This is a genomic window from Tumidithrix helvetica PCC 7403 (assembly GCF_965232925.1).
In the GTDB taxonomy this organism is placed as follows: Bacteria; Cyanobacteriota; Cyanobacteriia; order Pseudanabaenales; family Pseudanabaenaceae; genus Tumidithrix; species Tumidithrix helvetica.
In genome coordinates this window covers 1-115343 of sequence record NZ_CBDDRA010000012.1, presented here as the reverse complement: position 1 = coordinate 115343, position 115343 = coordinate 1, and the positions used below count along the sequence as shown (strand labels likewise).

General features: G+C 44.9%; 105 protein-coding genes, 4 tRNA genes and 1 pseudogene (1 of these 110 running past the window's edge). 48 read left to right on the top strand and 62 right to left on the bottom strand.

Features of this window, described 5'->3' with window-relative positions:
* From ACP2WE_RS12905 to ACP2WE_RS12855, 11 genes are all read left to right on the top strand, one after another.
* Positions 1 to 484 carry the 3' portion of a DUF6920 family protein gene (locus ACP2WE_RS12905; RefSeq protein ID WP_425215963.1) on the top strand. 368 nt of this gene lie to the left of the window's left edge, so only the last 484 of its 852 coding nucleotides appear in the window; its start codon lies off the left edge, out of view; it ends in the stop codon at positions 482 to 484.
* A gap of 143 nt (positions 485 to 627) precedes the next feature.
* Positions 628 to 2595: an ATP-binding cassette domain-containing protein gene (locus ACP2WE_RS12900; RefSeq protein WP_425215962.1), complete on the top strand. Its 1968-nt coding sequence runs from the start codon at positions 628 to 630 to the stop codon at positions 2593 to 2595.
* Positions 2592 to 3704, top strand: a complete 1113-nt coding sequence (locus tag ACP2WE_RS12895) for an ABC transporter permease (protein ID WP_425215961.1) — start codon at positions 2592 to 2594, stop codon at positions 3702 to 3704. Before ACP2WE_RS12900 ends, ACP2WE_RS12895 begins: the two co-directional genes overlap by 4 nt.
* Entirely contained in the window at positions 3602 to 4906 is a 1305-nt protein-coding gene (locus tag ACP2WE_RS12890) for an ABC transporter permease (protein ID WP_425215960.1), read from the top strand. Before ACP2WE_RS12895 ends, ACP2WE_RS12890 begins: the two co-directional genes overlap by 103 nt.
* 27 nt (positions 4907 to 4933) lie before the next feature.
* Entirely contained in the window at positions 4934 to 6211 is a 1278-nt protein-coding gene (locus ACP2WE_RS12885) for an HlyD family secretion protein (protein ID WP_425215959.1), read from the top strand.
* 291 nt (positions 6212 to 6502) lie between these two features.
* Positions 6503 to 7525: an NADPH-dependent curcumin/dihydrocurcumin reductase gene (gene curA / locus ACP2WE_RS12880; protein WP_425215958.1), complete on the top strand. Its 1023-nt coding sequence runs from the start codon at positions 6503 to 6505 to the stop codon at positions 7523 to 7525.
* A 33-nt stretch (positions 7526 to 7558) separates the two neighbouring features.
* Positions 7559 to 7873 carry a hypothetical protein gene (locus tag ACP2WE_RS12875; protein WP_425215957.1) on the top strand — a complete coding sequence of 105 codons (315 nt, stop codon included), beginning with the start codon at positions 7559 to 7561 and terminating at the stop codon, positions 7871 to 7873.
* A 20-nt stretch (positions 7874 to 7893) separates the two neighbouring features.
* Positions 7894 to 8859, top strand: a complete 966-nt coding sequence (locus ACP2WE_RS12870) for a DnaJ C-terminal domain-containing protein (protein ID WP_425215956.1) — start codon at positions 7894 to 7896, stop codon at positions 8857 to 8859.
* Positions 8856 to 9152 (top strand): chaperone modulator CbpM, encoded by a 297-nt coding sequence (locus ACP2WE_RS12865; protein WP_425215955.1) that lies wholly within the window; start codon positions 8856 to 8858, stop codon positions 9150 to 9152. The genes ACP2WE_RS12870 and ACP2WE_RS12865 overlap by 4 nt, the downstream gene beginning before the upstream one ends.
* Before the next feature lie 290 nt (positions 9153 to 9442).
* A complete protein-coding gene (locus ACP2WE_RS12860; protein ID WP_425215954.1) occupies positions 9443 to 9592 on the top strand; it encodes a hypothetical protein in 150 nt (49 codons plus the stop codon).
* 99 nt (positions 9593 to 9691) lie between these two features.
* Positions 9692 to 10066: a hypothetical protein gene (locus tag ACP2WE_RS12855; RefSeq protein ID WP_425215953.1), complete on the top strand. Its 375-nt coding sequence runs from the start codon at positions 9692 to 9694 to the stop codon at positions 10064 to 10066.
* On the opposite strand, the gene ACP2WE_RS12850 is transcribed toward ACP2WE_RS12855, so the two are convergent.
* Together ACP2WE_RS12850 and ACP2WE_RS12845 are read right to left on the bottom strand one after the other, a co-directional pair.
* Positions 10053 to 10454: a transposase gene (locus tag ACP2WE_RS12850; protein WP_425215952.1), complete on the bottom strand. Its 402-nt coding sequence runs from the start codon at positions 10452 to 10454 to the stop codon at positions 10053 to 10055. The genes ACP2WE_RS12855 and ACP2WE_RS12850 overlap by 14 nt on opposite strands.
* Before the next feature lie 38 nt (positions 10455 to 10492).
* Positions 10493 to 10636 carry a hypothetical protein gene (locus tag ACP2WE_RS12845; RefSeq protein ID WP_425215951.1) on the bottom strand — a complete coding sequence of 48 codons (144 nt, stop codon included), beginning with the start codon at positions 10634 to 10636 and terminating at the stop codon, positions 10493 to 10495.
* A gap of 207 nt (positions 10637 to 10843) precedes the next feature.
* Between ACP2WE_RS12845 and ACP2WE_RS12840 the strand changes: the two genes are divergently transcribed.
* The 8 genes from ACP2WE_RS12840 to ACP2WE_RS12805 all read left to right on the top strand — a co-directional run bounded on the left by ACP2WE_RS12840 (position 10844) and on the right by ACP2WE_RS12805 (position 18958).
* Positions 10844 to 11605 (top strand): Uma2 family endonuclease, encoded by a 762-nt coding sequence (locus ACP2WE_RS12840; RefSeq protein WP_425215950.1) that lies wholly within the window; start codon positions 10844 to 10846, stop codon positions 11603 to 11605.
* Between the two features lie 72 nt (positions 11606 to 11677).
* Positions 11678 to 11932: a hypothetical protein gene (locus tag ACP2WE_RS12835; protein WP_425215949.1), complete on the top strand. Its 255-nt coding sequence runs from the start codon at positions 11678 to 11680 to the stop codon at positions 11930 to 11932.
* A gap of 58 nt (positions 11933 to 11990) precedes the next feature.
* Positions 11991 to 14447, top strand: a complete 2457-nt coding sequence (locus ACP2WE_RS12830; RefSeq protein ID WP_425215948.1) for a 3'-5' exonuclease — start codon at positions 11991 to 11993, stop codon at positions 14445 to 14447.
* Positions 14440 to 17514, top strand: a complete 3075-nt coding sequence (locus ACP2WE_RS12825; protein WP_425215947.1) for an RNA-directed DNA polymerase — start codon at positions 14440 to 14442, stop codon at positions 17512 to 17514. The genes ACP2WE_RS12830 and ACP2WE_RS12825 overlap by 8 nt, the downstream gene beginning before the upstream one ends.
* A 57-nt stretch (positions 17515 to 17571) precedes the next feature.
* A complete protein-coding gene (locus tag ACP2WE_RS12820; protein WP_425215946.1) occupies positions 17572 to 17949 on the top strand; it encodes a DUF433 domain-containing protein in 378 nt (125 codons plus the stop codon).
* 47 nt (positions 17950 to 17996) lie between these two features.
* On the top strand, positions 17997 to 18272 hold the full coding sequence (gene vapB, locus ACP2WE_RS12815; RefSeq protein ID WP_425215945.1) for a type II toxin-antitoxin system VapB family antitoxin: 276 nt from the start codon (positions 17997 to 17999) through the stop codon (positions 18270 to 18272).
* Positions 18273 to 18671 (top strand): type II toxin-antitoxin system VapC family toxin, encoded by a 399-nt coding sequence (locus ACP2WE_RS12810; RefSeq protein WP_425215944.1) that lies wholly within the window; start codon positions 18273 to 18275, stop codon positions 18669 to 18671.
* Positions 18668 to 18958 (top strand): DUF433 domain-containing protein, encoded by a 291-nt coding sequence (locus ACP2WE_RS12805; protein WP_425215943.1) that lies wholly within the window; start codon positions 18668 to 18670, stop codon positions 18956 to 18958. The genes ACP2WE_RS12810 and ACP2WE_RS12805 overlap by 4 nt, the downstream gene beginning before the upstream one ends.
* Here the strand turns inward: ACP2WE_RS12805 and ACP2WE_RS12800 are convergent.
* The 3 genes from ACP2WE_RS12800 to ACP2WE_RS12790 all read right to left on the bottom strand — a co-directional run bounded on the left by ACP2WE_RS12800 (position 18936) and on the right by ACP2WE_RS12790 (position 20389).
* Positions 18936 to 19274: a DUF5615 family PIN-like protein gene (locus ACP2WE_RS12800; protein ID WP_425215942.1), complete on the bottom strand. Its 339-nt coding sequence runs from the start codon at positions 19272 to 19274 to the stop codon at positions 18936 to 18938. The genes ACP2WE_RS12805 and ACP2WE_RS12800 overlap by 23 nt on opposite strands.
* The gene (locus ACP2WE_RS12795; RefSeq protein ID WP_425215941.1) at positions 19271 to 19504 is read right to left on the bottom strand and encodes a DUF433 domain-containing protein; all 234 of its coding nucleotides are present in this window, start codon (positions 19502 to 19504) and stop codon (positions 19271 to 19273) included. The genes ACP2WE_RS12800 and ACP2WE_RS12795 overlap by 4 nt, the downstream gene beginning before the upstream one ends.
* A gap of 126 nt (positions 19505 to 19630) precedes the next feature.
* Positions 19631 to 20389, bottom strand: a complete 759-nt coding sequence (locus tag ACP2WE_RS12790; RefSeq protein ID WP_425215940.1) for a DUF561 domain-containing protein — start codon at positions 20387 to 20389, stop codon at positions 19631 to 19633.
* Positions 20390 to 20480: 91 nt separating this feature from the next.
* Between ACP2WE_RS12790 and ACP2WE_RS12785 the strand changes: the two genes are divergently transcribed.
* Positions 20481 to 22643: a PspC-like choline-binding domain-containing protein gene (locus ACP2WE_RS12785; protein WP_425215939.1), complete on the top strand. Its 2163-nt coding sequence runs from the start codon at positions 20481 to 20483 to the stop codon at positions 22641 to 22643.
* A 141-nt stretch (positions 22644 to 22784) separates the two neighbouring features.
* The gene (locus ACP2WE_RS12780; RefSeq protein WP_425215938.1) at positions 22785 to 23804 is read left to right on the top strand and encodes a bifunctional heptose 7-phosphate kinase/heptose 1-phosphate adenyltransferase; all 1020 of its coding nucleotides are present in this window, start codon (positions 22785 to 22787) and stop codon (positions 23802 to 23804) included.
* 112 nt (positions 23805 to 23916) lie between these two features.
* On the opposite strand, the gene ACP2WE_RS12775 is transcribed toward ACP2WE_RS12780, so the two are convergent.
* Both ACP2WE_RS12775 and ACP2WE_RS12770 read right to left on the bottom strand, forming a co-directional pair.
* Positions 23917 to 25959 (bottom strand): S9 family peptidase, encoded by a 2043-nt coding sequence (locus ACP2WE_RS12775; protein ID WP_425215937.1) that lies wholly within the window; start codon positions 25957 to 25959, stop codon positions 23917 to 23919.
* Between the two features lie 126 nt (positions 25960 to 26085).
* Complete coding sequence (locus ACP2WE_RS12770) at positions 26086 to 27177, bottom strand: pentapeptide repeat-containing protein (RefSeq protein WP_425215936.1); 1092 nt, start codon at positions 27175 to 27177, stop codon at positions 26086 to 26088.
* 200 nt (positions 27178 to 27377) lie between these two features.
* On the opposite strand from ACP2WE_RS12770, the gene ACP2WE_RS12765 reads away from it, so the two are divergent.
* The 4 genes from ACP2WE_RS12765 (at position 27378) to ACP2WE_RS12750 (ending at position 30207) form a co-directional block, all read left to right on the top strand.
* Positions 27378 to 28421 (top strand): bifunctional riboflavin kinase/FAD synthetase, encoded by a 1044-nt coding sequence (locus ACP2WE_RS12765; RefSeq protein ID WP_425215935.1) that lies wholly within the window; start codon positions 27378 to 27380, stop codon positions 28419 to 28421.
* Positions 28422 to 28485: 64 nt separating this feature from the next.
* Positions 28486 to 28719, top strand: a complete 234-nt coding sequence (locus tag ACP2WE_RS12760) for a helix-turn-helix domain-containing protein (protein ID WP_425215934.1) — start codon at positions 28486 to 28488, stop codon at positions 28717 to 28719.
* A gap of 6 nt (positions 28720 to 28725) precedes the next feature.
* The gene (locus ACP2WE_RS12755; RefSeq protein WP_425215933.1) at positions 28726 to 29625 is read left to right on the top strand and encodes an alpha/beta fold hydrolase; all 900 of its coding nucleotides are present in this window, start codon (positions 28726 to 28728) and stop codon (positions 29623 to 29625) included.
* A gap of 108 nt (positions 29626 to 29733) precedes the next feature.
* Positions 29734 to 30207 carry a MarR family winged helix-turn-helix transcriptional regulator gene (locus tag ACP2WE_RS12750; protein WP_425215932.1) on the top strand — a complete coding sequence of 158 codons (474 nt, stop codon included), beginning with the start codon at positions 29734 to 29736 and terminating at the stop codon, positions 30205 to 30207.
* 28 nt (positions 30208 to 30235) lie between these two features.
* Here the strand turns inward: ACP2WE_RS12750 and ACP2WE_RS12745 are convergent, their stop codons facing one another.
* The 6 genes from ACP2WE_RS12745 to ACP2WE_RS12720 all read right to left on the bottom strand — a co-directional run bounded on the left by ACP2WE_RS12745 (position 30236) and on the right by ACP2WE_RS12720 (position 35575).
* A complete protein-coding gene (locus ACP2WE_RS12745) occupies positions 30236 to 31249 on the bottom strand; it encodes an adenylate/guanylate cyclase domain-containing protein (protein WP_425215931.1) in 1014 nt (337 codons plus the stop codon).
* 111 nt (positions 31250 to 31360) lie between these two features.
* Positions 31361 to 31442, bottom strand: a tRNA-Tyr gene (locus tag ACP2WE_RS12740).
* Positions 31443 to 31533: 91 nt separating this feature from the next.
* Positions 31534 to 32256, bottom strand: a complete 723-nt coding sequence (locus ACP2WE_RS12735) for a slr1353 family protein (RefSeq protein ID WP_425215930.1) — start codon at positions 32254 to 32256, stop codon at positions 31534 to 31536.
* Positions 32257 to 32335: 79 nt separating this feature from the next.
* Entirely contained in the window at positions 32336 to 33973 is a 1638-nt protein-coding gene (locus ACP2WE_RS12730) for an HD domain-containing phosphohydrolase (RefSeq protein ID WP_425215929.1), read from the bottom strand.
* A 255-nt stretch (positions 33974 to 34228) separates the two neighbouring features.
* Positions 34229 to 34843: a hypothetical protein gene (locus ACP2WE_RS12725; protein ID WP_425215928.1), complete on the bottom strand. Its 615-nt coding sequence runs from the start codon at positions 34841 to 34843 to the stop codon at positions 34229 to 34231.
* A gap of 435 nt (positions 34844 to 35278) precedes the next feature.
* Positions 35279 to 35575, bottom strand: coding sequence for a DUF5340 family protein (locus tag ACP2WE_RS12720; protein WP_425215927.1), 297 nt, complete (start codon positions 35573 to 35575; stop codon positions 35279 to 35281).
* A 705-nt stretch (positions 35576 to 36280) separates the two neighbouring features.
* Here ACP2WE_RS12720 and ntcA point away from each other — a divergent pair.
* Entirely contained in the window at positions 36281 to 36952 is a 672-nt protein-coding gene (gene ntcA / locus ACP2WE_RS12715) for a global nitrogen regulator NtcA (RefSeq protein WP_425215926.1), read from the top strand.
* Between the two features lie 31 nt (positions 36953 to 36983).
* Here ntcA and ACP2WE_RS12710 read toward each other — a convergent pair whose 3' ends face one another.
* The 11 genes from ACP2WE_RS12710 to arsS all read right to left on the bottom strand — a co-directional run bounded on the left by ACP2WE_RS12710 (position 36984) and on the right by arsS (position 51466).
* Positions 36984 to 37493, bottom strand: coding sequence for a chemotaxis protein CheW (locus ACP2WE_RS12710; RefSeq protein WP_425215925.1), 510 nt, complete (start codon positions 37491 to 37493; stop codon positions 36984 to 36986).
* Positions 37494 to 37498: 5 nt separating this feature from the next.
* Positions 37499 to 40384 (bottom strand): hybrid sensor histidine kinase/response regulator, encoded by a 2886-nt coding sequence (locus ACP2WE_RS12705; protein ID WP_425215924.1) that lies wholly within the window; start codon positions 40382 to 40384, stop codon positions 37499 to 37501.
* A 265-nt stretch (positions 40385 to 40649) separates the two neighbouring features.
* Positions 40650 to 43466 carry a methyl-accepting chemotaxis protein gene (locus ACP2WE_RS12700; RefSeq protein WP_425215923.1) on the bottom strand — a complete coding sequence of 939 codons (2817 nt, stop codon included), beginning with the start codon at positions 43464 to 43466 and terminating at the stop codon, positions 40650 to 40652.
* Between the two features lie 72 nt (positions 43467 to 43538).
* Positions 43539 to 44033, bottom strand: coding sequence for a chemotaxis protein CheW (locus ACP2WE_RS12695; RefSeq protein ID WP_425215922.1), 495 nt, complete (start codon positions 44031 to 44033; stop codon positions 43539 to 43541).
* Positions 44034 to 44396: a response regulator transcription factor gene (locus tag ACP2WE_RS12690; protein WP_425215921.1), complete on the bottom strand. Its 363-nt coding sequence runs from the start codon at positions 44394 to 44396 to the stop codon at positions 44034 to 44036.
* A gap of 50 nt (positions 44397 to 44446) precedes the next feature.
* Positions 44447 to 44806, bottom strand: a complete 360-nt coding sequence (locus ACP2WE_RS12685; protein ID WP_425215920.1) for a response regulator — start codon at positions 44804 to 44806, stop codon at positions 44447 to 44449.
* 60 nt (positions 44807 to 44866) lie between these two features.
* Complete coding sequence (locus ACP2WE_RS12680; protein ID WP_425215919.1) at positions 44867 to 46117, bottom strand: response regulator; 1251 nt, start codon at positions 46115 to 46117, stop codon at positions 44867 to 44869.
* A 507-nt stretch (positions 46118 to 46624) separates the two neighbouring features.
* A complete protein-coding gene (locus tag ACP2WE_RS12675; RefSeq protein WP_425215918.1) occupies positions 46625 to 47962 on the bottom strand; it encodes a D-alanyl-D-alanine carboxypeptidase in 1338 nt (445 codons plus the stop codon).
* 59 nt (positions 47963 to 48021) lie between these two features.
* Positions 48022 to 49866, bottom strand: coding sequence for a C39 family peptidase (locus tag ACP2WE_RS12670; RefSeq protein WP_425215917.1), 1845 nt, complete (start codon positions 49864 to 49866; stop codon positions 48022 to 48024).
* 67 nt (positions 49867 to 49933) lie between these two features.
* On the bottom strand, positions 49934 to 50197 hold the full coding sequence (locus ACP2WE_RS12665; protein ID WP_425215916.1) for a hypothetical protein: 264 nt from the start codon (positions 50195 to 50197) through the stop codon (positions 49934 to 49936).
* A gap of 192 nt (positions 50198 to 50389) precedes the next feature.
* Entirely contained in the window at positions 50390 to 51466 is a 1077-nt protein-coding gene (arsS, locus tag ACP2WE_RS12660) for an arsenosugar biosynthesis radical SAM (seleno)protein ArsS (protein ID WP_425215915.1), read from the bottom strand.
* A gap of 111 nt (positions 51467 to 51577) precedes the next feature.
* On the opposite strand from arsS, the gene ACP2WE_RS12655 reads away from it, so the two are divergent.
* Positions 51578 to 52420: a phytanoyl-CoA dioxygenase family protein gene (locus tag ACP2WE_RS12655; protein WP_425215914.1), complete on the top strand. Its 843-nt coding sequence runs from the start codon at positions 51578 to 51580 to the stop codon at positions 52418 to 52420.
* Positions 52421 to 52451: 31 nt separating this feature from the next.
* Here the strand turns inward: ACP2WE_RS12655 and ACP2WE_RS12650 are convergent, their stop codons facing one another.
* Complete coding sequence (locus tag ACP2WE_RS12650) at positions 52452 to 53711, bottom strand: chromate transporter (RefSeq protein WP_425215913.1); 1260 nt, start codon at positions 53709 to 53711, stop codon at positions 52452 to 52454.
* Positions 53712 to 53759: 48 nt separating this feature from the next.
* On the opposite strand from ACP2WE_RS12650, the gene patD reads away from it, so the two are divergent.
* On the top strand, positions 53760 to 54158 hold the full coding sequence (patD, locus tag ACP2WE_RS12645; protein ID WP_425215912.1) for a heterocyst frequency control protein PatD: 399 nt from the start codon (positions 53760 to 53762) through the stop codon (positions 54156 to 54158).
* A gap of 62 nt (positions 54159 to 54220) precedes the next feature.
* Here patD and ACP2WE_RS12640 read toward each other — a convergent pair whose 3' ends face one another.
* From ACP2WE_RS12640 to grpE, 8 genes are all read right to left on the bottom strand, one after another.
* Positions 54221 to 55432 (bottom strand): GNAT family N-acetyltransferase, encoded by a 1212-nt coding sequence (locus tag ACP2WE_RS12640; RefSeq protein WP_425215911.1) that lies wholly within the window; start codon positions 55430 to 55432, stop codon positions 54221 to 54223.
* Positions 55433 to 55607: 175 nt separating this feature from the next.
* Complete coding sequence (locus ACP2WE_RS12635) at positions 55608 to 56135, bottom strand: hypothetical protein (RefSeq protein WP_425215910.1); 528 nt, start codon at positions 56133 to 56135, stop codon at positions 55608 to 55610.
* Between the two features lie 24 nt (positions 56136 to 56159).
* The gene (locus ACP2WE_RS12630; protein ID WP_425215909.1) at positions 56160 to 56606 is read right to left on the bottom strand and encodes a Tse2 family ADP-ribosyltransferase toxin; all 447 of its coding nucleotides are present in this window, start codon (positions 56604 to 56606) and stop codon (positions 56160 to 56162) included.
* 134 nt (positions 56607 to 56740) lie between these two features.
* Entirely contained in the window at positions 56741 to 57283 is a 543-nt protein-coding gene (locus ACP2WE_RS12625) for a hypothetical protein (protein WP_425215908.1), read from the bottom strand.
* Positions 57271 to 58188, bottom strand: a complete 918-nt coding sequence (locus tag ACP2WE_RS12620) for a hypothetical protein (protein WP_425215907.1) — start codon at positions 58186 to 58188, stop codon at positions 57271 to 57273. Before ACP2WE_RS12620 ends, ACP2WE_RS12625 begins: the two co-directional genes overlap by 13 nt.
* On the bottom strand, positions 58185 to 59480 hold the full coding sequence (locus ACP2WE_RS12615) for a TRAFAC clade GTPase domain-containing protein (RefSeq protein ID WP_425215906.1): 1296 nt from the start codon (positions 59478 to 59480) through the stop codon (positions 58185 to 58187). Before ACP2WE_RS12615 ends, ACP2WE_RS12620 begins: the two co-directional genes overlap by 4 nt.
* 23 nt (positions 59481 to 59503) lie before the next feature.
* On the bottom strand, positions 59504 to 61810 hold the full coding sequence (locus ACP2WE_RS12610) for a GTPase family protein (RefSeq protein ID WP_425215905.1): 2307 nt from the start codon (positions 61808 to 61810) through the stop codon (positions 59504 to 59506).
* 316 nt (positions 61811 to 62126) lie between these two features.
* Positions 62127 to 63698, bottom strand: coding sequence for a nucleotide exchange factor GrpE (gene grpE, locus ACP2WE_RS12605; protein WP_425215904.1), 1572 nt, complete (start codon positions 63696 to 63698; stop codon positions 62127 to 62129).
* Positions 63699 to 63795: 97 nt separating this feature from the next.
* On the opposite strand from grpE, the gene ACP2WE_RS12600 reads away from it, so the two are divergent.
* The gene (locus ACP2WE_RS12600; RefSeq protein WP_425215903.1) at positions 63796 to 64497 is read left to right on the top strand and encodes an ABC transporter ATP-binding protein; all 702 of its coding nucleotides are present in this window, start codon (positions 63796 to 63798) and stop codon (positions 64495 to 64497) included.
* Between the two features lie 24 nt (positions 64498 to 64521).
* Here ACP2WE_RS12600 and ACP2WE_RS12595 read toward each other — a convergent pair whose 3' ends face one another.
* On the bottom strand, positions 64522 to 65601 hold the full coding sequence (locus tag ACP2WE_RS12595; RefSeq protein WP_425215902.1) for a DUF1517 domain-containing protein: 1080 nt from the start codon (positions 65599 to 65601) through the stop codon (positions 64522 to 64524).
* A 56-nt stretch (positions 65602 to 65657) separates the two neighbouring features.
* Between ACP2WE_RS12595 and petG the strand changes: the two genes are divergently transcribed.
* Both petG and ACP2WE_RS12585 read left to right on the top strand, forming a co-directional pair.
* On the top strand, positions 65658 to 65762 hold the full coding sequence (gene petG, locus ACP2WE_RS12590) for a cytochrome b6-f complex subunit V (RefSeq protein WP_425215901.1): 105 nt from the start codon (positions 65658 to 65660) through the stop codon (positions 65760 to 65762).
* A gap of 183 nt (positions 65763 to 65945) precedes the next feature.
* On the top strand, positions 65946 to 66440 hold the full coding sequence (locus ACP2WE_RS12585; RefSeq protein WP_425215900.1) for a 2TM domain-containing protein: 495 nt from the start codon (positions 65946 to 65948) through the stop codon (positions 66438 to 66440).
* A gap of 79 nt (positions 66441 to 66519) precedes the next feature.
* Here the strand turns inward: ACP2WE_RS12585 and ACP2WE_RS12580 are convergent, their stop codons facing one another.
* The 3 genes from ACP2WE_RS12580 to ACP2WE_RS12570 all read right to left on the bottom strand — a co-directional run bounded on the left by ACP2WE_RS12580 (position 66520) and on the right by ACP2WE_RS12570 (position 70524).
* Positions 66520 to 66807: a hypothetical protein gene (locus ACP2WE_RS12580; protein WP_425215899.1), complete on the bottom strand. Its 288-nt coding sequence runs from the start codon at positions 66805 to 66807 to the stop codon at positions 66520 to 66522.
* Between the two features lie 113 nt (positions 66808 to 66920).
* Complete coding sequence (locus ACP2WE_RS12575; protein WP_425215898.1) at positions 66921 to 68387, bottom strand: mechanosensitive ion channel domain-containing protein; 1467 nt, start codon at positions 68385 to 68387, stop codon at positions 66921 to 66923.
* On the bottom strand, positions 68374 to 70524 hold the full coding sequence (locus ACP2WE_RS12570; protein WP_425215897.1) for an adenylate/guanylate cyclase domain-containing protein: 2151 nt from the start codon (positions 70522 to 70524) through the stop codon (positions 68374 to 68376). The genes ACP2WE_RS12575 and ACP2WE_RS12570 overlap by 14 nt, the downstream gene beginning before the upstream one ends.
* 297 nt (positions 70525 to 70821) lie before the next feature.
* On the opposite strand from ACP2WE_RS12570, the gene pdxH reads away from it, so the two are divergent.
* Positions 70822 to 71460: a pyridoxamine 5'-phosphate oxidase gene (gene pdxH / locus ACP2WE_RS12565; RefSeq protein ID WP_425215896.1), complete on the top strand. Its 639-nt coding sequence runs from the start codon at positions 70822 to 70824 to the stop codon at positions 71458 to 71460.
* Between the two features lie 76 nt (positions 71461 to 71536).
* On the opposite strand, the gene ACP2WE_RS12560 is transcribed toward pdxH, so the two are convergent.
* Both ACP2WE_RS12560 and ACP2WE_RS12555 read right to left on the bottom strand, forming a co-directional pair.
* Entirely contained in the window at positions 71537 to 72673 is a 1137-nt protein-coding gene (locus tag ACP2WE_RS12560) for a ligand-gated ion channel (protein WP_425215895.1), read from the bottom strand.
* Positions 72666 to 73814 carry a cache domain-containing protein gene (locus tag ACP2WE_RS12555; RefSeq protein WP_425215894.1) on the bottom strand — a complete coding sequence of 383 codons (1149 nt, stop codon included), beginning with the start codon at positions 73812 to 73814 and terminating at the stop codon, positions 72666 to 72668. The genes ACP2WE_RS12560 and ACP2WE_RS12555 overlap by 8 nt, the downstream gene beginning before the upstream one ends.
* Positions 73815 to 74141: 327 nt before the next feature.
* On the opposite strand from ACP2WE_RS12555, the gene ACP2WE_RS12550 reads away from it, so the two are divergent.
* From ACP2WE_RS12550 to ACP2WE_RS12530, 5 genes and pseudogenes are all read left to right on the top strand, one after another.
* Positions 74142 to 77048, top strand: coding sequence for a tetratricopeptide repeat protein (locus ACP2WE_RS12550; protein ID WP_425215893.1), 2907 nt, complete (start codon positions 74142 to 74144; stop codon positions 77046 to 77048).
* Positions 77049 to 77374: 326 nt separating this feature from the next.
* Positions 77375 to 77596, top strand: coding sequence for a hypothetical protein (locus ACP2WE_RS12545; RefSeq protein WP_425215892.1), 222 nt, complete (start codon positions 77375 to 77377; stop codon positions 77594 to 77596).
* Positions 77593 to 77805, top strand: a pseudogene (locus ACP2WE_RS12540) (PIN domain-containing protein); the annotation flags it as partial. The gene ACP2WE_RS12545 and the pseudogene ACP2WE_RS12540, both read left to right, overlap by 4 nt.
* A gap of 291 nt (positions 77806 to 78096) precedes the next feature.
* Positions 78097 to 78654 carry a sigma-70 family RNA polymerase sigma factor gene (locus ACP2WE_RS12535; RefSeq protein ID WP_425215891.1) on the top strand — a complete coding sequence of 186 codons (558 nt, stop codon included), beginning with the start codon at positions 78097 to 78099 and terminating at the stop codon, positions 78652 to 78654.
* A 2-nt stretch (positions 78655 to 78656) separates the two neighbouring features.
* Positions 78657 to 79496 (top strand): anti-sigma factor, encoded by an 840-nt coding sequence (locus ACP2WE_RS12530; RefSeq protein WP_425215890.1) that lies wholly within the window; start codon positions 78657 to 78659, stop codon positions 79494 to 79496.
* Here ACP2WE_RS12530 and ACP2WE_RS12525 read toward each other — a convergent pair.
* The 3 genes from ACP2WE_RS12525 to ACP2WE_RS12515 form a co-directional block, all read right to left on the bottom strand.
* Positions 79493 to 80218, bottom strand: coding sequence for a Uma2 family endonuclease (locus tag ACP2WE_RS12525; RefSeq protein ID WP_425215889.1), 726 nt, complete (start codon positions 80216 to 80218; stop codon positions 79493 to 79495). The two genes, ACP2WE_RS12530 and ACP2WE_RS12525, sit on opposite strands and share 4 nt — an antisense overlap.
* Before the next feature lie 60 nt (positions 80219 to 80278).
* Positions 80279 to 81643 carry a TldD/PmbA family protein gene (locus ACP2WE_RS12520; protein WP_425215888.1) on the bottom strand — a complete coding sequence of 455 codons (1365 nt, stop codon included), beginning with the start codon at positions 81641 to 81643 and terminating at the stop codon, positions 80279 to 80281.
* A 119-nt stretch (positions 81644 to 81762) separates the two neighbouring features.
* Entirely contained in the window at positions 81763 to 82323 is a 561-nt protein-coding gene (locus tag ACP2WE_RS12515) for a DNA-3-methyladenine glycosylase (RefSeq protein ID WP_425215887.1), read from the bottom strand.
* A gap of 199 nt (positions 82324 to 82522) precedes the next feature.
* Between ACP2WE_RS12515 and ACP2WE_RS12510 the strand changes: the two genes are divergently transcribed.
* Positions 82523 to 83701, top strand: coding sequence for an AlbA family DNA-binding domain-containing protein (locus ACP2WE_RS12510; protein WP_425215886.1), 1179 nt, complete (start codon positions 82523 to 82525; stop codon positions 83699 to 83701).
* Positions 83702 to 83761: 60 nt separating this feature from the next.
* On the opposite strand, the gene ACP2WE_RS12505 is transcribed toward ACP2WE_RS12510, so the two are convergent.
* Both ACP2WE_RS12505 and ACP2WE_RS12500 read right to left on the bottom strand, forming a co-directional pair.
* The gene (locus ACP2WE_RS12505; protein WP_425215885.1) at positions 83762 to 85372 is read right to left on the bottom strand and encodes a TROVE domain-containing protein; all 1611 of its coding nucleotides are present in this window, start codon (positions 85370 to 85372) and stop codon (positions 83762 to 83764) included.
* A 74-nt stretch (positions 85373 to 85446) separates the two neighbouring features.
* Positions 85447 to 85575: transfer RNA gene (locus ACP2WE_RS12500), tRNA-OTHER, on the bottom strand.
* 408 nt (positions 85576 to 85983) lie between these two features.
* On the opposite strand from ACP2WE_RS12500, the gene ACP2WE_RS12495 reads away from it, so the two are divergent.
* The gene (locus ACP2WE_RS12495) at positions 85984 to 87117 is read left to right on the top strand and encodes a WG repeat-containing protein (protein WP_425215884.1); all 1134 of its coding nucleotides are present in this window, start codon (positions 85984 to 85986) and stop codon (positions 87115 to 87117) included.
* 53 nt (positions 87118 to 87170) lie between these two features.
* Here the strand turns inward: ACP2WE_RS12495 and ACP2WE_RS12490 are convergent.
* The 3 genes from ACP2WE_RS12490 to ACP2WE_RS12480 form a co-directional block, all read right to left on the bottom strand.
* Positions 87171 to 87309 (bottom strand) — tRNA-Leu (locus ACP2WE_RS12490).
* 78 nt (positions 87310 to 87387) lie between these two features.
* Positions 87388 to 88758, bottom strand: coding sequence for a hypothetical protein (locus tag ACP2WE_RS12485; RefSeq protein WP_425215883.1), 1371 nt, complete (start codon positions 88756 to 88758; stop codon positions 87388 to 87390).
* A 450-nt stretch (positions 88759 to 89208) separates the two neighbouring features.
* Entirely contained in the window at positions 89209 to 89667 is a 459-nt protein-coding gene (locus tag ACP2WE_RS12480; protein ID WP_425215882.1) for an NUDIX hydrolase, read from the bottom strand.
* Between the two features lie 178 nt (positions 89668 to 89845).
* On the opposite strand from ACP2WE_RS12480, the gene ACP2WE_RS12475 reads away from it, so the two are divergent.
* Positions 89846 to 91198, top strand: a complete 1353-nt coding sequence (locus tag ACP2WE_RS12475; protein ID WP_425215881.1) for a M16 family metallopeptidase — start codon at positions 89846 to 89848, stop codon at positions 91196 to 91198.
* Between the two features lie 71 nt (positions 91199 to 91269).
* Entirely contained in the window at positions 91270 to 92556 is a 1287-nt protein-coding gene (locus ACP2WE_RS12470; RefSeq protein WP_425215880.1) for a M16 family metallopeptidase, read from the top strand.
* A gap of 17 nt (positions 92557 to 92573) precedes the next feature.
* Here ACP2WE_RS12470 and argS read toward each other — a convergent pair whose 3' ends face one another.
* The 3 genes from argS to folP all read right to left on the bottom strand — a co-directional run bounded on the left by argS (position 92574) and on the right by folP (position 96561).
* Complete coding sequence (gene argS / locus ACP2WE_RS12465; protein ID WP_425215879.1) at positions 92574 to 94346, bottom strand: arginine--tRNA ligase; 1773 nt, start codon at positions 94344 to 94346, stop codon at positions 92574 to 92576.
* A 114-nt stretch (positions 94347 to 94460) separates the two neighbouring features.
* On the bottom strand, positions 94461 to 95579 hold the full coding sequence (locus tag ACP2WE_RS12460; RefSeq protein WP_425215878.1) for a phosphotransacetylase family protein: 1119 nt from the start codon (positions 95577 to 95579) through the stop codon (positions 94461 to 94463).
* Positions 95580 to 95709: 130 nt separating this feature from the next.
* Positions 95710 to 96561: a dihydropteroate synthase gene (folP, locus tag ACP2WE_RS12455; RefSeq protein ID WP_425215877.1), complete on the bottom strand. Its 852-nt coding sequence runs from the start codon at positions 96559 to 96561 to the stop codon at positions 95710 to 95712.
* Between the two features lie 154 nt (positions 96562 to 96715).
* Between folP and ACP2WE_RS12450 the strand changes: the two genes are divergently transcribed.
* Together ACP2WE_RS12450 and ACP2WE_RS12445 are read left to right on the top strand one after the other, a co-directional pair.
* Positions 96716 to 96967 (top strand): hypothetical protein, encoded by a 252-nt coding sequence (locus ACP2WE_RS12450; protein ID WP_425215876.1) that lies wholly within the window; start codon positions 96716 to 96718, stop codon positions 96965 to 96967.
* Positions 96968 to 97069: 102 nt separating this feature from the next.
* On the top strand, positions 97070 to 99850 hold the full coding sequence (locus ACP2WE_RS12445) for a bifunctional acetate--CoA ligase family protein/GNAT family N-acetyltransferase (protein WP_425215875.1): 2781 nt from the start codon (positions 97070 to 97072) through the stop codon (positions 99848 to 99850).
* An 86-nt stretch (positions 99851 to 99936) separates the two neighbouring features.
* Here ACP2WE_RS12445 and ACP2WE_RS12440 read toward each other — a convergent pair whose 3' ends face one another.
* A complete protein-coding gene (locus ACP2WE_RS12440) occupies positions 99937 to 100971 on the bottom strand; it encodes a DUF3326 domain-containing protein (protein ID WP_425215874.1) in 1035 nt (344 codons plus the stop codon).
* A 94-nt stretch (positions 100972 to 101065) separates the two neighbouring features.
* Here ACP2WE_RS12440 and ACP2WE_RS12435 point away from each other — a divergent pair, with 94 nt between their 5' ends.
* Complete coding sequence (locus ACP2WE_RS12435) at positions 101066 to 102208, top strand: EF-hand domain-containing protein (protein ID WP_425215873.1); 1143 nt, start codon at positions 101066 to 101068, stop codon at positions 102206 to 102208.
* 49 nt (positions 102209 to 102257) lie between these two features.
* Positions 102258 to 102704: a type II 3-dehydroquinate dehydratase gene (gene aroQ, locus ACP2WE_RS12430; RefSeq protein ID WP_425215872.1), complete on the top strand. Its 447-nt coding sequence runs from the start codon at positions 102258 to 102260 to the stop codon at positions 102702 to 102704.
* A gap of 15 nt (positions 102705 to 102719) precedes the next feature.
* Here aroQ and ACP2WE_RS12425 read toward each other — a convergent pair whose 3' ends face one another.
* The 4 genes from ACP2WE_RS12425 to ACP2WE_RS12410 all read right to left on the bottom strand — a co-directional run bounded on the left by ACP2WE_RS12425 (position 102720) and on the right by ACP2WE_RS12410 (position 106826).
* Positions 102720 to 104177 (bottom strand): protein adenylyltransferase SelO, encoded by a 1458-nt coding sequence (locus ACP2WE_RS12425; protein ID WP_425215871.1) that lies wholly within the window; start codon positions 104175 to 104177, stop codon positions 102720 to 102722.
* A gap of 194 nt (positions 104178 to 104371) precedes the next feature.
* Positions 104372 to 105115 (bottom strand): HEAT repeat domain-containing protein, encoded by a 744-nt coding sequence (locus ACP2WE_RS12420; protein WP_425215870.1) that lies wholly within the window; start codon positions 105113 to 105115, stop codon positions 104372 to 104374.
* 109 nt (positions 105116 to 105224) lie between these two features.
* Entirely contained in the window at positions 105225 to 106310 is a 1086-nt protein-coding gene (locus ACP2WE_RS12415; RefSeq protein WP_425215869.1) for a hypothetical protein, read from the bottom strand.
* A gap of 75 nt (positions 106311 to 106385) precedes the next feature.
* On the bottom strand, positions 106386 to 106826 hold the full coding sequence (locus ACP2WE_RS12410) for a hypothetical protein (protein ID WP_425215868.1): 441 nt from the start codon (positions 106824 to 106826) through the stop codon (positions 106386 to 106388).
* A 313-nt stretch (positions 106827 to 107139) separates the two neighbouring features.
* On the opposite strand from ACP2WE_RS12410, the gene ACP2WE_RS12405 reads away from it, so the two are divergent.
* The gene (locus ACP2WE_RS12405) at positions 107140 to 107619 is read left to right on the top strand and encodes a GNAT family N-acetyltransferase (protein WP_425215867.1); all 480 of its coding nucleotides are present in this window, start codon (positions 107140 to 107142) and stop codon (positions 107617 to 107619) included.
* A 22-nt stretch (positions 107620 to 107641) separates the two neighbouring features.
* On the opposite strand, the gene ACP2WE_RS12400 is transcribed toward ACP2WE_RS12405, so the two are convergent.
* The 5 genes from ACP2WE_RS12400 to ACP2WE_RS12380 all read right to left on the bottom strand — a co-directional run bounded on the left by ACP2WE_RS12400 (position 107642) and on the right by ACP2WE_RS12380 (position 111335).
* Positions 107642 to 107714: transfer RNA gene (locus tag ACP2WE_RS12400), tRNA-Arg, on the bottom strand.
* Positions 107715 to 107738: 24 nt separating this feature from the next.
* Entirely contained in the window at positions 107739 to 108641 is a 903-nt protein-coding gene (locus tag ACP2WE_RS12395; RefSeq protein WP_425215866.1) for a cell division protein FtsX, read from the bottom strand.
* Between the two features lie 41 nt (positions 108642 to 108682).
* Complete coding sequence (gene ftsE / locus ACP2WE_RS12390) at positions 108683 to 109462, bottom strand: cell division ATP-binding protein FtsE (protein ID WP_425215865.1); 780 nt, start codon at positions 109460 to 109462, stop codon at positions 108683 to 108685.
* A 267-nt stretch (positions 109463 to 109729) separates the two neighbouring features.
* Positions 109730 to 110560, bottom strand: coding sequence for a DALR anticodon-binding domain-containing protein (locus tag ACP2WE_RS12385; RefSeq protein ID WP_425215864.1), 831 nt, complete (start codon positions 110558 to 110560; stop codon positions 109730 to 109732).
* Between the two features lie 7 nt (positions 110561 to 110567).
* On the bottom strand, positions 110568 to 111335 hold the full coding sequence (locus ACP2WE_RS12380) for a GUN4 domain-containing protein (protein WP_425215863.1): 768 nt from the start codon (positions 111333 to 111335) through the stop codon (positions 110568 to 110570).
* Between the two features lie 350 nt (positions 111336 to 111685).
* Here ACP2WE_RS12380 and ACP2WE_RS12375 point away from each other — a divergent pair, with 350 nt between their 5' ends.
* Both ACP2WE_RS12375 and ACP2WE_RS12370 read left to right on the top strand, forming a co-directional pair.
* Complete coding sequence (locus tag ACP2WE_RS12375; protein ID WP_425215862.1) at positions 111686 to 112135, top strand: DUF29 domain-containing protein; 450 nt, start codon at positions 111686 to 111688, stop codon at positions 112133 to 112135.
* A 37-nt stretch (positions 112136 to 112172) separates the two neighbouring features.
* Positions 112173 to 112781: a hypothetical protein gene (locus ACP2WE_RS12370; protein ID WP_425215861.1), complete on the top strand. Its 609-nt coding sequence runs from the start codon at positions 112173 to 112175 to the stop codon at positions 112779 to 112781.
* 45 nt (positions 112782 to 112826) lie between these two features.
* Here the strand turns inward: ACP2WE_RS12370 and ACP2WE_RS12365 are convergent, their stop codons facing one another.
* Both ACP2WE_RS12365 and ACP2WE_RS12360 read right to left on the bottom strand, forming a co-directional pair.
* Positions 112827 to 115028: an NACHT domain-containing protein gene (locus tag ACP2WE_RS12365; RefSeq protein WP_425215860.1), complete on the bottom strand. Its 2202-nt coding sequence runs from the start codon at positions 115026 to 115028 to the stop codon at positions 112827 to 112829.
* Positions 115029 to 115079: 51 nt separating this feature from the next.
* Positions 115080 to 115214, bottom strand: coding sequence for a hypothetical protein (locus ACP2WE_RS12360; protein ID WP_425215859.1), 135 nt, complete (start codon positions 115212 to 115214; stop codon positions 115080 to 115082).
* Between the last annotated feature and the right edge of the window lie 129 nt (positions 115215 to 115343).

Below are 115343 nucleotides of genomic sequence, written 5' to 3'. Positions count from 1 at the left end.
TGTGAATGCATTCGTTCACGATACCTATCTACTAGGGAAAGGCAACTTACATGCATCATTACTCGGGTTGTTCGTGCTTGCCCATTTGCACGATACCCCTGAGCTAAACCAAGGCGAATTGCTCCGATTCTTTGCCGAAGCAGCGTGGTATCCCACAGCACTTTTGCCCAGTCAGGGCGTGTGCTGGGAAGCGATCGATGACCTCTCTGCCCGTGGGACTCTGACCGATGGTGCAACCACAGCCTCCCTCGTATTTCGGTTTAATGCTGACGGGGCGATCGATAGCGTTCGTGCAGACGCTCGGTATGGAACCTTTGGTGGCAAGCTGCTAGCGATGCCTTGGAACTGCCGATTTGGTGAATACACAGTACAGCATGGGATGTCTATTCCCTTATATGGCGAAGTGGAATGGGAGCGTCCAGAAGATACCTGGCTGTATTTTAAAGGGCAAATCACAGAAATTGACTACGAGTTTGTGTCATGAGCTCATCTAGCATAATCAGCCATGATTCGTCGCTAGAGGTGAAATTGAACAAATAAAGCGTGAGATTGAATCTGCCTAAGGCAATCTAGCTATGAAGGAGGCATCCATGTTTAAGTCAAAGGCGCGAACGTTCTGGCAAACTTATGACTGTTAGCACTGCACCTATATTATCTCCTACCCTAAAAAATCGGATTACGATTCATGTGCGGAACCTGCATAGACACTATGGCAAAACGATCGCCATTCGAGGCATCGATCTAGATGTACGGCAAGGTGAACTATTTGGGTTGATTGGAGCCGATGGTGCTGGTAAGACTACGACCTTCAACATTCTAGGCGGGGTCATGGAGGCAACGGCAGGTACAGTGCAAATTTTGGGGTTGTCTCCGAGGGAGGCTCGTAACTACTCAGGGTATCTGACCCAGCAATTTTCGCTCTATCCCGATCTGAGCGTTGACGAAAACATTAACTACAGTGCTGGACTCCGATTAGTGCCAGAAAATCAACTGGAAGCGCGACGCAATAAATATCTCACGTTGATGCAGTTGGAGCGGTTTCGCGATCGCTTGGCTGGAAAGCTTTCGGGTGGGATGAAGCAAAAATTAGCCCTTTGTTGTGCTTTGATTGCCGAACCCCAAGTTCTGTTGCTCGACGAGCCTACGACAGGAGTTGATACGGTGGCGCGACGAGAGTTTTGGGATATTCTGGCAGGACTTACTAGGCAGGGGATTACGGTCATTGTTGCTACGCCCGACCTAGACGAAGCGGAACGGTGCGATCGCGTTGCCTTACTCCACAATGGCGAGATTCAACAAATGAATACGCCATCTGCCTTGAAAGCTAAACTAGGGCTGCAACGGCTTGTGATTCGCACACCAGAACTACTTGAAACGGAACAGATGTTAAGACAAGCGATCGATCCGTTGCAGGGACAAATTGCCGATGTGGCAACCTTTGGCGATCGTGTCGAAGTGTTAGTCCGAGATTCCAAGTACGGCGAGATTCAAGTCCGCGACCTGCTCGATCTCCATCAAGTGTCCTACGATCGCATCCAGCCCGAAGAACCGACCTTAGAAAATGTTTTTGTCACGCTTTTACGACGGAAAGGATCTGTGCCACAATCGATCCCTTTTCCCCGACACAATATGTCGGGGGAGCAAGGGCAAGGGAAAGGCGCTAAGATTGCGATCGCTGCCCATAATCTCAATCGTATCTTTGGGAATTTCCATGCGGTGAACGAGCTAAACCTCGATATTCACTACGGCGAAGTGTATGGATTGCTCGGTGCAAATGGTGCTGGAAAAACTACCGCAATTAAAATGCTGTGTGGCCTCTTACCCGTTAGTTCGGGTGAGGTTTCGCTGGCGGGAGAAACGGGCAATCTCCGAAGCCCAGAACTGAGACAGCAGATTGGCTACATGAGTCAGAAATTTACCCTCTATGATGACCTGACCATTCTCGAAAATTTACAGTTTTACAGTGGGGTTTATGGCATTCCTCAGCGACAGCAACATGAAAAAATCAAATGGGTACTCGCAACCTGTGGACTGGAAGGACAAGAACATCTCTTGACGCGACAACTCCCAGGGGGATGGAAACAGCGTGTTTCCTTTGGAGCCTGCGTGATGCACGAACCGAAGATTTTATTTTTAGATGAGCCCACTTCAGGAGCCGATGTGCTGGCAAGGCAACAGTTCTGGCAATTGATTAATGAGTTTGCCCGCAATGGTACAGCGATTCTCGTGACGACACACTACATGAACGAGGCGGAACAGTGCAATCGCCTTTGTTTTATGGTAGCGGGGCGCAAAGTCACCGAGGGATCTGCGAGTGAAATTAAAGCAGCTCAGCCAGGGCAGCTATTTGAACTGCATGTCGAACAATTACAGGAGAGTTACGATCGCTTACGGCAACACTTAGAACCTTGGCGCGTATCCATCTTTGGCGATCGCCTCCATATCGTGCTAGATCGTCCCGATCTGGAACTTCCTCAAGTCAAATCGCTACTGCAAAGTGCCAATTTATCCTTCTCCGATCTGCAATCAATCCCATTCTCTTTAGAAGATGCCTTTATTGGTGAAGTTCAACGGGCAGGAGGAGCGCCGCCATGACGATCCGTCGCATTCGCAATCAGTTCTTTAAGGAATTAGAGCAGTTTCAGCGCGATCACTTGGGGGTTGCGCTGGCATTTATTTTGCCTGTGATTGCCCTTTTAATTATCGGTTTTGCGATTCGGTTAGAAGCCAGAAATATTCCCTTGGTGGTGCGCGATCTAGATCGAACCACGCTCAGTCGCAGCTATATCGAACGGCTCTATGCCACCAATCTATTTGTTCCGACAATTTGGCGGGGCGATCGCTTTCCCGATGCGATCGATCGCGGTAGTGCCCTCGTTCAAATCAATATTCCCGTTGGATTTAGTGCGAATGTAGCAGCAGGTAGAGCCGGGGATTTGCAGGTTGTCATTGATGGTAGCGATGTGATCAATGCTCGCGTGGTTCGATTAGCCATCCAAGGCACAACGCTATCGGTTCTGCAAAATCAGCTTGGCAAACTTGCCGATGAGTTAGGCGTCGTTGCTCAGGTGCGACTCTGGTTCAACCCCGGGCGGCAAGAGTCGTTGTTTATTGTGCCTGGAAGTTATGGTGTGATTTTGGCGATTTTCCCACCCTTGCTGATTGCGATCGCGTTGGTTCGAGAAAAAGAACAAGGCACGATCTTACAACTCTATGCTTCTAGCTTGAGCGCTTTTGAATTACTAATGGGCAAATCGCTGGCATATACTGTTATCGGTCTAGGAGAGGCGGTAATTCTGTTTGTTGTAGGATTTCTATTGTTTGGAGTTCGCACGATCGGCGATCCCACGCCTTTGATAGTTGGCACTGTCATTTTCATGTTGGCAACGGTGCAACTGGGCTTGATTATCGGGATTTTTACCACGACGCAAAGTGCAGCAGTACAGGCGATCGGAACCATTAAGGTCTTGACGGCTTTTCTACTGGCTGGATTTCTTTTTCCCCTCAATAGCGTTCCGTTTCCATTCTCGCTTGTATCTTACTTGGTTCCTGTTCGCTACTACATTGAACTCTGTCGAGACGTATTTATTCGTGGATCGGGATGGCTAGGAACGGGGCATTTAACGATCGCTCTTTTACTCTTGGGCATGGTCGAATTTGCGATCGCTTGGTGGGGAATGCGCCGAATGCAATTGTCTGGTTGAATGTGATTTATGGCTGTGTCTCACCTGAAAGCATCATTGACGAATCGTTAGGAGATAACCATCATGGAAAGGGGAATATGTTAAGCCGCCGTTTGCTTGCACTACTCATTAAGGAATCTACTGAACTGCTGCGAAACCGACAGTTGGTGATTTTCTTGACCCTCGCACCCATTCTCTCGATGGTCATTTTTGGCTATGTTCTAAACTCCAACGTGAATCATTTACGACTAAGCATCTTAGACCAAAATCAAGGGGCAATGAGTCGCGATTTCATCAATGCCTTTACTGAAAACCATATCTTTCTCATCGATCGCTATTCCAACACGCAGCAAGATTTAACGCAACAGGTTGCCCAGGGGAAAGTCGATGCTGGTCTGATGATTCCTCCCACATTCAGCCGAGATCTACTTCAGACAGGCAAAGCCGAAGTCGGATTTGTGATTGACGGGATTAATGCTTATAGTTCGGGCTTGGCAAAGGGCTATGTTGCCCAGATTACAACCCAGTTCAATCTCAGTCTTCTGAAACAATATCAGCCCCTTTCCCTTGATTTCAAGCTTCCGATCCAGCCACAGATTACATTTCGCTATAATCCAGGAACCCTTGATAGCTGGTTCTTTGTCCCGGGAGTGATTGGCGCAATTATGACATTGAGCGCCATCTTAGCCGCCGCAGTAGAAGCCGTGCGGGAAAAAGATCAGGGTACGCTAGAGCAGCTCTTGATGACTCCAGTCGCTTCTACATCGATTCTGATTTCTAAAATCGTACCAATCTCTGGCTTGTTAAGCGTTACCTTACTGATGTGCTTTGCTACGGCGCATTGGATTTTCCAAATCCCATTTCGGGGTAATGTTTTTCTACTGCTAATCTTCTCAATTCTGTTTATTCAAATTGGTGTATCGATTGGACTGGCAATTTCCGCATTTTCAAAAAATAAATTGCAAACGATTCTGATTGGTATCTTCTTAAATATTCCAATCATTTTGCTGGGGGGTGCCGTAACATCCATTAACAGTATGCCTCTTCTATTTCGTTGGATTGCCCAGATGAATCCACTGTACCATTATCTAATTATTCTACGGGGCATTTTGCTTAAGGGCGTTGGTTTAGAGGTTTGGGGGGTAAATGCGATCGCGATGTTTTTATTTGCCGTGACAACGCTTTTCGTGAGTGCAAGACATTATCGAAGTCAACTGAACTAGATTCCATATTCAACTAAAGAGGTAATTATGACAAAAACTGTTGATTCTTCAAAGGTCGTAGTAGAAAATGCGCCGTCCGCATCTCCACAAATACTCAAAAAACCACCTCAACGGCGTTGGTTATGGATTTTAATGGGGACAGCGGCGATCGCAGGCATTGGCATCGGAATTTGGTACGGGTCACGTCCTAAGACCGATCGCTTGATTCAATTGAGCGGACGGATCGAAGGCTATGAAACCGATGTTAGCACCAAGGGCGCTGGGCGCGTCGAAGAAGTGACTGTGCGAGAGGGAACCATGGTTAAAAAAGGACAATTGCTAGTGCGTTTAAGTGACGACGAAGTGCGAGCGGAACTGCAAGCTGCCACTTCACAGGTCGATGCCGCCAAGCAACGAGAAGTCAGCGCGCGTTTACAAATCTCGGCAGCAGAAGCTCAAGTCGAAGATGCTCGACTAAATTTACAGCAATCTGAGGGTGACACTCAAGGAAAAGTCACAGAAGCTGACGGGATCGTCGCAACGGCACAGGCAATTCTCGAACAAGAACAGGCAAGAGTTGGAGAAGCAAGAGCACTGCTCGAGCAGGCAAGAGTCGATCGCGATCGCTATTTCAATCTCGCGTCTCAAGGGGCTGAGACGCGACAGCGCTATGACTTGGCAAAAACGACATTCAACGTTGCCGAGGCAGGGCTTCAAAGTCGCCTAGCCGCAGTGAAAGCCGCCAGTCAAGCCATCCAAATTGCTCGGGGAAAATTGACGCAAGCCCAAACATCAAGCCTCAATCCTAATCGCCAAGAAACGAATGTTAGTCGCTTCCGAACTCAGTTAGCCCAAGCCCAAGCTACGCTTGTTGCTGCCCAAGCCGATGTTCAAACTGCTGAAGCCAATCGCCAACTGATTCAAACCCGTCTGAATAATCTTACGGTCAATAGTCCAATCGATGGGGTTGTGACGATGCGCAGTGTAGAAACAGGCACAGTAGTTTTGCCCAGTCGTCCTCTGCTCCGTATTGTGGATCTAAATCAAGTCTATATGCGCGGCTTTATTCCCGGAGGAGACATCGGTCGAATTTGGGTTGGAGGATCTGCGAGGGTCTATCTGGATAACGATCCAGACCGTCAACATCCCTTAAAAGCAACGATTGTTGCGATCGATGCAAAAGCATCCTTTACACCAGAAAATGTCTACTTTCAGAAAGATCGAGTGGAACAGGTGTTTGGCGTGAAACTGAGTCTAGAGCAACCCAATGGATTTGCTAAACCGGGAATGCCTGCGGATGCAGAGATTATCTTAGATCGAAGATAGTTCTTTGGATGCGATCGCACGATCTATAACAATCCTAAACGAGTTGTAATTAACTTGTAGCGCAGGCATCTTGCCTGTACGTGCTGGAAGTTTTTTAGATGTATTGCGTTTTCAAGCTTTTTATTACGTTTAATTCAATTTATCTCGTAGTCAAGCAATTCACGCAGTAAATCAAACCATCGTCGCATAGAAGTATTACATAGGTTATCTATCAAGACCAAACTTGATGCGGCGATCGCCACATTTCGCTCAGTGTTTTGTCAAGAATTCTCGCAAGTATTCAGGAGTTATATGTCTAGATTGATGAACCAACAAATCCTGCTCAAAAATTATCCGATCGCAGAACCCCAAGAGAGCGATTTTGCTTTGGTCGAAACAGAACTTCCAGAATTGGGAGAATCAGAAATTCTTAACCGCACGATTTACTTGTCCCTTGACCCTTATATGCGAGGACGCATGAGCGATCGCGCCTCCTATGCAACACCAGCGGAGTTAGGCAAGGTCATGGTGGGTAGCACTGTCAGCCAAGTGGTGAAATCAAACCATCCCCAATTTTCAGTGGGAGATTTCGTTGTGGGCTATGACGGTTGGCAATCCTATGGAATTTCAAAAGGCGAAACCTTAAGAAAGCTTGACCCCAATCAAGTACCACTTTCCTATGCCCTAGGCATTACAGGAATGCCTGGAATGACAGCCTATTTTGCCTTGCTAGATATTGGCAAGCCCAAAGCAGGCGAAACAGTTGTGGTTTCTGCGGCCTCTGGGGCAGTGGGTGCGGTTGTGGGGCAAATTGCCAAAATCAAGGGCTGTCGGGCAGTGGGCATTGTTGGGAGTGAAGAGAAATGTAAATATGTCGTAGATGAACTGGGCTTTGATGCCTGCATTAATCGCAAAACTCAAGACCTAGGTGTCGCCTTGAAAGCTGCTTGCCCCAATGGTATTGATGTCTATGTCGATCATACGGCAGGACCAATTTTAGAAGCCGTGTTGCAACAGATCAATCTGGGAGCCAGAATTCCTTTGGTGGGTTTGATCTCTCAGTACAATGCCGAAAAACTACCTCCAGGACCTAACCTGATGCCGCTCTTGGTGAAACGAGCCTTGATTGAGGGGTTTCTCGTGGGCGATTACCAAGAGCGGCACGCTGAGTTTATCAAGGATGTATCCCAGTGGTTACTGGCAGGCAAGCTCAAGTACAAGGAAGATATCGTCAAAGGTCTAGAAGCCGCACCCAATGCGTTTATTGGTTTACTGCAAGGGAAGAACTTTGGCAAGCTCATCGTTCAGGTTAGTGACGATCCAACCAAGAAATGAATTATCCACCATCTAATTTAAGAGGTTTCCATCATGAATGACGAATCAATGGTCGCTCAAGGAACTGTTTCCAATCAAGCCGCCGCTGAAGCGCTACAAACGATCGCAGGGCAAAATCATTACGCAGGAGGTAATGCACTGTTAAGTGCCGAAGCCGAGGCAGGAGCCCAACTTGATAATCCTGCGATCGACCGACTTGTAGAGACAAAAACTGCCAGTAATGAAGCTACAGAAAACTCTACAGAGGCAGAGCAGTTTACCACAACTGGAAACTACCCCATAAACTTTGAGCATCTTAGCGATGCAGGAGACCTATCCCTAACCAATGATGTTCCGAGCGCCGAATAATCGATTCTGAGAATTCCATCATGCCCACTGCAACCGACTTCAAAGACTACTACACCATTCTGGGAGTCAGTAAAACTGCAACTTCTGAGGAAATTAAGCGGGCATATCGCAAACTTGCCCGAAAATACCATCCTGACGTAAATCCCGGCAATCCAGAAGCTGAGGCGAAATTTAAAGACATTAATGAAGCCAACGAAGTTGTCTCAAATCCCGAAACGCGCAAAAAGTATGACCAATTTGGACAGTACTGGAAGCAATCGGCGGAAGGTGTAGCTCCTCCTAGAGGAACGAACGAAAATGCCGCAGGATTTGAGCAGTATAGCGACTTTGATGATTTTATTAACGATTTACTGGGTGGTTTAGGCGGCAGAACCAAAGCAGGACGAACCTATCGCCGCACCTCCGATGGACAACCAGAGGACTTTGCGGGATTTCGCAGTCAAGCCCCAGCCCCTGATACGGAAGCAGCGATCGCACTCTCGTTATCAGAAGCCTTTCATGGCGTGCAAAAACGGTTGCAGTTGGACAATGAAGCCATGAACGTTCGCATTCCCGCAGGCGCTAAGCGGGGCAGTCGAATTCGGATTAAAGGAAAAGGTCGCCCCAGCCCTTTTTCTCAACAGCGAGGTGATTTATATCTCACGATCGAACTGTTTCCCCATCCCTTTTTTCAATTTTCTGGGGATAATCTGACCTGTGAAGTTCCTATTCGTCCCGACGAAGCTGTCTTAGGTACGCAAATTCAAGTACCAACACCAGAAGGTCGCGTGACCATGACCGTTCCTAAAGGGGTGCGCTCTGGGCAATCGCTGCGGCTACGCGGCAAAGGTTGGATATTACCGAAAGGCGATCGCACCGATCTGATTGTGAAGCTTCAGATCGTGTCTCCGCAAGAGTTGAGTGATATCGAGCGCGATTGCTACGAAAAGATTCAGTCCAATAGCAGTTTTAACCCACGTTCTGCCATAGCGGAGGTGACATTATGAGCGAGTTTAGCCTTTCCTGTACAGTTGTCTCCCAAGAAGGCGATCGCCTTTATACTTTTGAATATGCCGCTTTGGTGACGGAAACCTCAACGATGACGATCGAGCAATACGTGCAGGTGGGATTGATCGAACCCATTGGCTCCATGCTGCACTCGCGGGAAATTGCGCGTATCGCTCAAGTCCAACGGTTGCGACGAGATTTAGGACTCAATCTTGTTGGCGCAATCATGGTTCTAGATATGGCTCAGGAAATCGCCCAACTTCGGGCAAGGCTTACCGCCTTACAGTCATGATTTGCCAAATCATGACTGTAAGGCGAATTTTGATGGCGATCTCATTTCAAGAACAATACTTCTCTTCCATTTGCGACCATACCATAGCAACTTGAATGTAAATTAGGAGCACTCAACAAATAGGTAAATGCTTGGGAAATTCCTACCGTAACGTCAAGTCTTGCTGGTTTTGATTCGATTACCAAAATCCAAAAACTATCTTGGATTACTAAAATCAGTAGATCGAAAATATAGAACGCAAATACATCAAAGAAAGGGTAGGCTTAGGCTAGAAGAGTTGAATTAAAGCCATGAGCGCCTACCCATCTTCATTATCCCCTGTTCCAGCTTTAAATGACGAAATGACCCTGCAAGCAGCAGTACAATGCCTAACCCAGAATCTACCCATCGAGATGGAAGGGGGATACAGTCCCCAAGAACTATTTGAAACCCTATTTTGAGCAGCTAGTCGAGGAGATAGCATCGAACACACAGCAAAGTGTTTGGAGGGATTGCCCACAGGTAATGGGATTCGATACCACCTGAATAAACTTGTTGACATGACAACCTTGGAAAAGCAACTAAATCAAGCTTTACAGAGTCAGATACCCCCTAAGGTAAGAAAAGGGACGCATCGCATTGCCATCGACCTAAACTTGCTACCCTACTACGGCAAGGCCAGTGAGGCGGAAGACCCTTATATTTATCGATTTCAAGCCAAATCTGGTACTACCTCTTTCTTTGCCTACGCCACCCTCTATGTGATTAGCCATAATCAACGGGTGACCTTGGGAATTCATGCTGTGTCTCGTCGTGAAACTTTGGTTGCTACAGCCACCTATCTGTGCAAATCGCCCATGATTGGCAAAAAAAGACACACCAATCCTCTGGAAGGGAAAAAACTAATTAAAAAGCTGAAAATTAGGATCGCTTAACCGATGGGAAATCTGACAAATTTCTTGAGCAAAGGGGAAAAAAGCTGAAAGTTGCACTAGTACACGCCTGACAGAAACCTTGACATTTAATAGCTATTTTCAAGATTGGGTCTTGTCTCATGTAATTACTGTCCAACGCATCTTCATACCCATTCGCTAGATGTAAAACTCTTTGTAAAACTAGCTGTTCCATACTGTGCGTGATTTTGTTGGGGTCGCGTTTATCGACTATCCGTTCTGCCATTCCTGCAATTATTTTGACCCTTTCCTCTGCTTGCCTGGTTAGCAGTATCCCTCCATCTGTACTCAGTTGTTGCTCGGAAAACTTTACTTCTAATCGTTTTTCTTGATAAAAATTGAACTCTGGTTCCAAAAAACACGCTGTCATGAGAAAATATTACCATTAATATTCTGGAGAGCCTAATTCTACTCAGTTTTAGGCTCTTTTTTTTCTCCACTTTCTCTTCCTGATAAATTATTCAGGATCACCCAACTGTTAAGGAAATATTCCATGCGATCGACAGAAGTGCTGAGTCCGCTTAAGGCTCCTGTGCTTTTAGCCTCTGACATAGAGGAGGTTGCTAGCATTTTGAAGGATATTCAAGGACGGATTGAAAGAGAAGGGAAACGATTTTCTGGATGATGAGCCAAAAAGTGCTTCTGTCGCCTCTTCCGTAGTACCTTGAAACCGAAATCCCAAAAAAAATGTTTGAAGATGAGAATTGCCTGTTTAACGACGATAATATATACACATAGCCTTTCTTGCTGGTGCTCACTATGGTAAACACCGTTCCCCAACAGATCGCCCCTGATGGCTGGACTCCCCCCATGCCGCCCACAGATTTAATCTTTGATGACGGAGAACCCTTGGAAACCAATCAACATCGCGTGGCGATGAATGTGCTAATTCGCTCTTATCAGCAATATCGTGCCGATCGAAACGACTTTTATGTGGGGGGCAATATGTTCATCTACTACAGCAGCACCCAAGTCAAAAATCGAGATTTTAGAGGGCCAGACTTTTTTGTGGTGTTGGATGTTGATGGGCAGCGCGATCGCCAAGGTTGGGTGGTGTGGGAAGAGGGAGGGCGCTATCCAGATGTGATTGTCGAACTGATGTCTCCTAGTACTGCCAATGTAGATTTGGGGCTAAAAAAGCAGTTATACGATCGCGTCTTTAAGACCCAAGATTACTTTGTCTACAATCCCTTCGATCCTCAATCATTGTTGGGTTGGCATCGCAACAGTCTCTACCGTGAGATTAAACCTGATAGTCGGGGTTGGCTGTGGTGTGAAACCTTGGGCTTATGGTTAGGTACTTGGACAGGGACAATTGACCGAGAAACGGCAAATTGGTTGCGTTTTTACGACTCAACGGGAGCCTTAGTCCTGTTACCAGAAGAAGCAGCGCAGCAACGGGCTGAGGTAGCACAACAACAGGCTGAGGCAGCACGGCAACAAGCTGAGACAGATCGACTGAGGGCAGAACGATTGGCTTCTCGTCTGCGGGAATTGGGTGAAGATCCCGATTTACTGTGAAGGCGCGATCGCGATTCGGTGCAGTTAGGTTCGATAAAATCTAGTCATCTTTTTTACTGCCAAGATTGAGCGATGCAGCAGCAATTGATTAGTAATATTTTCTTGTATGCTCTACCTTCGCTCTATCGGCAAGGACAATTCGATCGCGCTACGCTTTACGAATCAGACATTACTCAACTTTTAAGGAAATATCCCATGCGATCGACAGAAGTGCTGAGTCCGCTTAAGGCTCCTGTGCTTTTAGCCTCTGACATAGAGGAGGTTGCTAGCATTTTGAAGGATATTCAAGGACGGATTGAAAGAGAAGGTAAACGATTTTCTGGATGATGAATGCAAATAATCCTGCTATAAGTAATTAAAGCAAAGCCTTTTACCTTAATCGTGCATGTACAGTAATGAACTAAACCCTGAACAAGGTGCGATCGCTGGTCATACTGAAGGCGCGATTTTAGTATTGGCTCCAGTTGGTACAGGCAAAACTCGTGTTTTAGCAGAGCGGGTTTTACGTGCGATCGATAAAGGCATCTCTCCTCAAAAAATTCTTTGCCTCACATTTACGAATCGTGCTGCTAAGGAAATGAGCGCTCGGCTATCTCAATACTGCCCAGATCAGGTACGCCATTTAACGATTAAGACTTTTCATGGTTTATGTGCTTCGTTACTAAGAGTTGAGGCGCGTCAGTTTGGCTTAGCAACAGATTTCGCTATCTATGACGATGCCGACTGTATTGAATTGGTCAAAGAGGTATTTGACTTAGCGGATGACCGAGAAGCTCAGAAATTATTTACTGAATTGACTAAATGTAAAACTCAGGCTAGCAATCGCCAATTATCCCTAGACTATCCACTAGAAGAGTTATATGCTTTGCTGGGCAAGGATTTAGCTAAATCTGCGGCTCGATATCAAATTATTCTCCAAAAACGTCATGCTTTAGATTTTGCCGATCTAGTGTTTTATGTACGGGCAATGTTAGAGCGCGAACCTGTGATTAGCCAACGTTGGGCAGATCGGTTTGATTTTGTGCAAGTTGACGAGGTTCAAGATACGCATCTTTCTGAATACGGCATTGTTAAACATTTCGCGGCAAAGAGTGGCAACCTTGCCATGATTGGAGATTTAGATCAGACAATCTATGAGTGGCGCGGATCTGAGCCAGAACAGGTAATCGCTCAATTTAAACAGGATTTTAAGCCTACGGAGTATTCGCTAACTTGGAATTATCGGGCAACGCAGACTCTTTTAAATGCTGCTTCTGGATTTGCAGACTCCTTTGAACATCGACAAACAACAATTTCGCCATCACCAAATTGTGAATTAGGTGAGTTGATTGAAGTTCATTTGGCTGAAGATGAACGCGCAGAAGCGGAGTGGATTGGCACGCAAATTCGGAAGTTAGCAGGCGATCGCAAAGATTTTTCTTACAGTCGAGTGGCTGTACTTGCCCGTAATCATAAGCGAACAGAGGTTGTGAGTCAGGCACTACAGCGTATGGAGATTCCTTGCGTCACTGTGGAAAGATTTCAATTTTTTATGAGGCAAGAAGTCAAAGATGCTCTTGCATACTTGCGCCTAGTTTTGAATCCCTTTGATGTTGGTTCGATGCGTCGGATGTTGCTACGTCCAAGTCGTGGGATTGGTGAAGTCACTATTAAAGCTGTGGTTGAATCGGGCAAGGACTGTGGTTTCAGTTTGACAGATATGGCATCGAGCCGAACCTTTATTGATGGCGATCCGTTTAGCGAACTATTGAAAGCCTATTCTGAACATACGATTATTGTTTTTGATGTAGAGACAACAGGGTTCTCAGTCAGTCAAGATGAGGTTGTGGAAATTGCGGCAATTCGTTTGGTTGCAGGGCAAGCACAAGCTGAATTTCATGCTTACATTGCTAATACAGTAAGCGTGGGCGACTCAGAACGGATACATGGACATAGTGATCGCTTTCTCTCCGAACATGGTAGACCCGCTAAAGATGTTTTCCATGAGTTTTTTGCGTTTGTTGGCGATGCCATGCTGGTTGGGCATAACGTCAGTTTTGATATCAAGATGGTGACTGCTCAAGCTCAAAAAGCTGGGATTACTCCGCCAAAACTGAAATGGGAAGACACGCTAGAACTAGCACATCGTTTTATCAAGTCGGAACGCTACAGCCTTGAAGCTTTGTCGGAACAGTTGAAGCTTGTAAACCTTCCAACGCACAAAGCAATGGATGATGTGCGAACCACGATTGAGTTGTTAGCTGTGCTAATACCTCTTGTCAGTCGTAAAGCTGATTATCGTCAGGCTTTGGTATACCGCTATGGTGAGGAGTTTGAAGGACTAGCTAAACAGATGGATGACTGGCGTGATGCAAGCCAAGCGTCGCGTCCTGTTGAACTATTATATAAGTTGATTATGGAATCTGAACTTTATAGTTATTATCAAGGGCAAAAGAACCGCGAGCAAAACCTTGTCGAGCTTGTAAGGTTTTTTAAGAAACACGACGATCTCAATTTGCATCCTGACACGTCTTTACGCAATCTTCTTGAATTTACAGCACTTGCTAAAAATTTAGATCAAGTTGCTCAAGATGACAACCAAGTTCCGATCATTACGGTTCATCAGTCAAAAGGATTGGAGTTTGATAGTGTTTTTATAGCAGGTGCTACTGAGGATGAGTTTCCTACTTATTTTAGTGTGAGAGACAATAAACTAGAGGAAGAAAAGCGACTATTTTATGTTGCAATGACGAGGGCAAAGCAAAGATTGTTTATATCGGCTTCTTCTAAAGGTTTTAGGGGCTACTTGAAATCTCGTAGCGAATTTATCAACGAAATACCTGAGAAATATATCAATGAGTAATCAAACGCCAATATATCGTTGTTTTCATCCTCTTGTTGCAGATGCGTATACTACTGTACATCAATGGATTGAGAGTACTAATAAGGCAAATAGATACAAGAAATTGGATCCTAGGAAAAAATCTGAGTCATGGTCTACCATCTTACGAGGGGAGAGTTTAGATCATGTTGCTTATCAATACTACCGTCTTTTCCCAGCACATTATTTTAAGGCTTCGCATCTTCTCGAAAGTATTATTGGAGAAGATAATTTGATTGGTTGGCTAAAACACAAACAAAGAATCTGTGTTCTGGATATTGGATGTGGCGCTGGAGCGGGAACTGCTGCATTTATAGAAGCGGTTCTTGTTTTAATAGAAACGGGTAAGCTTAACAAGAATATTGATATTTTTACTCTTGGTGTAGATCCAAATAAATTTTCGATTCTCCTTTATAAAAAACTTCTTGAAAAGCTTAAGCTAGAATCTTCTAGCTTAATAAATTTAGACTTTGCATATATAAAAAATGGATTTCCTGAAGCCACTCTTGACATTATTCAACATCTCAAAAAAGAACGTGAGTCTTCTCAAAAACCATGTCTTTCAAATATTCTAGTGATTCAATTAAATGTTATTTCTCCATTAAGTCAGATTTTTAGAACTCAAGAAAATGATTATAATGCTCTACTAGAACTTGATCCCGAGATAGGCACATTTCTCGTTGAAAGCCCTGAAAGATTTGGCACTGCTGAAGCGCAAGCTTACAGACAGATGATTGAAGATGTCCCAGTCGATGCAATGCATATCCTAACTGTTGCTACAACAAATCAGGAAAGTGAGGTGCAAGATGATACTGATAGTCAAATAACTTTAGAGGAGAGAGTTAATGAAATGATGTCTACTCTGTATGAAGTTGTAGGACAACGTCATGTTATCGAGCAGCTTAGTTGTTGTAGACATGAAATTTATTTTGAGAACCCTCAAGGTAGTTATTGGAAAGAAACTAGAAAAATAGACAAAACTGATAACCCCAAAACATTTTATGCTTATTTTCAAAGAATAATTAGTTCTAACCTGCCAGATGATAAAGATTGGAACGATGTTATTAGTTTCGATAATCTTAAGTTGGCTTGGGCAAGAGCAAGAAACAATTTTTTAAGAGAAGCGCTGTGTGATGAAACTGAAATGCGCTTGTTTGAGATGCATCTTGACGTAAGACTGAGTGGATTGCGAGAGCAATTATGTGCTTATGCCAATGATGTTGCTTTGAAAGATGATGCGATCGCTTACAAAGTACCCAAGAATATGACTGTTTCTCGCCCCAAAGGTCTTTCACGGATCGAAGAGGAGATTTTGTCAGTAGCAGTTATTCAAAAATTAGGAGATAAAGCATCTCAATTAAGAGGCAGTAGTTATGCATATAGAATATCTGGAAACCATAAAAGTAGAGAGACAGAATATTTGTATGAATATTGGTTTCAAGCTTACTGTTTCTATATGACAAAAGCGCGAGACAGTGCTAGAAACTATGCTAATGGGGCAATTCTTCGTCTAGATATTGAATCGTTTTACACAAAAATCATCCAGAGTAAAATTTGTGATGAGGTCGCTAGAGAACTATCAGTTAGTCAACGAGTAAGTTGGCTGATTCGATTACTCCTATCTAAAGAAATTGATGGACATGTGTTGGGGCAAGGTATAACACAAGGAAGTATTGGATCAGGCTTTTATGCAAATCTCTATTTGACTGCAATTGATACAAAATTCGGAGTTGGGAATCCATGGGGAGTTGAGTTTCATCGCTATGTAGATGATATGATTCTCGTTATTCCAAATCCAGCAGACATTGATGAGATTGAGAATGTTCTTAAAGAAGAATTGCAAAAAATAGGGCTAAACCTTAATGAGCAGAAAACAGAAAAGATTTATGAAGTATCTTCATTTCTAAAACAGGTTGATGAAGATGAGTGCTTAGAAAAATTAAGTAAGCGTTTTGATAGCATTGTAAGTCCTCTCTGGATATTGGATTCAGAACATCGTGCTGTTTTTGCCAGCTCGTATCATAATGATGAACTTTGGTGGTACAACATTAAATGCTATCAGCAATGTTTAAGAGCAATAAGAATTTATATAGATAAGCCAGAACTCAGCCGCAAGGTATTTAAGTATCTGTTTAACTCAAAAAGCCGAGATAGAGATTTAGCGACACAGAAAGAAGTTTTGGGGCTAGAGGGTGAACTGAAGTCTACGAAACCACCAAACAGTGACTCTTTTGAAGAGTTTATGCAATGGGCAGCTTCCTTTACTAGTTCTAATAATGTTTGGAATGATAATAGAAATGAACTATGTAGAGAGTTAGTTAACCTATTCCAAAATAGTTGGCAAGAACTTCGTAAACCAGATATTGGTTCACCAGAGATTCGCAAGTTTCAACGATATATTCGCTTTGCACTTTTTAGGTTATCTATTTTGGGTCTCAATGATATTATTCCGACTCTTATAGAAATCTTGCGCGAAGCATTTTGGATTATTCGCGATCCTATCAATGTATTGGAAAGTATCGCACGACAAGGATTTCTTGCTGAAATTAGAGGTTTACTTGCGTATTATCAGAACTTTGCCCAACCTGTTGAATATCTTAAAGCAATCACAATAAGGGCAATGCGCTTTTTACCTAATATTGATGCTCAAGAATGGGAGATAATTGTTGAATTTTCCACAATCTCAGATGGTTCAATCAGTATTGCTGAAAGGCTCATGGCAACTGAGACTTGGCTATATTTTGGGCATAAGTATAATGACTTTAAGCAAAGCCGTCATATGGAGTCAGTGAAAAATGCTCTCCGATGGGAGCCATCTCCGCCAAGTAGATTAGAAAAAAACTATCTCCTTATTTTGGGGCAGTTTGAACCTAATGCTGTACAAGAGTTCTCTGTTAACGTAAACGACCCTATGCTAGTAGATGCAAGAGATCTAGCTCTTCAAGGTGACCCCTCTGCCCTATTCGACTTACCAGAACTTAAAATCCTTCGAGAAAATTATTACAGCGGTCAGAGTCCAACAGATACTGGAGGCGATGGATCACCATAACGATGAAATTAAGATTCGGTAGTGCTAGGCAACCTCACTAACAAAGGAGAATGAATCATGCATATTGAAGATTATTTTCTATTTCTATCACCCGAAGACATTCGGTTAAAAGGAACGCGCATCGGCATCGAAACTATCTTGTATGAATATATCTACCGCGCCCGTACAGCCGAGGAGATCGCGGGAATTTATCCTTCCCTGCAACTAGAGCAAGTTTACGCCACGATTTTGTACTATTTGGCAAACAAACAACAGGTAACTGCTTATTTAGAAGATTGGATGGCATGGAGCGAACAGATGTTGGAAGAACAACGCCAAAATCCCGATCCACTCATTCAAAAACTCACCAAACTGAAAGCAGAACGCAAAGCACAAAGAACAGATGAGCTTACAGTCGCTATGCATAGCCATGCGCTAACCTATCGACAAAACTAAGGTTGCTATAATGTTTTTAGTCGAGCATCAATAAAGGAACAAAAGCAATGGTGCAGAGCTTTGACAGCAACTATAAGTCTCAAAACATAGATGCTTTAGATACAGAGCTTTTTCGAGCGATCGCGATCATGCCTAAAGAGATAAAAGTCGCGGTTTTAGATTATGCAGAATATCTCATCAACAAACATACGCAAAGTAATTCCCACGCTATTATTCAGACGCAAACCCCTACCAAAAAACGTCAGGCAGGATTACTAAAAGGTAAAATTTGGATGGCTGATGACTTTGATGCGCCACTAGAAGACATGAAGGACTATATGTAAATGTTGCTAGATACGCATACCTTACTGTGGTTTTTGAATGATGACACCAAGTTAATTCCAAATATCAAGCAGAAAATTGAACAGGCTAGTAATGCCTACGTAAGCATTATTTCCATTTGGGAGATTGCCATTAAAATTGGAATTGGCAAACTTAACGTGGAGTTTGAATTTCAAGATTTACCAGAAATATTATTGCAGCTAGATATTGAAACGTTGCCAATCACTTTTGAGGATACCAAAATTTATTTGGAATTGCCTTTTCATCATCGCGATCCTTTCGATCGAATGTTAATTGCTCAAGCAATACATCGCAATTTCTTGATAGTCAGTTGTGATGAAGTGTTTGACAAATATCTAGTACAAAGAATTTGGGATAGAGAAGGAATAATTCTAGGTTGATTTTCATAAATGAATATATCTATCGCGCCCGCACAGCCGAGGAAATCGCAGGGATTTATCCTTCTTTGCAACTAGAGCAAGTTTACGCCACGATTTTGTATTATCTGGCAAATAAACAACAGGTAACTGCTTATTTAGAAGATTGGATGGCATGGAGCGAACAAACGATAGAAGAACAACGCCAAAATCCCGATCCACTCATTCAAAAACTCACCAAACTGAAAGCAGAACGCAAAGCCCAAAGAACAGATGAGCTTACAGTACTTAATTGCTACCAATTTCTATAATTACTTCTCCTTGTTCCAATTGCTTTAAAGCCTCTAGCAAAGTAGTGCTGAGAAGCTTTCGCAAATTACGATTAGTAACATTGCCGCAAGTTAGCCATAAAATTTTAGGAGGCGCTCCTAGACGGCAAACCAAGTCAATGAAATCACTATCCTTCGTCATAATTATCGCATTTGCTAATTTTGCTGCTTCAAAGATTTCAATATCCTTGGCATCTCGGAGTGATAACTCCTTCAAAGATGTAGCTTCTATGCCAAAACTATTCGTTATCCAATCTGCCAGAGTTGGAGGCAACTGAGCATCAATCCAGATTTTCATGCAGTCAGTCTAGGGAAATCAGTACGTCGTGCTGCAAAAACTAAGCAAGCTTGAATATCTGCAAGTTCCAAATCGGGGAAATCCTCTAGAATCTCAGAAGTACTAACATTTTCAGCTAGCATTTCCAAAATATCCGCCACACGAATTCGCATTCCCCGAATGCAAGGGCGACCGCCACATTGTCCAGCGGTTTGGGTGATACGGTTTAGTAGGCTATTTTTTAAGTTCATAAGATTTTTAATTCAAATAGCACTATCTTTATATCCTTTAACCTTGAGAGTAGGAATAATTCTAGGTTAATCGCCATACATGGAATTAACCTAGAAAATCATTGCCTCAAAAAGTTGCGAAGACGATTAAATTGCCATCGCTGCCAAATTCATTGCTAAGGCTTCGCGCAGACTGCGGACTACCGCAATCATAGAAATTTCATCGGTGAGTTGATTCACGGCTGAGCCAACGCCAACACCTGATGCCCCACTAGCGATCGCCATTGGAGCAGTCACATTCGACAAACCTGATGCACAGAGCACGGGTACAGAAACCGCACGACTGATGGCATAGGCAGCCGCTAAGGTCGGTGTTGCCTTTTCGATGAGTCCTAGTGTGCCGCTATGGGTTGGAGCGCTGCTCGTGCCGCCTTCGGTTTGAATGATGTCAGCGCCACAGGCAACCAACTGTTCGGCAAGGCTAACTTGCTGGTCTAGGGGTAACGTGTGGGGCACGGTTACAGACAGGGCAATATTGGGAAGCAAAGCTCTGGTTTGCTTGGTTAGCTCGATGACTTCATCGGCGGTAAATAAGCGACCCTGTGGGTAAAAACTGTCATAGTTACCTAGCTCGACCAGATCGGCTCCTACGGCAACGGCAGCAGCTAAGGCAGCGGAATCGACCGCAGACACGCATACAGGTAAATCGCCGTAGGTTTTCGCAATATTAACAAGATTGGCATCAGCGGCAATATCGACAAACGTGGCATCCCCATAGGTAGCCGCTTGCGTCACCATCCGCACCGATGTCGGATCGAAATTTTGTAGTCCGCTAATAATTTTTAAGGCACTACGATTCTTAAAAGCATGAGACAGAGCAAGGGGTAAACGGTTCACACTAGTCATAAATTTTGCTGCTCGACTGTTTTCTTTCATTACACTCTCGATATTTTAGTGGGTTTGCAACCGTTTTTCGGTATATTGCGGTATGTAGATTTTGAGATTTAAGGCAGGTTTTATGTGGGCGATCGCAAAGCAAAGACTACAGCAACACCAAAGAACTAATTCTCAACCTCCCTCCAAACCCAGATCGAATTGGCAAAAACTGTTCTCGCTAGCCTTTGCGATCGCGTTGTGTTTCTATTTGACAGCCTGTGGTGGTGACAAACCCAGTAATGTCAAAAAGTCCACAGTGCAGGGCGCAGGGGTGACAGAAGTATCACCGCCGATTGAAATTCAGCGACTCAGCCGATTTTTAGATCGCTATGAGCCACAGGTGGCGATCGTTAGCCCCAAACCCGATACCGTTCTGGACAGCACCACAGTAACGGTTAAGTTTGATGTCAAAGATTTACCCATTTTTAAAAATGCGACGTTTGGCATGGGTCCCCACGTTCATGTCGCGCTTGATGGTCAAGAATACAAAGCCTTGTATGACCTAAACCAAGCAGTTACCTTCGAGAATCTTCTCCCTGGAACCCATACAATTCGTGCCTTTGCCTCGCGCCCATGGCATGAAAGTTTTAAAAATGAGGGAGCCTATACCCAAACCACTTTTCACGTTTTCACCAAGACTGGCGAAAACACACCCAGCCCTCAAGTACCTCTGCTGACCTATAGCCGCCCCGTTGGGACTTACGGTGCAGAGCCAATTATGTTGGACTTTTACTTGAGAAATGCCCCACTGCATTTGGTGGCTCTAGAGGACGACACTGTTTCAGATTGGCAAATTCGTGCCACCCTCAACGGTCAGAGCTTTACCTTTGACCAGTGGCAACCGATTTACCTCAAGGGCTTTAAACCAGGCAAGAACTGGGTAAAGTTAGAACTCTTAGACAGCACGGGTAAACTGATCCCCAATGCGTTTAATAGCTCTGCCCATGCGATCGACTATCAACCCAATGGCTCAGATACTTTAGCCAGATTGATGCGCGGCGAAGCGATCGCCAGTATCGAAAAAATTGTCGATCCAAACTACGTGCCCCCTGCTCCCCCTGTTGAGCCTGCGATCGTACCACCTGTGGTCGTGCCAGTAGTTCCAGCGATCGAGCCCTCCGTTGCGCCAGCACCCGCTAGCACCCCAGAGCCCAAAGCTGAAGTTAAGTCTGAAGCTAAGCCAGAGCCTAAAGCCGAAGTGAAACCAGAGCCTAAAGCCGAAGTGAAACCAGAGCCTAAAGCCGAAGTGAAACCAGAGCCTAAAGCTGAAGTTAAGCCAGAACCCAAGCTAGAACCTAAAGCTGAACCTAAGGCTGAAGTGAAACCAGAACCTGCTCCATCACCAACGAGTGAGCCAGTTGTCGTTCCTCCTGTGGTTGTACCACCCGTGGTAACTCCTGCACCTAGCGACAAGCTAAAGGAACCTGAGGTGAAAAAGCCTGAGGCGAAAAAGCGTAGATTTATTCCTTCTTTCTCTTCGCCTAAACAAGCCCCAACTGCAACAGACTTCAAAAAAGCGATCGAGAGCAAGGAAGTTCCTGTTTCTAAGCCTCAACTACCTATTGTCAAGAAAGAACCGATTGCTAAGCCGCAGCCACCTGTTGTCAAGGATGAGCCCAAAGCGGACTCTAAAGTCGATCTGAAATCTGAGACAAAGGTTGAGCCTAAAGTTGAGCCCAAAAAGGTCGAACCAAAGGTTGAACCCCAAGCCGAGCCAAAAGCTGAGTCTAAGCAGGCTCCAAAGCAAGAAGTTAAGGTAAAGGAAGCTCCCGTCGTCCAACCTTCTCTCACAGCAAGTCCAACCTCAAAGCCCTCGTTCTTTGACAGATTTAGACCCAAAGAAGCTCCTAAAGTAGTGGAACCCAAGAAGCCAGAATCTCCTGTTTCTAAGCCTCAACCATCGGCTGTAAAGGATGAACCCAAGGTTGAACCCACACAGGCTCCTAAAGCAGTTAAGGCAAAGGAGTCACCAGTTGTCCAGCCTTCTCCTTCGGCAAGCCCTTCTCACAAGCAATCCATTTTAGAAAAATATAGTAAAAAGGAGAATACCCAGCCCGTACAACCTAAACCTTACCTAGCTCCACCTCAGCAGGTTCAGCAACCTATCTCTAAATTTGTGCCTTTACAAGAGAAGCTCAAACAACAAAAGGAAGAGGCAGAGAAGCCTTCTGAAGATCTCGCACCCAGCATTTCTGGAACCTCTAAACCAATAAAACTACGCTAGTCGAGCTGAGAGGATACTTAAAAGTCCTCACTATTTTCAAAACTAGTATCTGAATTCCCTAGTCCCCCTTTGATAAGGGGGATTTTTAGGTGAATAAGTAAAAGGTCGATCCCCATTCACGTTAAGTAATTACCTCTTATCATGCTCGATGCTACGTTTCAAACAAGGTTAACCGATTCAGCGCCTGACCTGTTGGGCTTGCTCGATCGCTTCGATCGAGCTCGTATTTTAGTGATCGGCGACCTCACCCTCGATGAATTTCTCACAGGACAAGTGGAGCGGATCTCTCGTGAAGCCCCCGTGCTAATCATTCGTCATGAGGGAACCAAGCAGGTTCCGGGCGGCGGAGCCAATGCCGTGTATAACTTAGCGAAACTCGGCGCAAAAGTGTTCGCTGTGGGTTTGGTGGGTGACGACCTTCAGGGTGTAGCGTTGCGCGGTATTTTTGAGGATGCAGGAATTGATACATCGGGAGTGATTGTCGATCGATCGCGCCCAACGGTTACCAAAACCCGCGTCTCTGGTCATGCCCGCCAGTCTGTCACGCAGCAAATTGTGCGCATCGATCGCAAGTCCGATCTTCCACCCAGTGAGGAAATTCAAGCCCTATTGGTAGAAGCGATCGCTTCTCGCTTACCAGAAGTTGACGCTGTAGTTTGTTCGGATTATGGTGAAGGCGTGATGACAGGCTCAGTAATTGCAGCAGCGTTAAAGCACGCTCTTGTCGTCGTAGATGCGCAAAAAGATCTCGATCGCTATCAAGGTGCAACCATTTTTACCCCAAATCTTCCCGAAGCCGAACTTGCCGTCGGTTATGACATCAAAGAGAATCTATCAACGGCAGCTAGAGATTTGCTGGGGCTCACCCATGCCAAACAGGTTCTAATTACACGCGGCGAAGAGGGCATGAGTCTATTTTGCCAAGAGGGAACGAGAGAAGATGTGCCAGCTTTCAATCGCACGCAGGTGTTTGATGTTACTGGTGCAGGCGATACGGTTGTAGCAGCCTTGACATTGGCTTTGGTCGGTGGTGGCTCGTTTTGGCAAGCTACGGTTTTAGGGAATTTAGCGGCAAGCATTGTGGTGCGACAGTTTGGTACGACCACAACCAATACCCATGAAATGCAAACGGCATTGGAAAATCTGATCTCTGTTCAATAAATCACATGATTTATATTCTGCATAGACAAATCGCTTAAACTTCTCAAATAGACGCTTACTCCCCTTCTCCTGCGAGGAGAAGGGGGTGGGGGAAGAGGTCAAGCGATCGAAACTATGCCAGATTCTCAATTTCTACGGGTTCTATCGCTTCGCTTAAAGCAAAGCCGAATACTTTGGCGTAAAAGTATAGTTCGCCATCGAGGGTGCGCTTGATGTTCTCTGCCTTGCGAAAACCATGTTGCTCGCCTTCAAAGGGAACGTAGGCAACGGGCAAACCCTTGGCTTTGAGGGCATCTACCATCATCTCAGCTTGATTGGGTGGCACGACCCGATCCTCTAGTCCTTGGAAGAAAATCACAGGACAGGACAGGCGATCGGTAAAATGAATCGGCGATCGCTGCCGGTACAAGTCCTGATATTCAGGATACGCACCAATTAAGCTATCCAGATAGCGAGACTCAAACTTATGGGTATCTGTTGCCAAAGCTTCTAAATCGCTGACGCCATAGTAACTTGCGCCAGCCTTAAATACATCTCGAAAGGTCAAAGCACATAGAGTTGTGTAGCCACCCGCACTGCCCCCAGCGATCGCCAGTCGATTCCAATCTACGAGACCTTTTTCTGCCAGATACTTAGCCCCATTGGCACAGTCATCAACATCCACCACTCCCCAGTTAAATTTGAGACGTTGGCGATAGGGTCTACCATAGCCCGTGCTGCCGCCATAATTGACATCGAGCACAGCAAACCCTCTACTCGTCCAGTACTGAATCTTTAAACTGAGCGTATCAGAGGTCGAGGCGGTTGGGCCGCCATGACTTTTGACAATCAAGGGTGGCTTTTCGCCATCAGGAGCTTGATAGTCAGGATTTTTGGGAGGATAAAAGAACCCATAGGCAGTCAGACCATTCTCCGTAGGAAACTCTACGGCTTCGGGAATAGAAATATAGCTTGCAGGAATGGATAGATCGGAAGAACAGCGTAATATTTTTGATTCCCCCGTACTTAAATCAATTTGCACGATCGCTGCCGCTTGCGTCGGCGAACCCGCAAGAAATGCCACTGTTTCTTTGTTCGCTTGCAGACCAGAAATTTGTGTATAGGGGATATCAAGGGGCTGGAGCGATTTACTGGAAAGATCCAGCGTTGCTAGATACCATCTACCCCTCTGGGTATAAGAGCAAATCAACTGCTCGGCACTGACAAACGCATAGGTAGACATTCCAAATACCCATTGCGGTAAGCCAAACTCTGCTTCCATAGGGCATAGAGGTTCAATCGCTCCCTCTTCAGACCAGCGATAGAGATTCCACCATCCCGTGCGATCGCTGACAAAGCACAGGGTTCCATCTGGTGACCACTCTGGCTGAAAAATAGACTCCTCTACACCACCTGCCACTAATTTAGGTGTGCTTGTAAAGGAATGTTTGCGTAGATTATTTTGTGAATAATTATTTGACGAACTATGATTCAGTGCATTCTGAAGTGAGTTATGATGCGCGCCAGTTGCCTTCCGATCCTCAGTTGGGATGATTTCAGCCACCCAAAGTTCTGTCCCATCCCAAGGCATATTGGGATGATTCCAACTCAGCCATGCCAATTGCTTGCCATCAGCACTCAGGCGCGGTGAAGCATAAAAATCTGCCCCTGAAGCCAATACCTGCACATCATCCCAATTTGTTAGGTTAATACTGACAAGCGTGTTAACAGGTTCTCCACCAGCGGTGTGATCTTCTTGGACGCAGATCAAACGTCCTCTAAAGCGATCGTAAATGCCATCCGCATAACGAAAAGCGGTCAAGGGGGTTAAGGGGGTGGGGATGCGATCGCCCGCAGCCTGATAATAGATGCGCTGATCGCTAAAATTGATGAAGTAAACACTGCCATTATGTACCCAAAACGAGCCACCCCCATATTCATGCACGCGGGCACGCACATTGAATGGGGCTGGGGTGACATCTGAAATATTGCCATCTGCGGTATAGCGCACAACTACATTTCGCCCTCCTTCTGAGGGACGTGCTTCCAACCAGTAAAGATCTTTGCCATCAAAGGCAACTTGCCCAAGCCCGACCGTGCCTGCCACGATTAAATCTGAAGTGATGGGCGATTTCCAAGAGCCATAGGAGGTCACAGTTGATTGCGTTGTTGTCATGCTTATCTAAATCTTCAGAATCTAGAATCAGTGTAAATGAAAGCCCTGCCAAAAAATTAATAAAAATTAATAAATTGCAGCAAACCTGCCTAAATTTGGATCGAAAGGGTGCGATCGTGGGTGTTTCTAGAGATGCATCGTGCCATCAGGCATGATCGTATCCGTTAGGTTTGCCATCGTTAAAACCGCCCCATTGAGGTTTGCCATCGTTAGGTTTGCTTTATTTAAGTTCGCACTTTCCAAGTTTGCCATACTGAAATCGGCACTGCCTGCATAGGTTCGCACTAGCTGAGCTTTAGAAAGATTCGCTTGTGTCAAAACTGCCATACTCAGATCGGCATCTAAAAAAGAAGCGTGACTGAGATTGCAGCGTACTAGCGTTGCTTTATTTAAATTTGCCTTGCATAAATACGCATTACTGAGATTCGCACCATTGAGGTTGGCTTTAGACAGATTGGCAACACTGAGAAAGGCATCGCTCAAATAGGTATCGCTTAGATCGGCACTACTAAGATTTGCCCCACTCAAAATAACACTGCCCAAATTGGCTTTACTGAGAATCGCTTCATCTAGGATTGCCTCGCTAAAATTTGCCATAATGCAACCTGCGACGCTTAAGTTTGCCTTTGACAATAGAGCATTGCTTAAATTGGCACGAGTTAGAAGTGCGCCTTTAAGGTTGACTCGAAACATTTGTGCACCGATTAAATTTGCTTGGGAGAGATTGGCTCCACTTAGATCGGCTCCTGCAAGATTAGTCCCTTGAAAGTTAGAGCCACTGAGATTGGTATTTTGAAAATTTTCACCACTTAGGTTGCAATTTCTGAAGTCAACATGGCTCAAATTAGCTGATTTCAATACCACACCCATAAATTGTGCTGACGCTAAACTCGTCCCGCTAAATAGGGCATCCTGTACGATCGCGCGATTGAATACTGTATTTGTCAGATTTGCGCCACTGAGATCGCTGCCAGTAAGGTTCGCTTGGCTCAGGTTAGCATTGCTTAAATTGGCTCTCGATAGGTTGGCATAGCTTAAATCGGCACGACTCAAATTTATATTGCTAAGATTTGCATCACTGAGATTGGCTTCTTTTAACTTAGCGTCGCTCAAGTCCGTTTTACTTAAATCGATCGCTACCGAAGGATTCTTTTCCCGCCAATTGTTCCAAACAGTGCCACCACCCTTGATTTGCCTGACATGTTTAAGGTCTGCCATAATAACAAACTATCTCCTATTCCCGCCCTAAGTTTATTCGGTTATTCAACATGAGCAGACTTGGGATGAAAGCCACATCCCTATTTGTAACTTATCTTTGATTTATCTCAAATTAAGGTTTTACTATATTCATTCTAGGAAAAAAGATAGTTTTGCGTAAGCCCTACTCGTGACAAAAGAATTGTGTCAAAATGTAAAGCGTGATAATTATTTCTGACCTCAGCGAAATTTCCCAACCAACAGCGATCGCTCTTGGCAACTTTGATGGCGTACATCTAGGACATCAGCATGTCATCGAGCCAGTTTTACCTAGCTCTCGTGCCAATTTATATCCAAAATTTCCCTTGGATTTACAAGTAGCACCCAATCTCTTAGAGCAGGATCTCATCAGCACGGTTGTTACGTTTAGTCCACATCCCCAAGAGTTTTTTAGCAGTACACCTCGCCTCCTTTTAACCCCGATCGCTGAGAAAGTCGAACAGCTTAAAGCTTTAGGAGTCGAGCAACTGGTTTTATTACCTTTTGACGCGGCTTTGGCAAAGCTGACAGCTCAAGAATTCATGCAGAAGATTTTGGTTGAGCGGCTCAACGTTCAGAAAATTAGTGTTGGGTTTAATTTTCGTTTTGGTTACAAACGGCAGGGCAGCATCGCAGATTTGCTAGATGTTTGGGGTAATCATCTAAATGTCGTACCCGAACAGACGATTTTACTTGATGGCAATCGTCTCGGCGGAACGCACCCTGAAAGGAGTCACACTACTCCCATTCGTATTAGCAGTTCTAATATTCGTACGGCTTTAGCACAGGGGGAAGTGGAACTGGCAAACACCTTACTCGGTCGTCCTTATCGCCTGATTGGAAAGGTCGTAGAAGGGAATCAACTCGGTCGTCAGTTGGGGTTTCCTACAGCAAACTTGCAACTCCATCCGCAAAAGTTACTGCCGAGAGATGGTGTTTATGCTGTGTATGTGGATGGAGTTCCCGATGGAATCGAGCCTTCCATGCAAGCACAAACTCTACCTCAGCCTGTACTTGGTGTCATGAATATTGGCGTTCGTCCTACAGTTTCAGGCGACCGCCTGCGCACGATCGAAGTTCACCTGCTCAACTGGAATGGCGATCTCTACGGCTGCAATTTGACTGTGCATTTACTCAAATTTGTCCGTCCCGAAAAGAAATTCACTTCCTTAGAGGAACTGAAAGCACAAATCGAAGCTGATTGCGATGTGGCGTTAAGTAAGTAGTTAGCCATAATTAATTACACAGGCTTGATAAGATTAGAACATAACTTTCTACGGTGGCAAACTAATGCAGTTAAACCGAGCGATTCATGAAGAGAGAAAGAGATTATTAAAGCGAATTTATCGGCAAAGTTCTCATCATCAAGTGCGGCAACATGCGCATTGTCTACTCTTATATGAAGAAGGATACAGCATTACTCAATTGCAATATTTCTTGCAATTGAGCCGCAAGACGATTTACAACTGGTTTAATGTTTGGGCGCAGAAAGAACTCATAATAGTTATTTCTGCGCTTCGATAAAATTTTATGTCTAATGATTTTCTTCCTAAGGGAATTGAGCAACTTACAGAAGCGACCTCGATCGCACTAGCAAAATCTCTTCAATTCCAAGGGGTTATAACTCCTCTTTGCCAAGCGGAGATTGCAACTGCTTTTATTCATCAAGGATCTATCGAACGAGGGGAGAATCTCTCCCCCATCATTTTTTTGCATGGGTTTGACAGTTCCGTTTTAGAGTGGAGAAGATTGCTTCCTTTACTAACTAGCGATCGCGAACTATGGGCGATCGATCTACTAGGCTTTGGCTTTACCGAAAGACCAATGGGATTATCCTTCAATCCTGAGGCGATTAAGGCGCACCTATATTCCACATGGAAAGCCCTAATCGCCAAGCCTGTAACCTTGGTGGGAGCCTCGATGGGAGGAGCCACTGCGATCGACTTTGCCCTAACCTATCCAGAAGTGGTAGAGAAACTTATTTTGATTGATAGTGCTGGATTCACGAGAAGCGCAACCGCAGGCAAGTTTCTGTTTTTCCCTCTAGACTATCTGGCAACACAGTTTCTGCGCAGTCCTAAGGTGCGTCAAAAGATTAGCGAAAAAGCCTACTACAATCCTAATTTTGCTTCACCTGATGCGCTTTGCTGTGCCGCATTACACTTAGATCGACCCAATTGGCAACAGGCATTGATTTCCTTCACCAAAAGTGGCGGCTATGCTTCTTTTAAAGATCGACTCGCCCAAATTCAACCACCCACCCTGATTTTATGGGGCGATCGCGATCGGATTCTGGGTACAAAAGATGCCGAAAATTTTCGGAGGGCAATTCCTCATAGCCAGCTAACTTGGATCGAAGCGAGCGGTCATGTCCCTCACCTCGAACAACCGCAGAGCACGGCAAAACATATTCGAGAATTTACTCGCTAATTTACTCGCTAAAAAGGCTAACAAATTCGCTCATCATTTTTAAGCTTGTGTAGTAGACTACACACACTCTAAGTACGCGTAGCAATTATCGAACAGCCTAAGTTGACTATGACTGCCCTATCGCCTAAGTCTAAAACACTCAAAAAATGTCAATCTGTCCTTGCGCCTCATGGCATTGGTTATCGAATGCGTTTGCTGACACAACTAACCAGTCGCAAATTTCAAGAGCAATTAGACACCCTTGAGATGGGTCTGACTCCGTTTCATTGGGTGGTTTTATGCTGCTTATGGCAAGAAGATGGGTTAGCGACTACAAGAATTGTGGAAAAGTTGCAGCAAGTGGGTGGAACGCTGACAGGGGTTCTGGATCGCATGGAAGAAAGAGGATTAATTTATCGCGAACGAGATATTAGCGATCGGCGGATCTGGAGAATTTGGTTGACAGATACAGGTAAACAGTTGCAAGAAGTGCTTCCACCCATGGTGTTACAGTTAGTCGAAGCAATCACCTTGGGAATGACGCAGAATGAGCGGGAACTTTTCTCTAAGCTCGTCGATAAAATGATTGCAAATCTCTCTTAAAACAATTCGATCTTGCCCAAAGCCTGTTCTAGCCAAATATTCTGAAAATCTTTTGCAGCGATCGCCCTGGGCTAGAGAACCAACTCAAAACCTTAGCGAATAGAGTTTGACGTTGCTTAGGATGTCGAAAGGGCGTTTCACCAGTAATCCCAGAAATTTCATACAGTGTATACTTGCCGCTCTTGCCAGCGATGTCTACTTGGTGAGAGCTATTGGCGATCGCGCGATCTTGGATCAAATTGTAAACTGCCTTAGATACAAGCAACGCTGTACCAGCTTTTTTGTTGGCTGACTCAATGCGACTGGCGAAATTGACTGTATCTCCGATCGCGGTCATGACTTTGTTATTAGATGCACCGACTTCACCGCAAACGACCCAACCATAGTGAATCCCAATACCAATTTTTAAGGGATGGTCAGCCAACACATCGATATGAGCGTTAAGGGATGCCATTGCCTCTAACATTTCTAAGCCCGCTCTAACAGCCATTTCAGCCGCTAGTTCTGGCTCTTCCGTCATAAACAAAGCCATTAACCCATCCCCCATATAACTGTTGATCGCGCCACCATGACGGTGAATTACTTTATCCATTCGGCTAAAGTAGCTGTTTAAGACGTAGATCACATCGTAGGGTAAAGTCGTTTCGGCGAATTTTGTGAAGCCTCGAATATCTGCAAAGAGAATAGCGATCTGCTTTTCTTCACCAATAGAACCTACGGAAAGTTGATTTTCAACCGTATCAACATCATCGCTGTCCAAGACCAAGCGGTGTACCTTAACATCCCCCACTACTTTTGTTTGGCAAGCTAGGCGAATATCGTTGGGAAATCCTAATTTGTTCGCTAATTCCGCTTCGAGTTCAGTTCTGGGGCAACAGTTTTCCTGCCCTTCAAGAATCCGAATGCGACAGGTCGTACAACGCGCATTTCCCCCACAGGCAAAGATATGGGGAATTCCAAAAGCAAGCGCAGCATATAAAACTGTGTCAGCCTTAGTTGCTTCAACAATCTGGTCATCAGGCAAACAATGAATTTCAGGCATATCCGTAGGCTTCTACATCCATGACTCAAATTGTAGTGAAGTAATTAGCGATTGAGGACAGAACTGCCTCACTTACACTTGCTACATTAAGCAAACTTACTTTATTTGAAATGGGCCGAGCTGGATTTGAACCAGCGTAGGCGTAGCCAGCGGATTTACAGTCCGCCCCCATTAACCACTCGGGCATCGACCCAAAATTTCACGGATTTCATCATAACACTCTACGTACCTTTTTAAAGATTTTTTCTGCGATCGAATTCTGGGGTAAAAATAATTCCCCACGATTAATGTTGGGGTAATGTCGGCAAAGACTTGAGATGACTTAAAAATTGCATCATTTCAGCAGCAGTCAACTGCTGTCTAGAGCGCTTATTAAACGTCTGTAGCAAATAATCTCGTCCTTGATTTTTTGTCCAACTCAATCGCTCCATTTCCACATCTATTTTGGAGATCGCATCCGACAGATCGACGGGCTCAGCCGTAAATTCTGGGATAGCCGCTGTTTTTGTGGGTTTAGGCTCTTCGTAGGTTGGTTCGCTGTTTGGGTAGTTGGGTTGATAGCTAGATGGGTAGCTGTCATGATCGGGATAGGTCGTGTCTTGATAGTTATTTTGGTAACTGGGTTGAAAATCAGATGGATAGCTAGACTGGGGGCTACTATTTGCCTGATTAGTTGCAAGCGCATTTACAGCCTGTTGGTTACCTGTAAAGCTAACGAATTCAGAATTTATAGATGAGCTGGGTAAAGCATTGATGTTTGTCGATTGACCGATTAGAGTTGCTTTCATACCATAATTGCCATCAAAGGTAATCCCTGCAATCATCAGTGCTCGTTTTATTGCCCGATCTTCGGCAACTTCGATATCTGTATCCGCCGCTGTAGCAGTGCCTAGGGTAATTTCACCATGGAGAATTGTGGCGCGAAAGACATGCAGACCATCGACTTTTGGTAACATCTTGGTCTTGATGCTGCCCTGAGGATATTGGGTGCGAAATTGGGCAAACATGATTTACAAATTACTTAGATAGTTAGGGAGGCGGTATGGATCTTGTAGCGATCGCATAGCAGCCATTAAATAAAGATGCTCAAGGTTCGTAACCTGGAATTTTTGTGAGATCGACCCGATCGATTTGGTATTCATGCAAATACTTTTCGGCATAGCGCAGATAAACCTTTTCATTGATAAATAAATCAAATAAATCGGGATCGATATGATTCTCTAGCTTCATTTTGCCTAAAATTTGCAAACATTCTGTTAGGGTCTTCGCTTCTTTATAGGGGCGATCGTCTGAACTTAATGCCTCAAAAATATCGGCGATTCCCATCATACGTGCTGGAACTGACATTTGCTCTCGCGTTAGTCCTTTAGGATAACCTTTCCCGTCCATGCGTTCGTGGTGCCCCCCGGCATACTCAGGTACGCGACGTAAATTTTTGGGATAGGGTAGTTTTGTCAGCATATTGATCGTAACCACAATATGGTCGTTGATAATCTGACGTTCTTCGGGTGTAAGCGTACCTCTAGAGATATTCAAGTTATAAACTTCGTTTTCGCTTAAGAAAGGGGCAAGTTTGCCCTCTGTGTCAACCCACTCATACTTGGCAATCTGCAATACGCGCTCTTTTAGCTCATCTCGCATAAACTCCCCACCAATGTTGCATTTTTGCAAGAAGGTGCGATCGCTATTTAATTGTTGGATTTTTTGCTGAAAATCTGCTTCCAAGCTAGGAACGACTTGAGGATTTCCGCTTTCTAAAGCCGCCAGTTTCTGATTGAGAAACTCGATCTCAGCATCTCGTTTCAGGACTTCAAACCTTGTATCAATCACATGGATACGGTCAAAAATGGTTTGCAGTTTTGTGGCTTTGTCGATGACATGGACTGGTGTTGTCACCTTGCCACAGTCATGCAGCAACCCTGCAATCTTTAATTCATAGAGTTCCTCTTCGGTCATAGAGAAATCTTTAAAGATGCCATAGTTGGCTTTGCAGACTGCCTCTGCAATCATCATAGTTAAGTCTGGCACGCGGCGACAATGCTTACCGTTATAGGGCGATTTAACGTCGATCGCCTCTGCCATCAGCTCAATAAATGACTCAAACAATTGGCGAAATTCTTGAATCAGGCGGTTATTACTGAGAGCGATCGCGGCCTGAGAGGCAAGAGACTCAGCTAAACTACGCGACTGCTCTGAAAATGGAATAATTTCACCCGTACGCGGATTCTTGGCATTAATTAACTGCAAAACCCCAATCAGCTCGCTTTCATGGTTTTGCATGGGAACAGTGATAAAAGATTGCGAGCGGTAACCCGTCTTGCGATCGAAAGCGCGAGTGCCTGAAAAATCAAATCCCTCAGCAACATAAGCATCAGGAATGTTAATTGTCTTATGGTTAAGTGCCGCATAGGCAGCTACCATATTGTTGTTGGGCTTCCCATCGCGATCGTAGAGTGGAAGCGGATCGAAGGGAATAGACACCCCTGTCGTGCCACCCATCATGATCTCTAAAGAATCATTGATAATAATCTCAAAAATCAGGTGCTGTTTATCTTCTGAGGCAAGGTAAAGTGTGCCACCATCCGCATTTAAAATACTCTTTGCTCCCTGCACAATCATCTCTAGTAAAGCAGGGGCATTTCTTTGCGAAGAAAGCGCAATCCCGATCGCATTTAATTTCTCAATCCGATCTAGAAAATCTTCATGTCCGTTGTTGTGATCCATCTTGCTGAGTTTTCTAAATTAATCGAGTTGCAGGCGGCAAATTAAATTAAGCAGATTTAGATTAACCAAATATAGCCCTTTTCAACCTAGTGGAATATAAACGGACAGATTGAAAATGAATAACAGCATCATAATCACAAAGACCCCATTTAAGCTAGTTCGGATTGGACTTTTTGATTAGTTTGTTTTTGTAGGGTTTTCCTTGGAGATTTTGTTACACAAGATGTTGCTGCACAAAGTGTTAAGCCCGATCTATCAGTTTGGATTCGGTTTGGTTGCAGCAGGCTTAAAATTGACCGTGGGCTTGGATCCTGTGGGTATAATTCTCCCTTGCCAACCGATCTCGTCGGTAATGCTACCCGTACCATAGCTGCCCGTAAATTCTTGGCAGTTTTCACTGAATGTAAAGACACCTTTACCTTGCTGCTGTGATTGTCCTTTCTCTGCATTTTCTTGCCAATCAAAGTTAAAGGTAGCACGATCCAAAGTGCCTGATATTTGTCCTTTAACTTTGCCCCGATTTAGATTGTAAAACTCATACCGACCGACAATTTCTGAATTCCCCTTCTCCTCAACAGCAAGATCTCCCCAATTTGTCTGCCAGTTGCCTGCTAGTTTTGACTGACAACTTGAAGCATGACTGTTTTTTGTGCTGGGTGAAGTCAGAATATTCATGCCAACAATCACAACCAAAACCAGTCCCCCAATCTCAGCCAGAAACAATAGCGAAGGTATAAATCGCGACCAACGCTTAGTCAAAGGCTCCTGTATCGTAGATGTTTGCCCCTCTGTAGCTAGTGTATCAGGGGCTGGAGCCTCAGGCGTAGCAGTCAATTGCTTAAATCTAGTGAATCGTAATTTCTGCATCATATAACTTAACAAAAAGGTTTATTGAAGTCTTCATACTGGCTTGTATTACTTTGATTTTGCTGGATTGTTACTAGCCCCGATCCCCTACCTAACAATCAAAAGTGTTTAGTACAAAGCTAAAGCAAATCTTGAACGCAAATTTTCAACACCAAAAACCCTTTACTAGCTTAATTGTAACAACAGCAAAGGTCACCATTTTGCCCCAATACGCGTTTTGAAGAATTGTCTGCTCTGTAAACTTCATGCTTGAAAGTCGAATGGAGTAGATAATTCATCGGTTTAGTATGCAGGGACACATGAATTGTCCCTGCGATTCTGATTGCTAGATTTCTTAAATGTTAAGAAATAACTAACCGCCATTTGCTTATAGACCCTTGCCCGCTGATAGCTTCTTACAACGATTTCCAGAATAATTTTGCCTGATAGCACAGGCAGCTAGGCACTTTCTTTATCAGGAGAGACGACATCAGGTATAACTTCTGTCTCGTTGAGCGACCAGCGGTAGGAGATGGGAATACCGTTATATTCACAAACTTCCTCAAACTGTTTTTGCAAAACCATTGCCTTTCGCAACATAATAATTGCTGATTGAATATGCTCTCTAGAAGCTTTAAGTGTAGGGGCTAGGTGTGGCTGCTTGCTCGCGTTATGAATTGCACCAAGCGTCTGACGCTCCAATAACTGAAGCAACAGTTCGTAGTGAATATGAGATGGAACAGGAAGTGACTCCACGGGTACCTCTATGATTATCGATAAATTATGTTTTTTGCGTTTGGTTTTGAGTTTGTCAATGTTGGTGTTTTTAACGCCTGCTTCATTCCCAGATAAATGATGGGCTTTGCCACAGAACGAGTCGAGCTAGCCAAAGAGTTACCTTTAGCTTTGCTTTAGCTTACGCACATAGAAGAACTGTTTCGTTTATTTTGCCTATTGTTTATTGTAGGTGAGCTATTCATTTCCGTCGCAAAAACTTTACTGACAATTTAGAATAAACAAATCTCTAATATTTTTGCGATCGCCGACTGCATACCTTATATTTCCTAAGGATTTTTGCATTCTCTTAAAGTTTTAGCTAAAATGTGCAACCTGATACAAACTACAATTATGTAGTAAGTTTAAGTGTGAAGATGCCCTATGATGCCTAAATTGTAATGGCAAGGCTTCACCAAACACGATCGAACCAGACCAAGGTTATCAAGCCAAGGTTACAGCCAGTATGAAAGCTGAAATTAATCAGCACTTATCTCAAAATCACGTAATGATAGCCAAAATCTTGCTGCCTTTGTTGCAGGTACTCATAAAGTTGCCAGCGATTCTAAATAACTTAAGAATGCTTATTCTGAAACCTTCAAATCACATTGGAATATATAGCAGATCTCCACGTGCTTTAATCTCAAAACTAGCTACCCTAATGCCATTTTCTGTAGGGAGGTATGCGTGGGATTGATTCAAGACCGTCCGCTTGTTGATGTTTTCCGTGAAATGAATGGCGGTATGTTTCCGCCCATGACGGAAACCTTTGAACGTGGCAAAACTATCTTTTTCCCTGGCGATCCTGCTGAGCGATTTTACTTTTTGGTAAAGGGAGCCGTTAAGCTATCGCGGGTTTACGAGGCGGGCGAAGAAATTACAGTAGCTTTACTCAGAGAGAATAGTGTATTTGGCGTACTCTCGCTAATTACAGGCAATCGCTCCGATCGCTTTTATCATGCGGTTGCTTTTACGCCTGTGGAGTTATTATCCGTACCGATCGAGCAGGTGGAGAAAGCTTTAAAAGAAGATCCCGAACTGCCCATGGTGCTATTGCGGGGGCTATCATCGCGCATTTTGCAAACTGAGATGATGATCGAGACTCTAGCCCATCGTGACATGGGTTCTCGGCTTGTCAGCTTTTTGTTGATTCTTTGTCGGGACTTTGGACTGCCCTCTGCGGAAGGTGTCACCATCGACTTGAAACTGTCTCACCAAGCGATCGCGGAAGCGATCGGTTCTACTCGCGTGACCGTAACTCGGCTCCTAGGAGATTTACGCAAACAAAAGCTAATTTCGATCTCAAAAAAGCGGATCACTGTACATAACCCTGTGGAATTAGGTCAGCAGTTTGCTTGAACTACCCCACACTTCGCAAACTGGCGGAATATTAATTCCCCGTACTCGCTATCGCCACAAACCGATCTGGATCGATCGTAAATAGCGTAGGGCGTTCTGCTGTTGGCTGTGTCATACCTGCAATAAAGTCTACCTGCCAGCGCTGAGCGAGCTGGGGTGGCAATGTCATAAACGTATCTTGAGAAAGTCTGAGGAGTCCAGGCTGAGAGTTACTGGGTAGGCACGCCATCATACCATCACCAGATTGGATTACGAAAAGAGATGGTTGCTCTGCAACAGCCGAACCGCCAAGCACTAGCGGAGCAGCAGGTTTGACAGGTTCTTTGCCAAACAACAATCTTCCCGCATCGACAATCGGAACGGATTTTCCTGCAAAAGTGACTTTGGGTAATATTTTATTCTCAAGGGGCAGGACGCGATAGATTGCGGTCACAGGCAACACAAACCAAGCAGCTCGCAGACGAAACGCAACATACTGTTGTGAAACCTGAGCTTGGCGGTCAGAAGCGCGGCGCGATCGCAAAGAGGAGAGTGCAGCCATAATAATTAGCTTTGAGAAGATGAACTAGATGAAACCGAAATCGTGAGTTGAGACAATGTGCGAAGCAGATCTTGTTCTTTAAAGGGCTTAGAAAAATAGCCAGATGCACCCAACCGCATCGCCAGATCGCGGTGCTTAGCGCCACTACGAGAGGTCAACATGATTACGGGGATATCTTTACTGGCATGGTGAGCGCGGGACTGGGCTAAGAAACCAAATCCATCTAACCTCGGCATCTCAATATCGCAAACTACAGCGCGGACATTGGTTCCAGCCTGTAGCTTTTCGATCGCCTCTTGACCATCCTTGGCTTGTTCGACCCGAAATCCTGCTTTTTCGAGGGTCATGGCAAGGAAGCGACGAACATTAATCGAGTCGTCAACGACCATCACGGTGGTGCGGCGATCGCGCTTGCCAAAAGACAGCGATTGAGTCTGCCTTGGCAGGGCGTCTGTAGAGAACGACCATTCCAGTAGTTTATCTAGATCGAGCAATGGTACGATCCGTCCACCACCCAAAACAGCACATCCAGAAAAGCCATCGGGTAAAGGGAGGTGTCCCTGTACCGTACGGGTTGTGACCTCTTGTTCGCCCCAGTAGCGATCGACTTGGAAGGCAAAGGGGATGTTATTAGGGGCTGTGACTAGGACGAGGGGCTCGTCAATAATGGGCGCGATTATGCTGTCGATCTGCTGTTGGGGGCGGGCAAAATTTAAGCGATCGCGCAGTCTTAAAAGCGGTACAGAGTAGCCTTCCCAATCAAATACTTCTTGCGTTTTGCCAGTAATAGTCTGAGGATTGGTAGTAATTTCTAGCGATCGGAGTAGTAGCATTTCCTCGATCGCACTGGTGGGAATTGCCATCATTAAGCCGCTGCTCTCAACCAAGAGTACGCGGGCGATCGACAGCGACATCGGGATAGTCAGGACAAATATGGTACCTTTCCCTAGTACGGACTCCACAATCACATTGCCACCCATCGATCGCAGATTGGAACGCACGATATCCATGCCCACGCCACGCCCTGAGAGTGTTGTGACGCGATCGGCGGTACTAAATCCAGGCTCAAAAATTAAATCGAATAGGTCGGAGTCACTGGCGCGATCGATTTCTGTTTGGCTCAATCCCATTTCCAAGGCTTTCGCTCGGACTTTGGTGAGATCGATGCCGCCACCATCATCGCCGATCGTAATTACGATCTGATTGCCACGGTAGCCTGCCGCGATTTCGATTTTGCCTTTGGGGGGCTTGCCGCGTTTAATACGGGTGTCGGGGTCTTCAATGCCGTGGTCGAAGGCATTGCGGACTAGGTGTAGTAATGGGGCTTCGAGGACTTCCAAGATCGAGCGCTCGACGAGGGTGGAACTCCCGCGCACGAACAGTTCTACTTGCTTGCCGTGTGCCAAGGATAATTCTCGTAACATGCGAGGAAATCGATTGAGAACGTCATCCAACAGACGCATGCGTACCTGAGCGATCGCTTTTTGCAGTTGAACGGCGGCGCGTCCCAGTTCGCGTTCTGTGCCTTCGGTATCGCCGAGAGCCGTGTCGATGTCACCAAAAACTTCTTGGAGTTGCACGATGCTGTCCATGATTTCGCGAGAGAGTAGATGCATTTCGCTATAGCGATCCATCTCAAGTACGTCAAATCGGGTGGCAAAGCTCGAAGAATCTTCACTTTCACTGTTCCTGAAACGCCTGCGCCGATCGCGCTCAGAAACTGCAACCAGTGGCTCATAGGAGGTGGCAACGCGATCGTAGGTCTCCCGTAGTTGGGTATTAGACTGCTCCAAGCCATTGACACGCAAGCCTAATAACTGCACTAGATCGCGCATTCTTTGCAGTTGCAAACGCATACTGCTGCGCTCGGCGTTAAGTCCGCCAATTTGATTGGTGAGGTTTTTGAGATATCTCACGGGAATTCGCACAGTGGCTTCATCGGAGTCATCGCCTATTGTGGTGGGTTCAGTGGGTAGCTGTGGTGCAAGTTGTGGTGACTGAACCTCAATTTCCTTGGCTTGATTGGGTATCGCTAAATTCTCTGACTGCTTAACCTCTAACTTCTCAACTTCAGCCTGTTTAGCTTCTGACTTCTCAACTTCTATTAGCGTTCGATCGCTCAGAGGGGATATGAAAAACTGAGATGGCAGGAGGGCAAATTGGCTAACCAATACCAAGGCTTGCGATCGCCGCCAAATATCTAAAGCCGCCACTGCCACTTCACGCAGATCGTGGGTATTGGCTTCAAGCGTCTCGGTAATTTCATTACAGAGCGAGACAAAAGGAGGTAGGTCTAGAATCTCGCCCAAACAGCCAAGTTCTTGGCTGGCGATCGCAAACTCTTCCCGCAGTACCTTCGTATCGGGATCGGCAATCACGCCTTCCAAGCGTTGCAGACAGGCATCTACCTCTGTCTCAAACATCAGGAGCCGCATATCCTGTCCTACTTCGGCAGAAAGTGCAGCAGTTTCATCTTGAGCGGACAGTTCACCAAGCAGTTCTTGCAGTCGCGCAAAGGTTGGCAAAGCATTTTCCTCTAACCAGATCGGTTCGATCTCGCTCTGTTGTTTATGTTTGACTGCCACCTGCCCCATCGTGTCGAGCGCTTTGAGAAAAAGTCCCTCCACTTCGCCAGTAATTAACTCAGTTTTACCGACGCGCAGAACTTTAAATGAGTCCTCTAGGCGATGGGCAATCTCGCTGAGCGACTCAAACCCCATCATCGCAGCGCCCCCTTTGACCGAGTGCGCTGCGCGTAGCACCTTATCGATTGACTGTCGTTGCAAGCCGCGATCGCTCATCCCGAGCACCTCCGCTTCGATCTCATTTAGATAGTCGCGGGCTTCGTCAAGAAATTGCAATCGAATTTTCCACTCTTGCGCATCTACCATAGTTGGTTATCCTAATCTAAGCGATTTTGCTATCCATTCCCTTTGCATGAGAACATTCCTGTTTCTATGCCTACTAAGAGCGTGTTTGAGAAGTTTTTACCCCCACTAGCTCCCCCTTCCGCGATGCGACTTCCCACAGGGTAGGGGGAGGATTTAAGTTCCCCCCCTTTTGCAAGGGGGGATTAAGGGGGGTAAAAGTAGAGATTTAGATGATACACCGTAGGCTAAGCGAAGGTCAGCGAGCGATGTCGAACTGAGTCGAAGCCTAGGCTTCAACCTTAAATGTTTCGACGGATGCTTGCAATTGGTTGGCAACGCTCACCGTGTCTTGTAGCGCGTCAGACACATCCCGCGAAGTTTGGGATGATTGATGCGACATCGTGGCGAGATTTTGCATTAATACTTTCACAGCCTCTGATGTCTGCACCTGAGACACGGTTGCCCCTGAGATACTTTGGAATAGCTCGTTGACCTGCCGCGATACTTCCACAATCTGTCCGAGACTCTTTCGCGCTGATTCTACCTGTTGCGTACCGGCCACTACCTGCTCGGTGCTGGCTTCCATTGCTTCTACCACCTCACTGGTTTCTTGTTGAATTGTGGCAACAATCCGTTCGATTTCCTTCGTAGCTGTGGCTGACTGTGTCGCCAAGGCACCCACTTCTTCGGCAACTACGGCAAAGCCTCTACCCTCTTCACCTGCTCTGGCTGCCTCAATACTGGCATTCACGGCGAGCATGTTGGTCTTGAGCGCAATCTGATCGATTAGCACGACCACTTTGGAAATCTGTTGTGAAGCTTCACCCAGTCGTTTCACCTTTTTCGCTGTTTCTGCCACGGTTTGCCGCAGTTGCAAGATACTTTCTGCCGATCTCTCGATCGCCTGACTACCTGATTCTGCCGTATTTGCTGCCGTACTTGAAGCATCGGATGCCTGTTTGGCATTGCGTGCCACGTCTTGAATCGATACGGTCATCTTTTCTACGGATTGCAGCGCATCATCGAGTTGTTGGGCTTGGAGCATTGCGCTTTCAGCCAGACCCCGAATCGCCACATCATTGGAACCGATCGAGGTATTCACTTTAGCTGTCGTCTGTTTTACCTGCGTTACAACATCCCGCAGGTTTTCGATAATTGCGTTAAAAAAGTCAGCAACAATCCCAATTTCATCATCGCTGATCTGAGCGCGAACCGTTAGATCTCCACTGGCAGCGCCTTCAACTTCGTTGAGTAGGCTGAAAAGGTCAGACTGAATCTTTTGACTGCGTTGTTTTTCTAACTCGGTTACAGCCTTTTGCTCCAAAAGACCCAAGCCGCCTAGGGCTTGCCCAATACTGAATGCCTTTTGCTTGAGAAGTTCGATTTCTGCCTCTTGCCATTGATGTAGGTTGTTACAGTGATGGGCAATTAATAACGCAGTTAGCTCACCCGCACGAAAAATTGGAACGACAAGATTGGACTTAATTCGCAATCGCTGCATCAACGCCAAATGATCGGGATGGAAGCCCGCATTATGGACATCATTGTTCGCGACAATCCGTCCTTTTTGATAGGCCTCGATTAATACTTGACCGATGCAAGGGTCGTTAAATTCTTCTGCTTTGGCACTGGGTAAACCTGGAATCGACGATTCGGCATTGATTTCACCCGACCAATCGGGCTTGAACTGATAAACGACCAATCGATCGCAATTTAGCTCTGCCCTAATTTCTGCCAAAAGCTGCTCAAAAGGCTCTACCAGCCCCATAATATCCCGCATTCTAGAAATCGTTGCCAAAATCCCTAGCTGTCTTGCTTCTCTCGTTTGCTGTTCTAACTGATTGGTTTGTTGCCCGACTAGATTAAAGAAAGAACTGGACAGGCGATCGATTTCATCGCTGTTTTTTGTCAAGTCATTCGCGATATCGTCCGTGGCAGCCATTTTGTTACATTCATCCAAAATTGGTTGCAGCCGCTTGTTGAGATTTCGGACAAAGAGTAACACAATAATTGCTAACAAAAGCGTCACACCAAGGGCACTGCTTAAGGTTGTGATCAGCACGGGTGTGTAAATGACCGACTCTGGAATGATCGCCAGAAAGAGCCAGTTTGTACTGGGCAACCGCTTGTAATAGATCAGATTGCCTCCAGATCGAATGGAACCTTCTTTCCCTTGTTTTAGTTGTGATTCGATCGCGGCAAATTCGGGGATCTGCTTGAAATCGACCCGCTCGATCGCTTTTTGGAGATCGGGTGGGTATGCCAACATCTTGCCTTCCTCGCTAATTAAGGCAAAGTAACCTCTGTCTTGGTAAACCTTATCGTTGGTAAGACCCTCTGCGATCGTAGTGACGTTCACATCTGTACCAACCACTGCAATCAGTTTACCTTCGTCGTTCCTTACAGGTGAGAGGTAGGTTGTCATGGTTACGCCATACCATGGATAGGTTTCCGTCCAGAGTGATTTGTTTGCGGCAACGGGCTGTTTGTAATAGTTTTGGGTGGGGTAATTATCATCCTTGAAAAGCTCTGAATAAAAGACTTTATCAAAGGGTGCAGGAAGTCGAGTCCCTTGTTGTTCTTTTTTCCCCTGATCGACATAGTAGTACGGCCAAAACCATTCCTGCTTTGGCAAAATACCATAGGGAGTCTGACCAATACCAGCCGCCATCGCTAGGGCAGGACGCTTATTGAAAAACTCAAACACTAAAGCCTTGTAAGCCTCTAGTCTTCTCTCACCATTTCTGTAGGTAAAACGGCTGGAGGCGGCTAAACTTTCAGTAAACTCTTTGACTTGGTTAAGTTGGATTTCCACCTCAAAGGCTTGGATATCAAGGGATGTTTTCACATCATTTACGGCGGCTTTCTCAATTCTCTGATAAAAAAGTATCGATATGCCGCCAATTCCAACCAGAGCGCCACTAAGAACCCAAACAAACAGACGAGAACCAAGAGACTTACGGCTAATCACATTTCTTTTGTTTGCTCTAAAATCACGAGGGACTGGGGTAGGGCTCGGATCTGATAGATTTGCCGTATGGTTACTGGCTCCATTCAGGTTTGAAGTTTGAGGATTAGATTCTCTCTGTTTCGTAGATGACATAGCTTCTCTCCCTTTAAGTTAATGAATTAAGCAAGTAATGAATTAAGCGAATAAATCAGATTTTTGCAAGTTCTAAAATTGTGTAGATAGAGACATAATCTTTTCTGCATTAAGTACCCATAGATTTCCTTGGAATCTACTTACGCAACCCTCCAAATAGGGTATCAAACTAGGATCGGCAATTCCATCGGGTGAGGAAATCTCTTCTAAGGTCAGTCGGATCACATCTTTTACTGCCTCCACAGCAATTCCTAACGGCTCTCCATCCGCCGATCTCAAGACTGCAATCTGATACTCACGCGAACTCGGTTCCAATAGCCCCAAACCAAACAAATGAGGTAGATCGATTACCCAAAACACCATACTGCGATGGGCAATTAAACCCAAGACATGGGCGGGCATATTAGGGAGTAAAGTCAGGCGATCTCTGGGGGCGATAAATGTTTCCTGCACCTGAGCCAAGGCGATCGCCACTGCAAACTTTGGCTCCAATTGCAAGGCTAAATAGGGCAGTCCCTCTACCTCTAAAATCCGTTTTTCAGTTAATTCGATTACTTGGTTTGCCATCTACTCTTCTCCCGTTAGCGATCGCACGGCTTTCAATAATTCCTCTCGCTTAAAAGGTTTGGTGAGATAGATATTAATACCCTGCTTCAATCCCCACATTCGGTCTAGATCTGTGTTTTTTGAAGTACAGGCAATCACGGGCACTTTTTGTTCGCTCTTTTTAATGGCTCGGCACAATTCCAGTCCGCTCATGCCAGGCATCACTAAATCGGTAACCACAACTTGGGGCTTCAACTGCTCAAATTTTTGCAAGCCTTCTTGACCATCCACGGCACTGATCACCTCATAACCAGCTTCGCGTAGATAAGAACTGACTAATTCCCGTGCTGAAGGTATATCATCAACCACCATCACTGTTATCATCTTTTTACCTTCTTGCTAATTAGCGATATTTGCTCGATTTACCCAAAAATCTATATAACAGAACGAACTGCCCGTAGGATATCTTCTCGCGTAAAGGGCTTAGTGATATAAACGTTAATCCCCTGTTTCATCCCCCACAATCGATCTAGCTCTTGATTTTTAGATGTACAGGCAACAACGGGCACATCCTTTGTGGCAGGATTTTTCTTGAGATTCCGACAGAGTTCCAGTCCGCTCATATCGGGCATTACCAGATCGGTTAGCACTACATCTAGATTTTTACCTGCAATTTTTTTGAGAGCCTCCTGACCATTATTTGCAGCGATCACTGTGAACCCAGCTTCGATCAGATAGCTCACAATTAGCTCTTGCTGAGAAGGCGTATCTTCAACTACGAGAACGGTTGTCATAATGATTCGATCCTTAATTTCTGGCTTGTGAATTTTTAACGAGTTGCCTAAATTAGTTTTCTATATTAAATGTCGCATGACCATGTTGAGCAGATCGGCGCGGGTAAAAGGTTTGGTAAGATAGTCCGTCGCCCCTGCCATCCTTGCTCTAGCGCGATCGAGCAAGCCTTTATGCCCAGTTACCATCACCACAGGTGTTTCCTTAAAGATATGCGTTTTGCGAATCAGCGTACAAAGTTGATAGCCATCAACATTGGGCATGCCAACATCGAGCAAGATCAAGTCTGGACGAATAGAAGCTAATTTCATCAATGCTTTGAGAGAGTCATTAATCAAGGAGACCTCATATTCTTCGCCATCGAGCAAACGTTCGATCTCATTTAACATTGCTTGGCTATCATCCACACAGGCAATCTTCCAAGTTTTCGCCTTTTCCTTAATTAAGGATTGGGTCATGCTGTCAAAATCTCGATCTTGATTTATGTTATTGGCTTCTACTACCTCCTCCACAAAAGTTTCTGCTTTCTTTTCTGGAGCTAAATGATAGAAGCGCGGCAGCAGATCGAAAGGTGAGACAGGGTCTCGGAGCAAAACTGCGCCATCGCGAACCAATGGCAACAACTGCTTAGCAACGGCTAGATCGTCTCTGCCTAGCATGGCTCCTAATTGCCGCAGATTAAATCCTTTGAGCATTCGCCCCAACCTTTGGACGGTATCGGCGGGCATTCGCTTTTCTGCGATGGTTTGGCTAACTAGATAGGGGCATTGATAGGGTGAAAACAGGGTTGGCCCCATCTCTTGCCAAGATTGCAAACGCTTGCTCACTAAATCGAGTACGTTATTCAAGTCAAAGGAAGAGCTAATACCTGGTAGCGATCGCCTGTCGCGTTCGATCGAAAAATCACCTTCTGGAAGAGATAGGAATATCTCTAGAGATTCCTGCATCATCCTTACTAGAGCTTGAATTGCAAAGGATTTAGATAGTTGCTGCTCGCTAACTAACCAGTTCAGAGCCACGTATTCGACTGGAACCTCAGCATTCTCCGTTTCATCAAACATCAAGCGCAGTTGCGATCGCAGTTTTTCATTTAACGTCGGAACTTCTCGACTCAGTCGCCGCAGTTGCCTTTCTAGTCTTTCAAAATTCTCCAGATAATTTGTGGCATACAGCAATTTACCCTGAGCAAAATAAAATGACCACTTCAAGCGATCGCGCGTAAATGAGATACAACTTTCATCCGCAAGGGCTGCTTGTTGTAAGTATTTCTTAGAAGATTGATGCATATCTTCCTTTACATCAGTAAGTATCATTCCAAATTTTTCTAAATCAGAGACTTAGTCCTCTAAAAAAATTGGCTTCCAACAATAAATTTGGATCTCCTAGGGCAAATAATTTATAGCGTTGGCACAATGAACCTTAAGGCTTTTAGACCTATCAGAATTACGCTTTAAATGTTTCAGACTTACAAAACCTTAAGATCTAGAGTTTTTGAAAAACTTCAGATTTACCTGACTTTATATAGGGTACATAGCAATCCAATTAGATTTGTGGGTAGGGGCAATTCATGAATTGCCCCTACGATTCTGTTTAGATTCCTAAGCACAATAAATTTTTAACTAATTAAAGCATAATAAATTTATTCAAAAGAAATTTTTAAATAATTAGATTTTCTTATTTATACCAGTTTAAAAATTCTATTGCACAGGTGTTTAACCTGCTCGTCGAATGAAGCACAAAGCCCAAACTGTGGTTACAGCGATCCTCGATCGCTGGGAAAGTAGTAGGGATTTCCATACTGGGCATTAATGCTAGAAATGTTATTTATTTTTCTGTAACCCAGTGGGTGAGAGCATAAACAAAATCTCATTGCGATCGCGATCTTGCCATGTTGTAGGCGAAAAAAGAGCTGATAGAACAGGCTTCGGCTGTCCCCATTTGAGCGTCAGAGTCTGCAAAACTCGATCTTGCAAGCGATGGAAAAAGTCAATTTCTCCTTCGCCTCGATTGATAATGGCAAACCAGATGGGGCCGCGATCGCGAGTTTGAATCACCCCTGCAAGCGTACTGACATCCGAGAGCGTACCTGTCTTGACTAGAGAGCCTGCTGGTAGATTTCTACTGTCAATTGTGCCGCAGTGACAATCGCTGATGGGCAATAAATCTGCTAGGGTTAACCCTTCCAGTTGGGCTTTTTTTTGCACGGCGATCAAAATTGCTACGGTCGCATGGGGTGAGATTTGGTTTTGCTGCCCCAGACCCGACCCATTAATCAAGTAGATCTCTTGCGGTGAAATCCCCGTACTGTCTATTACGGCTTGCATCACGGCTCTACTACCTCCCAACTCAGAGGCAAGCATTTCCGCCATCTCATTATTGCTGAAGGTATTCATACGCTTCAGAATTTGCCACAGGGGTAAGGAACTATGGCGAATTAGGGGCTGAAGGTTCGTCAAATTTGGACTCAAGCTAGGCAACACCCGAATCTCCCCAGAAATGACGACTTGGGGCTTTGCCGTACCACCGGGCATGGTGCGGTATTGGGCAGCCACCTCATCTGACCAAGTTCCTGCATCCATCGCTTGCTTGAACAGGGCTGCCGAGGTTTGTGGATTTTGCTCGAAGTTCATATAGAACTTGCCCGTCACCACCAAATTTCCTTGGATGCGGCGAATTCCCATTTGATTGAGGGCATTGCCTAGGGCGATCGCTTCTTCCCAAACAAAGAATGGATCGCCGCTACCTTGAACGATCAAATCTCCTTGTAGCGTATTTCCAACAATTTGACCTGTCGTACTAACTGTTGTGACAAACCGATAATTCGAGCCCCAAGTTTGCAAAGCCGCTAAGGTGGTGGCAGTTTTGGTGAGTGAGGCAACGGGTAAAGGCTGCGTGCCAAGACGACTGGTCAGCAATTCGCCATCATGGGTCTGCAACCAAACACCTTGCTGTGATTCTGCGTAACCAGATTGCTTGAGCGTCGAAATTAGGGTTTGTACTGCTCGCTCAGCAACGGGGTCAGTTTGCGGCGTGACTTTAGAGGCAAGCACAGGCGCTTCGGTCAGTCCAATCAGCGATCGCGGTACTGTCGAGATCGGTCTACCATCCAACAATTGCACTGAGATAGAGAGCAAAACGATTCCAACTAAATTCCACATACGATCGGTGTTTTTAGGTGAGGTTCTTTATTGATCGAGAAGTATCATAACTTGGACTTTTAGCTTTTGGGAACGATAAAATGCGCCCATACATCGCCATCTGCCCCACACATATCCTGCATATAGGCAAAGGAATAATTCAGGGAAGCCCCCTCAGTTTGGGTATAGCCAGAGAGCGCGTCTCCGTAAGGATCGTTAACAATATATCCTTTGGTATCGTAGCCGATCGTACAGATAATGTGACCGCCATGGGTGAAATAGCCACCGATCACTACAGGACGATTGGCACTAATTTCGGCTGTGATTTGCGCCCAACTGCGGCTCGTGCTAAACCCACCACCAAAGCCATAGGCCTTGTATAACTGGGCAAGGACGCTATTGTCGGTACGGGCATTTGCCCCATAGCGATCGACGATCCATTGATAGAGTTCGTCCTCTAGTTGTCCACCCGATCGCGATCGAATGCCGTGGTAGTAAAGCACCATGGCGATCGAAGTGACATTGCAGGTCACATAGGGATCGCGAGGATTATCCCGTTGAGAGAAATAGGGCACAGATAAAACTTTGCGCTCGGGTGTAATTTCAATGGGCTTGTTTCCCTGCATGAGCGTGACATGGGGGGCAAACACAAATCCCTGCGTGCCCACTGGGGCAATCTTTTCATTGAGCGTGACTTGAAAATGCGTACCCGCCAAGCTGTAACGGTCTAAACCGTAGATTTGCGCCACCGTTAAATTGGCTTTTTCATTCGTGCCGAGTTGGCTTGAGTCGATCGCCCTTGCTTTAAAAAACGTATTTTGCTTGACGGTCATGGTTTTCATGTCAGGGTCAAATGCCATCACCTTGCCGTCTTTGCTCAGGCTGACATGCTGCCAATATAAAAAGCCTACGGTTCCTACGGGTGCGATCGGGTTGGCTAGTTTCACCCGAAAATGTCCGTTAATGGCAGCATAACCAAGAATGGGATAGGTTGCCCCCGTTTGGAGCATAATCTTGCGATCGTCTTTGAGATCGGAGGCATTCTCTGGGCTGGCTTTAAAAAACGTAGCCGTTTTAATCGTCAGAATCATTCCTTTAGCCGTGATATCCGTGACAACTTCTGGCTTGCTTAAAGGAATTGAGTTGTTGAGCTTACTAATATCGACATGGGGGGCAAAGAAATAGCCCACTTTCCCTAACGGAGGGATTGGGGTAGTCAGCGTCACCTTGACATGGTTATTCTCAAGGGTATAGTTTCCATCTAATAGGAAACTGGAACCTGCTTTGACTTCACTTTTTTGACTAAATCCCAAACTTCCCGATGCGGCGGTAGAGGCTTTAAATACGGTGTCTTGCTTGGTCGTTAAGGTAATCGGCGATCGGATATCGACATGGGGTGCATAGAAATAGCCAAAATTCCCAACAGGCGGAATGGCTGTAGGAAGAGTGACTTTAATATGTCCATCCACCAAACCATAACGGGAAAGTGCGATTGTCTGTCCTGCCTTTACCAGTACTTTGGCATCGATCGGTAGGGTGCTAGAGTCCGCAGGGGAGGCTTTAAAAAGCGTGTCTTGCTTGACCACCAATACGATCGCAGGGGGCTTGACCTGAATGCTCAAAACTTGACTGCTGAGCACGCGATCGCTGGCATCTAGCCCGATGATGCGGAGATTGGTGCTACCGAATGTCGAAAAGCCATTGAGCGATTTAGCCCGCCATATCCCTTTGGTATAATCAATTTCGACGGATAGCACCGAATTATCTGTGAGTAAAACCCTCAGCTTGGCAATTTTGGTTAGATCGACTTTGCCACCAATCGTAAACGGTGTATTGACATAGACTTCGGTCAGAGATTGGTCAATGGTGACTATCTTGTTCGCTTGAGCATCCAGTGTCGGAGTTTTAGAAGTTGAGTTCGTCATAGCGACTGCAATGGCTTCATGGTTTGCTGCCAATCATGATGGCATAGATTGAACTGAATTATAGCGGTTAATTTCGATCGCGTTCTATATCGGCGATCGCTTGACCGATACACCATTCACGGTCTTTCCCAGGATATTTACTTCTAACCTCATCGATCGTTCGTTTTGCGGATGGCACATTCCCTTTTAGCAGGGTAAGTAACCTTCGCCCTCGACCCGTATCAAACTCATCTGGAATTGACACTTTCGTAACTTTACGAGGACGTCGATTGAGCAAGTACCCACTCAATACCAGCACAAATAAAAGCACGAGTAGAAAAACATAGACCATGGGAATAATCTCCTAGATAAGGATTCATCTTTGCGATCTCGATTGCTATCTATGCTACTGCTCATTGAGGAAAATATGTGCGAACGAACCTTTGTCTTCGCTCTTTTAGTCCACCATCCACACGACAGAAAATAGCAATGTTTAGTGGATGTGAACTCGATGAGATCTGGTTCAGGTCTCATTGTGAATGTTTTAAGCGATCGCCCCACCACAGGAACTACCTTTACCAGCGGTGCATCCAAAGCAATGACGACCTGTTTTGATTTGGCGTTGCGCCAGTAGCTCGGCACTAAAATCCCGAATGTGAAGAGATTTGCGATCGGGGTGTTGAATTTCAAGCTCTAGCATCTGGTTAAAATCGCAGTCAAATAAGCGCCCATCCCAAGCAACAGAAAGGGTGTTGCGGCACATAAGCCCTGATATGGTGGCAGGGTTAAAGGAATTAACCAAAAGTTCCATATAAGCCTGTAGGTTGCCAGACTGTTCTAGCCATTCTAGATGGCGCGAGATTGGCATATTGTTAATCGCAATTAAGCGATCTAAGGTAATGTTATGGTTCTCCATTAAGCCTTCCTTCCACATTTTCTCTAAGAGAGCGGCTTGATTGCAGGATAGAGAAGCACCAACTGGATTACTCACTAGGGTGAGTTTGCGCTTCGGATCGCCTTTACCATAACCCGCAGCATTCAGCTTTCGCAGGGCTGCGATCGACTGTTCAAACGTGCCATCACCCCGCTGACTATCGGTGTTGGGTTGGCGGAAGTGGGGGAGGGAACAGGCAATTTCAACACCGCGTTCGGCAAACCATTCAGGTAAATCCTTCATATTTGGCAAAAGCAGTACGGTGAGATTGCAGCGATCGATCACATGTTTGCCCCGCACTACAGCTTGCTCGACCAAATAGCGAAAGTGAGGATTGAGTTCTGGAGCCCCCCCAGTAATATCAACGGTGTGCGCTTCGGTCTGGTCGAGAGCCTGAAGGCAAGCATCGATCGTGGCAAGATCCATAATTTCTTTACGATCGGGGCCTGCATCGACATGACAATGGCGGCAAGTCATATTGCAGAGCTTACCAACATTGATTTGAAAGATTTCCAATTTGCTTGGTGTGAGTTTTTCCCAACGATGATGGTTTAACGTTGCCTCAAAATTCCCTTGCTCTGGCAAATGGGACAAATCAACTGACTCTAACAAATTGATTTGCTGCTTCGTACTCGATAGCAAAGCATGGCGTTGCTTCAGTGAAACCGTTGCAGTGGGACTAGACATGTTTATTTTTCAGTAGCAGTGTGTTTTGAGCGCGATCGCAGGAAAATGGTTAGTGTAGATATTTTAGCTAAGGATCGCAGATTTATTGACTTGAAATATCGAGGTAAAAAAATGCCTGAATACCTAGCCAATCAGCAAGCCACTCAAGAGCAATTAAGTGAGTGGATAGCGTCTTTTCATACCAATGGGTTTCTTGTGATTCCCAATGTTTTAACACCCACACAATGTGAGTTGCTGAGAAATGATTTAGACGAAGCCCTCAGAAAGTCTGAAGGTGAATCTTATCGGCGATCGCGAAAGATCGTAAAGCGCATGTTTGAGCACTCTAAGCATAATCTAGACCTCTTCGCTTTAGAACCGATGGTTACGTTTGCGGAACATTTGATTGGCGGAGCAAATGGCACAGAATACTCGATGGATGAGGGTATTCCCAATTCCAACGCCATTCATGTAATTCACAATAACTCCTTTAAGCTGCCTCCAGAATCTGACGGATTAGCGAAGAACGCATGGCATCAGGATGACACGCCGCAAGTCCTCTCCCTCGATGGCAATCCTTTGACCAACATTCGCCTCAATGTTTTGGCTTTTACAGTCAACTATTATTTGACAGATGTGCTATCACCAGAGAATGGGCCAACTCAGACAATTCCTGGCTCGCACCTATTTGGTAAGTTCTGCAATGGTGATATCTCTGGCTATGAAGACCGCATTCATAACTGCTTAGGTGCAGCGGGTTCTGCGGTTTGCTTTAACAACCAAGTATGGCACAGAGGTTCTAGAAATGATTCCTCAGTAACCCGTTATATTACCCAAGTTACCTATGCCAAGAGATTGGTTGGTCATAAGTATGAACCTTTTATGAACTATCAGATGCCAAGTCACTGCTACGAGACTGCCGATCGCAGATTGAAACAACTCTTAGGATTTTTGCCCAACGGTGCTTATGGATAATCTAAAGAATTTATGAAATTTGCGTTTCTTTTCATCGATTCGTATGAGCTATGAAACCGATGAAGCCTCCTGCTAAGACCAGCCATGTTGAGTTTACTTTAAACCGAAATACAGCCAAGCAACTAAGGAGAGCAACGGCGATTGTCAAACCGTCCACTAAAGCAGCTCGCCCTAAATCCCATGTGACGATCGCCATCAGTGCCAACGAAGCCACATTCAAGCCGTCTAAAAAGCCAGCCGTATAGGGCGATCGCCGTAACTTTGTCACCCAAGGACTGACGATCGCCACCAGCACAAAAGCTGGTAAAAAGATGCCAATTGTCGCGGCGATCGCGCCTGCATTCCCTGCCAACAAGTAACCGATGAATGTAGCCGTTGTGAAAACTGGACCTGGGGTAAACTGCCCGATCGCCACAGCATCGAGTAATTGCTGTGATGTCAACCAGTGTAGGCGTTCTACAAGATCTTTTTGCAAAAAAGCCAACAGCACATAGCCACTGCCGTATAAAACAGATCCGATTTTGAGAAACAGTAAAAAAACACTTGCCCATGTAGGTGTAGCGAGAGAAGTAGCGAATAGATTTGCAAATGGAAGCGCATTGAGAACAGGAACATGAACCATAGGCAGAAGTGAAAAAGCAGAAGGGTCTCGATCTTTACGCAGTCGATCTTTCGGAAACTTCCAATTCCCCACAAGCATCACAGCAAGTCCTGCCAAGAACAATAAGAGCAGCTCATTGACTCCTAGACCAAACAGAATCATGACAGTTAGCCCCGTAAGTAGAGTGGCTCGGTTCTTGACAGCGTTTTTGCCTAACTTCCATAGGGCTTGTACCACGATCGCCACAATCACAGGCTTAATCCCATAGAGTAGCCACCCTGCCTGCGGGAGAGCTTGATATTGCACGTACACTGCTGCCAAGCCCCATACGATCAGCATTGCTGGCAAAATAAAACATACTCCTGCGATCGCGAGCCCCAACCATCCCCCTCGTTCTAATCCGATGTGAATCGCCAATTCAGTAGAGTTTGGGCCTGGGATTAAATTCGTAACACCGAGTAAATCTAGGAACTTCGCTTGACCCATCCATTTTCGCTGCTTTACCACTTCGTCATCGAGCATGGCAATATGAGCGGCAGGGCCGCCAAAGGCAGTAGTACCTAGCTTCGTGAAAACCCATGCGAGTTCTATGAGTCGTTGTTTTTTCTGTGCCGAACTCAACTCTGTATAATGGAGCACAGAGGTTGTTACATTTTGCTCTTCGCTCTTCTCTTCTGGGTTTTGAGTCATCTCCGATCGGGGATAGATTCGTTCTGAAGGGTAATTGCCAACTATTCTATGACCTATACTGAACCAGAGGAAAGATCGGTGGGTAACAATCAATATATCTTTTTAAAAGAAAAACTTGAGGAGCTTAAGGCTAAACTCGGTCAAGTTTCCGAGCGCGATGCCAGTTCGGTCAAAAGTCTAGGGCGATCGCATGGCGAAATTCAATCCTATTTTCAAGCTCAGATTCTCGACTTCCCGATCTCTAGCAGATCTAGCGAAATAGAAGAAAAGATTTTATCTTACTATGTAGAACTTAACAAACAACTGAAGTTGCTCGGCGTTGATTTTACGATGCTGCAAGTAGCCCGCAATCCTACCACATGGCAACAACGGCAACAACAAGCGATCGCGAGGCTATCCATGCTGATCGGCTATTGTGAAGCACTACTTTCTTTAGGGTGTCTCTAAAAATAGAAGCAAGAAGAAGACAAGGAACGGAAGCAATTACAAAATCCGATCGGATCTTGGCACTAGGCATTTAACATAGGTGGTTCAAAGTCAAAGGGGAGTTCGTTATTAATTGCTTGAATTTGGCGAACTTCGTAGGAATTCACCTCATGGATATGAGAAACCAAGATTTGTTTGAGACGGTTAGGATAAAAGCGATGCAAACTATAGTTGGGAATTGCAGGAAATCCGCGCCGCTTTTTATGCTGCCCACCTGCCCCAGGATCGAAGCTGCGGATACCTTGGGCGATCGCCCATTCGATTGGCGTATAGTAGCAGGCATCGAAATGTAAAGAGTCTACCTCCTGTACGCTGCCCCAATAGCGACCGTAGAGTTGCTCCCCCTTGCGGATACAAAAAGACATCCCAATTGGTTTGTGGTGGCTATCTGTTTCACCTGCGATCGCATCTGCTGCCACGCCAGCGACAAAGACTAAGCGATCGCGAAAACAATGCTGCAAAGATTCAAAAAACTTGCGATTGAGGTACTTGCTCCCACCCCAAAACTTGTCACAGGTATCGCTGTAGAGTTCATACATAAAGCCATAAAAAAAATGGGGAATTTCTTCGCCCGTATAAACGCGCATTTTTAAGCCTGCATTTTCGACGGCTTTGCGTTCTCGCTTGATGTTCCGCCTTTGATTGGCATTAAAGTTCTTTAAATAATCATCGAAACTTGAGAAGTTCTGATTTTCCCAAATATAGCTGTGGTGCATCCATGCCGTAAAGCCGCGCTTCTCTAGCTCAGCCCGCCAGTCAGGATCGACAAACAGAAAATGACAACCAGAGATTTGGGCGCGATCGCAGAAGCGATCGATCTCCGTCAGAATCAAATCGATAATTTTATCTGGATGCAATACTTCAGGGGCAAACAGAAATCGATACCCAGCAGCGGGGGTAAAGGGAGCCATGCCCAAGAGTTTAGGATAGTAGTTAATTCCCAAGCGATATGACAAATCAGCCCATTGGTGGTCAAAGACAAACTCCCCATAACTATGACCCTTGAGATAAAGTGGGGCGATCGCCATAAGTTGATTGCCTTGCCAAACTAATAGATGGTTGGGTAACCAGCCTTCTTTAGGCGTCGAACAGCCTGATGTCTCTAGGCTTGCCAACCATTCCCACTCAAAAAAAGGCGTTTTTAAAGGTTTTGCTAAGGCATTCCAAGTCTCAGGCTTTACTTTGTGAACGCTGTCAATCCAAGTGGTGGTATAGGGTTGCGAACTTTTGAGCATAGTCAAAGGTGAATAGGTTGCTTGCTTAACACTCCTTAATCTTAGCCTGCGATCGTGGCTTCAGGTGTATAACCTACATTCAGCAGATATTTTTTGAGAATCAGTATTTACCGAGAAAACTCTAATGACTGTCATCCTCCTCAGGGACTATGTTATGCAGTCTTCGCTTGTGAGGTCAACTTACAGCCAGCAGTTCATTAAGCTTGTTTTTCAGATTTGGGGATGTCATGAGTGGATTGTAGACTTCTCCTGCGTAGGGCTGCCAAACATAACTAGGGCTAAAGGGACGTAATACAGGCAATATTCCTAGTTCTCGTTCGATTTGTTTTGCTAAAACCAGTCCTGGGATAGATAGATTGGATGATTCTTCGATAAGCTCGCTGTAAGTCCTGAATTCATCGACTTCAACACCAACTAGTGCATAACGGAAGGTCGGAGCAAATTTTAAAGACTGATAGAGTAAGATGCCTAATTCTGTCATTAAATAGGCACTTTCAGGGCTGTCTATCCCCACTTCACTAAGATTATTAGGCGAAACTCGACACCACCAGTTTTCTTCTATGTCTTGGAATATATCCGTGCGACATTGGCAATGGCGACCATTTGACAGCAACCATGATATTCCCTCAAAATGTTCAGCGAATTTATGTGCGTTGCTCTTATCAGAACCGCACTCTGCCGATAAACTAAATATCCATGCCATTTTCATAGCCTCCTATTGCTTGTACTAATCAACCCTTTCCCAATATTTTTGGGTGTTTGCCAATGCTGCCTCGTACTTTTCTAGAGCCATTGTAACTCTTGGCATGATGCTAACGTGGGTTGGGCTATCTTGGACTGCTTGTAAATCTCCAGCGATCATGCTGTCATCAATTTGCCATAAAGGATCTTTGCCATTGCCGCCAAATTTTGTGGGTTTGCGAAATGCAGGTAAACCTTCGATGGATAAGGAAACAGACATTCCCTTGGTATTTCTAATGGCAACAGCTACAAGATCGCCGTACAACTTACGCTGTGACTCTGGCAGCAAATAGCCTTGTTTATCTAGACAGCCTATCGACATTTGCTCGATGTTTATATCGATGTTAGGTCTAACGCCTAACAATCTGGCACTTCGACCTATTCTGGGTTTTCTGTTCTGCTCTGCCATGCCACGATAGTAGAGTTTTGCCATATTTCATTGTTTTACTGGCTTACTTGTATTGTATAGCTCGATACAATTCTTTGGAATTATACAAGATCCGCGATCGCATCATAAATACTACTAACGCCAAATAACTACAAGGCTAATGTTTCAATTGCTAGACTTCAAATTGATCGTCCACGAACTCTCTCAAGCTCATGAAGATAGTCATCTAATATCTTTTCAAGCTTTAGCAGGTCATTAGGATGTAGCTTTTTCTGAAGAAAAATACAAATTATACATAATTCTTTTTCCCTACCATTGGAAATAGGCAATTTATCTAACTGGTTATGTACTTTATTGAAATACTTAGGCAAGTCAAGCCATGATTTTTCATCTTTGTATTTTTTAAAACTTTGACTATCTTTTCCATCTTTGCAAAGAGTAAGTAAGTTTTTATAGCTCTTAATAATGCTTTCTACCTCATTCAATAAGGTTGTACTACTCTTTTTCCAGTCATTAAACTCTAATCGCTCTAGAAATTTAGCTAATTTAAGAATTTCATCCAATCCTTTCTGAGAAATAGGTCGAAATGCTGTGTCCCTATCGATGTTGGGTAAAGATGCACTTTTTTGAGTTTGCTTTAATGATTCTTTGGCTTTGGAGAATCCATGATCGATGTTTGTTGTAGATGAGTCGCGTAAGGGATTTTTGCCTACATGAACCACAAGATCACCGCTACCGCTAATCCGAAAATCAGCACCACTAGTATTACTATTAGGAATATTGCCAGCTTGGAGATCTGCTGAGGCTTTTTTTTTGCTGGCGCTTCTATCTTGTTTGAATCATCAGTTTTAACTTCAGTTAATCCAGTAATCAAAGGTTCGACTATCTTTGGTTGATTTGTATCCTGAAGATCAGCTTTCTTTGAAAGATTCACCCTAGAAAATTGAATGCATTCTTTTTCTTGTTTAATTACAAATACGAATGGGGAAACATCTTTAGGTAAAGGCTTTAATGAAATCTGATTAACTAGAGTTAGCACTTCTTGCTCTGAATTTATTTTAAATGATTGAATCCATAAATTATCTAGAGTCTGCACTTCAGAAAGGTTACCATTTGGTAAAGGTTCCATTATTGCCAAATTTGCAAAGAAGGATATATCTGTAACGAACGCATCTTTGCCTTGAAATTTTACTGAATTTCTAATAGCATCAAAGAATTTTTTATCATCACTCCAAAAACCAAGTAAAGCTTTAGCCGTAATATTTCTAAAAACTTGGTCATTTTCTTCGTTGTCATCAGCTAACCATGCAATCACATCAAAAATCTCTCTTCCTAATTTATTTGATCTTTCTTGTGTTGCTTCAATACCAGTAACTTCCAGAAACAACTTTCCTGCATGGCTAACTAGAAGTATAGAAGGCTTTTGTTCAGTCGATACAAAAAACTCAACAGTAGTATATCCAGTTGGATTTCTTGGATTTGGAACTATACAACTTTCTTTTACATCGGGATTAATGATTGGTGGAATTTCTCTAGGCTGATCGGGCTTTGAGGCATTTCGCCAATGAATGCCATCTCCACCGAGTGCCGAGGTTTTAACATATATTTGAATTCCACTCATACTCATAATAACGAACCTTGGGTGAGTATTGGCAACCAGTTATTTTTGCCTTGCAGGATAGCAAAGCCTTGATCTTCCTTACATTTCATTGCAAATTTATATATAGCATCATTAAAAGCTTTAATTTCTTCTTCGGTAGCTTGTACTTCGTTCTTAGCTTTTGAAGTACTTCTCTTTGTATCTTGCAAAATTGATTCAACAGCTTGAACTTCTGCCTGAGTCTCTTGAAATGGTGTTTCGCGATCGTCAAACCAATTGAGAGCCCAGCGGAATGGTAGCCATACTTCGTTACGGTCTCTTAGCAATCGCTTTGCTTCTTCGTATTCCTTTTGAGCCGAACTAAGTTTGTTGCCTTGACTATCCAGCTTTGATTCGAGATCAGTAACTTTCTTTTGAAGATTAGCTAGATATTCTTTCTTGGCTTTACTACGAAGATTAAACAAAAATCGCAGAATATAACGTAAGGGCTGATCGCCATCTTTAGGGTCATATGGAGCATTTATTGGCATTTTGTGGAACGCAAAGTTAGTTAATCCCGAATTCTCAGGATCTGGTTCATGATAGGCAAAAATAGCATTACCAATTGTTTGAACTGGAGAAACTACCACAGCGACCCTATTGTACAAACCTTCACACTTCAAAAAATCTAGTAACTCTTGGTAACCCACTCTCACATGATCTAGAAGGCTTTGGGCATCTTGAGTCGTTCTCATATAGGTTTCGCACTTCACAGGAGCGAGAATTACCAGTCTAGGGGTTTGCACTTCAGTATAAGCATCCTTGAACAGCTTAGTAATCCGAGCAGGATCGTTCTTTTCTACGTGACAAAAACCAATTTCCGAATTTTTAACTCTTCCTGTTTTTCCTTCCATCAAAGCAGATGAATCAATAGGAATGACAATCGCATCACATTTTTTTAGTTGGCTTTTAACATAATCTTTTTGCGATGTAGATGCTGTAGGTTTAAAATACTCACCTGATGGATCGGTAAACCTAATTTGCATAAATTTCTTGTTCCCATTTCCCACCTCAAACAGGAAGCCTTCATCATTCCAAGGATCTTCTTGTGGAGATGTAGGAATTACTTTTTTGTCCTTTAGGCGAGGATCGATAAATCTAAGTGTTTCTTTACAATGTTCTACGGCATCTAAAGTTCTGCTGTCCGTTGTCCATGTCTCTAGCCCTGCCGAAGAAAATGTCTTGTCAAACTCTTCATGCATTGCCGCTAAAATACTAGTCTTCCCAACGCCTCTCGGAGCAACCATGATAATGTTTAACTCATCAGAAATATCCATCATGCATACCCTCTTGCTTTGCTAATTTAGTTTAAAAACTGAATTGAACTCAGTTGATTAGATGCTTCTAGCCGATTTAATGCAGCACCCCAATCTTTTTGTCTCTGGTCATCACGCTCAAGTTTACCAATATCGTCTGACCAAACCTGAGAACGGTTTCTTCTTAAGAACTTCCGCCAGTCAGCCAAAGCTTCTTCATGGTAGATGATATTGTCAATAAACTGTTCTACTCTTGCGTACATAGACCAACTGGGCTGTGTGAGTAATTCTGCTAAAGAGTTTCTAATCTTTGCTATCGCCTTATCGTATTCAACTTGTAGGGCAAGGAAAATCTCATCTGGCGTACTTTGTGGATTGGGGCTGAAGACTTCTGACTGTTTCTCATTTGCTGATTTAATGTTGCTTAACTCTGCTAGATGTTGATAAATCTGTGGTTCTATTAGCCCACTGTAGGAAAGTTCAAAATCAGCCAAGATTTTTATGCCTTTTTGTAGCCTTTTCAAATCCTTATGATCCTTTTCTAATAGCTGAGAGAAGTTTAGGAAAAACTCTGTACCAGAAAGGTTAGGTGCAATATATCCCAATTTACCTTTGTCTATCAAAATAGATGTCACCTGACGTTTTACATTTTCAGTGGATTGTTTCAACCCTCGATCTAAATGGCTAAAATGGTCGGATAAAAGTGTACGAAATTTATTCCTATAGTCAGCGTAAGTTTGCATCGGATCGCTACCAAGTATTCGGTCTTGAATCTTACTTACAGCCTCAGCCTGTTCTAGCGTCAATATATCAGCATTATCCCTACAGGTCTTAATAGCTGCTTCAACACTAGTTTTTAATGCAGAGTCTTCTGTATCAGATTGTTCACGAAGTATTTGTCTAAGCCTTTGAAAAGCAGCCTTGATGTCGTACCACCAGCCCCGCTTATCATCTCCAAATAAATCATCATACTTTTCTTCTAACACACCATTAAAGTCAAGCCCTGACTCACTAAAGGCTAACTTAGCACTATTCAGAATCTGATCAATTTTTCCATGAATAGCAATGAGTTCTTCTTGGCAAGCTCTCGCGTACTCCTCATCTAGCTTTGTAATGTGTTCAGTTAAATAGTCTAAAATGATGTCAAACACCTTATTTGCTTGCACAACATCTGAGCAGTCAGCAACCTCAGCCTGAACAACTTTAATGACAGTATGACTGATAGAGCTTTGCAGACTTTGACAAGCATCTAAATTGTCAGTTCTAGTACTATGATTTAGCACCATAAATGCTCTGTTTTCAAGATTGTTTAATGCTTCATTAGCTGATTTATACAAGCTTAACTCGTCGGCAGATTCCCATTGAAATCGTGATGGATCTGGTCGTTTTACAAACAGAACGACATCTACATCTTTCCCCAATGTCTCCAAGAGCACCTTTTCATCGCCCAGTTTAGAATCTCCTAATCCAGGGATATCCACAAGGGCTATATTACCAACATCAGGATTTGAAAAGGGACAAGATATTTTCACTTCCCTTACGGCAAGATGTTTAAATGTAGTTAGATTATTTTGAGAATCTCTTTCCTGCATCACATAATCTCTAACTTGAGAAATACTATTTCCTTCTAGATAGATTTCTCCACCTCTAATTAGGTCTCGATATTGAGAAAGAGAGTTGTGATAGTCGTTTCTTAGACGTTTGTAAAATGCTTTTTTATCTGGATCTAGCTGAAGATCGGGAAATACTTCTCGTGCAAATTCTTCTAAACTATCTGGCTTACTGGAAAATCCTAAATAGCTCCCTAATGCGTCATAGTAAGGATAAATAACACCATTCAGATAAGTTTCTTCTGAATGGAGAATAACAGTAACCTTAATGTCTCCTTGTGTATTAACAATGACGCTGCGAGAAGCAGTACAGGCTCCTCCAGCAAGTGCAGGAAGTATGTCATCAAAAATATGAGTTGATGGATCGTTTGGGTCTTTCACGAGACCGCTAAGAGTTTTCAGCAAAGTACTTTTGCCCTGCCCCATCAAGCCAACTACTCCGATGTTCAAAGTCTTACGCTCAAAACGTTCTCTAAGCTTTGCCAGTATATGCCCCTGTTCTTTACTTTTCGAGTATATTTCGTCTAACTCATGGCTTGAGACCCAAGAGCTACCTAATTTTTCTTTAAGCTCTGTAGTCTCAACACTTTTCTGCAAATTTTCCCACAAAGACACAAGTTCACGCAGTAGTGCAACACGATCATTTAAGCTTTTAAAAACCGTTGGAATCTTTTTTGGTATATGCTCACGGCGACTTGCAATGATTCCAGCAACTCGACTACTTCTAGATAAATTTGTATTCATAAGGTAGTAAGATTGTTTTTTGTCGAGAAAAACCAGTAGTTAGACGAAGCTAAAATGATGTGTGAAGCTTTAGGGAATCTGCACTTCATTAGCCTTGTCAGTTCACTAGGGTGTGAACGGAAACTCTGAGGTAATTAGATACTTGAGGCATAACGATCCCATCACTATATTTCATGATTTTATCATACACCGTCAAGCCTTGTATTAGCGGTCGATAGAACCCCGAAAATGAACGCGCTATCTGTTGCCGAGCCTGTCGACACATCCTGTAAACGTTAGAGCGCGGGGCTTTCCGCTTGTTATGCTAGAATTTTTTCTATTGGTTGGAAACCGCAACCTTTACCTGCGCGTAACGTAACACCTTTGATTGAAATAGATAGCCCCGTCGAATTTCAGTCATTATCGTTCCCTCTGGATATCGATCGGTGGGTTGGGCAATTACCGCCTCATGGAACGTAGGATCGAAAATTTGCCCAGTGGTTTCCATGGCTGAAACACCAAACTGTTTTAGATCCTGCATGAGTTTCTCCCGCAAACGCTGGTAACTAGCGTGAATCATCTGCTCTCTTTCGGTTTGAGGCTTGATCTGATGGATGGCTAGATCGAAGATGTCGAGCGTTACGAGCAATCGCTTAAAGATTTCGGCTTTAACCTGCTCTTCCTTTTGCGTGAGTTGGGCTTGTAGTTGCTCTTGGTTTTGACTTTGATTTGTGGGTGGACTAGCGGCTGATGTTGAATTGGCTGTTGAATTGTAGGAGGGCTTTTGGGCAGCTTGAGCATTGGTCTTGTCTTGAATGCCAAGCTCAGGCTCGGAACCGATGAGTTCCGCTCTCACTTGTAACAATTCCTGAAAGATGCTGTTGAGTTGTTGTTCCTTTTTAGTAAGTTCCTGCTCGTGCTTGCTCAAGAGAGAAGCTAACTGCCGATCGCGTTTGCTCAATTCCTGCCTTAATTTCACCAATTGCTCTGACAGGCGATCTCGTTCTAGCTGTTTCTGTTTCGATTCTTCCTGCGTTTGTGCGAGGCGATCGCGTACCTGCACCAATTCCTTGAGTGTATTTTGCATTTTCGCTTCCAATACAGCAGTTTCGCTATTTGGGAATGGATGGGATTCTGGTAATGGAGAATCGCGGCGATCGCGCATTCTCATATCTCGATCTGCTTGGGGTTCAAGATCGGACTTGGGCTTAACCTCCCCAGCCGCCCATTTTCGGATGAGTGCGATCAAATCCTCAATGGGGCGATCGATGGGTTCCCTAGGAGCAGCGATCGTAGAATTCACCAATTCTTTTGTAGTGCCATAGGGCTCTCGACCGTTTTGAGGCTTTTGTAACCCATTGATATGGTCTCGAACCTCAGAATTGAGATCGTATGGTTGCAGTGAAGGCTCCAAACCTGTAGAAGCCTCTATCACAAATTCTTCGCGCATCATCGTGGGTTCCTCCGCTTGGCTTAAACTTTGGCTTGGATTTTGAGAAAGTCCCGAAGATAAGGTTAACTCTGGACTTTCACTCCCCACAAAAATGCGATCGGTTGTTTCGGCGTTACCGCTCAAAATCGTTTCTAAATTCACGTCCGAACCCTTAACGACTTCAACGGTTGAATTCGTTTTTGAATTGGGAAATGGATAAACCTTGGCTGCAAAAATCGAGTTGGTTTGAGATCTCGACTGCATATAAAGCTTTACTAGCTCTCTGGGCAGCGATCGCCCAATGACCATTTCTAAGGCATACACAAATAACATGCGTTTTTCGCGACCGATCTGCAAAGCCTGCTGGATTTGCTCGGCAGTGGCATAGCCAGACTGCATTAATGCCTGCTCAAAGGTTTGAGAATTGGGATCTTTATCCTCCGATGATTCAGTTTTTGACTCAAAAGCATCACGCATAGCTAAATTGCGATCGATTACGCCAAAAAATTGCAGAAACTAGCAGGGGATTGTACGCTAGATTTTTGTTTCTGCATATCAAATTTAGGAATTGCCCATGCTGGAGATCGAAAACCTCAATGTCAACTACGGGGGAATTCAAGCCCTACAAGGGATCGATCTAACTGTAAATGAAGGGGAAATCGTGACGCTTGTAGGTGCAAACGGGGCGGGGAAATCCACCACCCTACGTGCCATTTCCCGTTTGGTCAGTCCCCGTAGCGGCAAAATTTTCTACCAAGGTCAAAACATTACCAAGCTACGCCCCGACCAAGTGGTCTGTATGGGCATTGCCCAGAGCCCTGAGGGCAGGAGGGTGCTCGCACGTCAAACGGTGCTCGCAAACCTAGAATTGGGCGCTTACACGCGATCGGACAAATTTGGCATCAAAGCCGACATCGAACGACAATTTCAGATTTTCCCCCGTTTGGGCGAACGACGGTATCAGCTCGCTGGGACTTTGAGTGGTGGCGAACAACAAATGCTGGCGATCGCCAGAGCCGTCATGAGTCGTCCTAAATTACTTTTGCTCGACGAGCCAAGCCTAGGTCTTGCGCCGCAAATCGTGCGAGAAATCTTTGGCGTGATTGCCAATTTACACGCTATGGGCGTAACAATTTTGCTGGTAGAACAAAATGCTAATCTTGCCCTGCAAACTGCCGATCGCGGATATGTGTTAGAGGCAGGTCAAGTCGCGATCGCGGGCGCAGCCTCCGATCTTTTAGAAGACGATCGCGTTCGCAAAGCCTATCTAGGATAAATTTTCTCAAGTCGCAAAATCGCCTTAAATCTGAATCATGTTGCTGTATTCGGTGAGTAACTCATCGTAGGTGAGGCTATCGCTATCTGCTTGTGGGCTCCAAAGCAACTCAAATATCAACAAATGGCTAGCGGGAAGAGCAGCGATCGCCTCTAAAGCCTTGCGCAATTCTTCGGTATTTCTAATTTCGCCAAACAGTGGTTTGTCATGCTCTGTTCCGATCAACAGCGTCACCACAATATATGCCGATGGATCTTTTTCTAACGAAGCAATAGACGCTTGTCGGACTGCCCTGCGCCCACCGACATTCACTAAAGTTTCCTCGCTAAATTTACTGCGCTCTTCGAGCGAAAGCTTGTTAAATAACTCTTCAGCCTTGTCACGTTTTACAGGCTGAGAACTGGCTGAAACATGCGTCCAATTTTCTGGGGTGCGAATCAAGGCGATCGCAGACTCTTGTAACAAGGTCATCAAACCATCAGGTGTATCTGTATCAACTTCAAGGCTCAACTCTGTTAATCGAGCTTGCACTTCACGCGCTTGGGCTAAGAGGGCAACTTGGAGTTTGCTAACTGTAAAAGTATCATTGCCCAAATCCCCAGAAGCCCCTTTGGACTTGTTGCGGAAAAAGATGGCACGAATAATAAAGTAGGTAATTGAGCCACCAATCAGTAAAACAATCAACCAGACAAACCAAGGCACCTCATCCGAAGTACTGGTAGATGACTGGTAAGTGCCAGGGGTTGAAGAAGGGCGAGAATTATTATTATTGATGATTACTGGGGCAATGATCGGGTTGCCACCATTTGAAGGCCGACTAGGAGAAAAAGAGTCGCGATCGTTGGTACGACTAGGTGTTGAAGGATCTGACGATCTTGTGGGGCTAGAGCTACCAGAGTTTGAAGGAGTCGAGCGGTTAAAAGAGCCACTCCTAGTTCGACCAGCACTACTTTTAGCATTAGCTTGCCGATCTAACAGTAAAAATGTATCTTGTTGGCGGTGGGACGCATCCTGAAAGGAATCGCTAAAGCCCAAATCGATCGCTTGAACCGTTGAAAATGCTAGTAAAGTAGCAGCTAAGAATTGAAATTTTGTCTTACGCATAGTAGTTGGTAGTTAAACGTTTAAACTATAGGGTGTAGCGTTTCAATTATTTAGTTGTGGTAGAGCCAATTCTTTCAGGTATTTGTTTGGGTTTAATCTTTATTACCCTCGCTGGTCTATTTTTTGCGGCATATCAGCAATATCGTCGCGATCCGATGTAGGTGTAATTAGGCATAATTACTCAATAATTTAAACCATTTATCCCTGACACAAATCTTGCGTTAGGGTATTTTTATTTTTTAGTGATAATAATATTTTAGCGGTAGTAGATATCCCATGGGAAAAGAGCAAGGAGAAAGGCGTAATTTATAATCCCTAGTTTTGGGGAGGACGAAATAATTCATATGCCAGAGTCTTATACAGAGGAACAAGTACAGCAGATTTTGCAACGGGCCTTAGCTCGTAAGTCTAAACATGGCGATCTGCTTTCACGACAACAAGTTAGCGAAATTGCCTCGGAGCTAGGCGTAAGTGAAGCAGATTTTCTTGCTGCCGAACAAGAATGGATGGCGCAAAAAAGTAAATCTCAAGAACGGGCTGATTTTGATATTTATAAAAGAAAAGAGTTTCGCGATGGGCTGCTCAAATATTTTATTGTGAATGCTTTTTTGATTGGGATTAATCTGTTCACATCTGGTCATGTGTCATGGGCAGCTTATCCATTTTTGATCTGGGGACTAGGCATCGCTTTAAAGGCTTACGCCACCTTTCAAGCAGATAGCGAGGCATACGAAACAGAATTCAACAAGTGGCAACTCAAACAGAAACGCGATCGGATTACTGCGCAGATTACCAATAAGGTTGCGTCTTCTGTAGAGAACTGGCTAAAGTCTAATTAAAATGACTTGATTCATTATCGGGAGCAATTCCTCTAAACGCGATAAAACGGACATAGCCCAAAGAACCTTTTAGCGATCGCTACTTTTTGATCAGTAAGTAAAGCACAAAACCAATTACAAACAATGGGAGGGCTTTGAGTACCAAAACAGTCAAAATAATCGCCGTACCCAAAACGTAAGTAATCAACTGTTGGACGAACCACACCGTAGCAATTCCAATTCCTACTAATAAAAGGAACTTGACTAGAGGACTAGATTTTTGAATCATCGGTTTTCGTTGCTCCTGTTCCAGATCGTTGAGGGAGTCCAGATGCGTCTCCAATCTCGTTACCCTACGCTTTGCCTTGCTTAGCTCGTCGTCATGCATGGTTTTTAAAAACAAATCTAGCGCTTTTGGATCGTTTAAAAGTTACCATTACCCTTATATTTTAATCTATCTACAGAGAAGACAGCAAATCGCTATGCTGAGGATTTTGTCGGTCAGGATTGGGGAGCAGAAGACGCCAGTTCGATTTCGCTGACTAGGCGGCGGCGCACCTCAATAATTTGACTTATTTCTCGCGCAAAACTGGGTTGACGATCGATCATCTGATTCACCGCGATCGCTGAGATCATCATCACTTCTAAGTCGTTGACAGCGGTAACGGCGATCGCACTGGGTTCCCCAGAAAACAGGGTCATCTCTCCAAAGAACTCTCCTGTTTTGACCGTAAGAATTTCATGCTCTATACCCATCGAATCTGTAACGGTCATGACCGCTTGTCCTGAAACCACGATAAATAGAGCATTGCTCGCCATGCCCTGTTTGATCGCCTTTTCGCCCGCACCAAAATGTTGCAAATCTATTCCTTCTGATGCTGTGCTACCTAGACTCTCAGGGTTTTCCAATGGCACAAATGCGGGTAGCGATTGCAGGCTCTCAGTAAACTTTTTAGAAGTTCCCTCAGCTTTTGAGGTGGGTCCATGAAAGTGATAGAGCGTCCGAATTGGAAAGGGAATGGTTAAATTATTGCGCTGTGCTGCATACCAGAGCCGACTCATAAAGCGATCGCGAATTTCTTCTAGTTCGCTATAGTCCGCAATAAAAAACTTGACCTCATAGGTAATCGCTGAATCATCGTAGGAGATCGTAAAAATTTTGGGCTCAGGGTTTGTGAGAATTCCATGGGTTTCTAGGGCAGTGGTTCGCAAAACCCGCTTGGCTAAGTTGGGTGGATCGGTATAGGAGAAACCGATGCGAATGCGCTCGGCATGGAGGGCGAGGGGACGACTGTAGTTGTGAATAATTTCGCTGCCAATCAGTTTATGGGGAATGATCACCATCTCGCGTTCAAAGGTTTGCAGGCGAACCGATCGCCAGTTAATATCAATTACCTGACCTACCATATCCCCAACTTTCAACCAATCTCCCACTGTGAATGGATGCTCAAACAACAGGGCAATTCCCGACATTACACTGCCTAAGGTATCTTGAAGTGCCAAACCGATCACAATCGAACTAACGCCCAGTGCCGTAACGAGTCCTGCCAAGTCGGCATTCCAAACTGTGGCAAGTACGATCGCCGTTCCCAGTAGAACCAAAAATAATCGAAATAAATCGATCAGCAGCTTAGGAACCCTTGCTCGCCAAGTGTCCGCCTTTGCCTGCTCAAATAAAATCGCATTCAACAAAGAAAGGGAAGCATGGAGTACGCAAACCCAAAATAGGGTTTGGATGCTCTTTAGCAATTCGTCACTGGCTGGACGTTGGAGCACAAACTGGGTAAACAGCATGAAAGCAAACACGGGTAAAACCAAGTTGCGAACCACCTTTAAGGTGGAGGCGAGTGGCTTCCGACGATTTTGCAAGCGATAAATCAGTTCGCCCAGTACGATCGTGGATATGGCTAAACCGACGATTAGTGCGATCGCCCAGATTGCTAACTGATTAGAACTAGACTGAAGCATCGATTTCAACCTCTGTTTGGATAAATTGTTGCGTACTCTTGAGTCGCCATGCGGGGAGTAACTCTTTACCATTCTCGACCTTGGCAGCCAGAGGCTCAAATTCGTAAATATCGACTAAGCGACTATAGGTTTCGCTGGAAACTAGCACAGCGCCAGGAGGACAGGCTGCCTTTAAGGCACTGGCAAGGTTAATCGTATCGCCCCAAACATCGTAAATAAATTTATTGCGACCGACAATGCCAGCTACAATATCGCCAGAGTTGATGCCGATGCTGATATTTAATTGGTAGCCCCGTTCTTGACTAAAACGCCGCACGATCGCTTGCATCTCTAGGGCAAAATCTAAAGCTCGTTTATCGTGATCGAGATAGGGAACCGAAAGCCCGCAAACTGCCATATAGCTATCGCCAATGGTTTTAATCTTTTCCATACCATAGCGTTCTGCACCTTCGTCAAAGGAGGTGACGAGGTCGTTGAGAATGCTGACGATTTCGTAGGCTGTGAGCGAATCTGAAAGCTTAGAGAAACCCGTCAGATCGGAAAACAGAACGGCAACATTGGAAACGCTTTCAGCAATATTCTTTTCGCCTTTTTTGAGACGTTTGGCGATCGCGGCGGGGAAAATACTCAGCAGGAGTTGTTCGTTCTCGCGATTTTTCTCTTCGACGAGATTGGTTTGGTCGCGGAGACTGAGCACCATAGCATTAAAGGATTGCGCCAATTCGCCAAACTCATCTTTGGTTTCTAGCAGGGCGATCGCATCTAACTGTCCTGCTGCTACCTTGCGCGAACTGTCAATCAATTGATTAATGGGCCTGACAAAGAAATGCGAGAGGGTCATCGCTAATAAAATCACCAGCAACATCAACAGGGTTGCTGAAATTAATAACTGGCGCTCAAAGTCATAGATCGGGGCATAGGCTTCCGACAAATCCATTTCTGCCAAAACCACCCAATCTAGACCCTCAATCTGTAAGGGAGCGTAGGAACTCAACACAGGAATATCGCGATAGTCCTGAATGATCTTGATACCCTGCTTACCTGTTAAGGCTTCATCAGCGGCAGTCGTTTTCACTTTCTGTTCGAGGATGGAGGTTTTATATTGGCGAATGCGATTGATTGTCTCTTTATTCACACCCAGTGAAGAGAGAGTTTGCAGGTACTCCTCAGGCGTTTCCACAAGGAAACGCGAAACCGATCGCATGAAATAATCTTTGCCAACCAAATAGGTCTCGCCAGTTTTGCCCAGTCCGTCCCTCTCCCACTTGAGATTACCTGTCATGACATTGTTAATCTCATCGACGGGCACTTGAATGGCGAGAACACCGATAAATTTAGTGCGATCGAAAACTGGAGCCGCAATAAAAGCAGCAGGAGCCCCGTAGGATGGGCTGTAGGCTTCAAAGTCAATCACTTTAGCAAAGTCTCTCTCTTTCGACTTTCGCACGGACGAAACCAGACGAGAAAGATTGCTTTCGTTATAAGCTCCCGTTGTATAGTTCGTGGTAAAGTCCGTCTCTTTATAAACCGTATAGATCACGGTTCCCTGCGGATCGATCAAGAACATGTCGTAATAGCCAAACTTCTTGATAATGTTGCGGAAGATAGGATGATAGCGGGCGTGAATGCGACTGTATTCGCTGCCGTCATTTGCCATATCCATCAGATCCTTTTTACCAACGGGATTGGGATTGGCGGCGATGTAGTGATATTGCAGGTAATTGGCGGGGGCGGTTTCGGGAAGAAATGAGTTGAGTACGGGCGAACCCTGCTCAGTTTTGGCTAATCTAGGCAAAAATTCATTCTTGTAATAGTCCCTGAGTTTTTGCTGCGCCTCAGGTGCCATCTGAACGGTATCGAGCTGACGGTATGCATTGGTTAATTCTGTAATTGCCGACACAACCGATGGATCGTCGCTCAGCGTCTGAATGTGATTGCGCGTGGTTTTGAAATAAGACTCAATTTGGTAGGCTTTGGAGGCGCGTAAACTCGTGAGTTGGTTAAATACGCGATCGGTCAGGTTAGACTGTCCGCTGCGATAGCCCAGATAGGCAGTCACTAAAATAGAACTGCTGCTAACCGCCAGCAGCATGACGATCAGTTTTGACTGAATACTAAGCCATTTAAGCCATTGCATAGAAAAAATTCACTTAGGATTGTGCGACGTAACAGGGGCGATCGCAGGTATTCTAGAGTACAAATTTTGATGAAATTGTTTGTGGAGAAACATTTAAGCGATCGCTTTTGAACTTTGCTTGCGAGTAGCTCTGCTTACATGTAATTTGAATAGGCTGAGTAGTGGCAATTCATGAATTGCCACTACTCAACGTAAAGAATGTTCAAAGTCCTCCAAATTGGGCGAAACAAGTTAAAACGAAGATAGATAGCCTTCCTACCCCTCAAAAAGAGAGAAAAGTTAAAGAATTAGAAATCTATGGATATTCATGAGTTAAGACAGGAATACACGCAAGCAGAACTTGGGCGTAAAGATTTGCAAGAGAGCCCATTTAAGCAATTTGAGTTCTGGTTTCAGCAGGCATGTAATGCCGATTTGCAAGAACCGAATGCGATGATATTAGCTACGGCTTCATTAAAAGGGGAACCGCTCGTCCGCACCGTGCTTTTAAAGTATTTTGATTACAATGGATTCGTATTTTTCACGAATTACGAAAGTCGAAAAGCTCGACAGATCGAAGAGAATCCCCATGTTTCGATTCTATTTTTGTGGTTGCCCTTGCAGCGACAAGTGCAAATTACGGGAATCGCTCAAAAGGTTTCTACGGTTGAGTCTCTGCAATATTTTCTCTCGCGTCCCAAGGGAAGCCAATTGGGTGCATGGAGTTCGCGACAAAGTTCGGTGATTTCATCGCGCCAACTTTTGATTAATGAGTTTGAGAAGATGAAGCATAAGTTTCAAGATGGAGAAATTCCTCTCCCTTCGTTTTGGGGCGGCTATCGCGTTGTACCCAAAAGCTTTGAATTTTGGCAAGGTCGTCCCAATCGCCTCCACGATCGCTTTTTGTATACCCACCAAAGTGATGAAGCATGGGAAGTCCATCGATTATCTCCTTGAAAATAATCTTAAATTTCAGTAGATCCTAACCTCCTGACAGTTTTCAAGATTCAAAAGTTTAGTTCGGGACAAAAAACTATACGATCGCAAGTAAAACCACGCGGCAGACCAAGATAAGCAACCCTAAAGGCAAGCTCCAACGCAAAAAATTAGCGAGTTCGGCAACAATATATTTTCCGCCGAAAACTTTTTCTAGAGATGGATTCATGATCGTGGAATTGACTGCTAGTCCCAAGAACTGGAATGCAAAACCAAGCCAAATCACTTGAAAAAAGACATTTTCTATCCCCAAGGCTGGATAACGAACAGATATCGTGAAACTGAGCGCGACCATTGTCAAAATACTAGCAGCCCAAGCCGAAATTCGCTTATCTAGGTCGGTATTACTCCACAGGGCTACAATCGTTGGCACGAATAGAACTAAGAAGAGAGGAATAAATACGCCTGGTAAGTGACTGGCTGGATTTCGTTGCACCCCGATCTGGGCTTCTAGTTGCGGGTGGGAATCTCCATCTAGCCCCTTGAAATTGGATGGGATAAAGCTAACGCTACCAGTGTTCCACCCTGCCAATCGGATTTCCTGCGGAATGCCAGAAAAATCAATATCATCTTGATCTTGCCAAAAAATTACTTTATTGCTGTTGTATTTGGAAGTCAAACGAATCGGTAGTAATTGGCGATCGAAAGGGAAATTACCTAACTTATATTTGGCTTCAAATGTGCCAGTTAACCTCTGGAGGTAGATCGCAGAGCCGTTCGCGTTTAAATAAAGCTCAGATTCCTGCTTGAATGGTTTTTCTGCTAAATTTGCGATCGCTACCTTAGGGTTCCAGATGCTTGCCAACTTCGCAGTGGCTTCCTCTCCAATAAAACTCTGTTCGCTAACACCAACCGTTTTAGGATCGAAGGATTGATTGGGATTATCCCAACGTAGTCGTAGATCGATATCAGCGGTAAATGTACCCGCAGCATCAATAATCTTAGAGATATTGTTGATGACTAGAGCAACTTCTACCTTCAGTGGTTTTTGCACGTTGCTGGGAAACTCATTGGCAGGATTGACTGCAGGTGTTTTAGGTATGGCAGGAGTGGTAGGAGTGCTAGAAGTGGCAGGAGCAGCTTGGTCTTGGGCATAAGCAGCTACAGACCCAAAACCTAATATCAAAAAACTACAAAGTCCAGCGATAATCGTGATGCGAAGGAAATTAAGCATTGAGATTATGCTCCTTTGAGTCTTCTTTCACCCCTGTTAGTTTTTGTTGCAGTAGCTCGCAACTCCTAGCAATTTTCCCAACTTCATCTCGACGAATGACAAGATCCGCGATCGGATTAGCAACATTATCGATCGCTAAGCTCGCGATCGCATTTCCTACTGCCATCATTGGACGCATGAGCAATCCATTAAATAGAATTGTTGATGTTCCAGCCAAAATAATCACTTCAAATAATGTGATTACCAAAATATTGATCGAGATGGCATTTGCTTGACTAGTTAAGGCTTGAAAACTTTTGCCTGCAACAACTACACCAATCTTTTTGCCTTTAAAATCAAGCAGGGGAACTACAGCGATGCCATAATCAATCCCATCAATCTTTTGGACTTTTAAGGTCGTGTCGTTAGATTTGCGCAGCAAATCGGGGGAGACGAGTGGGCGCACAAATGCCCAGTCCGTAGAACTTTCATTGCGTAAACCACCAATAACGCGTTCGCTCTCAGGCGCAGGAAGACCCGTAGCAACTTTAGTCATGAGTTCGTTATCGACAAACACGCCTAATTCAAAACCTGTCACCTGTTTAACTGCTTCTAAAACTCCGTTAAAGCTCATTCCTACCTCAAAACTTCCGATCGCGCCTTGGGCATCAGCGATCGGGACGACACCGCGAATATTTAATCCATGGCGACTGATCTCCACGCCACTTTGCGGTTCTTGCCGTTGATTGGTCAATACGACCGTCTCGCGAAAGCTACTCATTTCTTCGCCATATTTGTTGAGATAAAATAACCGTAAGAATGAGGTTGCTGGGGCTAAATGAAAATGCGCATCGCGAACATCGTAGCGATCGCGTTGAATCAGAAAAGCTGGTACGAGCAACTGGGCGAGTTGATCGCGGTTTTTTGCCCGAAATGCCTGTTGAACAGAGGGAAGAGCGGCAATCAATTCTGCTCTAGACAAAGCTTTTTTCGTCTGTTCCTCGGTATATTTCTGTATTAACGTAACTGTCGTTTTTAGTTCTTGCTGTTGTGTATTCTCAATCGATTGCAGTGCATTTGAATAAGAAAATAATGCGAGAACGAGCGATGCGATGAGCGCAACTAACGTAGTCAGTAATGGAACTTTAATCCGTAACTGCATGAATCTATCCAATAGAACTTAAGAAAGCCAAAGAATTATAGCAATTTCCAATTGCGATCTAAAGGAAATGGTTTTAGTGTCGCAAGCTTCCAAGATTTTAATTATTTCATCCCAATCTTCTCCACGATCGCTTTTTGAATAGCCACCAAAATGATGAAGCATAGGAAGTCCATCGATTATCTCCTTAAAAAAGCAGCCTAGATCTCGCTGTCTCTCAGCGTTTACAGCACTTAGATTGATGTATTCTGTGCGACCGATCGCTTTCCTTGAAGATACGCTATACTGTTACATTAATGAGTTCTATAAGGAGTACTTCCCTAATGATGCATGAATTTAACAGACAGCAAAGCGTTATTCAATCTAAGTGTCAAGCTTTTCGAGCAGGGTAAATACCAAGAAGCAAAAGATGCACTCGATCGGGCAATAGAGATCGAGGATAGCAAGGTCATTCCAGATTCCGATATCCTTAAAATTAGCTGGGAACGGCGATCTGAAATCGGTACAATACTACTTCCGCTTGCTGAACAGACCGTAGAAGTCAATCCAAACGATAGTGAAGCTTGGAATCGCTTTGGAGAATATCTAGAATATTTTGGTTGGCAGCTAGAGGCTTACCACAATCAAAAAGAAGAGCGATCGCGAGCAGCTTTTGAACGAGCTATCCATCTCAACCCCAACTACTACGAAGCATGGCTCAATCTTGGTAGGGCTGAACTGCAAGACTTTCAACATGTAAAATCGCTAAATTCATTTGAACGAGCAATCGAGATCGAGCCAAATAGATGGCAAGCATGGATAAAGCTTGGAGAAGCTTTAGAGAGGCAAAACCAAAGAAATGAGGCATTACAGGCTTACGATCGCGCGATTGCGATCGACCCAGACAATTATCAAGCATGGGCGAAGAAAGGTTCTCTGCTTTGGCGTCTAGAAAGACAAAACGAATCCATAGAGTGTATGGATAGAGCATTTCATCTCTCTCCTGATGACCCCGAATTGTGGAAAAAACGTGGTTATGCCCATCACAGACACGGATCTCATAACGGAGCGCATTTTTGCTGGGACAAGTATCTGGGAATTAATTTCGATGATGCTGATGTATGGCGAGAAAAAGGGTATTTGTTCATGAGTTGGGATCGCGATGAGGAGGCAATTTATGCTTTTGATCGAGCCATTGAAATACGTGAGAACGATGTAAAAGCGTGGTTTAGTAGAGCAATTACTTATGGAAATATCGCAAGATTTAATAACGATCTGAGTAAGTTTGAAGAAGCGGTTCGAGGTTTTGAGAAAGTCCTAGAGATCGATCCAAGTAATTCTGATGCATGTAGGTATAAAGGAGAGAGTTTACTAGATTTAGGGAGATATGAGGAAGCTAGGCTTGCATTTGAGAAAGCCATCGAACTTCAACCAGATATTGATTTTTACTTAAGAAGTGGTGAATTAGAACTAAATAACTATGAAATTGCCTTGCTACTATCTGGTAAGAAAGATGCAATATTTCCAAAACATGAAATCGCAACTAAGCGAGGAAATTCTTTTCGAGCACTTCGTAAGTATAATGAAGCCTTGGTTGCCTATGATGAGGCGATCGCTTTAAGTCCAGAGTCCCCTGAGGCTTGGTATGGCAAAGCCGTTACTTTAGAGCAACTCGAACGACTTGAAGAAGCCCTGACATCGATCGATCGAGCCTTATTGCTCATGCCAGACACTCGAAGGTTTTGGAGGCAAAGTGCAATAATTCTCGGGCGCTTAAAAAGATGGGAAGCAGCGGCAATCTCATCGGCTAGAGTGTTTGATATTGCTGATACTGAGATTATTACATCCGATAGAGACTGGTATGACTTATTTGAAATGAGAATGATGCATATCAGATATCTGAAAGAGATTGGTCGTCATGAAGATATTATGATATTTTGCGAAAAGTGGCTGGAACATGCAACTGAAAAGCAAGAAAAAGTAAGAGCTTTGAAAGAAATCGCAGAAGTGCTAGTTATTTTGAGACGGTATGAAGAGGCTATCTTAGCGATCGATAAAATTCTTGATTCTGAAATAGAAGAATCTTCGCAATGGCATCAGCGAGGATGCGTGCTTTGGGAACTCGGACGTAAAGATGAATCTCGTGAAGCTTTTCGTAAAGCTTTGCTTTATCGCGACAGCGATTCTATCCAATATGAGCTGGACATTCAAAGATCTTTCTTTTTGCAAAAAGGTGAGAAAGAAGAAGCCGATGCCTGTAGAGAAAAAATGGTTTCCATCGCACCAAAATCTGAAGTGGGATGGCATTTTCATATCAATGCTTTCATCGATCTTGGTAGGTATGCAGAAGCTTTGGAAGCCTGTGATCGTGCGCTAGAATTCTGCCAGGGCAATCAGTATAACGTACTAGAGTTGCGTGGTGATGCGCTGGAAAAACTCGGACGATATGAGGAAGCGATCGCAGCTTATGAGCTAACAATGGAACGAACCTTAGAAGAACAAGCATCGAAACGTTTTGGTGCTTTCCGAGGTCGCATTTCGCGACAATGTGCTTGGATGTTATTTTATTTAGATCGCTACGAAGAAGCCTTGGTTTATACCGATCGCGCGATCGCTGAAGACCCCGAAAATTGCTGTTCTTGGAACCTCAAGACAAATTTGTTAGATCGATTAAATCAAGATCGAGAATTGATTGAAGCCTGCAAACAAGCGATTAAAGTCGAACCAACCTGTTCAAAGTTGTGGAGTAATTTGGGCTTTGCGTTGCATAAGCTCAAGCGTTATGATGAAGCTTTAGAACCTATCGATCGCGCGATCGAACTCAATTCAGATGATGAATATGCTTGGAATTTAAAAGGAGATCTCTTTCTGTTATTAGGCAAGCTCGAAGATGCGCTGGGAGCGTACGATCGGGTAATTAAACTCGATCCCAATTTTGATGGGATTTGGAAAAAATGTGGATATATCTTTTACAATCTCGAACGATATCAAGAAGCCTTTTCCTATCTCAATCGAGCACTTGAAGCTAATTCTGGCAATAAGGAAGTGTGGTTTTATCGGGCAAATTGTTTGTGTTATTTAAAACGTTACCGAGAAGCAACCATAGAACTAGCTAGACTGTTTCTTTTCGATTCCAACGATCCTCCCAACAAGCATCTTGTTTATTACAACATTGTCTGCTGTCATACTCTGCTGGATATAGGTGATAACGCAATCGCGAATTGCCATCCTCAAATCAAAGGAGACGCTCTACATTGAACTAAATCGCTAACTAAGATCTTTTACTTTTGTTAAAAACTGTCCGCTCATGTCAGTGATTCGGGCGAAACTTGATTTCATGCTACTGGGTATATCTCCTATTAACTTGGCAATAATCGAGCGTGCATTTTTTAGGTGGCGACCCTTGAAACAACGGGATCTCCTTTAATATCTAGGGTTGCCGAGTTAATGAGTATAAGTTCTTAGCTATCCGCTTGAGATGGTTTCACCTACTTACCCAGATGAACGAATCTCGACACCAGCACCTTCAACTGTCACATATTAGGAAATGATACGCTATCTTAAAAGCAATAGGAGGAAAACATATGACAACCAAAGAACGATTACTTCACGAACTAGAAAACACCCCGATTTCGATGTTTACAGAGATTCTCAACTTTGTCCAATTTATGAAAGCTAAACGACCACAAGTTGACTTTATGGAATTTGCTGGTATGGCAGCCGATGCAGAAGATATGATGAAAGCCATTGTCGAAGAGGCAGAAGCTAATCGTCAACTCGATCTGGATAGGATGAATCGTGCATGAAAAAAGCACTACTCGACACGAATATCCTCTCCTATTTTTTGCGTGGGAACCCGATAGTGGTTGAGAAGTTCCGCCTTTATCGTCAAGGCTATTCCTATCTTTCATTCTCAGTCTTTACATACTATGAAATCAAGAGCGGTTTACTTTATAAAGACGCTCAAAAACAAATGCAGCGATTCGATCGCCTTGCAGAAGTAAGTGAAGTGATACCTTGTTTCAATCTGGAGTAGTTGCAGTGAATTGCAAGCAAACATGCTATAGCAATCCTAAATGAGTCGCCAATTCATCCAAAATTCAAATCGGTGCGTATTTAATACAAGCGTCTAAATCATCAAGCCGATCGCTCAGCCTGTCCTAGAGGCATAGGGATAATTGCACTATGGTTAGCGATCGCACTGCTGTAAACTTTAAAATATAAGGAGAAAAATTGACCAAGACTAGGATTTGATTTAGCATCTAGCAGAGCTAAACCCCTTAATCGTTTATGCCTTTACTCTAGGATGACACTATCTAGCCAAACAGACATAGACGTATTCCAATCTCTCCGCGCAGGAAACCTAGACGCACTGGGTATCTTCTACGATCGCTATGGAGCCTTGGTTTATCGGTTAGCTTTGCGAATTTTGGGCAACAAGCAAGAAGCAGAAGATCTGACCCAAGATGTATTTTTATCTTTGACTCGTAATTGTAGTTACGATGCCAAGCGAGGATCTATGTACACTTTTTTGATGATTTTAACCAGATCGAGAGCGATCGATCGCATTCGCAAAACGAGATCGCAGCAACAATCCTTGCAAAAATGGAGCCATCTCGTTTCAGACCAAAGCCCCGATAATCTCATGGAAAATGTGACAACTACCGAAGTTTCAGGACTCGTGCGCGAAGCCTTACAAACATTACCCGACAAGCATCGGCAGGTGTTAGAGATGGCATATTACGAAGGGCAGAGTCAATCAGAAATCGCCAAGAATTTAGAAATTCCTCTAGGAACGATCAAATCATGGGCTAGACAGGGATTATTAGGGCTGAGAAAAATCTTAAAGGATGTGGGGGAATAGAAATGACAGGGAGGGAACAGCCTGAAGCAATGCAGGAACTTCTGGCAGGTTACGTACTAGGCGATTTAACACCCTATGAGGTGGAGAGCGTACTACAACTCTTGAGCGATCGTCCTGAGTTCCAAACCGAAGTCGATCGCTTGCAAGAAACCCTATCCCTACTGCCCTATGCTTTACCTGAAACTGCTCCCGATATCGATCTGCGATCGCGAATTTTAGAGCAAGCCCAAGCTGAGATGAATCTTGAAACTGCCTCAGATAGTGCATTATCAAATTCGCCCGTGAATTCTCCTGCTAGTTTAACAGTGAACCCATCGCCAAACCCATTGGTGAATCCTGCATTGCTCCTATGGCGACAACCGAAAATATGGTTGGGCGCGATCGCTGGACTTGCCGCGATCGGTTTTGCTGGCTTGAGCATTGATGCCTATCGTCTCCGCCAAGAACTCGCGATCGCACAGGCAGAACTGTCTAGCTATCGCAACATGGTGGCGCTCTTGCCTCAACCGAATAATCGTCTGCTCTCGCTCAAAGGCATGGGCACGACTCCCACCGCTTCGGGCAGTTTGGTGATTGTGCCGCAGGGAAATTCTGCTTTACTGACAATTCAAAATTTGCCCCCTTTGCCCAAAGGTAAAATGTACCGACTCTGGTCGATAGTCAATGGCAAAAAGATGGACTGTGGTAACTTCCAAGCTGATGCATCGGGAAAGGTATTTGTCAAAGTTCCCTTAGGCGAATTTCTCATGGGTACAAATGCCGTAGTGATCACTGTGGAACCCTCAGCCACCACCCCCGAACCCACAGGCGAAATGGTCATGAAAGGAGAGATTTCTCTCTAGATACGGTCTGGATCGATGTCAATAGAACGCAAATATTCTGCTAAACGATTCGCCCGTTGCTGCTCGCGTTCAGCCATTTCTTCGGGTGTTAAATACCGATTACCAACCTCATCGTATAAATACAACCATTCACGGTTCCAATCGCCATGCGTTCCCATCTCACAGCCAACACCAAAACCGATTTCAGGCATCCATACAATGGAAGTTTCCTTGCCTTGTATAGATGGTGAGAGTAATTCATATTTACCAGACGTCAACTTGTATACCTCAAGTGGTTGACGACCTTTATAGGATCTCTTTCGTCCTATGGTCAGAGGATTATAGATAACGTAGTAGAGAATCCCAAGCGATTGATAAGTTTCTAACTTTGCTTCATACTCCCCATTATATTTTTGCGATACTACCTCTAACGCCAATAAGGGTATGACATTTTGCTCTTCCCATAGTACATAGCTCAAGCGACCTCTCTCACTTTTTCGTCTTACTACCCCTAAAGCAAGAAAGCCATCAGGTACGATCGCAACTTCATTGGGGTGATAGTAAATCCCCATATCTACACCAAAAAACCAATCTTGGCGATTAGCCCAAGCTAGCCGCAGCATACTGAGGATAAAATTTGGAATGTCATTTTGGAGCTCATTATCCACAGGAGTTTCGTCTGAGTCGGGCAGTTCCTCAGCCGTAGGCAACCGATGCCAATGATCGTAGCGAAGGCTAACCATAGCTTTTTAGGATAATACGATTGACTTTAAATTATGTCATAAATATCTTTAAAGAACTAGCTACCGCCCACCTACAACCACATTGCGAATCCTGACGTGGGGACCACCCACGCTTACAGGCAGACCAGATTGACCGCCTTTGCCACAGCCACCATTTCTGTAGACAGCATCAGAAGCGATCGCATCGATATCCTTTAAGGTTTGAAACACATTACCGCTGAGGGTGACATCGCTCACAGGTTCCGCCAATTTGCCATCGCGAATCATGTAACCTTCTGCCGCCGCAAAGGTAAACATCTCTCCATTCGTCTGTCCGCCCAACATACGCACGGCATAGACGCCTTCATCCACACCACTCAGCATTTGCTCGAAGGTCTGGCTCCCTGGCTCGATCGCCGTATTCGTCATTCTCACAATCGGCGGGAAAGAAGCGGTCAAGGCTCTGGCATTGCCCGTTGGCTGCTCGTGCAACTTACCAGCAGTTTCTAAGCTGTGCATGCGTTGGTTGAGAATGCCATCCTTAATCAGATATTTGCGCTGGGTTGGTACGCCCTCATCGTCGTAAACCATACTACCGGGCAGATCGGGAATCGTGGCATCATCCACCACATTTAATTCAGGAATGGCGATCGATTTGCCAAGCGTAAGTAACTCTTGCATCCGAGGATTTTCATAGACAAAATCAGCCTCTGAGAGATGACCAAAAGCCTCGTGAATGAATACCCCAGCGAGATAGGGATCGAGAATGACGCTATATTGCCCACCTTTGAGGGGTTGTGCCTCTAACTGACGCACTGCCCGTTCGGCGGTCTCCAGCACCATGCGATCGAGGGACTGCATAATATCAAAATCAGTCCGAGAATGCGCCGAGTCAAAGCCTTGTCGCACCGTGCCGTTATTTCGGGCAATTACGCCAAAACTCCCCGACACATCTAAGCGTTCTTGGGCGATCGCACTGCCCCGCGAGTTAACAAAATAGGTCGTACCAAAGCGATCGCGGTACCCCGTCCGCGTAGTTTGAATGCGCGGATCGAAATCTAATAGCATTTGGTTGTAACGCTCTAAGATCTCCCGTTTGCGCGTGAGCGAGATCCCGCGCGGATCGTTGCCAATGTCAACCTTCACCTCAGCCTGAATCGGCGTGACCTGCGCGAGTTCGGTCTGGGTATTGCCAATCAGCTTGGCTTGCGAAATTGCCGCCTCAATGCGATCGCTGAGATCGGAAATGTCGTTAAAGGTTACAAAACTCCACCCACCTTTGTGACAAGCCCGAATACCCCCAGCTAAGCCAAAGTTGCGATCGACGGCATGAAGTGATGCGCCCTGAAAGGAAATACTGGTTGACTCGCTTTGCTCTAAACGTACTTCTAAATAATCAACGGACTTACAGTAGGGGGCGATCGCAGTTTGTAACTGGTCTTGCATGAGCGTTAGGTAATTTAAAGAATCTATGACATTCTAGCAACTACTTGTTTCGATCGTGTTTGCAGTCGTAGGCTAAAGCTAAAAGACTTACTGTTGAATTAAAAAAGCGAGAAATCCATCTACCGTTTAGATACAGAAGGATGCCCCTTGAGATACCATCGCCAAGGAGTCTCTATTCCTTTGGTGATACCAACGCGCGTGGTTTGATGGAGGGTCTCTGAGAAATTAGAATTACGCGGTTCTATCCATAAATGGAGATCGCGTTCTAACTTTATGCCGTTGAGACTGCGATCGATCTGGAGAGCGCGACAGATTTTCCCTGGCCCTGCGGCAATTCGAGATGGCTTTTCTGTTTGTGAAACCCAAGTAGGAATTTTATCTAGTTCCAAAGCCCGCAATAGCACGGCACTACAAACATCTTCAGCTTCGGTAACGATATTGACGCAATAGTACATGCCATAAATTAGATAGACATAGACTGAGCCTGGTGCGCCAAAAATTGCTGCATTGCGATCGGTCTTCCCCGCATAACCATGACAAGCAGGATCGCCGTAGCTATAGGCTTCGGTTTCCACAATCAGTCCTCGATAATCCACGCCATCAATGCGACGTACTAACGTGCATCCCACTAAATCAGGCGCGACTTCCTGCGCTGTGCGAGCATACCAAGCTAAATCCATTACTTTGTCTTGACCCGTTTTAAATCGGAACTTGCGAGAATATTTCTCCAATAATTACATTTTACAAAAAGTGAAATCACCAAATGCTGCCTAAAAATTGGATAATTTATCAAGGGATATTTGAAAGGCTGAATTATGGGTCTATATTTACACATAAAACGATACTGAATAACGATATACAGAATCAGAAAACCCTCAAATGATTAATAAGCAGTTTGATTTGATTACCAAAGAGGATATCGACGCACTCGTAACTAATGAGGTAGCTGAAAGCAGAACTCTAGAATATAAAGACAAGCTACTAATCAATAAAGGAGACGAAAAAAAAGAATTCTTGAAGGATGTAACAGCTTTCGCCAATGCTTCAGGCGGAGATCTAATTTTCGGTATTCAAGAAAAAATAGATGCAGAAGGCAAAACAACAGGGATACCAGAAAGTGCTCATGGATTAGAAGTGAATAATTTGGATGTTTTTAAGCTGCAACTTGAAAATATAATTCTTAATTGTGTTTCTCCGCGCTTCAGCTTTCGGATCCAAGCTATACATGGATTTAAAAATGGATCGGTTATTATTATTCGCATCTTTGAGAGCTGGAATTCTCCACACATAATTACTACAATGACATCTCCATTTTATGCAAGGAATAGTGCTGGTAAGTATCCACTAGATATTACAGAGATCAGATCGGCATTTGCAATGTCCGAATCATTGCCTGAGAAAATCAGAGGATTTCGTGATGTCCGACTCTCAAAAATAATGGCTAGAGAAGCACCAATAAATCTCTATTCTAAGAATATTCTAGTAGTTCATCTTTTACCAATCGCTTCAATCAGAAAAACTATTAATATTGATTTACTTGCAGTGGAAGATAAGATAAGAGAGGCTGTACTTATTACTCCTAATCCTAATCATCCAAGCCGTTCGAGATATAATATTGATGGTTTTTTAAAATATTTGGATGAAACAACAAAAGATACCCCTAGCTATGTTCAATTCTTTCGTGAAGGAGCTATCGAGGCTGTTGTAAGTCTCTCTCCTTCCATAAAAAGTTATGGTAACAAAAGATATATAGAGGGAAAAGAGCTTCAAAAGAATTTAGTCTTTTCATTAAAAAGCTACGTAGAAATCCTAAAGAACATAGAAATTAACCTACCCATTTTTGTTCTGGTGTCCTTGATTGGATTAAAAGGTTGTCAAATTATTAGTAATCTAAATGATTTAGGATTAAATCTAGACAAAGTAGACAGAGATGTATTGTTTATACCTGACTGCTTGATAGATAATTACGATGAATCTCTATTATCTGAAATTCTACGCCCAGCTTTTGATATTTTATGGCAATCTTCAGGCTGGAAATCATGTCCACTATATGACTAAATCGAGAAATAGGCGATAATTGCAAAACAGGGATATAGAGCTTCTATATCCCTGTTTAAGTTACATATCATCCGTTGCCAGCATCTGAATCACGCGAGGTACGGCGGGGTCAAAGCCTCCCATATCCCAAGATAGCGGATCTTTTGGATCGACCAGCGTGAGCTGATAGGGAGCAAGGGTGATATACACCGCTTTGACGTTTGGGTTGACCTTGCGACGATATTCAGCTAGTGCTTGGCTGGGATGCTTGTTACCAGCCCATGATTCTGAATCTGTCCAGAAGCAAATGATATCTGCCTTGAACTTATGCTTAATCATCCAGTCGTAGGCGACCGATGCGTCTGTACCGCCGAAGTTCTGATTTGAAGCCTTCTTCATTGCAGACTGGAAGGAATCCTTTGCAGTAATCCCTAGGTCGCGAAACTCCGTAGCAAAGCCACGAATCATATAGTTCTTTTCAGCCTTGGCTGTGACTAACGCCATCGTTGCTGCAATTTCGCAACAGGTCAAGCCAATAGAACTAACCGTAGAGTAAGACATAGAACCAGAAACATCCACGGCATGCATGAACACCTTTCCCGTTGGCTCTTGGGTATCAAAAGATAGTTCCACAGCCCGTTCGAGAATGTCCACAATCCGAGGTACGGGTTTCCAAGTCTTTTGGCTGCGTCCCAAACTGCCACCTGACTGATAGGTCTTCAGTGCTTTGAGCGCATCAATAGGGTGAATGCGTCCCTTACGGAGATGGTCTTTGCTGTTTAGCACAGACTCAACCCGATCTAGGTTTTTGCGTCCATCTGCCTTCAACACACCCAGTTCAGTCAGCGAACCTAAGTTCCGCAACATCGCACCGATCGGCATTTCGTCAAACAGTAACTGCCAAGCCTGCTTATCCATCTTGCCAACTGGCGCAGCCATTTCATGGGTGAGATGACCTTTGGCGATCGCTTCATGGGTCTGGTCGGGATTCCGCTTTAACCATTCGTACCACCAGATCTGTGCTAGTGGTGGCGTAGGAATTTCCGTTGGAAGTTCCTGCCAACCCTTCACAACCCAGTTAAAGAGTACCTGATGGTCTTCGCTGGTTGGCTTCGCATGAAATAGCCGCAAAGCATCGCGGTGGGTAAACCCATTCCGTTGCTGATACTTTAACAGTTGATATGCCAAGCCTTTTACGTCCTGACGTGTCAGCCACTGACGACCGCACTGGCGCACGATCTTGCCAAAGCCCCGCAGAGACTTGGTGTAGCTCAGCCATTCGTAAAAGTGACTGCCCGTTCTCACCACTTGAGCAAAGATTTCGGCAAAAGCTGTTTTCGCTTCTGGGCTTTCTCCCATAGACAAGAGTACGAGGGCAAGGATGGGTGCGCTGTTGTTAATCGCATGACCATCGCTAGCATAGAGAATTTCCTGCGCTACACGGGTTGGATCTTCGCAAACGCACTGTTTTACTGTGCTGGCAAAGTCTTCAGTCAATTCTTGCTTGCCTGCATAGTAGGTACTCTTAGCAGTTCCAATTAGCAAGCATCGGTGTAACATCGCCCAGATACCCGCATCAAAGGCATAACCGCCTGAGCGACCTTGAATCATTTCAGATTCGCGACCTGCGATCGCTTGGGTCTGCGGCGTGTGGTTCTGGTTAGATTTTTGGGTAAAGAACTTGTAGTTCATGGATGAACCTCCCGTCCCTTGCGGGAAAGATATAAATGGCGTTGAACGTTCTATTGGCAAATACCCAATAGAAGGGGGCAGAACGGGAATCGAACCCGTATCTCGGGTGAATAAAGGGGATGTTCGTTTTTAAGAGCGATAACCTTCATTCTGTCGTCCCTTACGGGAAAATATATTGCTCTACCAAGTTGAGCTACCTACCCCAAGTAGATGATTTTAGAGACATTACGAAGAATCCTCGCAATATCCCTTTTGTGGTAGCGATAACCCTCAACCCTTCGGTCTAAAAGACAAGGAGTGAATTAAGGAATAAAAGACAGGACTTAAACCTGTATCTCTCTTTATCAGAGCGTTCTATGCGGTTGAACTACTTCGCTACGCCTAATGTAACACACATACTACAAATACTACAAGCCATAAGCCCAAAAATTTTTAATCCTATGAATGTGTGGCGATCGCGCCATCAAGCAAACGCTTTATATTCATTGAATTGCCGATCGAGACGACAGTTAAAAATGGGTAAATCCACTGACGCCATTGCTTGTAGCAGAAAAGATGTTTGTGGGTAAGATCGCCATGTTTTCTCCTGTAGCAATCGTGAAAACCTACCTATGTTAAAGCAAGTCAAACAAATCACCTTGAGTTCCGTACTGATTGGATTATCCGCGATCGTAGGTCTTGGCGTTTCCCTAGAAATAACGGCAGCACCGAATATACGATTGGCAGACACCTTGCAGCCCACATCCGTTGACTTCGATGCGCTTGCAGATTCTCCTGCCTTATTTCCAATCCCGTCCCAAGGCAAAATCGGTTTTATCGATGCTACAGGCAAGATCGCGATTCCACCTCAATTTGAAAGTGTAAAATCTTTTGTTCGGCTTCCCAATGGATTGCGATTAGCGGCGGCACAGCTAGGAGGGAAATGGGGGTATATCGACACCAGTGGTAAGTTTGTGATTAAACCTCAGTTCGCTGGAGCAGGAGATTTTTCGGAAGGGCTGGCGATCGTGGCATTGAATTATAAGGTTGGCTATATTGACGCTACTGGCAAAGCGATCGTACCCATCCAGTTTGACCCCATGTTTTTTGGATTTAGCGAAAATTTCTCCGATGGTCTAGCCGCAGTTCAGGTTGGAGGCAAGGTTGGCTATATCGATCGCCAAGGTAAGATCGCGATCCAACCGCAGTTTCAAATGGCTGGCAGCTTTTCTGAAGGACTCGCATGGGTGCAGGTTGGCAAGAAGATCGGTTATATCGATAAAACAGGAAAATTTGCGATTCCAGCAAAATTCGATCTCGTCGATGTGTTCTATAGCGGTACTTTTTCGGAAGGACTCGCATGGGTGGTAGTCAACCATAAGACTGGATACATCGATAGGACTGGCAAGTTCGCGATCCAACCCCAGTTTCGCCCGATTCAAACATCAAATTTTACCGAGGGACTGGCATGGGCTCTAAAGGAGGATGAGCGCGATACCAATCAAAGAGGGTATATCGATAAAACGGGCAAGTTTGTGATTTTGGGGGATTATGGTTTGTTGGGTGAATTTCATGAGGGGCTAGCTCCAGTCTTTCTCAGCGGTCGCGGCTACTATATCGATCGCACGGGGAAAATCATCATCAGTCCGCCAAAATTAAGCCATTTAGGAAGTTTCACCCATGGATTGGCTTGGGTCTCTGGACGCGACAAAACGGGCTACATTAATAAAACAGGGCAATTTGTCTGGACGATTCCACACCGCTAAAAATGGAACCCAAACTCCGATCTGTCGCATATTCAAGAGAAATTGGTATTCAATGTAGCGGAGGGAGATTCGAACTCCCAACAACCCGATCCTGAGTCGATAACCCTCATTCTTCGACCCTTAGGGGTTGCCCGTTCGGATAAGGTTTGAACAAGGATGTTTTTGGTGCTCTACCATTGAGCTATCCGCCACAAAATCTAGAGTAGCACATATACTACAAAAATACTACAACAATATATTGGCAATTTCAGAAGACATTCTAAAAGCGATCTAAAAGCTATAACCCCGACTCATTGCCTCTTTACGTGCTTCAAATAGCTTTAACACTGCCTCAGTAATTAGGCCAATCACCTTAGAGTTACAACTAGCCAAAAACACTTCAGAGTCAATCTCTCTTTCAAAAAACTGTCTCGCCATTTGTAATAAATAGCGAATTTCATCAAACCCAGAAGATTTCACCATAAATGTAGCGACAGGTGAGTTCCTCACATCATATTCAGAATCAAGCGTTCTTCCCTTCTCTAATAATTCTAGTACTTCCTTTTCAACGCTGTTATTGAGGGGAGATGGAATTGCCACGCAAGGAAGGAACTGCTCCAGTCCTGCAACCGATATATCCTCAGAGGGTAGCTCTCCCATCATGGTTGATAGGGGAATATCGCGACCGATCCGAAAAGATAGGGCTTCTAAAACCGCGATCGAAGTCAGTTTTGTACCGAGATAAAGCTTGGCAACTTCAAGGTTGGTACTGGTTCGCTCGAGCATCTCAGCATAGGTGCGATCGTCAGGGTCTCCTTGATATTGTCTAAACACGAGTTCGGGTCTGAGAAAGCTGATAAACCCTTCCATCTTTTGCATCGACTTGCGATAGCCATGCACCGTATAGGAATTTGTATTTTTCAGATCGTGATTGGTTTCGGGGAGTAAATTCCAGGTATTGTTGAGAAAATGCGCCGAATTAGGACTGGAAAAGTTCTGTACATCTCGATTTGCTAAACGCACCGATCGCTTTACGCTTTGGATAATATTTTCACGCGTCCAACCCAGTTCAAATTTATGATTTGCCTCTTCAAGTCGGTTATATAAAATATCACTGACCGTCAAACCTGAAGATGACTTGGGTCGAAACGGAATCGTTGCTTCAATACAGGCAGCAATTTCAACTAACTGCCCAAAGGTAAGCAACTTTTCTAGGGTTTTGAGGCAAATTAAAGCACTCAGAAATTCATTTTGCCCTGACGTGGGTTGCATAGATTGTCCGGGCACAAAACCAAAAATCAATGCTACTAACGTAAAAATGTAATCATCTTGAAGTTCCGATGCTTCTAAAATCATGAGTTGCTCGTCAACTTCTTTGACAAAAGGTGCAATATACCGACTGATATTGACACTAACTCCCTGATCTACCTGTACGTAGACTAAATCGTGAAACAAAGCCGCAATCACCTCGATCGCATCCCCCCCATCGCCTACCTCAAAGATATGATCTGGGGTATGAAATGAGCGCCACCGACCGGTCATGGTTTGGATGATTAACTCAGATATTTTGGTAAGTTGAGATAAATCAGTTTTCCCACCTAGCTTACCGACTGCCCAAAGTAGGCGGTCTAGGCATCTTTTTCTATCTTGTCCATTATCCATGCAGCCCTCTTCAGCCTTAGCTTGCTTTAGTGCCTAATATTTACGCTCGCGATTTATGCCTAATAGCTACAATTTTGTACTTGCGGCAATGTTTGAGTCAAATTTAGACCGATATCAATTTATTAGATGCAATGTAACTATTAAAGCTATTTTTGGTTAGGTATGGTAGAGCAATGTAGCTCATTTAACCTTGAATAGGCTGTTAATCTACATTTTTTGTATTTTCTTTTTAATAAGAAAAATCCTAGCAAGACCCACAGCAAAAAACTAAACCCCACCCATGTAATTTATGCAAGTTCGATCTACATTTTAATATGCATTTTATCTATGTCACAAATAGTGATCTCAATCACTTGATAAAAAGAATTTTGTAGCTTGGTTCAAACTATTAAAAAACTAATTTAAATCTAATATCCGAAATTCTAATGACAATAAAATAACAAGAAATAGTCATTTTTTATTCGTTTTAGGGGAATTGCAAAAGCTGAGTAATATCTGTTGATGTGGGAGTGCCAATGGACGTACTTGCTTTGCTTTTTTGGAATAGCGATCGCCACGGGCAACATCTTCAATCGTCAACAAATCCATATCCCATCCTTCATGCAATTCCAAAGCCTCCAGTCCTACGGATAGTTCGGCAAAAAAGACATAGCGTTTCGCGATCGCCGTAGGGTAGCAGCCTACAAGTTCGAGTTTAGGCGGCGCATAGCCGATTTCTTCAAACAGTTCGCGTTGCATGGCAAACTCAGGAGTTTCGCCTGCTTCTACATGACCGCCAAACATCGACCAGCAACCGGGATGAATAATTGTCGGAATGTCATCTCGTAACTGCATCAAAAAACGATCTTGGAAACGCAAAATCGCGATCGCTACTAATTTTTGGGCTTGATTTTCACTGGGGGCATTCATAAAGTTCGCCAAAAACCGATCGGACCAAAACTGTTGAACTCACTCAAAATTATTATGGGCATGATTGTTGCCAAAATACGATAAAAATGTGAGCGTGTGACTATGTATCATTGAATACTATGTGAGCGTGTTAATGCCAGATAATGGATAGATTAACGACCTATTATGAACGCAAACTGTGCCAGTAATCTGCGAGAAGATAGAAGAAATCAAACTAGAGAAAGCTGAGTCAGGGGCAACTTTTCTCAAACTTGAAAACGGTCTAACATTAATTCATCAAGAGATTCCCACAACCGCTGTTGTATCTGTAGATATATGGGTTCAGGCTGGAACTACATCTGAGCCAGAAGAATGGGCAGGTATGGCTCATTTTTTAGAGCACATGATCTTTAAGGGAACGCAAAATATTTTACCAGGGGAATTTGACATTGTGATTGAGTCACAGGGTGGTATCGCCAATGCTGCGACCAGTCTTGACTACACCCATTTCATGTTCACAACTGCAGCCAACCACTTCAGCCTAACACTCCCCTATCTTGCCGATATGCTGCTCAATGCCAGCATTCCCGATGATGAGTTTGACCAAGAGCGACAGGTTGTGATCGAAGAAATCCGCCAAGCCCTTGACGATCCTGATTGGCTTGCCTATCAACAATTGATGGAAACCGTCTATGAAAACCATCCCTATAGCCGTTCCGTACTGGGCTCTGTCGAAGTCTTAGAGCAGTTGACCCCAGCACAAATGCGTGCCTATCATCGCCATCACTATCATCCCAAACAGATGACGGTGGCTATCGTTGGCGCGATCGCTCAAGCAGAGGCAGTAGAAATTGTCAGCGCCGCCTTCGAGCATCGCGATGCTTTTGTAAGTCTTTCCATGGATGCCACGATTGCTGCTTCTCAAGTGCATGCTCCCATGAATGTAGCGAACGATCGCCCTAAAGCTAAAGTCAACATAACAGGGATTCGCAGACACCAAGAACAATTGCCTCGACTACAGCACAGTCGTTTAACCATGGCATGGCTGGGAGCCAGTGTAGACTCGCTTGAGGATGCCCTATGTCTCGAACTGATTTCCGTGATTTTGGCAGAAGGTCGTTCTTCACGACTCGTGCGAGAGTTGCGGGAAGAGCTAGGCTGGGTACAGGATATTGGTAGTGGGTTCACGATGCAGAAAGAACCAGGACTCTTTACCATTAGTGCCTATCTGGATGACAGCTATCTCGAACCTGTGGAGCATAAAATCTTGCATCACGTAGCGCAACTATCGACAACCTTGGTCACGGATGCCGAATTAGATCGAGCCAAGCGATCGCTCTGTAACAATTTCGCCTTTTCCCTAGAGTCCCCCAACCAACTCGCTAGCTTTTTGGGTTACCATGGCTTACTGGGCTGTGAAGACCTATGCGCTAACTGGGCAACCATCTATTGCGATCTAATTAGGCGAGTGCAACCCTCTGATATCAAAGCTTTAGCGCAAAAATATCTGTCCCCAGAACATTATGCGATCGCAAGCTTAATACCCATTTGAAGGTCTTTGAAGGTTAAAGTGACGCATTTTTTGTATAGTTTTGGGATCGATTATGAGCGAACATTGAACAGATGACGGATGCTTTACCTAAGGTCTCACCTGAAATTTTGAAACGCCAAACCTACCGCATGGTTCTCCCTAACGGTATTGTGGTTTTGGTGGTGGAAAACCCAACGGCAGATATCATTGCGGCACGTTGCTTTTTTAAAGGGGGAACAAGGGTAGAAACCTCCAATCTCGCTGGTATATCCCATTTGGTTTCCTCTTTACTCACCAAAGGCACGATTAATCATTCTTCTCAAGAGATTGCCGAACAGATCGAATCCATCGGTGCTTCGCTAGGAACGGAAGCTTCCCCCGATTACTTTTTGCTCAGCATTAAAACGATTTCGGCTGACTTTGCCACAATTTTGACCTTAGCCGCCGAAATTTTGCGATCGCCGACTTTTCCCCTCACCGAGCTAGAGCTAGAGCGCCGTCTCACGATTCAAGCGATTCGATCGCAGCAAGAACGCCCCTTTAGTATTGCCTACGATCACCTGCAAAAACTTATGTATGGCGATCATCCCTATGGGTTCTCGGCATTAGGTACAGAACTAACAGTCGATGAAATTGAACAATCCGATCTATTCGCTTATCATCAGACCCATTTTCGCCCCGATCGGATGGTGATTAGCATTGCGGGAAGAATTACACCCGAACAAGCCTTAGCCCTAGTAGAAGAAACCTTTGGTGATTGGCAACCTCAGACCCAAGTTACGCCACCCATCATTGAGATGTCTCCATTTCAGCCCAAACGCATGTTGTCAGAACAGGACACGCAACAGGCGATCGTCATGCTAGGTTATCGTGCGCCAGCCGTGAACTCAAAAGACTATGGGGCGCTCAAATTAATTACAACCTACTTGGGCAACGGTCTTTCTAGCCGTCTGTTTGTGGAACTGCGCGAAAAACGCGGACTCGCCTACGAAGTCTCAGCCTTTTATCCAACGCGCCTAGAGTTGTCTCAATTCGTCACCTATATGGGTACCGCACCGCATAATGCCGATATTGCCCTCAAGGGACTAAAAGCAGAATGCGATCGCCTCATCCATGAAATACTCGATCTAGATGACTTAGAGATTTCTAAAAGTAAGCTTTTAGGACAATATGCCTTGGGAAAACAGACTAATAGCCAGATCGCCCAAGTGTTTGGTTGGTATGAAGTCCTAGAACTGGGTGTGGCATTCGATCTCGACTTCGTTACCCTGATCGAATCGGTCACGGTCAGTGAAATTCAACAAGCAGCGCAAACTTATTTTGTCACACCTGCTGTCTCTGTCGTTGGCTCTGCTGAAGCTTTAGGGACTTTAGTTTAGTCTAATACCATTGCGATCTACATTCTCTCTAGGACTTTGATACCCAATAAATTGAGTCCTAGTTTCAAGGTTTTTGCCGTGATGTGACAGAGACAAAGGCGCGAAGTTCGCTCTGGTTCTGGTGAATCAAGCACGGGGCATTGTTCAAAAAATTGATTAAACTTCTGACTTAGTTCAAATAGATATTGGCAGAGACGATTGGGAAATAAATCTTCTCCCACAGCTTCAATCACCTCTGCGAGTTGTAGCAAATGTTTCGCCAAGACAAGTTCGGGCTCTGTGGTGAGATGAATAGACTGAGAGCTTTCTAAGCTGTCGAAATCAATCTCTCCTTTGCGTCCAATTCCCCTAACGCGTACATAGGCATAGAGCATATAGGGAGCCGTATTGCCCTGAAGTGCTAACATCTTGTCAAAGCTGAAGCGATAATCGCTCGTGCGATTTTGGGACAGATCGGCATACTTCACTGCCCCTAATCCCACGGCTTGGGCAACTTCTTGCTTAAATTCTTTGGCTGCCTCTGGGTTACGGGCTTCGATATCGATTTGGGCGCGGTCGATCGCTTCGTCAAGTAGGCTCTTTAGGGTTATCGTATCGCCCGATCGCGTCTTGAGCTTTTTGCCATCTTCGCCCAAAACCAGACCAAAAGCGACATGGGTAACTGGCATGGAATCTGGCAACCATCCTGCACGCTTGGCAACTTGAAAGACTTGGGCAAAATGTCCAGACTGCCCCATATCCGTGACGTAAATGATGCGATCGGCTTTGTCTTGGGTAATCCGATAACGCAAGGCTGCTAAGTCAGTGGTGGCATAGTTATAGGCTCCATCGGATTTCTGCACGATTAAAGGGAGGGGTTCGCCTTCCTTATTCGTAAAGCCTTCTAAAAACACGCATAATGCGCCTTGGTCTTTTTGCAATAGACCGAGTTGTTGCAAGTCCTCAACCACATTTCCTAAAAAGGAATTATAGAAGGATTCCCCACGCTCGATCAGTTGAATATCTAGGGCATCATAGAGCTTCTGAAATTCACGGCGAGACTGTTCGCAGAGTAGCTGCCAAGCTTTGGTTGCCTCAGGTTGCCCTGACTGCAAATCCACCACCGCTAAACGAGATGCGTCTTTAAATTCAGGATCTAGATCGAAGCGTTTTTTAGCTTCGCGATAGAGCGTCACCAAATCGCCTAATGCCAGCGCATCTGATTTGGTCAGGGCATCGGGATAGGCTTCCTTGAGATAGGTAATCAACATGCCAAACTGCGTACCCCAATCCCCCACATGGTTTAGCCGTAGGACATCATGACCTTGAAATTCCAGAATGCGGGCAATGCTATCGCCAATAATCGTCGATCGCAGATGTCCGACATGCATCTCTTTGGCAATGTTAGGACTAGAGAAATCGACGATGACGCGCTGAGGTTTGTCTGTGGGGGCAATGCCTAAGCGATCGCTCTTTTGCATCACCACCATTTGCGCTTCGATAAAGTCACGCTTGAGGAAAAGATTGATAAAACCAGGCCCCGCGATAGTGGGTGGTTCGCAAAGATCGCTGACATAGAGATGTTCGATAATCTGAGCGGCAATATCGTGGGGCTTCTTTTTTAGCTTTTTCGTGAGTCCCAAGGCGGCATTACATTGATAGTCACCAAACTTCGTATCTTTGGCAGGCGTAACCGAAGGATCGAAGTTTGCAGCAAATTCCCGATCTAAGGCTGCGTCTGTTCCCTCAAACGCTTTCAAACAAGCCTCTGTAAATCTTGCTTTTAACTCAGATAAAATTGAAGTAGACATTCGTTCCGTAATAAGGCTTCTAAGGAATGGAAATAAAATGGGATCGAATTCGGATCAATCCCATATGCGTTAGCTCATCTTACGCAAGAATTCGGAGTGATTAAATTCACGATCCTAAGCAGACAAAACAGGCTCAAGTCCCAAGATGGTCAGTAAGCGATCGAACTGAAAATATTCTTTCATCATGGAACAGATGCTATCGACCTTCACGCCTTCGTGTAAGCGTACCTGACCGAGACAAGCTTCAATAATTTCCACTGTAGTCAAGGTGTCTTTATTCACAGCCAGTACGGGGACGCCCAACTCGTTCGCCCGATGGGAAACATCGCCACTCAGCATCGGTGGTCCCGTGAGAATGAGGCAGTTGGTTGAGGTTTCTAAAGCAGCCAGTTGTAGGTCGATCCGATTGCTGCCTGTGATCACAGCCTTGTTATAGGACTTGCGGAAAAAGATCTGCGCCGAATTGACATCCATTGCCCCAATTTTTAACTCCTCAACCATCACACTATCAAAGTTGATGTTTTCAGGGCGGCATAATACCGTTGCTCCGAGTTGATCGATCAACTCAGACACGCTCACGCTTCTAAGAATGCGATTTTCAGGCATCATCGCCAAGACAGGAATGCCTAGAGATTCGAGATAGGGCTGCATGACTTCGATAGCATTTTCGCGCTGATCTTCGGGAATACCATTGATTACAACCCCCAATAGGCGATCGCCTAGCCTTTGTTTCGCAGCCAAGACATGATCGATCACGAGTAAGGAACCAAACCGCATGACTAATAAAATGGGTGCATCTAACAGATCGGACATCTCATGCAAAGATAGACCGAATAAAGCCCCCTCCGCTGTATTGGCAGGAGCTTCGACCAAAATCAACTCGCCATCTAAGTTTTGGTTGTATTGACTCAGTTCGGCGCGATAGTCTTTAGTGTCTTTTCCCAACAAGCGACCTAAGATCGTGGGCTTGTCTAGATTTAGCAGCGTCGGTCGCGAACAAGTTGGCGGTAGATTGAGGGTTTGGGTAATAAATGCCACATCTGCTTCTAGGGTTTGGACGGATTCAGGCAAATCCTTAGTGACAAACGTCCCTAGTGGCTTGCCATAGCCAATCTGAATTCCCCTTTCTTGCAAATGCTTTGCCAGCCCCAGTACTGTCGATGACTTACCACTACCAGCCCTTGTTGAGCCAATCAGTAGATGTTTTGCCTTGGGCTTTATATCCTTGGGCACTTATGTCCTTGCTCCCAACACTACAATAAATTTGAGTTATCTCTATCTGGTTATTTTAACTGAATTGTTACCTAGAGAACACATCACGGTGAACGTTCTTTGGTTTGAGTTCTTGCTAAGGGATGCACGATCAGCCACGAAAAATTGCGTCACCTACCCGACAGACATCGCCGATCTCGATGGGGTCATGCACGCGTAAAATATCTGCACCGCCTGCGATCGCTGCCGTACAGGCAGCCGCTGTTCCCCATAGCCGATCGCTGGGGTTGGGGCGATCGCAAAGCTTACCGATAAAACTCTTGCGCGATACACCCACCAGCATGGGGCAACCAAGTTCGCGAAATTCTCCCAAGTCTCGTAAAAGCGTGAGGTTGTGCTCTAGGGTCTTGCCAAAGCCGATCCCAGGATCGATCGCAATCAGATGTTTGGGTAATCCACAGGCGATCGCCACGGAAATTGCATCTGCCAAAAACTGTTTGACTTCTCGAACCACATGTTTATATTGCGGATCGGATTGCATACTGCGAGGCGATCCCTGCATATGCATGAGAATCAAGGGAACCTGACATTTTCCTGCCAGCATCAACATATCAGGATCGAATCTCCCCGCCGAGACATCATTGATTACATTTGCACCTGCTTGCAGGGCGGACTCCGCCACCTTTGCTTTTGTCGTATCGATCGAAATCGGTAAGTGCGGATGGGCTTTGCGGATTGCCTCAATTACAGGAATCACCCTTGCCAATTCTTGTTCGGCATCGATCGCGATCGCCCCTGGTCTTGTAGACTCACCGCCAATATCTAGGATATCGACCTGCGCTGCCATGCGATCGGCCTGCGCTACAGCCGCCTCTGGCGAATCAAATAACCCACCATCGCTAAAACTGTCAGGCGTAACATTGAGCACACCCATCAAATAGGTACGCTTACCCCAAATAAATGCGCGATCGCCAATCTGCCAACCCAAAGATTCCACAGTCATTATGTTTTCATAAATGCTCAGATCATTGTACATACAACAACTTTTAGATTCTGTGCGGTACATGTATTACATAATGTTTAAAATCCCTGACAGCACTTAATTTTATTGACAGGCTGATGACTTATGCCTGTTAGTAAAATCTCCAAAAGTATCTATGAGTGGAATTTGGGAACATTTATCTAAGAATATTAAAGAGCGCTCTTATCCCGTTGCAACGATGCAGTTCCGTAAGACGGAGGCGTTTGAATATCTTCAATTTTGTTCTGATGAGGACGATCGGATCGAGATTCAGGTGATTGAGAACTATACCTCAGGTAAGACCGATCGCCTTTTAATGACTGAACGATTTCAACATAGAGATAGCTCTACAAAAAGCCAAGTAGAACTAAGCAAACTGGTGAGATAATTGTTGTATAGACTTTATTCATCGATTCTTTAATCCTTTTTGCGCCTCTTTTAAAGACGAAGGAATGACAGTCTTAGCTCTAATAAAGATGGATTATCAATTATGCAGACTCCCATCTCATTCACAACCGATCCTGCCTATGACATTCTACGTTCCGAGCACCAACCCCTTGGCTCAATCTTCACGCCCAAAACCGTCGCTGCGATCGGGGCAAGCGAACAGCTGGGTAGCGTGGGACGCACCCTATTGTGGAACCTGATCGGCAATCCCTTTGGCGGCACAGTATATCCTGTTAATCCCAAGCGCAACAGTGTCATGGGGATTAAAGCTTATCCTAATATTGCTGCCGTGCCCGAATCTGTCGATCTCGCGATTATTGCCACGCCTGCCTCTACAGTGCCGGGGATCATGAGTGAGTGTGTTGAGGCGGGAGTCAAGAGTGCCGTGATTCTCTCGGCGGGCTTCAAGGAAATCGGCCCATTAGGTATCGAACTAGAGCACCAGATCCTAGAGCAAGCACGTAGGGGCAGAATGAGAATTATCGGTCCCAACTGTCTGGGGATCATGAACCCTCATACAGGGCTCAATGCGACCTTCGCCCCAAATATTGCACGACCGGGGAATGTTGGCTTTATTAGTCAGAGTGGTGCGCTTTGTACATCTATTTTGGACTGGAGTTTTCGAGAAAATGTTGGGTTCAGTGCCTTTGTTTCCATTGGTTCTATGCTGGATGTGGGGTGGGGCGATCTGATCTACTATCTCGGCGATGACCCTCGCACTCAAAGTATTGTGATTTACATGGAATCGATTGGGGATGCGCGATCGTTTCTCTCGGCGGCGCGTGAGGTGGCTCTGACCAAGCCAATTATCGTGATTAAAGCGGGGCGCACCGAAGCCGCAGCGAAGGCAGCAGTCTCCCATACGGGATCGCTAACGGGTAGTGACGAAGTTCTCGATGCTGCCTTTCGGCGCTCAGGCGTACTCAGGGTTACGCGCATTTCGGAACTGTTCAATATGGCAGAGGTATTGGCTAAACAGCCACGTCCTAAAGGTCCCCGCCTGACTATCATTACCAACGCTGGGGGGCCAGGGGTGCTAGCAACTGATATGCTGACCGCTACGGGGGGTGAACTGGCGGAACTCTCAGAGTCAGCGATCGCCGATCTAAATCGTGTATTACCACCCTACTGGAGCCATAGCAATCCAATTGATATTCTAGGAGATGCGCAACCAGAACGCTTTACAAACGCCTTGGAGATAGCTGCGAAAGATCCTGGTAGCGATGGATTGCTGGTGATTCTTACGCCTCAATCGATGACCGATCCTACCCAAACTGCCGAGCACTTAAAAACCTTTATCAAAGAAAGGGGATCGGCGATGCATGGCAAGCCGATTTTGGCTAGCTGGATGGGAGGAGCCGAAGTCATGGCGGGTGAAGCCATTCTCAATAGTGCTAGTATTCCCACCTATGTCTATCCTGATTCTGCTGCTCGGGTATTCAATTATATGTGGCAGTACAGCTATAATTTGCGCGGTATCTACGAAACCCCTGCCCTACTGGAAGATCGCGATGGATTGCCCAGCCGATCTGTCGCCGAGGAACTAATTGAAACGGTACGACGGGAAGGTCGCACTGTAATGACTGAAGTAGAATCCAAACAGATTCTCGCAGCCTATGGGATTCCGACCGTTAAATCCTGTGTTGCAACGAATGAAGACGAAGCGGTTGATTGTGCCAATTTGCTTGGTTTTCCAGTTGTGCTCAAGTTACTCTCTAAAACGATTACCCATAAAACCGACGTGGGCGGCGTACAGTTAAATCTCATGGATGCCGAGGCAGTTCGCTGGGCCTATCGTGCCATTGAAACCTCAGTAAGCGAGAAAGCTGGGAGCGAAAATTTCTTGGGGGTAACGGTACAGCCCATGGTTCGCCTTGACGGTAGTTACGAGTTGATCGTCGGTAGTAGCATCGACCCGCAATTTGGCTCAGTGCTGCTATTTGGATCGGGTGGACAACTGGTAGAGGTGTTTAAAGATCGGGCGATCGCGCTACCGCCCCTTAATACAACCTTGGCGCGACGCATGATGGAACAAACACAAATCTATAAGGCACTTAAAGGTGTGCGCGGACGTCCTCCAGTCGATCTTGCCGCGCTAGAGGAATTGCTAGTTCGCTTTAGCCAACTTGTGGTGGAACAACGTTGGATCAAAGAAATTGATATCAATCCACTGCTGGCATCCCCAGGGGAAAAGGGTTCCCTCCTTGCCTTAGATGCTCGTGTCGTTTTATACGAACCTCATGTCAGCAAAGATGACCTGCCAAAACTGGCAATTCGTCCCTATCCCACGCAATATGTGTCGTCTTGGACGCTGAAAGATGGCACGATACTGACAATTCGACCGATTCGACCTGAAGATGAAACTCTGGCAGTACAGTTCCACAAGACGCTATCGGAGCAAAGTGTCTATTTTCGCTACTTCCATTTAATCAAGCTGAGCCAGCGCATTGCGCACGAACGGCTGATGCGCCTCTGTTTTATTGACTACGATTGCGAGATGGCTCTGGTTGCAGACTATAAGAATCCCAATACAGAAACCCATGAGATCTTGGCAGTAGGTCGATTAAGCCGACAACATGGTGTAAATGAGGCGGAGTACTCAATTATGGTCAGTGATTCCTTCCAACGTCAGGGCTTGGGTACGGAGATACTACAACGGCTGATCCAAATTGGTCGGGACGAAAAACTCGATCGCATCACCGCAGAAATTTTGCCTGAGAATGTGGCTATGCAGCGCGTCTCCGAAAAAGTGGGTTTTCGCCTAAAGCGTGCCATGGATCTCGTGAAAGCGGAAATCGATCTCAGGGCGATCGCTACCAACTGAATAAAGGGCAGTTCTAAAAATCGGCAAAAAACTGCAATGGAAAGTTTCGCTCCACCCAATAGTTGGCACAGTTCCGTCAATTAAATTTAAATAACTAGACTGGTATAGCTCACACCTGCCCTTATCGCCGCAAGCACACCGATCGCTTCTAGATAATTTTGCACCCTAATTCCCTCCATGCCTAACATTTCTGGGGTGACATTGAGGGTAGTCGTGTTTGATTCGACAAAAATCGATTGGGTATGCTTTTGCTGATTTAAAGCGATCGCGGCGGCTCCGCCACAGGCACTACAAGGCGAAATCACCACATCGATATCCCCGGCCCATAGGTCGCCCGATCGGCGATCGGCAAGATCGGTCACCAACTGCGGCGCACGACTCAAGCCCACCAGTACGCAGGGTAAAAACGTATACCCCAACTCCTCAGCAGCAGCGCGAGGCGAAACCGTCGGATCGAGCGGTAAAGGCTGCAACGCTGGTGCATGGGCGCAAGGAATGCCAAATTCTCGCGTCACCAAATGGCTGATCACCGCCTCTGCACCAGCCAAGGCATCAACGCCCTGCCCCTGACGATAGGCAAGTAACATTTCTAGATCGGAGTCATCGGGAAACTTTGCCACTACTGCGATCGCATCAACTTTAGCCGTATGAATTAATTTGGCAGCTGCCCTTAATAAACTATCAGGCTGTGCGATCGTGCCCCATGTTGCTCCTGACTCACCAATTTGCAACGCCACGCCCAGTGGCAAATCGGTTGTTATGGTCTCCACGATATTTAAGCCCAAGGTTGCCTGTGCCGCCGCGATCGCCTGTCGATGGCGCAATTCTAAATCATATGGGATTGCACAATCTAAAATTACGCCGATACGATTGCCGTGGGTCGGACGTAGCCCCCAAGTTCCTCGAGCGACGCGATCGATTGCATAGCCTTCCACATAGAGCACGTTGGGCATCGACCAATACAAACTCGCGCCATTCAGTACGTTAGGATGGGTAATTAGGGTATCGGCAACCGCCGCGATCGCCTTTGCTACGGGTAGAGCATCCCCCGCATAGCCACCCATTGCAGCTTTTATCCCTGTAGGAATTAGCATGAGCACAGTCAGAGGTCGAAGGAACATGGGTAAAATCGTTATGATGAGTCAGACAAATAGCTGATAGTATCTTGTTCGGTAGATTGTTATATCTAGTAAAGAGTGATATCAAAGCGCAACCATGTTGACAGAATTGCAGAAGCGAAAGCTGAAACTGTTTTTTCAGATGCTAGATATCAATCAAGACGGTTTTGTAGGGGAAACAGACTTTGAACTTGTTAGTCAAAACTTTGCGCAGCTTTACAAATGGTCTCTAGACTCTCCTGAATTTGATGATATTCAGGATCAGTTTACGTCTCAATGGTACGGATATTTACATCTTGCCGATCGCAATGGCGACGACCTCCTCTCTGAAGAAGAATTTATCGAAAACTTCAATCGACAATTTGAGGCAAAGCAGGGCTATGATGCACCACTATTTAAGCAGTTCATCAGTACGATGTGCGATATTCTCAATGTCTCTGGAACTGGGGAAATCACGAAAGAAGAATATTTTCGTTTTTGCAAAGCACATGGGTTTCCAGATCGCACCATAGAAATGGGCTTTCGAAAAGTCGCTTCTCCTAGCAAAGGCAATATTTCTAGGGCAGAATATTTACAAGCTGTACGCGAGTTTTTTTGCAGCAACGATCCTAAAGCTTCTGGTAACTGGATATTTGGCAATTATTCCGAACCCATAAGCGATGTCACAGAATCGCAAGAAGCTACATCAGATGAACCAGCGATCGGAAATGATTATTCTCTACCAAGCCCAGAGGCCGATCGCGATGACGCCTCACAACAGGTGCGATCGCCAAAGTTTACGAGTTATTTTTCTTACGTTCAGACTAAGTTGGAACCGATCTTACTCAATTATATTGGTCCCGTTGCTTCCATCTATCTCAATCAAGCGACCCTACAGATCTTCAATATCCCAGATCTGATCGAGCGGCTGAGTCAATATATACCCCCGACGAGGCAGCAAGAGTTTCAATCTGTCGTCAAGGCTGAGATCGCAAGAATTGATGCTGATTTAGAGCAGAGTCTCAACCCTGTAGCTGCAATGGAAGCCCCAGCAACAAACGTTACAAATCACCCACTCGGTCAAGATTTTATCGATCGCTGCGAACAAGAATTGATCGATATGATTGGACCGATGGCACGTCTGATTTTGCAGAGAACTCTGGCTTTAGAGCCTTCTTCTCAAACGCAGTTGGTGGAAATGTTGGCGCAACAGCTCCCCAGTCCTGACTATGCTACGAAATTTCGCGATCGCTTCTTATAAGGCGAGCGTTTCTATCCCACCATAATATATTCGGATGCTTCCACTAACTATGAAAATTCTCATTCTGCACGGGCCCAATCTCAATATGCTAGGGAAACGAGAGCCAGAAGTATATGGCAGTCTCGGATTGGCAGAAATCGATCGGATTCTCACCCAAGATGCTCAAGAGCTTGGCGCGACCTTAACCATTGTGCAGTCCAATCACGAAGGCATTTTAATCGACACGATTCATGCAGCATGGCAGCAACAGCAGGGCATTGTAATTAATCCTGGTGGACTCACCCACACGAGTGTCTCGCTCAGAGACGCGATCGCTTCGGTCAATATCCCTACCGTGGAAGTCCATCTTAGCAACATTCACAAACGCGAAGAATTTCGCCATCACTCCTTTATTGCACCTCTAGCTGTCGGACAGATTAGTGGTTTTGGCATGGAGAGTTATCGTTTAGGTCTCAGAGCGATCGTATCTCATTTAAAAGCAAAAGAACTTGCTTAAGGATATTGCCGCGTTTTACTGTGCCTGAATTTGCTCGATCAAATCGTAAAAAGGTTGCCAATTATCCTCAAAAGTAATAGGCTCCCATACAGCTTCGATTTCAGGTCTAAGTAGAATCTTTAGAGGATTATATTGGATCAGTCGTTGGGCGATCGCTTCCATCTCTTCCAAAGGCAAGCGAATCAGAAATTGATAGTACAGCGATCGCCAGTTGTCCAAGATTTTGATTTGTGTTTCGGTCAGTTCCATTCCTTCCTTGGGCTTCAGACTATTCTGATTCCAGATATTGCCCACATCTTCTCGCCAGTTGGCATGAAATTCCTGTCGCAGCTTGATAAAGAAATCGTTATAGCCCATCTGCGTCTCAGCCAAAAACTGAAGGGTTAAGGTGATAATCTCTTCAGCTTCTGGGACAGAAAGTGTCTCTAGTCCCAATCTGTGCAGCATAATCTCGCAATAAGCATGGCGATAATAATCCTTAAACTGTTCCAAGCCTGCGGTCAAATCCGATCCTGATATCGCCAATTTTAAAGGCGTTTGCAGCATTTCTAAATTCCAATAACAGATGGCAGGCTGATTGCTGTAGCAATAGCGCCGGGAATAGTCAAAATAGGCAGCCGTAAAAGACGGATCGTAGGTGGGAATGAAGGCATAGGGTCCATAATCAAAGCTTTCCCCTGTAATTGACATATTGTCGGTATTCAACACGGCATGACAAAATCCCGCTGCCATCCACTGCGCGGCTAGGGTGGCAACACGCTGCACCAACTCGGCATAAAAGCGCGCATCTTGCGATTCTTTGCCCCATAGATGGGGATAATAGACCGCGATCGCATGATCTAAAAGCTTTCTTACCAAGTCAGCGCGTCCGTGCCAATGCAGACGCTCAAATGTCCCAAACCTTATATGCGATCGGCTAAACCGCACCATTACCGAGGAACGTGTAGGCGATGGTTCGTCACCCCGCCATAGATCTTCCCCAGTTTCAATCATGCTCAAACAGCTAGAAGTTCTCACGCCCATACGATATAAAGCTTCAGCAGCCAAGACTTCCCTTACCCCGCCCTTGAGTGTCAACCGTCCGTCCGCAGTGCGAGAATAGGGGGTTCTACCTGAGCCTTTCGTACCAAAGTCATAGAGTTCCCCATCGGTTCCGCGTACCTGACCGTACAAGAAGCCGCGTCCATCGCCCAATTGCGGGTTATATTCGCCAAATTGATAGCCATGATAGCGTAGTGCTAAAAAAGGGCGCACTGATTGAAAATGACCAAAGGCTTCAATAAAATCGTCATCGCTAACTTGAGCGGGATCGAGTCCGATCTGCGCAAGTACGCGATCGTTGCGCCAACGCAGAAGATGCAAAGGGAACTGGGCGGCAGCGACAACATCCGCATAATCTTCTCCCAAAGATTCCATTGCTGGTTCGTAGTTTAGTCGCAGAAACGGATTGGTAGAATTAGATTTTGATTGCATTTCTGAGCTTGGATTCATTTGGATTCATTTGGATTCATCAGGGCGAGAAAAACTTCGATCGATCTGGTATAGCAATTCATTGTTAACTATATTGCTTTAAAAGCAAATTCGTAGTTGGGGGGGCGGCTTCGCCCCACTTATCAAACATTCGGTCGCTTCAGCTACGCGCACTCAGCTTAGCCGAAGTGACCGATCTAAAATTCGCAATATCCCTGCTCGATATCAATTTTATCTAACACTTTGAGTCCGCGCGGATCGCCTAGTTTGCGGAGAGCCCCCCTAGCATCAGCACCTACCCCCAAATCATCATCAGAAAGAGCATCAATCAGGGCATCTACTGCTTCTTGGTAGGTTTCGCCATCGTCTTCTTGCTCTAGACGCATTTTGATTAAAAGTTTGCCCAACGACCAAGCACAGTTGCCGCGAATGGCTGACATTTTATCGCCTTGCAATGCCTCAGTTAGGGGCTCTACGGCTTTGATGTCACCTAGTTGCCCCAAGGCACTTGCCGCCCAGAGTCGCACAGCGGATATATCGTATTTTAAAGCTGAGATTAGAGGCGCCAATGCCCTCGGATCGCGACAGGTTCCCAATGCCCAAACGACTCCTTTACGGACATAGCCATTCCAGTCTTGGTTAAGGCGATCGAGTAAGTACGGAATTGCTGCCTCACTTTTATTTCGTCCGATCGCATAGGCAGCACTAACCCTTACCAATAGGCAGTCGTCTTGCAGCAATTCAATTAACTTGGGAATTGCCCGTTCATCTTCTATCTCGCAAAAAGCTCTGGCTGCCTGGATTCTCTCAAAAACCGCGTCAGAATTCAGAAACGACAACATGACCTCTGGATCTGGGCGAGGTAATTCTTCCTCGGCGGGCTGATCGAGAGGGCTGATAGATGTCTCTATGTCCAGTAAAGCTAGGTCTTCTTCTATCATGCTTTTTAGATTACCGCTTTACGGGGTATCTTCACAAGGTAAAAGTTATCGGTTACTGGTTATCGGTATTTTGTAAACTGACAACTGCCAACTGAAAACTAAAAACCTTTTATTGCACAATGTTTAGCGATCGCTCGCTTTCATAATAGTTTTGCCACTGCCACCGATCGGCCTCTCCTACTGAAGGACTAATGATTAGAACATCAAAAGTGGTTAAGCCTATTTCTTGAACAATTAGCTCAGCATAGCGATCGGCGTTTAGATCCTGCGCGCCAACCAGAGCATAGCTACTCACACTATCATTCATGTAAGATAGCGCTCGGGTATGGTTAATAATGGGTTCGATCGTCCAATCACCCTGTGTGGAGTTGGCTGGTTGGTTCGATCCCGCAGTACGGTGCAAAAATACCAACATACTGTACTCTTGCCGTTCAGAAGCAGGACGTGACAAAAAAGCTTGCCAAGCTTGCGGATCGATTCCATTCGGACGAATGGGGTTGTCTAAGCGTAAACCTGCAATAATTTCGGGTTGGCTATCTTTATTTAGATCGACGCAGATTAAAGAGGCAAGGGTAAGTTGACTGAGCAGGGATGGTTTAGCGCCAAGCTTTTGAAATAGGACGCGCGACTTATCTAAAATTAAAGGCTGAATCTTGACGGGGCAAGTAAATTGATCGGTGCGATTGTCTTTATCGCCCTCTGTTTTAGACTTGGCGATCGCTTCACTCGGAAGAACGATCAGATTGGGCTGCTGCCATACAGTTTGATTGATAGAGGAAGTATTACCTTTGGTGGTGTCTTCAGCAAGTTTGAAAATTGCCAGCGCTCCTAGGGCATCTGAACTTTTGATTGCGCTCGTTTGAAATTGCCCAAGGGTTTTGCCAAACTGCAAGACATCAAATTTGGTGTTGGGCGCGATCGATTGCACAACTTTGTCTAAATTGCCTTGCCTTGCGACCAGTCCAGAAGGAACGACCGCTGCTACTGTTTTGCCATCGGGAGCTGCTTGGGTAAATACAAATACAGGGACTTTAGCCACCTCAGTCGGGGCTTTGATCTCTTTTGCCCCACAACTAACCAAACTGACAATTGAAAAGGCAACTAAAAAGACAAACAAGCAGACATTGAGAATTTGGTTAACAAGATCAGTAAGCGATCGCCGTTTAGCTTTCTTTCCAAGATGGTTAACGCGCATGGGACAGGGTAGGCAGCAAAATGTTCCACCTTCTTATAGCATCTCTAGCAGTCTGGATCTATTCTGGATCTGGATTCAATCAGATCTTCTTTTGGATTTTATAAGGTACTTGAGCCCAGGCAGCGCGATCGCTTTGTCTTTATAGAGGCGAAACATCAACCAGATCGAAGCCGCAAAATAGGTTGAACTAATCGTGCCTTTGAGGATTTCTAGCGAGGCTTGTGTCGTGGCACTATCCCCAGAGCCAGAAGCACCAGAGCTAATCAGCCAAGCCAGCGCCATCACGATCGCAACCTTACTGACATCCTTGAGCTTGCGATCGCTGCGATCGCTAATCAAGGCTAAAACTGAGGGAATCACGCCAAATACAGGCACTAAACACAAATATTGATTAATTTTATGATTTACCTGAGCAGCAGTAGTTTTGTTGAAGTCGCGATCGTCTGAAAAGTCCGAAGACGTTGTAGATTCAACAGGTGATTCAAAATATTTGCGAGAATGGGACTTACGACTCATGGATTTAATATGGTTACGTAAAACCAAGAAAGCTAGATTTGTTCGTCTATACGATCCCAGTAGACCCTAGACGACGATTAAACCAGAAGTCCCAATAATTTTCAACTACGCCGATTGCAATAGAAGCAGCGTATTTATCCTTACTAGAGTCCCATTCGCATGGGGTATATACAGTTGAGTGGATTTTATACCATTTTAAAAAAGTGATGCAACGCATCTTTTTGAAAATGGTATTACTCGATCGCGGGAGGACTAACCAACTTCAGCATACATAAGGAATATACTGGATTTTGGCTTGCTTGAAATCTAGCTTATGGCAATTACATTTAAATTAGCTGAATTTATTGATATCGATCCTCTGATCGAATTGGTGCAGGAGTTTTATATGTTTGAGCATATGAACTTCGATCGCGGTGTGATCGATGCCGTATTGGGGTTGCTCAGCGATGAGACCTTTGGACGCATTTGGCTGATTTATGATGAGGAAAGTGAAACGCAGAAACATCTGGCTGGTTACGTGGCACTCATTTTTACCTATAGCCTAGAAACCCACGGACGCAATGCCATGGTAGATGAGTTATTTTTGCGATCGCCCCATCGCGGCAAGGGTATCGGAAAAGAGGTATTTCGGTTTTTAGAGGATTTTTGCCAGAGCATGAACATGCCTGTGATGCATTTGCTTGTGGATCATCGGAATGCGATCGCGCATAAGTTTTACATCAAGAAAGGATTTAAACAGCAAGATCGTTACATTCTAAGTAAATGGCTTAATAAACGAAAGATCGAAAACTAAACGCTTTAGTTACCGTACAAAACGAGCATGGAGGGGATCGAACCCCCGACACCCAGGACCGGAACCTGGTGCTCTATCCACTGAGCTACATGCCCTAACGCCGCGATCATAGCAGATTTTTAGCTAAATGAAAAACGCCGTACTGCAAGTAAGCTGCCAAGCACGCCGATCGTAGAGCCAAACGCAATCAAGATTACTGGCAATAAAAACTGCACCCTAAGATCGGTTAGCATTCCGACCGTCAAAGACTTGATCAACTCAGGCTGATTGAGAATCACATCAGAAAGCAAATTTAAAATTACCGCCAGCATCATATAGGCGATCGCTGCCCCAACAATGCCAAACACAACACCCTGCAAGACAAACGGAAAATAAATCCATGTTGCCGTTGCCCCAACCAGTTGCATTACCTCAATTTCTCGCTTTCTAGCCAAGACAATCAGACGAATGGTGGTTGTGATCACCGCGATCGCAATCACCGTGAAAATTGCCACCAAAACAATACTGCTATTACCCATGGCACGACGCAGTTGTCCTAAACGTTCGACGACTTCATTGGTATACCAAACCTCATTCACCCCACTGATGCTAGATATGCGTTTTGCCACATCAGGCACGCGATCGGCTTTCACCGAACGCACCTTAAGCTCATCAACAAGGGGGTTGCCGCCTAATTGCTGCGTGGCATCACGGGAATCTCCTTTCCCCATATCTTTGAGGAGTGCCTTCCATGCCTCATCTTTAGAGATGATATCGACATCCGCCACGCCATCTAATAGCAGCAATCGCGGTTTTATGGTTTCAGCCGAGACATTTTCGTTCAAATAAACTGAGATTTCGAGTTGATTGCCCATTTGTCCCAAGACATTTTCGAGCTGCCATGTAACTTGTAAACTCGCACCAAATAGAAACAGCAAAACTGCCACCGTACTAATCGCAGCCCAGTTCATCCAGCCGCCGCGCCTGAGTCCGAGAAATGTTTCTCGCAGGAGGTAATCAATTTTGGCAAAAAATCTGAACATGGTGTTTTTTAGTTGTCAGTTGTTTGAGTCAAATACCGAATCTAAACTACATAGCCATCCCGAAGATGGATTACAGGATGATTGGCAGCGCGTACCATTTGCTCGTCGTGGGTTGTGACTAAAACCGTCACCCCAAAAGAATTGAGCTTTTTAAGGATTTTGATCACCTGCCATGCGTTCTCAGCATCAAGGTTCCCTGTGGGTTCATCGGCTAGTAATAGGGGCGGCGTGTTGACGATCGCTCTGGCAATACTAGTCCTTTGCTGCTCTCCGCCAGAGAGTTCCTCGGGAAAACAATCGGCTTTATGGGTCAGCCCTACCATTTTGAGCGCGGGTTGAAGGCGACGCTGAATTTCTTTATGGGTAAAACCCTGTGCCATCAAAACGAGTGCCACATTCTCAGACACTGTGCGACGGGGCACAAGCTTGTAGTCTTGAAAGACAATGCCAATCCGTCGCCGCAACATGGCTAGCGCATTGCCTTTTAGGGTATTTAAGTTAATGCCATTGACAATTACATCGCCGTAAGTTGCCTGCTCTGCGCCATACAGTAATTTCAGCAAGGTGGATTTACCAGAACCCGAGTGACCTGTGACAAACTTAAAATCTCCTTGAAAGAGTTCAAAATTAACGCAGTTTAGACCGACTGCGCCGTTATTGTAGGTCTTTTTGACATTCTCAAGGCTTACAATTAGAGGTTTGCCTTGATTGCCCCCGTCATTTAATTCGCCTCTAGTGGCTGGTGGACGGGGAATCGTAGAAGTTTGTGCTTCTGTAGCTGTACCTGGCAATTTTGAAACTGAAACGGGAGTCTTTAGCATGAGTAATAATTAGGAAACTCGATCGGCGTCGGTTTGGGCATGAGGGAAAATTTTACAAAGGCAGTCTCGATCGAAGTACGAACAGATGTTAGCTGGATCTATAAATTGGGGTTTGATGGATTTGTTGACATGATTATAGCCACCTACGTCAACGATTCGTTGTAGGTTCTAAGCCATTCTCACTAAGCTGAAATATGTAACTTCGATCGATTTGGTCATATTGCCTCTTAAATAAAAACTAGCTTTACAATTTTTGGCTGTTTTATATCACAAAGCGGTACAGTTTGTAACGGGGGCAGGGGCGAGAAAAATCAAGAGTTTTTGCGTAAGACATAGCAAACTGACTCGTATTACCGCCTGATTTTGACTGACACCAAAGATACGGTAAGCATCATAAAAGCTGAGAAAACTTTTTGCTAGCGCTTCACATAGTTTTAAAGTCATCGGTGCGGAGATAGATGCAGATGCATGGGTGAGCCGATCGGCGATCGCCAACTGCGCCATCACCAACTGAATTTCTACAGGTTCTTGAAATAGGAATTTCTGTTTAGGCTCGAAGGGCTGCCATCTAAAGGGAATCTGTCGATCGCGAAGTAAGCCCTCCCGTTCTGCGAGTCTGAGTAAAGCACAACAACGGGTATAGGCATATTGCACTTCCCACGGAGCCTCATAGTTCGTGTTGATATGCGAATCGGGTTGCCAGTCATATAAAGCTGCTAAGCAATCGATTAGGAAGCGATCGCTGAGTTCAAAGTTGAGCCACCCTTTTTCTGATACTTTGGCAGTAAATTGAGAATCCGCGATCGCATCTAGCCTTCCATTCAAACGATTCGCGATGATGAGAGGATCGAGCTGGCACAAATTGCCCAGACTTAAACTGACCGAAGTCGTGTAATGGCAGGTTGCGTCAGAGGAATACTTGGGATAACCCGCTTTTACCAGTAATTGAGCAGGTTTAAGCCTTGCACAAATCGATTCGTTAAATTCAGCAGCGAATTCAGGAGCGATTTCACGATTGAACTCACCATCGAACTCCAAAGCGATCGCTTCCATCAGTCTGGCTTCGAGAATTTGGCTAGGCGCTATCAGTAAAGTCACGGAAAAATCACGAATCGGTGCGGCAGCTAATCAATCGGTTGGCGATCGCTTCCATAGTAAAAATACCACTGACAAAGGGAAGATGACCTCTGGGGGCAGAGAGATTAAACGTGAGTTCGCGATATTGCTTCCAGTGGTAGGCTTCAAATAAAAAGAAGCTGGCGCGCCACCCGACGCGATCGCCAAATAATGCCCATGCTTCGCCTTTATCCCAACGGCTTTGGTCGCACCGACGCCAGATCGGTTGTTGGACGCTAAATCCAAAATGACCGTTGCTATATTTACGCCAGAGGCGATCGATCAGCCCCAAGTCTTCACAGGGAAATCGGGTGAAATGCGCCGCATTGAGGCGATCGCCGACATCGAGCTTGCAAAGCTGCCGCATAATCGCTGTTGTTTCTAAATCTGCCTGCCGCCATTTACCCGCCGCCAACAGGTCGCGTAGGGGCATATAGACCACACCGCTGTTTGAGAAAAGTTCTAGGGCGAGTTTGACTCTTGGTTCGCTGCGATCGCGCAATAGTTCGTAAGCTGACCATTGAATTTGCTCGGACTTGTCCTTTAACGACCGAATTAACAGATCCAATCCTCTCTGACCGTAATTTAATGCTTCTTGTAACGCCGCGATCCGATATTCAATGTCTTGGTTGCGATCGGAGATGCGCCTTTGTACGCCCTCTAAGCCACCTAAGACCACGCCTGCTTTGGGCATCGCCGCTTGACCGCCTAATACGACATCACGCTTTTGGGGCTGTTTTGGATCGTTACTCGTCATGGGTATGAGATTTAGAATGGCTGAATTTATATGCGATCGCTGCAAAAAAGCAGGAGTTGAAGCAATTCACTGCGATCTCTAGGGGGAGTTTGCATGAATTGATTCTCGCATTCCTTCAATAGGTTTGAACTTGGTCGATGCACTGCAATTATAGTAATCCTAAATGATCCATAAGAGATTCTTTCTTCTGCATAGAATCGTAGGGGCAATTCATGAATTGCCCCTACACACAAATCAGATAGGATCGCAGTTAGGTACATGATACCTGAAAACAAGGAGGCAAGAAGTCTAGAAAAATTGAGTGATATAATTTCGATCGAAGGTTAGATTTTACGATCGGGATCGATGAGATGATTGCTGCAAAAACTCTTTATGAGACTGACTTTAATCTTTGGTTAGAAGAAACGGCAACTTTACTGAGAGAAGGGAAAGTAGAGCGCTTGGATCTTGAAAATTTACTGGAAGAAATCGAAGGCATGAGTCGAAGCGAGAAAGATGCGGTAGAAAGCAATTTGATTCGAGTCATGCAACATCTATTAAAGTGGCGATATCAATCGCAGAAGAGATCGCCGAGTTGGGCTTATACGATTATCGAACATTCTCGAAGATTAAATAAGGCTTTTAAAAATAGCCCCAGCCTCAAGCGTCATTTCGATGAAGTATTTGATGAATGTTACGCTGCGGCTTGTCAGGCGGCTTCAGTAGAAACTCAATTGCCTTTGACAACCTTCCCAAAATCTTGTCCTTTTGCAAAAACTGATGTGTTGGATATCAACTCTGATGACTATCTAATTGAGTAATAGAAAATGCGATTTAACCAAGCAGGGGTCAAAACCGATGTCCTATAGCGAATTTAAAACTATTGCTCAAGTACAAGAAAAATTTGGGTTGACAGTGAAAGAGTCGGAAAATCTATTTGTGGATATTCAGCCCTTGGTTGTAAGTGATTATCTGCAACAAACCCTTAAACGAAATCTTTCCATTGCGAATGCAATTAATACCGAAAAGGCACGCTCTGAGCTGTTAATTGCACCCACCTTGTTGGAAATCCGTCAGATTTTTCACGAGCAGGTGGGATTTTTCTCTGGATCGGAATTTAATGTTGATGCAGAAGTTGGTTTAAATGGATTTTGTGATTTTGTTTTGACGGCTTCTAGTGAAATCTATGAGATTTCCTGTCCAGTGATGACGTTGGTCGAAGCAAAAAATGAAAATATTAAGGGTGGCTTAGGTCAATGTATCGCCGAAATGGTGGCTGCCCAACGCTTTAATGCCAGAAGCGATAGAAACTTCCCTATTTATGGTGTTGTGACAACGGGAATGATTTGGAAGTTTTTGCGGCTTGAAGAAAAAACTATTTGGATCGATCTAGAAGATTATTTTATTAAAGAAATCGCTAAGCTACTGGGTATTTTAGCTAGTCCTTTTCAAGTCTATTTTGCTTAGAGAGCGATCGATTGCCTTTGACAACTTTCCCAAAATCATGAGATTTCATGAGAATAGCCGCTGCCAGAAACCTCGTTTGGGAGTATCTGAATCAGCGATCGGTTTAATGTCGGCGAATGGCAAAAGCAATGTATCTTCGATGTGTTGGCGCACCTCACGGCTGACGTAAGATTTGCTGTTGAGGCAATCTACTAGCAGCTTATTAGCATTGTAATATTGCCGAAGTATTTCTTTTTGTTCAGAGGTGAACTGCCAGTCATAACCAATCTTACGATATTTGATCATAGTTTGGCGCAAGTCTTTGAGCCATTGCTTTCCATCCTTTTCCCACCAAGCTTTACGAACTTTATGAGATGCCGCTCGAGGGGGTAACCAAACTTTAAGTGCTTGCAAAGTCCGGTATAATACTTTGTCACCGATTTTAAGAGAGCAGTAGAGGGAGTAGCCGAAAGTTTGGGCGAGGGAGTGGAAGAGGGAGGGAGAGCCGTAGAAGACGTGGGAGGGGTCGAAGGCGAGGGAGGGAGCGAGGGAGAGGGAGTGGGCGAGGGAGCGATCAAGGTTGAGGTCAAGGTCGCGGTCAAGGTCGCGGTCAAAGTCGAGGTCGAGGGAGAGAGAGGGAGAGGGAGAGAGGGAGAGAGAGTGGTCGAGAAAGCGGTCGAGAGAGTGGTCGAGAGAGTGGCGGCGGGTGAGGGTGAGAGAGCTGTTGATCGTGAGGGTGAGAGAGCTGTCGATCGTGAGGTCGAGGGCAAGGGTAAGGTCGAGGTAGAAGGCTCTTAATGCGGCAGGTTTGTATGGAGCTTTAACAGAAATTGCTTTTTCTCTGACCCATACCAACATCTTTTGTAGTTTGGTATCTTTTGCCAGAATGGCATCGATCGCCTTTTTCATCGCCAACAATAAATCGTCAGCTTTGGTTGACATCTCGGTCGCAATTAAAAACACTTCGCGCCAGCGTTTGTCGTGAAGATAACCGATTAGAGTTTGCACCGCTTCAGGTGAAGAATTCCGAACAGTGATGATTTCCCGTGCGACAAAATATTCATGGAAAGTCAAATGCGAAAACGAATAGATGTCACTAGCTCGTTCCATTAATAATCCATGTTGCGCTTCGATGGAATTGAGGATCTTTTTACTGTCAACAATCAAGGTTTCAGGATCGTTCGCAGCTTCGGGTAAGTTTTGGATATAGGCAGCAATTAGGTCAGCGCCACGTTCTCGCTTGAAGAAATAATTGTTTTCTCCAAAGGTCGCCCATGCCATTTGACTGAGTAAATCTTCTTTACGCTTGGTAGAGAGATTTTTGTAAATCAGATCGCGTTCCTTGTCACGACTGTTATCCCATTTTTCGAGCAGCAGATCGATGCCCTTCGCGTACAGTTCGGCGCGATTTTCGATCAGGTTTGTCTCTTCCTCAAAAATCAGACATAGCAGCGTCAGTAAAAGTGGATTTCTTGCCTGTTCCTTGATGCGTGAATTAGCTTCCAATTTGCCCAAGAAGGCTTCTATCTTCTGAGGTGCTTTGGCTTGAAACCATTTTGCCACAAAGCTTTCGACTTGATTATCATTAAAATCTGCAACCTGAACCTCTTTGAAATCTTGGAAAATCGATTCCTTTGCGGCAAGCCGACAGGTGACGATGAGGCGACCCGAAAACGCTCCAGCCCAGTCTTGAATGATTTTCGAGATCCGTGCAACCTCTACCTGACTAACTTCATCCAAACCATCAAGCAGCACAAAACCTCTACCCGCATTAAGCAGTTGTTGCAGTTCCACCTTAGTTAGAAACGCTTGATATTTCTGCCAAACAAAGTCAAACAAACTCAGTTTGGTTTTGTAATATTCCTGCAACGTCACAAAAATTGGGACGCAATCGGCAAAGATCGATCCACCTAGACATAAAAGTGCCAATCGTTTGAGAAAAGTTGTCTTCCCCGCTCCCGGTCTCCCCAACACCATTAATTTGTCATAACGCTGCACAGCTTCAATTCCAGCGATACGTTCCGTTTTGAGTTCCAAACCATAAAAGCCATACTGGTTAAAATCAACATTTGCTGTTTCCTCTTGATATTCGAGCATAGCTTTAAATTGTTTGCTCAATACCCGATCGAAAATTTGCACGTCCGTGTAAATGTCATCAAGCGCGATCGCTTGCTCCATATTCAAAATCTTCATTTTCCCGCATTGGCGCATAATATCAGCGTGACAACGCGATCGCACCTCTCGCACGAGTGCGTCAATATCAGCCATATTTGCAGTAGCAGGATTTAACTTTTCCCGATCCACTTCGGGCGACTCTGGTCAATTGGGAGGCTTAGCAAAGTAGTTAAATGAAATAGTGCTATTGCTAATACCTTGCAAAATTGGTGCTTGAGGATCGTTAATTTGCGTTCCTTCACCACCAGCTGCCACATTCTGAATATTTTTCCCCTGCATTTGTCCAATATCGCGGTTTTCATGTTAACGAGGACGGGATTATAGGAGAACCGTCTTGGCATCACAATCTGAATACCATCCTACAATATCCTTCTTCGTCACAGTGTTAAGTGCATCTGCGATCGCGTT

Excerpts from the sequence above, each read along its gene's own strand:
- ACP2WE_RS12900 (WP_425215962.1), top strand. The coding sequence starts at position 628 with ATGACTGTTAGCACTGCACCTATATTATCTCCTACCCTAAAAAATCGG.
- ACP2WE_RS12895 (WP_425215961.1), top strand. The coding sequence starts at position 2,592 with ATGACGATCCGTCGCATTCGCAATCAGTTCTTTAAGGAATTAGAGCAG.
- ACP2WE_RS12890 (WP_425215960.1), top strand. The coding sequence starts at position 3,602 with ATGGCTAGGAACGGGGCATTTAACGATCGCTCTTTTACTCTTGGGCAT.
- ACP2WE_RS12885 (WP_425215959.1), top strand. The coding sequence starts at position 4,934 with ATGACAAAAACTGTTGATTCTTCAAAGGTCGTAGTAGAAAATGCGCCG.
- curA (WP_425215958.1), top strand. The coding sequence starts at position 6,503 with ATGTCTAGATTGATGAACCAACAAATCCTGCTCAAAAATTATCCGATC.
- ACP2WE_RS12875 (WP_425215957.1), top strand. The coding sequence starts at position 7,559 with ATGAATGACGAATCAATGGTCGCTCAAGGAACTGTTTCCAATCAAGCC.
- ACP2WE_RS12870 (WP_425215956.1), top strand. The coding sequence starts at position 7,894 with ATGCCCACTGCAACCGACTTCAAAGACTACTACACCATTCTGGGAGTC.
- ACP2WE_RS12865 (WP_425215955.1), top strand. The coding sequence starts at position 8,856 with ATGAGCGAGTTTAGCCTTTCCTGTACAGTTGTCTCCCAAGAAGGCGAT.
- ACP2WE_RS12860 (WP_425215954.1), top strand. The coding sequence starts at position 9,443 with ATGAGCGCCTACCCATCTTCATTATCCCCTGTTCCAGCTTTAAATGAC.
- ACP2WE_RS12855 (WP_425215953.1), top strand. The coding sequence starts at position 9,692 with ATGACAACCTTGGAAAAGCAACTAAATCAAGCTTTACAGAGTCAGATA.
- ACP2WE_RS12850 (WP_425215952.1), bottom strand. The coding sequence starts at position 10,454 with ATGACAGCGTGTTTTTTGGAACCAGAGTTCAATTTTTATCAAGAAAAA.
- ACP2WE_RS12845 (WP_425215951.1), bottom strand. The coding sequence starts at position 10,636 with ATGTCAGAGGCTAAAAGCACAGGAGCCTTAAGCGGACTCAGCACTTCT.
- ACP2WE_RS12840 (WP_425215950.1), top strand. The coding sequence starts at position 10,844 with ATGGTAAACACCGTTCCCCAACAGATCGCCCCTGATGGCTGGACTCCC.
- ACP2WE_RS12835 (WP_425215949.1), top strand. The coding sequence starts at position 11,678 with ATGCAGCAGCAATTGATTAGTAATATTTTCTTGTATGCTCTACCTTCG.
- ACP2WE_RS12830 (WP_425215948.1), top strand. The coding sequence starts at position 11,991 with ATGTACAGTAATGAACTAAACCCTGAACAAGGTGCGATCGCTGGTCAT.
- ACP2WE_RS12825 (WP_425215947.1), top strand. The coding sequence starts at position 14,440 with ATGAGTAATCAAACGCCAATATATCGTTGTTTTCATCCTCTTGTTGCA.
- ACP2WE_RS12820 (WP_425215946.1), top strand. The coding sequence starts at position 17,572 with ATGCATATTGAAGATTATTTTCTATTTCTATCACCCGAAGACATTCGG.
- vapB (WP_425215945.1), top strand. The coding sequence starts at position 17,997 with ATGGTGCAGAGCTTTGACAGCAACTATAAGTCTCAAAACATAGATGCT.
- ACP2WE_RS12810 (WP_425215944.1), top strand. The coding sequence starts at position 18,273 with ATGTTGCTAGATACGCATACCTTACTGTGGTTTTTGAATGATGACACC.
- ACP2WE_RS12800 (WP_425215942.1), bottom strand. The coding sequence starts at position 19,274 with ATGAAAATCTGGATTGATGCTCAGTTGCCTCCAACTCTGGCAGATTGG.
- ACP2WE_RS12795 (WP_425215941.1), bottom strand. The coding sequence starts at position 19,504 with ATGAACTTAAAAAATAGCCTACTAAACCGTATCACCCAAACCGCTGGA.
- ACP2WE_RS12790 (WP_425215940.1), bottom strand. The coding sequence starts at position 20,389 with ATGACTAGTGTGAACCGTTTACCCCTTGCTCTGTCTCATGCTTTTAAG.
- ACP2WE_RS12780 (WP_425215938.1), top strand. The coding sequence starts at position 22,785 with ATGCTCGATGCTACGTTTCAAACAAGGTTAACCGATTCAGCGCCTGAC.
- ACP2WE_RS12775 (WP_425215937.1), bottom strand. The coding sequence starts at position 25,959 with ATGACAACAACGCAATCAACTGTGACCTCCTATGGCTCTTGGAAATCG.
- ACP2WE_RS12770 (WP_425215936.1), bottom strand. The coding sequence starts at position 27,177 with ATGGCAGACCTTAAACATGTCAGGCAAATCAAGGGTGGTGGCACTGTT.
- ACP2WE_RS12760 (WP_425215934.1), top strand. The coding sequence starts at position 28,486 with ATGCAGTTAAACCGAGCGATTCATGAAGAGAGAAAGAGATTATTAAAG.
- ACP2WE_RS12755 (WP_425215933.1), top strand. The coding sequence starts at position 28,726 with ATGTCTAATGATTTTCTTCCTAAGGGAATTGAGCAACTTACAGAAGCG.
- ACP2WE_RS12750 (WP_425215932.1), top strand. The coding sequence starts at position 29,734 with ATGACTGCCCTATCGCCTAAGTCTAAAACACTCAAAAAATGTCAATCT.
- ACP2WE_RS12745 (WP_425215931.1), bottom strand. The coding sequence starts at position 31,249 with ATGCCTGAAATTCATTGTTTGCCTGATGACCAGATTGTTGAAGCAACT.
- ACP2WE_RS12735 (WP_425215930.1), bottom strand. The coding sequence starts at position 32,256 with ATGTTTGCCCAATTTCGCACCCAATATCCTCAGGGCAGCATCAAGACC.
- ACP2WE_RS12730 (WP_425215929.1), bottom strand. The coding sequence starts at position 33,973 with ATGGATCACAACAACGGACATGAAGATTTTCTAGATCGGATTGAGAAA.
- ACP2WE_RS12725 (WP_425215928.1), bottom strand. The coding sequence starts at position 34,843 with ATGATGCAGAAATTACGATTCACTAGATTTAAGCAATTGACTGCTACG.
- ACP2WE_RS12710 (WP_425215925.1), bottom strand. The coding sequence starts at position 37,493 with ATGGCTGCACTCTCCTCTTTGCGATCGCGCCGCGCTTCTGACCGCCAA.
- ACP2WE_RS12705 (WP_425215924.1), bottom strand. The coding sequence starts at position 40,384 with ATGGTAGATGCGCAAGAGTGGAAAATTCGATTGCAATTTCTTGACGAA.
- ACP2WE_RS12700 (WP_425215923.1), bottom strand. The coding sequence starts at position 43,466 with ATGTCATCTACGAAACAGAGAGAATCTAATCCTCAAACTTCAAACCTG.
- ACP2WE_RS12695 (WP_425215922.1), bottom strand. The coding sequence starts at position 44,033 with ATGGCAAACCAAGTAATCGAATTAACTGAAAAACGGATTTTAGAGGTA.
- ACP2WE_RS12690 (WP_425215921.1), bottom strand. The coding sequence starts at position 44,396 with ATGATAACAGTGATGGTGGTTGATGATATACCTTCAGCACGGGAATTA.
- ACP2WE_RS12685 (WP_425215920.1), bottom strand. The coding sequence starts at position 44,806 with ATGACAACCGTTCTCGTAGTTGAAGATACGCCTTCTCAGCAAGAGCTA.
- ACP2WE_RS12680 (WP_425215919.1), bottom strand. The coding sequence starts at position 46,117 with ATGATACTTACTGATGTAAAGGAAGATATGCATCAATCTTCTAAGAAA.
- ACP2WE_RS12675 (WP_425215918.1), bottom strand. The coding sequence starts at position 47,962 with ATGTGGAATTTAGTTGGAATCGTTTTGCTCTCTATCTCAGTGCAATTG.
- ACP2WE_RS12670 (WP_425215917.1), bottom strand. The coding sequence starts at position 49,866 with ATGACGAACTCAACTTCTAAAACTCCGACACTGGATGCTCAAGCGAAC.
- ACP2WE_RS12665 (WP_425215916.1), bottom strand. The coding sequence starts at position 50,197 with ATGGTCTATGTTTTTCTACTCGTGCTTTTATTTGTGCTGGTATTGAGT.
- arsS (WP_425215915.1), bottom strand. The coding sequence starts at position 51,466 with ATGTCTAGTCCCACTGCAACGGTTTCACTGAAGCAACGCCATGCTTTG.
- ACP2WE_RS12655 (WP_425215914.1), top strand. The coding sequence starts at position 51,578 with ATGCCTGAATACCTAGCCAATCAGCAAGCCACTCAAGAGCAATTAAGT.
- ACP2WE_RS12650 (WP_425215913.1), bottom strand. The coding sequence starts at position 53,711 with ATGACTCAAAACCCAGAAGAGAAGAGCGAAGAGCAAAATGTAACAACC.
- patD (WP_425215912.1), top strand. The coding sequence starts at position 53,760 with ATGACCTATACTGAACCAGAGGAAAGATCGGTGGGTAACAATCAATAT.
- ACP2WE_RS12640 (WP_425215911.1), bottom strand. The coding sequence starts at position 55,432 with ATGCTCAAAAGTTCGCAACCCTATACCACCACTTGGATTGACAGCGTT.
- ACP2WE_RS12635 (WP_425215910.1), bottom strand. The coding sequence starts at position 56,135 with ATGGCATGGATATTTAGTTTATCGGCAGAGTGCGGTTCTGATAAGAGC.
- ACP2WE_RS12630 (WP_425215909.1), bottom strand. The coding sequence starts at position 56,606 with ATGGCAAAACTCTACTATCGTGGCATGGCAGAGCAGAACAGAAAACCC.
- ACP2WE_RS12620 (WP_425215907.1), bottom strand. The coding sequence starts at position 58,188 with ATGAGTATGAGTGGAATTCAAATATATGTTAAAACCTCGGCACTCGGT.
- ACP2WE_RS12615 (WP_425215906.1), bottom strand. The coding sequence starts at position 59,480 with ATGATGGATATTTCTGATGAGTTAAACATTATCATGGTTGCTCCGAGA.
- ACP2WE_RS12610 (WP_425215905.1), bottom strand. The coding sequence starts at position 61,810 with ATGAATACAAATTTATCTAGAAGTAGTCGAGTTGCTGGAATCATTGCA.
- grpE (WP_425215904.1), bottom strand. The coding sequence starts at position 63,698 with ATGCGTGATGCTTTTGAGTCAAAAACTGAATCATCGGAGGATAAAGAT.
- ACP2WE_RS12600 (WP_425215903.1), top strand. The coding sequence starts at position 63,796 with ATGCTGGAGATCGAAAACCTCAATGTCAACTACGGGGGAATTCAAGCC.
- ACP2WE_RS12595 (WP_425215902.1), bottom strand. The coding sequence starts at position 65,601 with ATGCGTAAGACAAAATTTCAATTCTTAGCTGCTACTTTACTAGCATTT.
- ACP2WE_RS12585 (WP_425215900.1), top strand. The coding sequence starts at position 65,946 with ATGCCAGAGTCTTATACAGAGGAACAAGTACAGCAGATTTTGCAACGG.
- ACP2WE_RS12580 (WP_425215899.1), bottom strand. The coding sequence starts at position 66,807 with ATGCATGACGACGAGCTAAGCAAGGCAAAGCGTAGGGTAACGAGATTG.
- ACP2WE_RS12575 (WP_425215898.1), bottom strand. The coding sequence starts at position 68,387 with ATGCTTCAGTCTAGTTCTAATCAGTTAGCAATCTGGGCGATCGCACTA.
- ACP2WE_RS12570 (WP_425215897.1), bottom strand. The coding sequence starts at position 70,524 with ATGCAATGGCTTAAATGGCTTAGTATTCAGTCAAAACTGATCGTCATG.
- pdxH (WP_425215896.1), top strand. The coding sequence starts at position 70,822 with ATGGATATTCATGAGTTAAGACAGGAATACACGCAAGCAGAACTTGGG.
- ACP2WE_RS12560 (WP_425215895.1), bottom strand. The coding sequence starts at position 72,673 with ATGCTTAATTTCCTTCGCATCACGATTATCGCTGGACTTTGTAGTTTT.
- ACP2WE_RS12555 (WP_425215894.1), bottom strand. The coding sequence starts at position 73,814 with ATGCAGTTACGGATTAAAGTTCCATTACTGACTACGTTAGTTGCGCTC.
- ACP2WE_RS12550 (WP_425215893.1), top strand. The coding sequence starts at position 74,142 with ATGAATTTAACAGACAGCAAAGCGTTATTCAATCTAAGTGTCAAGCTT.
- ACP2WE_RS12545 (WP_425215892.1), top strand. The coding sequence starts at position 77,375 with ATGACAACCAAAGAACGATTACTTCACGAACTAGAAAACACCCCGATT.
- ACP2WE_RS12535 (WP_425215891.1), top strand. The coding sequence starts at position 78,097 with ATGACACTATCTAGCCAAACAGACATAGACGTATTCCAATCTCTCCGC.
- ACP2WE_RS12530 (WP_425215890.1), top strand. The coding sequence starts at position 78,657 with ATGACAGGGAGGGAACAGCCTGAAGCAATGCAGGAACTTCTGGCAGGT.
- ACP2WE_RS12525 (WP_425215889.1), bottom strand. The coding sequence starts at position 80,218 with ATGGTTAGCCTTCGCTACGATCATTGGCATCGGTTGCCTACGGCTGAG.
- ACP2WE_RS12520 (WP_425215888.1), bottom strand. The coding sequence starts at position 81,643 with ATGCAAGACCAGTTACAAACTGCGATCGCCCCCTACTGTAAGTCCGTT.
- ACP2WE_RS12515 (WP_425215887.1), bottom strand. The coding sequence starts at position 82,323 with ATGGATTTAGCTTGGTATGCTCGCACAGCGCAGGAAGTCGCGCCTGAT.
- ACP2WE_RS12510 (WP_425215886.1), top strand. The coding sequence starts at position 82,523 with ATGATTAATAAGCAGTTTGATTTGATTACCAAAGAGGATATCGACGCA.
- ACP2WE_RS12505 (WP_425215885.1), bottom strand. The coding sequence starts at position 85,372 with ATGAACTACAAGTTCTTTACCCAAAAATCTAACCAGAACCACACGCCG.
- ACP2WE_RS12495 (WP_425215884.1), top strand. The coding sequence starts at position 85,984 with ATGTTAAAGCAAGTCAAACAAATCACCTTGAGTTCCGTACTGATTGGA.
- ACP2WE_RS12485 (WP_425215883.1), bottom strand. The coding sequence starts at position 88,758 with ATGGATAATGGACAAGATAGAAAAAGATGCCTAGACCGCCTACTTTGG.
- ACP2WE_RS12480 (WP_425215882.1), bottom strand. The coding sequence starts at position 89,667 with ATGAATGCCCCCAGTGAAAATCAAGCCCAAAAATTAGTAGCGATCGCG.
- ACP2WE_RS12470 (WP_425215880.1), top strand. The coding sequence starts at position 91,270 with ATGACGGATGCTTTACCTAAGGTCTCACCTGAAATTTTGAAACGCCAA.
- argS (WP_425215879.1), bottom strand. The coding sequence starts at position 94,346 with ATGTCTACTTCAATTTTATCTGAGTTAAAAGCAAGATTTACAGAGGCT.
- folP (WP_425215877.1), bottom strand. The coding sequence starts at position 96,561 with ATGACTGTGGAATCTTTGGGTTGGCAGATTGGCGATCGCGCATTTATT.
- ACP2WE_RS12450 (WP_425215876.1), top strand. The coding sequence starts at position 96,716 with ATGAGTGGAATTTGGGAACATTTATCTAAGAATATTAAAGAGCGCTCT.
- ACP2WE_RS12445 (WP_425215875.1), top strand. The coding sequence starts at position 97,070 with ATGCAGACTCCCATCTCATTCACAACCGATCCTGCCTATGACATTCTA.
- ACP2WE_RS12440 (WP_425215874.1), bottom strand. The coding sequence starts at position 100,971 with ATGTTCCTTCGACCTCTGACTGTGCTCATGCTAATTCCTACAGGGATA.
- ACP2WE_RS12435 (WP_425215873.1), top strand. The coding sequence starts at position 101,066 with ATGTTGACAGAATTGCAGAAGCGAAAGCTGAAACTGTTTTTTCAGATG.
- aroQ (WP_425215872.1), top strand. The coding sequence starts at position 102,258 with ATGAAAATTCTCATTCTGCACGGGCCCAATCTCAATATGCTAGGGAAA.
- ACP2WE_RS12425 (WP_425215871.1), bottom strand. The coding sequence starts at position 104,177 with ATGCAATCAAAATCTAATTCTACCAATCCGTTTCTGCGACTAAACTAC.
- ACP2WE_RS12420 (WP_425215870.1), bottom strand. The coding sequence starts at position 105,115 with ATGATAGAAGAAGACCTAGCTTTACTGGACATAGAGACATCTATCAGC.
- ACP2WE_RS12415 (WP_425215869.1), bottom strand. The coding sequence starts at position 106,310 with ATGCGCGTTAACCATCTTGGAAAGAAAGCTAAACGGCGATCGCTTACT.
- ACP2WE_RS12410 (WP_425215868.1), bottom strand. The coding sequence starts at position 106,826 with ATGAGTCGTAAGTCCCATTCTCGCAAATATTTTGAATCACCTGTTGAA.
- ACP2WE_RS12405 (WP_425215867.1), top strand. The coding sequence starts at position 107,140 with ATGGCAATTACATTTAAATTAGCTGAATTTATTGATATCGATCCTCTG.
- ACP2WE_RS12395 (WP_425215866.1), bottom strand. The coding sequence starts at position 108,641 with ATGTTCAGATTTTTTGCCAAAATTGATTACCTCCTGCGAGAAACATTT.
- ftsE (WP_425215865.1), bottom strand. The coding sequence starts at position 109,462 with ATGCTAAAGACTCCCGTTTCAGTTTCAAAATTGCCAGGTACAGCTACA.
- ACP2WE_RS12380 (WP_425215863.1), bottom strand. The coding sequence starts at position 111,335 with ATGACGAGTAACGATCCAAAACAGCCCCAAAAGCGTGATGTCGTATTA.
- ACP2WE_RS12375 (WP_425215862.1), top strand. The coding sequence starts at position 111,686 with ATGATTGCTGCAAAAACTCTTTATGAGACTGACTTTAATCTTTGGTTA.
- ACP2WE_RS12370 (WP_425215861.1), top strand. The coding sequence starts at position 112,173 with ATGTCCTATAGCGAATTTAAAACTATTGCTCAAGTACAAGAAAAATTT.
- ACP2WE_RS12365 (WP_425215860.1), bottom strand. The coding sequence starts at position 115,028 with ATGGCTGATATTGACGCACTCGTGCGAGAGGTGCGATCGCGTTGTCAC.
- ACP2WE_RS12360 (WP_425215859.1), bottom strand. The coding sequence starts at position 115,214 with ATGCAGGGGAAAAATATTCAGAATGTGGCAGCTGGTGGTGAAGGAACG.